Here is a 114,275-nt window from a genome sequence, read left to right on the forward strand (position 1 = left end):
CACCCGGCACCGTAGGGATCGGTATTCAGCGTTTCCGGCTTCGCCTCCAATTCCTGGTTCACCGCAACGATTTTCGCGCTCAGTGGAGCGTAGATATCGGAAACGCTCTTGGTCGATTCGACCTCGGCGATGCTGTCCCCGGCGGCGACATCGGCACCGGTTTCGGGCAACTGCACGAACACGACGTCACCGAGTTGCGACTGGGCGTAATCGGTGATCCCCACCCGGACCCGGGTGGGTTCGATCCGACGCACCCATTCGTGTTCGGCGGTGTAGCGCAGATCCTCCGGAGCCCGGTTCACGTGGTGTCCTTTCTTCGTGTCGTCGTCCACGATGATCGCAACTCTATGCGAGCCCGTCGCCGTCCGCCGCGCCGGTGTCCCGGCCGGGGGCGCCGCCGGCGCGGCCCGGGGACGGGGGCACTGTCCGGGCGACGGCGATCGCGCGGCCCAGGTACAACAGCCCGGTCCACACGTAGACCGCGGTACCCCAGATCAGCAGTGCCCCGCCGAACGCGCGGCCGAAACCGTCGCCCGCCCAGTCCAACTCCCCGGCCAGCAACCAGGGCAGTGCCGACATCAGCGCGAAGGTGGCGGCCTTCCCCAGATAGATGACCTCGGGGGGGTCGAGGCCGCGGCGGCGGTATATCGGCAGCGTGAGCGTGAGTACCAGATCGCGGCCGATCAGCAGGGCCGCCACCCACCAGGGAAGGAGATCACGGGCAACGAACGCCGCGAGCGTGGTCACCAGGTAGAGCCGGTCGACGAAGGGGTCGAGCAGGGCACCCAGCCGGGACGACTGGTCCAGTAAGCGGGCGAGTTTGCCGTCCAGGAAGTCGGTCAGGCCGCTCAGTATCAACAGGGTGAAGGCCCAGTTGTCGGCCCGCTGCACCAGCAGCAGCCACAGAAAGAGCGGGACACCCAGCAACCGCAATACGCTGAGGACATTGGGCACGGTGAGCAACCGATCGGACAACACCGCCGCGACCGCACCACCGGGTCCCCGGCCCACGGCCGCGGTCTCGGAGCCGCCGGATCCCGAATCGCTCATCACATGCAGTGCTTACCGCACGACCTCCCCCGGCGCCAGTAGGCCCCGCGTGCGATCCCGATGAAACGATGGGTATGAAATCATCTCATCGTCAGTTCGGGTGAGAGGAAGATCATGTCGGGGAGGCGGCGACGACGTCGTCGTCATGCCCCCGGCGGTACCCGCGGCCGCCCCGCGGCACTGCGTCTGCCGATCTCCCCGGCGGACACGAGCCGACCGCACGGCAACAACCACCGCGATTTCCCGGTCACGTGCCATCCCGTGCCGGTCGGGCCGATCGGTACCGTTACCCCGTGCCGAACAGTCGTATCCCCCTGCGCTCGTACACCCCCGCCGAGGAAATACTTGCCCGTGGACGAGCCGTCCGCGACCGGGTACCACGGACCGCACGCGACCGCGAGATCCGCACCGAAGGGCGACCGTCGGTACTCGAATTCGTCGAAGCCACCAACGACGGGCGGCTCGATCACCTGATCCCGCTGCGGGTCGGCCGAATGGCGGCCTCCCCGTTCGCCTTCTACCGGGGTGCCGCCGGGCTGATGGCCCTCGACCTGGCGGGTGGTCCGGACACCGGCTTCCACGCCCAGCTCTGCGGCGACGCGCATGCGGCCAACTTCGGCCTCTACGGCACCTCACGCGGCGAAATCGTCATGGACATCAACGATTTCGACGAAACTGTGCCGGGCCCCTGGGAATGGGATCTGGAACGGCTGGCGGCCAGCCTGGTGCTGGCCGGCCGGGCCGGCGGCGCCGGCGAAGACGAATGCCGCACGGCTGCGGCCGATGCCGCCCGCAGCTACCGGCGCACCGCCGCCAAGCTGGCGGAGCGGCCGTTCCTGACCTCGTGGTCGGCGCTGGCCGACGAATCGATCCTCGATCGTGTCGAGGCCGACGATCTGCTCGACAACTTCCAGAAGGCCGCCAAGAAGGCCCGGAAGAACACAAGCGAGAAGGTCGTGCGGAAGTGGACCCATATGGACGATCACGAAACCGGGATCGAAAGCCACCGTTTCGTCAGTGATCCGCCGATCCTCACCACGGTGCCGCAGGACGTGGAGGACGCGGCCATCGACGCGCTGGAACGTTACGGCGCCAGCCTGCGCGAATCCCGGCAGGGCCTGCTGGCGCGGTTCGCCGTCACCGATATCGCGTTCCGGATCGTCGGCACCGGGAGCGTCGGCCTGCACAGCTATGTCGCACTGCTGCACGGTAATTCGGGCGAAGTACTGGTGTTGCAGCTCAAACAGGCCGCGCCCTCGACGCTGGCGCCGGTCCTCGGGATCGCACCGCCGGCGCACGAAGGCGAACGAATTGTGCAGGGCGCCAGGCTGGTTCAGACCGAAACGGATATCCTGCTGGGCTGGACCACCATGGTGGTGCCGCAGCCCGGCGGCGGCACCCGGGAACTGCCGTTCATCGTGCGCCAGTTCCGCAACCTCAAGGGCGGGATAGCGCCCGAGGAACTCGAACCACACGATCTCGACGATTACGGCCGCCTCGCCGGCGCCTTGCTGGCCCGCGCGCACGGCCGTTCCCTCGACCCCCGGCTGATCAGCGGCTACCTGGGTGACGACGCGGACTTCGACAGCGCCGTCGCCGATTTCGCGGTCCGCTACGCCGACCGCACCGAGGCCGATCACGCCGAACTCGTCGCGGCGGTTCGGGCCGGGAAACTTCCGGCGGAGGAACCGGACCGGTAGTTTTTAGAAGTGCGCCGTCCGGAGTCGGCGCGGCCACAGCCTCGGTTCGGACGCGAAGGGCGGTCACCATGCTCGTGCAGGTACAGGACAGCACCGACAGTTTTGCCGAGCGGTCCCTGATCGACTGGCTCAGCGGCTGGGGCGGTGTGGACAGCCCGCACGGCGTCGCGACGGTCAACTGCGACCTGCTGTACCAGGGCGCGACCTACCACTTCGACGCCGTCGTCTGGACGCCCACGAGTTGTGTGGTGATCGACGTGGCCGGCCTGCGCAGTGATCACGGCGGCACCCTGCACGTTCCGCTCACCGGCCGATCGACGCTCAACGGGGTCCAGGCCGAATTGGAGGCCGCCGACGACCGTTCACTGCTGGAACGCTCCCGCGAACACACCTTCGCCCTGCAGAGCTGGCTGGCCGCGCGCGGGCTGGGGCAACGGGTTGTCCACGGTGTCGCTCTGATCATCCCGTTCCAGCGGGTCCCGGTGCAGATCGAACAGAAGGTGCAGGACCCGAGTTTCGATGTGATCGTCGGCGACGATCCCGAAAGCCTCCGGCATTACTTCGGCGTCCTCGCCGAACGGGAGTCGCATCGCTGGACCGCCAACGATGTGGCCACCGCGTTCCGCAGTCTGGGGATCCTGGCGTACCTGCCCGGGCCGCAATCACTGATCGACGAGGGGTTCCTGGGCCCGATCGATGTCACACTGTGGCACGGCGGGCCGGCCCAGGCGGAAGCCGAACAGTACGCCGAGGATCTCGCCGAGCTCGAACGCGTAGCCAGTGGGCGACGGTTCCGCACCCCCTGGTACAGCCCGTGGCGCCTGTACCCGCGGGAGGTGGGCGATATCGATTTCGGCCGGGCGTTCATGCGTGCGATGTTCGCGCTCGGAACGTTCGTCGCCGTCGCCTGGGTGCTGTGGTTCGTGATCACCGCCTTCCTCACCTACGGCCCCGGCTGAGCTTCCCCAGGGCAATACCGGCCCCGCACGGCCTCTCGGATCCGGACCGGGTTCACGCCGCAGAACTGGACCCACACCATCGCCCCGGCCCGCCGTCGAGTGGATCGGCGTATCTCCGCATCCGCTCCGGCGGTATGCGCTGCGAAGGGGGCTTCCCTGCCCCTACCCACCGGGCATACCTCCGCATCCGCGTCGGCCGGGCGCGGATGGGCTTCGCTCCGCTCCGCCCATTAGGGTCGGTTCGTGAGCACCGCACCCGGCACGCCGGATCCGTTCGATGCGAACCGGCCTTCCGGATATATCCCCCACACCACCGAGGACCGCCCCGATCGGCGTGCGCACCCGCATCCCGATGCGGAGAACCGGACGCCGGAATCCCGCTCGGGCGAGCCGGCGGATATTGCCGACCCTCTCGCCACCGGCGTGATTGCTGCCACCGGAGCCGCGGTAGCAGTCGCCCTGCCCCTGTCGTTCCCGGCGGGCGGCGGGCCGACCGCCTTCGATCTGGAGGTCGGGGCCCGCATCGACCCGCGACTGGATCCGCGGCCCTGGGTGGCGGAGGTGCTCGCGCTGGCGAGCAGCACCGGCATCGTGCTCGCAGTGTTGTGCGGCGGCGCGGCATGGTTCGCCTGGCAGCGCAGGTGGTGGGAAACCGCCACGGTCGTGCTGGTGCCGGAGCTCGCGGTGGCGGTCAATACCTGGGCGCTGAAACCCTGGTGGGGGCGTCCGCTGCACGACTACCTGGCGTATCCGAGCGGCCATACCGTCCATCTGGTCTCGGTGGTCACGGCCCTGGTGCTGCTGCTGCGGTCGGTCCGCGCCCGGATGGTGATCGTATTGCTGGCCGTGGCCGGCTGGTGCGCGGGCGCGGTGGGCATGATCGCGCTGGACTACCATCTGGCGACCGATGTCCTGGGCGGTGCCGCCGCGGGAGTCGCCTTGGCCGTCGCTCTGTACTGGGTCTCGGTGTACGCCCGTCGCGCGTTCGGGCGCGGGCACTACTGACCCGTTCCGAGACCGGCCGCGGCCCGGGACTCCACCACCGGCGCGAGCGTTCCGAACGAGAAAGACCGCCCGCGTGACAGCCGACCTGGACGGGGCGGCCCTTTCACCACCTGACCCGGTCCCGGGCTCACCGGCCTCCCGCCCGAAACGCTCGTACGCACCCGGTACGCAGGACGGCCGGCACCTCGGTGCCGGCCGTCCTCCGGCCGGAGTGCGGCGCGCGGCCCAACGTGCCACGGACGAACACGCCCCGGTTCAGGTGGTCACTGCCGTTCGTACACGCTCGCGTCGTCGAGCATGGCGGCGCCCAGCATGGACTCCGGAACGCCCAGGGCTTCGACGAGGGTGAGCGCATCCGGGCGGAGCCGGTCGACCAATTCGTTCACGCCGCGGCGCACCGCTTTGGCCCGCTCCACCGACATGAACCGGTGCATGATGAACCAGGCCGAGTTGTCCTCCAGCAGTGAATACACGTACAGATCGCAGACCGTCTCGGCGAGCGCGCGCGCCGCGTCGTCCTCGATATCGGCGATGCCTTCGATGAATGCCTCCAGCACCAGCCGGTCGATATGGGCGGCACCGGCCGCCAGGATATGGTCCTGCGCGTTGTTGAACGCCTCGAACGGCCCGGTCTCCTCGGCGCGGGCCCGCAGCCGGTGCGCGGCGGTACGGGTCAGATAGTCCTCGCGGTCGGCAAACAGCTGGAGTTGGGTGGCTCGTTTGCCCAGATCGCCTTCGTCGACGGTCTCGCCACTGCGGTCGCGGAGGTTCTGGATCAGCTGCCGCACGCCGGACCGTTTACGCACCACATCCCCGGCCATGGTCGCGGCGAACCGGACCCAGCCGAGCGCGTCGAGATCGCGGACCTCGTCGGCGTAGGCGGTGAGGATCTCCTTGGCGACCAGCTGCGTGAGCACCACATTGTCGCCCTCGAAGGTGGTGAACACATCGGTATCGGCTTTGAGCGCGACCAGGCGGTTCTCCGTCAGATAGCCGGCACCGCCGCACGCCTCGCGGCATTCCTGGATGGCTGCCGTCGCGAACCGGGTCTGCGCCACCTTGAAACCGGCGGCCCGCTTCTCCAGGGCCCGCTGCGAATGCGGATCGAGGTCCTGGCCGGTCTGCACCAGATGCATGCGGCGGACCAGATCGTTCTGCGCGAACGCCAACGCATAGGAGCGGGCCACCAGCGGCAGCAGCCGGCGCTGATGCATCCGGTAGTCCAGGAGCAGCGTTTCCCCGCCGTCATCCGGATTGCCGAACTGCCGGCGTTTCAGGGCGTACCGCACCGCGATACTCAATGCCACCCGCGCGCCGGCGGCCGCTGCGCCACCGACGCTCACCCGGCCGCGGACCAGCGTGCCCAGCGTGGTGAAGAACCGCCGGCTGGGGTTGTCGATATCGGAGCTGTAGGTGCCGTCGGGTGCGACATCGCCGTAACGGTTGAGCAGGTTCTCCCGCGGCACCCGCACCTGATCGAAAACGATGCGGCCGTTGTCCACGCCCGGTAGGCCACCTTTGCGGCCGTCATCGGACGTGGTGACGCCGGGGAGGTCGTCGCCCTGCTCGTCCCGGATCGGGACCAGCAGGCAGTGCACACCGTGTTCACCCGACGGCGTGCGCAACTGGGCGAAAACCGCGGCCATCCGGGCGTGTTCGGCGGCACCGCCGATGTAGTCCTTACGCGCCGACGGGGTGGGCGTGTGGACCACGAACTCCTCGGTGGCCGGATCGTAGGTGGCCGTGGTTTCCAGGTTCGCCACATCGCTGCCGTGCCCGGATTCGGTCATCGCGAAACAGCCGAGCAGATCCAGGGAGATCAGGCGCCGGATGTGCTCGCTGTGCCGTTCGGTGCCCAGGTTCTCCACCGCACCACCGAACAGACCCCACTGCACGCCGGATTTCACCCAGAGCGACAGATCCGCGTAGGCCAGCATCTCCAATCCCACGACGGCCGCACCGGGTTCGCCGGTGCCACCGTGCTCCCGGCGGAAACCACGGTCGGCCAGACCGAGTTTCGCGATCTCCCGCATCTGGTCGAGGACACGGGCGCGGGCGGCGGGAAGGTCCAGGTCGGGATCGCCCGCGAACTGCCCGCCGGCGAGCTGGGTACGCGCCTCCTCCCGGACATCGCGCCACGGCCCGTCCAGTGCCTGCCGTAGATGGTGTGCTGTCGCAGTGCTCCCGGTGCTCATACCTCCGACCCTAATCGGCGGGATCGGGCGAAGCCGGTCGACAGACCGCGCGGGCCGCGGTGTCGGCAGCGGTACGGCCGAGGGATATCTCGGGCGACTCCCGTCCCGCAGACCACGTCGAGCCGTAGCGAAGCGGAGCTGTGTTCGGCAGCGAGACCCCTGCGCGCGGCCCTGCGACGAACGACACGTAACGCGCGCACCGTGGGGACCGACGCCCCAGGCGGAAGGCATCCGACCTGCGCAAACGGATTCCTTTGTCCAGTCGAAACATCGAATAAACCTGCGCGTAACGAACGTCACATTCATTCGACCCGGTTTTCGGTGGAAATGAGGCGCCTCCGACCACTACCTTCGCGGCTATGGCTGCGCAAGGATTCCTGGAAGGAGCGACCTCCACACCACAGATCTCTCCGGACCCGTCGGGTTATTCCGCTTCTCGGAGTACCCCCTTGCGCCTGCCCGTGATCACCGGTGCCATCAAGAAATTGGTCGCCGACCGTCCCGCCACCGCCGATACGATCGTCTCCGCCCCTGCCCCGCTGCAGCCGATCGATCTCACCGATGACGCCGCGGTCGCCGAGGTGCTGGATCTGGCTGTGCGGATGGGCGAGGTGGTGCTGGCGTCGGGGACCGCCGTCACCGATACCCAGACCACGGTGCGCTTCATTGCCGCCACCTACGGTCTGTCGGCCTGTGATGTCGAGGTCACCTACAACTCCATCCGCATCTACGTCCATCGCGGCACCCGGCTGCCACCGGCCAGCTCCATGCGGGTGGTGCAGTACCGCTCGCTGGACTTCACCCGGCTCGCCGCCGTGGACCGGCTGACCCGCCGGATCCGTCGCGAGGTCGTACCGCCCCAGGAGGCGCGCGCCGCGCTGGACGCCATCACGTCGGCGCCGCACCCGTACAAGCGCTGGACGGCAACCTTCGGCTGGTCGCTGATGGCCGCCGCGATTTCCCTGCTGCTCGGCGGCGGCGTGCTCGTCGTCGCGCTCAGCTTCGTCACCACCGCGGTGATCGACCGGACCAACCGGGCACTCAACCGGTACGGTCTGCCGTTCTTCTTCCAGCATCTGGTGGGTGGTGCGATCGCCGCGACCCCGGCGGTGGCCCTGGCGGCCGTCGCCGACCCGCTGGGTATTTCGGTGAGTCCCACGCTGATCATCGCGGCCGGGATCACGGTGCTGCTCAGTGGGCTGAGCCTGGTGGGCTCGGTCCAGGACGCGATCACCGGGGCGCCGATCACGGCGGCCGCGCGCATGCTCGAGCTGCTGATGATGACCGGCGGGATCATCGCCGGCATCGCACTCACCCTGCGGGTCGGCGAAATGTTCGACGCGACGGTACCGCTCGATCTCGGTCCCGGGCACGCGCTGACGAACCTTCCCGTGCAGGTACTGGCCGGCGCGGTGGCGGCACTCGCGTTCTCGCTGGCCTGCTACGCGGAGAAGCGGGCGCTGGCCGCGGCGGCGGTCAGTGGCGCCATGGGCACCATCTGCTACCTGCTGGTGATGGCGACCGGTTTCGGCCCGGTGATCGCCGCGGGCGCGGCCGCCATCGTGATCGGCCTGGTCGGTGGCCTGTTCGCCCGCCGCACGCTGACGCCGCCGCTGGTCGTGGCGCTCGCCGGTATCACGCCCCTGCTGCCCGGCCTGAGCATCTACCGCGGGTTGTACGGCATGCTCAACGACGAGATCACCCGCGGTGCGGACCAGTTGCTGGCGGCGTTCGGTATCGGCTGCGCGCTGGCCGGCGGGGTAACGCTCGGTGAATGGTTCGACCGGACCGTGCGCCGCCCGACGGTCCTGCGCAAGTTCGGGGCGCTGCGGCGCCCGGTAGTCCTGCGCAAGCGCCGGCCGACCGTGAACCTCGGCAAACGACTGCCGTCGGTGAACCTGGGCAAGCGGCGGGCCGCACCGCTGGGCCGCCGCCACAATCCGGTACTGGGCGCGGCGCCCGCCGCCATCATGGCCTCACCGGAGATGCCGATCGGATTCCCGGTGGCCGGGCAGTTGCCCCAGGTACCCACGTCCCCCGGGCGGGGCCGGGCACGCGTTCCGCACGTCGATCGCGAGGTGTGGACCCGCGACCTGGATCCGGCGCCGCTGAGTTCGGCCGTCTCGGTGCGGCCGGACGAGCTGTCCGATGCGATATCCGCGGTGGCCTCACCCGAGACGCGGGAAATGCCGGTCCTGCCCGCGGATCTGCTGGCGCTGCCCACCGCACCGCTGGGCCTGACCGAGGATCTGCTGCCGACCACCGCGATGCCGCTGGCCCCGCCCCCGGAGCCGGTGGGGGTCGGGGCACCGGCCGAGCCGGTCGGCGTCGGCGCGGGTGAATCCGGACTGTTCCCGACCGGGCCGCAGCCTGTCCCGCTGGGCTCCGACGCCGACTGACGGAGGTCACCACAGGCGGTACCGGCCCGGTATGGTCGGGTAGTCGGCCGGGGGGGGGGGGGGGGGGGGGGGGGGGGCGGCCCCCCCCCCCCCCCCGACCGAGTGATCGGGCGGTGTATCCATACCGCGTTCGCAGGAAGGTTCGTTCGATGCCGGAGACCACCGAGACCACCGATCCGGCCATCCCGTTCTCCACCCGGATCCGGGAGGCCACCGCCCGGGAGCACGAGGAGGCGGAGAATTCGACCTTCATCAGCGAGATGCTCGGCGGTTCACTGGGGATCGACTCCTACCGCCGCTACACCGGCCAGCTCTGGTTCATCTACCGAGCACTGGAGAAACACAGCGCCGCCCTGGCCGAGGATGCGGTGGCAGGCCCGTTCATCAAGCCGGAACTCGCCCGCACGGCCGAACTGGAACGCGACCTGATCCACCTGTCCGGACCGGACTGGCACACGGATCTGGCCCCGCTCCCGGCGACCGCGGACTACGCCGCACGGATCGAAGAATGTGCCCGGACCTGGCCCGGTGGCTATATAGCCCACCACTACACGCGGTACCTGGGCGACCTGTCCGGCGGCCAAGTGATCCGCGGCCACGCCGAGAAGCTGTGGGATCTGCCGCATCGCGGCGACGGTGTGCGGTTCTATGTCTTCGATCGGATCGGCAATCCGGCGGCGTTCAAGCGCGAGTACCGCGCCCTGCTCGACCGGATCGGCGTGGACGAGCTCGAACAACGCCGCATCCTCGACGAAGGTAAACGGGCATTCGTCCTGAACCGCGCCGTGTTCACCGAACTGGCTGCCGAGTTCCCGGCCCGGCGCCCCTCCTAGGCTCCCGGGACCGCCCGCGGAACCGAGCCTGTCCCCTCCGGCCGTCTGATACATTCCCGCCGGTACACACCGTGAGCGAAGGGTGAACCGTGTCCGAAACCTCTCCTGGCGACCGGATATCCGCCGACGACTACCCCGTGATCGTCGTCGGCGCGGGACTGGCCGGTCTCGTCGCCACCTACGAACTGACCAGGGCCGGGCATCGCGTTCTCGTCCTCGACCAGGAGAACCGCAACACGGTGGGCGGGCAGGCGTTCTGGTCGCTCGGCGGCCTGTTCTTCGTCGACAGCCCCGAACAGCGGCGGCTCGGTATCCACGACTCCTACGAACTGGCGCTGCAGGACTGGCTGGGCTCGGCCGGATTCGACCGCGACGACGAGGACCACTGGGCGCGGCAGTGGGCGGAGGCCTACGTCCGGTTCGCGGCCACCGAGAAACGGGACTATCTGTACGACCTCGGGCTGCGAGTCACGCCGCTGGTCGGCTGGGCCGAACGCGGCGGCGCACTGGCCGACGGGCACGGCAACTCGGTGCCGCGGTTCCATATCTCCTGGGGAACCGGGCCCGGCGTGCTGGAGATCTTCCTGAACCCGGTACTCGAAGCGGAGCGCAACGGCCTGGTGCGCTTCGCGTTCCGGCATCGGGTCGACGAATTGATCGTCGAAGACGGCGCGGTCACCGGTGTCCGCGGCAGTGTGCTCGAACCGACGGAGCTGCCACGCGGAGTGGCGTCGCCGCGCACCGTGGTGGACGATTTCGAATTCCACGCGGGCGCCGTTCTGGTGACCTCCGGCGGTATCGGCCACAATCACGACCTCATCCGCCGCAACTGGCCGGTCGATCGCCTCGGCCCGGCGCCGGCGACCATGATCTCCGGTGTGCCCGCCCATGTGGACGGCCGGATGCTCGGTATCGCCGAATCGGCCGGTGCCGCCCTGGTGAACCGCGACCGCATGTGGCATTACACCGAGGGCATCAACAATTGGGACCCGATCTGGCCCGATCACGCGATCCGCATCATTCCCGGCCCGTCCTCACTGTGGTTCGACGCGACCGGTAAACGGCTCCCGGCCCCTTGTTTCCCCGGTTTCGATACCAACACCACCATGAAAGCCATCCTGGCGACGGGCCACGACTATTCGTGGTTCGTGCTCACCCAGGCGATCATCGAGAAGGAATTCGCACTCTCGGGGTCGGAGCAGAATCCGGATATCACCAGCAAGGACCGCCTCGCCACCGTGCGCAGCAGGTTCACCAAGGGCGCACCCGGGCCCGTGGAGGCCTTCAAGGAGCACGGCGTGGATTTCGTCGTGGCCGATACGCTGCGTGAGCTGGTGGACGGGATGAACGCGATCGCCCGCGGACCGCAGCTGGACCATGCCGACCTGGAGCGTCAGATCGTCGCGCGGGACCGGGAGATCACCAACAAGTTCAGCAAGGATGCCCAGGTCACGGCGATTCACAACGCTCGCAACTTCTTCGGCGACAAAACCGCGCGCGTCGCGAAACCGCACCGGATCCTCGATCCGGCCGCCGGCCCGCTCATCGCGGTGCGGCTGAACATCCTCACCCGAAAAACGCTCGGCGGTTTGCAGACCGATCTGGATTCACAGGTGATCCGGCCCGACGGCACGCCCCTGCCCGGGTTGTACGCCGCGGGTGAGGTCGCCGGATTCGGTGGCGGCGGCGTACACGGCTACAACGCACTGGAGGGCACCTTCCTCGGCGGTTGCATCTTCTCCGGCCGGGCCGCGGGCCGGGCACTCGCCCGCTCGCTCGGCACCGCCTGACCAAGCGCTGGAGACCACACGGCCGGACCAGGCGACGACCACACCGCCCGACCAGACGCCCGGCCGGACCGCGTCACGAGACATCGGTTGGGCAGCCCTGCCCCAGGCCCGGACACTGCCCCGACCTGGCGGCGGGCCGTGCAGCTCACTCGCGGGAGAGGAGCCGACCGGCCTCGGTGGCCAGCGCCGCCAGCTGCCGGGCCTGCCGGCCGGTATCGATGGCAGGGCGGCCCACGCCGATCCGGGTCGACAGGGACAGCGCCGCCACCGCCACGCCACGCCGCCGCACCGGGACCGCGACACAGCCGATCCCGGCGACCGCCTCCTCGTTGTCCACCGCGATCCCCTGCCGGCTACGGATCCGGGCCAGTTCGCGGTGCAGTTCCAGCCGGTCCCCGATCGTGCGTGAGGTGAGCCGGGGAAGCCGTTCGCGCAGCGAGGTTTCCACCACACCCGGATCCAGGCTGGCCAGCAGCGCCTTGCCGAGGGCGGTGCTGTGCGCCGGTAGCCGGCCCCCGATCCGGGTCGGGACCGTGGCGCTCTGCCGGCCGCCGGTCTTGTCCAGGTAGACCACGTCCCGGCCGTCGAGGACACCGAGATGCCCGACCGAGGCGGTCCGCTGGCACAACTCGTGCAACAGCGGGCCGATCACTGCGCGCAGTTCGTTGTGCCCGGCGGCCAGCCCGCCCAGTTCCAGTGCCCGCAGACCCAGGCGGTAGCCGCCGGGTGAATGGGCGAGCCAGCGCAGCCGGATCATCTGGTCCAGGATGCGGTGCACCGTGGAACGCGGCAGACCGGTGCGTTCCACCAGGTCGTGCAATGTGAGAACCGGTGTGCTGGGCGCGAACGCGTCCAGGATCAGTGTCATCCGCTCGATCATCGATACCGGCGGAGCGGAGCGGACCGGCTGTTGCCTGCCCTGCCACGACCCGCCCGGTTCCGGGTCGGCCAGCACCTCGACCGTCAAGACTTACCTCCATCGTGCAGCCCGGCCAGCTTATGCGTAGCGAACGGGACGCTATCGACGATGCCCCGTTCCAGCGGTGTGCAAACCATCACAGCCGCGTTCAGCCCGGCATGAAGGGTGCATTGAAAACGCTGCACAGCCAGCGGCCGTCGACGAATTCCATCACCGTGGACACCGACAGTTCCTTGGCCGTCTCGGCCGCGCCGGGTTCGGCGTTGAGGGTGTTGAGCTGCACCTGGACCTCGGCGCGGGTCTCGTCCGCGCTCATCGTCGCCACACAGGTGGCTGTATCGACCCGGGACCGTTCGGGGTCGGCGGAGATGAGTACCCGGGCCATCGGCAGTACCGTCTCGGCCTGGTTCTTCCACTGTCCGGTGGCACCGGCTTGCACCTTCTGCTCCCAGCCTGCCGGATCCGCGTAGTCGTAGGTGCCCACCAGGGAGCTGTATTCGCAGGCGGCCTGTTCGGCGGCGGCTTTCGCGTCCGCCGGCGGGGGTCCCGGGCTGCCGGGGCCGGCCTCGGCGGGCCGCAGGATTCCGGTGAACCAGGCGACCGTCCCGAATACCGCGAGGGCGACCGCCGCCACCGCCGGGACGAGGACGAATCGGCGCCGGTTCCGGGATGGAGCCGGCGCGAGTTGCGCGACCGACGGCACCGGCAGAACCGCCGGCACGGTGACCGCGGTGTCGGTGAGCGCCCGGCGGGCCGCCTGCGCCAGTTCACCGCAACCGGCGAATCGCTCGTCCGGGTTCTTCGCCATGGCCTTGGCGATCACTCCGTCGAAGCCGCGCGGCAACCGCGGATCGGCCGCCGAGGGCAGCGGGACGGCGGCGTTGAGGTGAGCGTTGATCAGCGCACCTGTGGACGCCGCCGGATACGGCAGCTGCCCGGTGAGCATGTAGTACAGCGTGCAGCCCAGCGAGTACACATCGGCACGGCGGTCGATATCGGTGCGCATCCCGAAGTACTCGGGCGCGGCGTAGTGGAAACTCGCGTACAGCTCACCGGTACGGGTGAGGCCGTCGGAACGGTCGAGTGCCTTGGCGATTCCGAAATCGGACAGGAACACCTGCTGTTGGTCGCCCCAGGCCAGCAGGATGTTGGCGGGTTTCACGTCGCGGTGCAGGATACCGGCGGTGTGGGCGTAGTCGAGGGCGCGCGCGGTTTCCTCGGTGATCCGCACCGCGTGGTCCGGCCGGATGGGCCCGCGGGCCAGCACCGCCGCGACATCGGTGCCCTCGACGTACTGCATCGCCATCCACAGGCGGTTCTCTTCTTCGCCGCGGGCATGGACGGCAACGATATTCGGATGGGAGAGCCGCGCAACGGTGTCGGTCTCCCGCAGGAAGCGGGCGCGCAGGTCGCGGTCGTCGCCGACCACCGGATTGAGCAGTTTCAGCGCGACCGGGCGCGGCAGATCGCGGTCGCGGGCCAGATACACCTCCCCCATTCCGCCGGCGCCGAGGAGACGCTCGATGCGGTAGCCGGCGAAGATCCGGCCCGGTTCGAGCCCGCTGTTCACGCCGACCGCAGTCCCGGCCACCCGTAGGACTGGGGACCCGGTGCGGGCCCGGCGCGGCCGGCGGGCGGACTCTCCACCGTGGGACCCTTCTGCCCGCGCACCGTCTCCTGTTGCCCGTGCTCGCGCCGGAAAGCGTCCATATCCATCCACCGGATCTGCTGGACGAGTTCTTCGAGCTGATCGCCGGGCAGGAAACCCGCCTGCGAATACACCAGCATGCCCTCCCGGAACGCCATGATCCACGGGTAGCGGTCGACCTGCCCGGCCGCGGCGAGCGCGGGTTCGGCTTCGGCCTCGACCGTCGCGTGCACGATATCGCGATGAGTCTCCGAGGAGGCCTCGTAGACCGGCGCGAACCGGGTGCACCACCCACACCAGGTCGCCCAGAAATCCACCAGCACAATGTGATTGGTGGCCACCACCGTCTGGAAGTTCTGCTGGGTCAGTGGCATCGTCGGCATGTGTCGTCCTCCCGGCGGCCCGAGCCGACCGCCCCGCGTGCAGATAACCCGTCCCGAAATCTCGCACGGGCGGGCCCGGCCGCCCGGTGAAACAGTAGGGCCCGGGCAGCCGATATCCGGCAGCCTACGCGGTCCGAGCAGGGCGGGGCCGCTCGGTCGGCGGGCGCGCGGGAGCGCCCCGGTCGCCGCCGGACCCCGGTGCGAACGATAACGTGTTCTCATGAGCGAAAACGAGGCCGGGAACGCACTCCCCAACGCCGAGCACCACGAGGGCGGATTCCGGCCGATGTCGGAGCTGATGGATCATGTCCACGCGGTGGACACCAGTCGCGGCGGCCCCCACTACGGCGATTTCGTCGAGCAGGTACGGACGCTCATGGATCGGGCCCGGCTGGCGGTACCGCCCGATGATCTGGTGCAGGAAGCGGCCGGAATCCTGGAGAAGCTCAACGACCGGCTCGCCGCGCATGTCCACAACGAATGGGACGCCCCGGGCTGGACCCGATTCGATCTGCCGTCGCGGGGCAATGTGACCCTGCCGCCCTACCGGGTGGATCGCGCCGAACCCGACGGGGTGGAGGCACGGATCACCTACCGCACCTTCCACCTGGGCGGTAACGCGGCGGCGCACGGCGGGTACATCTCGCTGGGGTTCGACGATCTGATGGGTCTGGCGGGTTCGGTGTATTCCGGCGCGGTCACCCGGACGGCCTCGCTCACCGTCGACTACCGGGCAATCACGCCGTTGAACAAGGAGCTGAAACTCCGCGCCTGGGGCGAACGCCAGGAGGGCCGCAAGGTCTGGATCAAGGCCACCCTGCACGACGGCGACCGGCTCTGCGCCGAAGCCCACGGCCTGTTCATCGTGCTGAAACCCGGCCAGCCCTGACACTCACCGGCCGTGCGGGCCGTGGCCGGACATCCGGCCCGGACCAAGTCGGCGGGACCGCTGCCAGGTCGGCGGAGGACGGCGCGAGCGCACACGCCGGGTGAAATGTGGTGCGGCCACAGCACCGCGCCTGCCGGAACGAGCCACAGACGGCGGGCGAGGGTGATCGCACCGGTGCGGCGGGGATCCGGAGGTCGCCGCCGCACCGGGCGCGTGGTTACCTGCGGCTGCCGCCGGGGTAGTGCTCGGCGAGGTACGGGGCGAACGCCTCGTCGACCTGTTCGGCGGTGAGACCGAAATCCTCCAGCGAATACTTGTGCGCGGGACGCGCCGCGCCCGAGGTGGATTCGCCGTGCAGGTCGGCCATCCGCATGCGGGCGGTATCGGTGAAGTCGATTCCGAAGTGGTCGTAGATCCGCTCGACGGTGGTCAGCGGGTCGGTGACGAAATCCTCGTAGTAGACATCGCAGAATTGTGCGGCGGGATGTTTCGCCCGGTCCGCGAGGAAGGTCCGCGCCCCGCGTGACCACAGCTCGAGCTGGGCCTCCCCCACGACCGGCCCGCGGAATTTATCCGACCAGCCCGCCGTGGCCTGCTCGTTCAGGCTGCACACCGAGGGAACGATGGTGCGCGGCTGCCGGTGCATCTGGATCACCAGCGCGTCCGGGTAGACCGCGAGCAGGGCGTCGAGCGCGAACAGGTGGCTCGGGTTCTTCAGCACCCACCGGCGGCCCGGATCGTTGAGTCCGATCAGCTGCAGGTTCCGGCGATGGCGCGCGTAGGCGGAGGTCCAGTCCTGGTCGCGCAACCATTCGGAGTACCGCGGCAGGTAGCCGAGGCATTCGTAGGAGATCGACATCGCCGACTGCCGCAGCAGCTGCCAGCACTCCTCCACCTGATCGGCGGAAATATGGTGCACACCCATGAATTCCGGGTGTTCGACGTGGTGTTTCTCGTAGCCGGCCTGCAACTGCTGGAATACCGGATTCTCTTCCCACGTCTCGCGCGGTGGGCGCGGCTGCGGCATCTCGGTCAGCCACATCTCCAGACCCTGATGGCCCGGATCCGCGGTGAGCAGGCGGTGCACGGCGGTGGTGCCCGACCGCGGCAGCCCGGTCACGAAGATCGGGCGATCGATCGTGACGCCGGCATGCTGCGGATACTGTTTCCACCCGGCTTCGCTCAGCGCCCGGGCGATCAGCGCACCGCGCAGGAACGCGCGATTGACCTTGTTCCCGAACGGGGTGAGCTCGGCGTCCTGGGCGTAGGAGTCGAGCAGTACCGACAGCCCGGCGCGGTAGTCGTCGGCGCCGAAATCGTCCAGGCCGATCACCTTGGTGGCGGAGGCATGCAGATCGTCGATCGTTCCGACGTCGTCCCTGCCGATCATTTCTGGTTTCTCCTCAGTGGTGGAATTCGCCGCAGTTCACATCGAGACAGGTCCCGGTGACGGCCCGGGACATCTCGGAGGCGAAGAAGACGACGGCGTCGGCGATCTCGTCGGGTTCGGGCAGGCGCCGCAGGTCGATATCGGCCGCGGTCTCGGTGTAGACCTCCTGGGCCGTGATCCCGCGCTCCTTGGCCAGGTAGTCGAAATACCATTTCAGGGTGTCGGCCCAGATCCAGCCCGGTGCCACCGAGTTCACCCGGATTCCGCGCGGCCCCAGTTCGGTGGCCAGACTCTCCGCCAACGCGAGCAACGTGGTCTTCGCCATCTTGTAGGGGCCGTAGGGCTGCCGGGAGTGCCGCAGCACGGCCGAGTTGATCATCACCACCGACCCGTTGCGCTCGGCGAGCGCGGGCGCGAACAGCCGGGTCAGGCGCAGCGCGGCGAAAACATTGGTTTCGAAGCTCGTGCGCAGATCGTCGATCGCGACCTCGGCCAGATCGACCATGGGCGGCATGGCGAACGCGTTGTTCACCAGCGCGTCCACCCGGCCGAACTCCTCCTGCGTGGCCCGCACGAGTTCCTGCGCCGCCGCGTCGTCGGTGATATCGGTCGGCACCACGAGGGCCCGGCGTCCCAGTTCCTCGATTTCGGTTGCTACCTTGCGCAACCGCTTCTCGGTGCGTGAGGCCAGCACCACATCCGCGCCGGCTTTCGCGCTCTGCACCGCGATCGCCTGGCCCAATCCGGGGCCGATTCCCGAGACGACGACAACTTTGTCCTGCAACAGCATCAGCCGAGCATCCTTTCCGCCACCGCGGCCTGGCGGGCGGCGATCCGCGCCTTCCAGTCCTGCGGGGTGATCCGCGACTCCTGGTAGTAGGGCAGGCGGTCGGGTAGTTCGTCGAACGACACCAGTTCCACCGTCGGGCCGTCCTCGGGTTTCATCTCGCGTGACAGCCGCTGCCAACGGAACTGGAGATAAGCCCGATCGTGACCGGTGCGCTCGATCCAGTTGACCAGGCCCGGATCACGTTCGCTGATCACCAGGCGGATCATGCCGTCCGGGTCCACGTTCGCCTGGTCGGCGTTGAGGCTGGTCTGGTGGTTGATGTAGTCCAGCGACAGGTACCACATACTGCCGAGCTGGAAGCCCTGATAGGGCGCGTCCGATTTCGGCACGGTCAGGATCATGACCTGATCGCCGGTGAGTTCGTAGTGGCCGACCGAGGAGAACTGGGTGGACAGGCCACCGGGAGTACGCCGCGGTTCGGTCATGGTGTTGACCGGCAGGTTCAGATAGAACCATTCGGGGAACGCCAGGAAGGTCTTCAACCGGGAGACCAGCATCTTGCCCGCGACCTCGTACCGTTTCGCCATCAGGTCGTTGCTGATCGCGGGCGGCGCGTCACCGGCGGTATCGACCCGGCTGATCCGGACGGTGCCGGCCTTCTCGTTCGCCCAGTCGCCGAAGACCTCGCGTACCGCCAGCATGGTCGCGTCGGGGGCGAGCTGGATATGGTTGCGCCCGCCAGGCCCGGGCCCCAGGGTCAGCTCGTACGTCCCGTCGGCGGCGATATCGATGGAGCGGTCGTCGAAGGCGGTTTCGCCGCCGGGCACCTCGCTGGGCGAATAGTTGCCGTTGAGGACCTGGAAGCTCAGGTCACGGGTGCTGCCCCGGGTGCCGTGGACCACGTATTCCGCATCGGGGCGCAGGTTGGCGTGCCAGTAGAGCGTGTCCGGATTGTCCAGGCCCATCTTCGTGTAGGGCCCGGTGGACGCCACGAAGAACGGGAAGTCCCGCTCGAAGGCCCACGACATCTGGATGGCGGCGCGGATACTGCCCGCCAGGTAGTCGTAGCCCTCGGCCAGATCCTGTTCGGTGCGGATATGGGGGGCGCCCTTGATGATTTCCTCGGCGGCGGCGATCGAGTCCGCGAACGGCTGGGTCAGCACGATACTCCCGGTGTTCCATATATGTACCGCCCTGGTACATTCTGATATCGAGAAGATTAGAACTTGTTCTAGGAGTGGTCAATGGCAGCAGGACCGGCGGAGGTGCGCGACGTGGCCCGGCGCTCGGCGCCCACACTGCGGGTAATCCAGGTGATCGACTACCTCACCGCCCGCGGCGGACGTCGCGCCGGGCTCTCGGAAATAGCCCGTGACCTGGGCCTGGCCAAACCCACCTGCCTGGGCATCGTCACCGAACTCACCGCCGCCGGCTACCTCATCCGCGATCCGCGCACCCGCGAGTACGGTCCCGGCCCGGCGCTCATCGCGGCCGGCCGGGCCGCCCAGGACAGTTTCGCGATCGCCGGTCTGGCCCACCCCGAACTGGAACGGCTCAGCTCGGTATACGCCACCACGTGCACCGCATCCGCGGTGGTAGGCGAACGGATCAGCGTCCTCGACAGTGCCGGACCGGCCATTGTGCGGGTCGGGGCGACCTATCGTTTCGCGCCACCGGTCGGCCTGATGTACGTCCTCTGGGATACCGATGCCGCCTTCGACGCCTGGCTGACCAGCCCGCCGACCGTTCCACTGCAGCAGGACGAGACCCGGCTGCGCCGGATCGTGGCCGAATGCCGGGAGCGCGGCTACCTGGTGGAGAGCATGACCGGGGCGGGCCGCCGGCTGTACTCGATGCTGGCGGGGGTGGGCGGCCACGAATTACCCGATGACCTGCGCACCGCCGTGGCGGAGTTGGTCACCACGCTGGGTGAGCGGGTGTATCTGGGTGTGGACCTGCGGCCCCGCAAGGAGCATCCGGTGAGCCTGCTCGCGGCGCCCACCTACGACCCGGACGGCCGTCAGCAACTGGTGCTCACGATGTACGTCGGCAAACCGATCACCGGCGCCGAGATCGCCCGGCGCGGCACCGCACTGGCCGCGGCGGCCGATGCGGTCACCGCGGCAGCCGGCGGACTCCTGCCGCCGCACCGTTGACCTTTCATAGAAACGTGTTCTAGTTTTTAAGCGTGAGCCAGCATACGAAGTCGGCCGCGAGCACCTACGAGCTCTCGCATCAGGCCGCACTCGAGGCCGAATCCGTCCATATCCTCCGGGAGGTGGCCGCCACCTTCGAACGTCCCGTTCTGCTCTTCTCCGGGGGCAAGGACTCGGTGGTGATGCTGCATCTCGCCGTCAAGGCGTTCTGGCCGGCCCCGCCCCCGTTCCCGGTCCTGCACATCGATACCGGCCACAACTTCGACGAAGTCATCGCCTACCGCGACGAGACGGTGGCCCGGCACGGGGTGCGCCTGCTGGTCGGCCGGGTGCAGGACGATATCGATGCCGGGCGGGTCACCGAGGACACCGGGCCCCGCGCGAGCCGCAACCGGCTGCAGACCGCGACCCTGCTGCGCACCCTGCGCGAAGGCCGTTTCGACGCGGTCTTCGGCGGCGCGCGCCGCGACGAGGAGAAGGCCCGCGCCAAGGAACGCGTCTTCAGCTTCCGCGACGAGCACGGGCAATGGGATCCGCGCCGGCAGCGCCCCGAACTGTGGAACCTCTACAACGGCAAACACCGGCCGGGGGAACATATCCGGGTCTTCCCGCTGTCCAACTGGACCGAACTCGATATCTGGACCTATATCGCGAGCGAGGGCATCGAACTGCCGTCGCTGTACTACGCGCACCGGCGCCCGGTGGTCCAGCGCGACGGAATGCTGCTGGCGCACACCAGGTTTCTGACTCTGCTCGACGGTGAGGAACCCCACGACGCGCTGGTCCGCTTCCGCACCGTGGGCGATGCCACCTGCACCGGCTGTGTGGAATCCACCGCCGCCACACCCGCCGATGTCGTCACCGAGGTGGCGGCCGCGCGGGTCACCGAGCGCGGCGCGACCCGCGCCGACGACCGGATCTCCGAGGCCGGGATGGAAGACCGCAAACGAGAGGGTTACTTCTGATGAGCAGCCTGCTGCGCCTGGCCACCGCGGGCAGCGTCGACGACGGTAAATCCACGCTGATCGGACGCCTGCTCTTCGATTCCAAAACCCTGTTCACCGATCAACTCGACGCGGTGGAACGCACCAGCCGCGACCGCGGCGAGGACTACCCGAACCTCGCGCTGCTCACCGACGGGCTGCGCGCGGAACGCGAACAGGGCATCACCATCGATGTCGCGCATCGCTATTTCGCCACGCCCCGGCGCAAATTCATCATCGCCGACACCCCCGGGCACGTGCAGTACACCCGCAATATGGTCACCGGCGCGTCCACCGCCGATCTGGCGCTGATCCTGGTCGACGCCCGGCACGGCGTGGTCGAGCAGACCCGGCGGCACGCGTTTCTGGCCTCGCTGCTGGGGGTCCCGCACCTGGTGCTGTGCGTGAACAAGATGGATCTGGTGGGCTATTCGGCGCAACGGTTCGCCGAGATCCGCGACGAATTCGCGGGTTTCGCCTCGCGGCTGCAGATCGCGGACCTGACCTTCATCCCGATGTCGGCGCTGCACGGCGACAATATCGTGCACCGCAGCGCCACCATGGACTGGTACGAGGGCACACCGCTGCTGCACCACCTCGAGGAGGTGCATATCGCCTCCGACCGCAACCTCATCGATGCCCGGCTGCCGGTGCAGTACGTAATCCGCAGCCACACGCCGGATTTCCGCGGTTATGCCGGATCCGTCGCCAGCGGTGTCTGGTCCCCGGGCGACGAGATCACGGTGCTGCCCTCGGGTCTCACCACCACGGTCACCGGGATCTGGGGGCCGGGCGGTGTCCCGCTCGAGCAGGCCTTCCCGCCGCAGGCGGTCACCGTGGCGCTGGCCGATCAGCTCGATATCGGCCGCGGCGATATGCTCTGCCGGCCGGCGAACCGCCCGCAGAACAGCCGCGATCTGGACACCATGGTCTGCTGGTTCAGCGACGAGGCGCGGATGCGACCCGGCGCCTCCTACACCGTCCGCCACACCACCCGCAGTGTCGCGGCGCAGATCCGCACGCTGGACTATCGCCTCGATGTCAATACCCTGCACCGCGACGAGACCGCAACTTCGCTGTCGCTCAACGAGATCGGCCGGGTACAGCTCCGCACCCGGCAGGCACTGCAGTTCGACCCCTACCGCCGCAACCGCACCACCGGCAGCTTCCTCCTGGTCGACGACACCACCGGCGATACGGTGGGCGCCGGGATGATCACCGGCCCCAGTCTCCCCTCGTCCCGGGTGGTCTGGCATTCCAGCGCCGTGGGTCGTTCGGAGCGCGCCACCCGTGGCCGCACCGTGTGGCTCACCGGACTGTCCGGTTCCGGGAAATCGTCGGTGGCGGTAGAACTCGAGCGGCGCTTGGTGGCCGCGGGCCGGCCGGCCTTCCTGCTCGACGGTGACAACCTGCGGCACGGCCTCAACGCCGACCTGGGATTCAGCGCGGCGGACCGGACGGAGAACATCCGGCGGGTGGGTGAGGTGGCCCGGCTCTTCGCCGAATCCGGCACCATCGCCATCGTCTCGCTCATCAGCCCCTACCGGGCCGATCGCGAACGCGCGCGCGCCGTCCACGACACGGCCGGGATCCCTTTCCTGGAGGTCTTCGTGGACACCCCGCTGGAGGTGTGCGAAGCCCGCGATCCCAAGGGCCTGTACGCCAAGGCCCGGGCGGGCGAGGTCCGCGGCTTCACCGGTATCGACGATCCGTACGAGGCCCCGACCGCACCGGCGCTGGTACTGCGTCCGGAAGACGGTGATCCGGCCACGATGGCCGCCGCGATCCTGGCACTGCTGGCGCGGGACGACAGCGCCTGATTTCGGCACCCCCTGCCGGCACCGCGCGGTACGTCGACGAACTCGACCACCGCGCGGTCGTGCGTGGTGGACAGGGAAGCGACGGCCCCGCCGGGTTACTCGGCCGGTGCGACCATCGGCATTGTCGCGCCCGAAACCTCAGCGATTTCGCGTAGTCGCTGAGTGGAGGTGCCGAGGCGGCTCAACTGGATGAGACCCTGGGCCATCACCACGACGCCGGCACTCTGCGCCGAGAGGGCAGCCGGATCGATATCGCCGCGAGGCGCGAGCCCGTCGGCGACTCCTTGCTCCATCGCCGCGGTGGTGCGGCTACCGATGGTGACGACCTCCGGTATCCGCAAGGCCAGCTGGGCGACGCTGTTGAGCATCAGACAGCCGCGACGATTCGGCTGTGCGGCACAGTCGTCGATGATCGCGCGCAGCAGGGCGCGGACCGCGTCACGGGCGGATCCGGGAGCAGCGACCACGGTATCGCGGACGAAACGGGCGCGCTGATCGCAATACCGCTCCAAGGCCGCGAGGAACAGACCTCGCTTACTGCCGTAGGCGGCGTAGATACTGCCGTTGCCGACGCCGGTCGCCGCCGAGACATCCCCGACCGAGGTGTCGTCGAAACCGTGTGACCAGAACAGGTCCGTGGCGGCGTCGAGAAGGCGTGCCTCGTCGAACTGCCGGGGCCGCGCCATTCGTTCATCGTACCAATCATCCTGCGATATCGCCCACACCGCTTGTTCTGGAGTCGAGGCTCCAGAATACTTTCCGCATGGTCTCCGATGGTGCCGAATCGCCCCGCCGACGTATCGGCATCCTCCTCTTCGACGGTGTGAAAACGCTCGATTTCGTCGGCCCGGCCGAGGTGTTCATCGAGGCCAACCAGGCCGCGCCCGGATACGACGTGGTCCTGATCTCGCCGGACGGCACCAGTGTGCAGACCTCGATCGGCGCCCGGATCGAGGTGAGCGCCGCGGCCACCGACGCGGGCCGATTCGATACCGTCATCATTCCCGGCAGCGAACTACCGCCGTCGACATTCGTCACCCCCGAATTACTCGCGGCCGCCCGGCACCTGTCCTGGAACACCCGGCGGCTCGCCTCGATCTGCAGCGGAGCCTTCGTTCCCGCCGAACTCGGTTTCCTGGACGGCCGGCGCGCAACCACCCATTGGAAGTTCGCCGCCGACCTCGCCCGCCGGTACCCCGCGGTCGTGGTGGAACCGGACGCGATCTTCGTCCGGGACGGCAATCTGTACAGCTCGGCCGGAGTCGCGGCGGGGATCGATCTCGCCTTGGCGCTCGTCGAGGAGGACCACGGCGCCGATATCGCCCGGCGGGTCGCCCAGTTACTGGTGGTCTATATGCAACGCGCGGGCGGCCAATCCCAGTTCTCGGCCTCGCTGAGCGGACCGGCGCCGCGCAGCCCACTCGTCCGTAAGGCCGTGGACCTGATCTGCGCGGATCCCGCGTTTCCCCATACGGTCCAGACCCTGGCCGACCACGCCCGGGTCAGCGTCCGGCACCTCACCCGGCTCTTCCGCTCCGAACTCGAACACTCTCCCGCCGAATACGTCGCCTTCATCCGATTCGGGGTCGCCCGCGATATGTTGCACGCCGGCCACAGCGTCACCGAGGCTGCCGCGGCCGCGGGGTACGGCAGCAGCGAGGCCCTGCGGCGGGCGTTCGTCGCCCGGATCGGTGTCTCGCCGCGCAAGTACCAGCAGCGGTTCCGTTCCACCCACTCGATAACGACCCCGGACGCCGAGCTCACCGCCGCGGCGTCCTGATCAGGGGGATTCACGGCCGGTAGCGAGGGGCGCGCGGGAGGTCTCCGGGACGAAGCTGGAGCAGGCGCACGGATAGCGCCGCCCCCACCACAGAGAAGAGCCTCCATGACCTCCGCGACCACGATCGTTCTCGTCCACGGCGCCTTCGCCGACGCCTCGAGCTGGCACCCGGTCATCGAGCGTCTGCTCGCCCGCGGATACCCGGTGGTCGCGCCCCCGGTCGCCGGACGCAGCCTGTCCGCCGACGCCGCCTACATCCGATCCTTCGTCGAACGGATCGACGGGCCGGTACTGCTGGCCGGGCATTCCTACGGCGGCGCGGTCATCACGGTGGCCGGGGCGGCCGACAATGTCGCCGGACTGGTCTACGTCTCCGGTTATGCCCTGGAAGAAGGTGAGAGCCTCGGACAACTGCAGGGCGGTTTCCCGGATTCCGACCTGGCCGCACACCTCGTCTACACCCCCTACCCCACCGATACCGGCGAGCCGGGCACCGATGTCACCGTCGACCCTGCCGCCTTTCCCGGGATCTTCGCGGCCGGTCTGGATCCCCGGACCGCCCGGGTGCTGGCGGTATCGCAGCGACCGCTCTCGGCGGCTGCCTTCGGTGAGCCCGCCACCGTCGCGGCCTGGAAGACCACGCCGGGCTGGGGAATCGTCTCCACCGCCGACCACACCATCAATCCCGAGGTCGAGCGGTTCGGCTACCGCCGGGCCGGGCTGCGCCGGATCGTGGAGGTCGACGCGCCCCATCTGGTCATGCACACCCATCCCGACGAGGTCGTCGGCGTCCTCACCGGCGCTCTCGACGAGCTGGCCTGAACACCCGAAACCTCACACAACCCACACGAAAGGAATCCGACAATGGCCGGAAACCCGCTGAACATCTCCCTCGAGCAGGCCGCGCAGGACTTCGTCGACGCGACCTCCGAGCCGCCGTTCCTCTACCAGCTGCCGCCGGAGGAGGGCCGAAAGGCGGTGGATTCCGTCCAGGACTCGCCGATCGACAAGCCCGAGATCGACGAGGAGTGGATCACCGTCGAGGGCGGGCCGACCGGCTCGGTGCGGGCGCGGATCGTCAAACCGCTCGGCACCACCGGACCGCTTCCGGTGATCGTCTACACCCACGGCGCCGGCTGGGTCTTCGGCGACGCGCACACCCACGATCGCCTGGTCCGCGACCTCGCTGTCGGGACCGAGGCCGCGGTGGTCTTCCCGGAATACGATCGGTCGCCCGATGTGCGCTACCCCGTCGCCAACGAGCAGTCCTACCGGGTCGCGCAGTGGGTGACCACACACGGCGCGGAGAAAGGGCTCGATCCGGCACGGATCGCGGTCGCCGGTGATTCGGTCGGCGGCAATATGGCCATCGCGCTGACTCTGATGGCCAAGGAACGCGGCGATATCACCTTCGCTCAGCAGGTCCTGTTCTATCCCGTCACCGACGCGGCCTTCGATACCGATTCCTACCGGCAGTTCGCCGAAGGCTACTTCCTGACCCGCGAGGGAATGCAGTGGTTCTGGGATCAGTACACCACCGACGAGGCCGACCGGGCCCGGATCACCGTGTCCCCGCTGCGCGCCACCCGTGAGCAGCTCACCGGGCTCCCCCCGGCGCTGGTCATCACCGCCGAAGCCGATGTCCTGCGCGCCGAGGGCGAGGCCTTCGCGGGCAAGCTCCGGGATGCGGGCGTCCCGGTGGTGCAGACACGCTACGGCGGCATCATCCACGATTTCGTCATGGTCAATTCGATGCACGACACCCAGGCCGCGAAAGCTGCGGTCGCCCAGGCTGTTTCGGTGCTGCGCGCGGCACTGCACACGTCCTGACCGGCCCCGCGGCCCGATCACTCCGGCGGCGCTGCCGGAGTGATCGGCCGGGATGCCCATACCCACTCCGCCGGCGGCCGCGAACAGTACGCTCGGGCAGGCGCGGCCGCAGTGGTGGCCCGGATGCCGTTATTTGATACTCTGACGGCAACTTGTACCGAAAGGGTGGTTATGCGGTCTACTCTGCTGTCCCGGCGCGACCTCGAGTTCCTGCTCTACGAATGGCTCGACGTCGAAGACCTGACCCGGCGACCGCGCTTCTCCGACCATTCGCGACAGACGTTCGACGCCGTCCTCGAACTGAGCGAACAGCTGGCCACCAAATACTTCGCCACCCACAACAAACTCAACGACGCCCGGGAACCCACCTTCGACGGTGACACAGTCACCATCATCCCTGAAGTCCGGGCAGCGCTGACCGCCTTCGCCGACGCGGGCATGGTCGGGGCCACCATGGACGCGGACCTGGGCGGCGCGCAGCTGCCGGCCGCGGTGGCGCAGGCCGCCTTCGCCTGGTTCCACGCCGCCAACCCCGGCACCAGCGCCTATCCCCTGCTCACCATCGGCAACGCGAACCTGCTCATCGCGCACGGTGGCGAGGATCTGGTGCGACGTTTCGTACCGCCGATGCTGGAGGGCCGGTACTTCGGCACCATGTGCCTGTCCGAGCCGCAGGCCGGTTCCTCACTCGCCGATATCGTCACCCGCGCCGAACCTCGAGAGGACGGCACCTACCGGGTGACCGGCACCAAGATGTGGATCTCGGGCGGCGATCACGAACTCGGCGAGAACATCGTGCACCTGGTCCTCGCCAAGATTCCCGGCGGCCCGGCGGGCACCAAGGGGATCTCCCTGTTCGTGGTCCCCCGCTACCTGGTCGGCGACGACGGTACGCGCGGCGAACGCAACGATGTGGCGCTGGCCGGGATCAACCACAAGATGGGCTTCCGTGGCACGGTCAACACGGTGCTCAATTTCGGGGAGGGCCGCTGGACACCGCAGGGGTCCGCGGGCGCGATCGGCTATCTGGTCGGCGAACCGCACCAGGGCCTGAAATACATGTTCCACATGATGAACGAGGCCCGCAGCGGGGTGGGACTGGTCGCCGCCGCGCTCGGCTACACCGGCTACCTCGAATCCCTCGAATACGCCCGCAGCCGCCCACAGGGCCGCACCAAGGGCGCCGCCGACCCGGCCTCCCCGCAGCGCCCGATCATCGAACACGCCGACATCAAACGGATGCTGCTGGCGCAGAAGAGTTACGCCGAGGGCGGACTGGCCCTGGTGCTGTACTGCGCCCGCCTGATCGACGAACAGCACACGGCCGAGTCGGACGAGGAACGCCGCGCCCGCACCCTGCTCCTGGACATCCTCACCCCGATCGCGAAGAGCTGGCCCTCGCAGTGGTGCCTGACCGCCAACGATCTCGCCATCCAGGTCCTCGGCGGCTACGGCTACACCCGCGAATACAACGTCGAACAGCACTACCGCGACAACCGCCTCAACCCGATCCACGAGGGCACCCACGGCATCCAGGGCCTGGACCTGCTGGGCCGCAAGGTCACCCAGCAGTCCGGCGCGAGCCTGCGCGAACTCGACAGCCGCGTCCGCGCCACCCTGGCCACGGCCCAGGAACTCGGCGGCGAACCCGCCGATCTGGCCGACCGGCTCGAGAAATCCTGGACCCGCCTGGTCGCGGTCACCGGTAGTCTGTTCGCGGCCGGTGATATCGAGGTCGCTCTGACCAACAGCTCGGTCTACCTGGAAGCTTTCGGCCACCACGTCGTGGCATGGATCTGGCTGGACCAAGCGATCGCCGCCCACGGCCGCACCGGAGATTTCTACGACGGCAAACGCCACACGGCCCGCTACTTCTTCCGCCACGAACTCCCCCGCACCGGACCACAATTGGACCTCCTGGCCGACCTGGACACCACCACCCTGGATATGTCCGAGGACTGGTTCTGACCCGCCAGCTAGCGCGATCCCCCGATGGGGCGGTCCGGCACCACCATCAGCCTCGTTCGACCGCCGTCCTCCGGCCCCGCGTTCTCGGGCTCGGTGGGTCAGCAGCCGGTGATTCGGCCCTCTGACGGCCGGATACATCGCGCTCCACGGACATAGCCGACAACTGGTTCTGGTCGAGCACGGCGTCGTCATGATCCGCCGATACCGCGCGACGAACGTCTTCACTGCCGGAACCGTCTTCTTTTATGGTCTCGGACCGGATGCTCTGCGGCCAGAGCACTGCCCAGATCAGCACTCCCAGCGGCAAACCGACCGCCACCGCCAGACCGAGCGCGATCATCGCGCGGCCCCGGCCGCATGCCACCGAGCAAAAGACAACCGGGGCAGCACCGTTTCCACGTCGGCGACATCCATCACCCGATTCAGCTCCAGCGGGCCGAGATGGTCAGGAGCAGGCAGAATCACCACGTCCGCCCCGGCGTTGCGCGCCTGATCGGCTACCGGCAGCACCGAACGCTCGTCCGCCACACCACGCTGTAACCGAGCCGATCGGCCAGCCGCCGCACCTGCGCCTGATCCCATTCCGGCGCAGTACTCACCTCATAGTCGATCCAGCAGAACGCAATCGAGTCGGTCATGATGTCGGCCTGTCGGTGCGGACATCGAGTGCCGTGCGGCCTCGTGGCGTCGCCACCAAGCCGAGGGAAAGCGGCGACACCTGCCACGCGGCGCGACGAAGGCCGACACCGTCGATCAGTAGGCCGGCACTGTGGAGGATGCGGACCGCGCGGCGCACGGTGTGTTTACTCAGACAAGTTGCACGGGCGATCTGCTCGACGGTGAGCTGTGAGCCAGGGAGAAGCGCACGTAGTACGTGCGTCTCGCGGACGGTGAGAGACTGGGCGAGCTCAGATCTGGACATGATGGTCACCTCGGGTTGAGGTCGGTGGTCTGTTCCAGCTCACCGCGTACCGCTTCCGCGCATAAGGCCTGCACCGCGGACTGGTGTGTGCAGCCGGGGTGTGCAGAAAGACCTGATCGTCGTCATCGGAGCAATTGCCGTGCCACACTCCGCATATGGGACGTCACCCAAAGCAGCCGAACCATCAGTTGGCGGAACTGCTCGACGAGACTCATGCGAGCCGAAAAGGGTTGGCGCGCCGAGTTGTCGAGCGAGGCCGGTCGATCGGCGTCCACCTACGCTACGACCACACATCAGTTGGCCGATGGCTGGCCGGCGAGCGGCCGACACCGCCCGGGCCGAACTTGATCGCAGATGTACTCACCGAGCTATGTGGCCGCCGCATCACGCCGTCCGATTGCGGTATGCCCGTCGGTGAATCAACGGACCTCGGATTGGAGTTCTCGTGAGCCTCGCGGAGGCAACAGCCTCGGTTACTGCGTTGTGGAGGGGCGATGTGGAGCGTCGCCGGTTCCTGGAGGGCGCGGCATACGCCGTCGCGGTCTACCCGGTTGCGAGCATGCGCTGGCTGACCTTGCCGGGACGCGAGCACCCGATCTCCTCGACTGGACTCCGCCGTGTCGGAATGGCTGATATCGACGCTCTGCGGACCATGAACGCTGCTTTCCGTGACCTGGACAATCAGGTTGGAGGAGGCAAGGTCCGCTCCACGGTCGTGCATTACCTACACACGTCGGTCGCCCCGCTGCTACGGAGCAGCTACACCGAGGAAGTCGGCCGTCGCCTCTTCGCGGTGACCGCCGAACTGACGAAACTGGCCGGCTGGGCCGCTTACGATCTCGAGGAACACGGACTCGCACAGCGGTACTTGATCCAGTCGCTCCGAATGGCGCGTGCCGCTGGGGATTCGGCGCTGGGCTCCGAGATCCTTGCAGCGATGAGTCATCAGGCAACCTACGTCGGTCGGCCCGGTGATGCTGTAGATCTCGCGCGGGCGGCACAGATCGCGGCCCGCTCGGCGGGGTTGCCCGCGCTCGAAGCCGGATGCCACATGGTAGAAGCCCACGGGCACGCCGCTCGTGCCGATGCTCGTTCCTGCGCGAGTTCGCTGAACGCGGCTGAGGGCGCATTCGACCGAGGGGGTTCGAACCGTCCCACGTGGCTGACGTACCTCGACTCGGCGTACATGGCGGCAAAAACCGGTCAATGCTTCCGCGATCTCGGAGACAACGAGCGTGCCGCAACGCTGGCGCGGCAATCGCTCGATATGAGCGATGGGTATCAGCGTGGGAAGGTGTTCAACCTGTGCCTGCTCGCGTCGAGCCTCGCCCCCGAGGATCCACACGAAGCCGTCCGGGTCGGTATGCACGCGCTCGAATTGTCGAGCGCCGTGGAGTCCCGCCGAACGAATGCATATCTGCGCGATGTGCGAGCCCGGCTGGCCCCGTACAGCGCGATCCCGACCGTAGCGGAGTTCCGTGAGCGGGTCGCGGCGGCTAGGACAGTGTGAGAGCCCGGTACACACCGACGATGGTCGCTGCGCCGACGATCTCGCCCTGGTCGATCATCTGGACTGCTTCGTCGAGCGGAACCCATCGGATCGTCTCTGCCTCGTTGATATCGGGTCGCGTGTCTGTGAGGTCGGCGCCGCGGGCAAGGTAGATGTCCTGCGGGTGGTCGAGGGTACCGATTGCGGGCTGATAGGTGACGAGGTGCCGCATCGTGCGCGGGCGCCAGCCGGTCTCCTCCTCGACCTCACGGGCTGCCGCGGCGGCGACATCTTCGGCGTGGTCGACGTATCCGCCGGGCAGCTCCCACACCCACTGATCGATGATCCATCGGTGCCGGTACATCAGCAGTACCTCGCGGTCGTCGCTGAGTACCAGCGTCATCGCGCACCGTGGCATCCGAGCGACATACTGCGTGAATTCAACCCCGTCGGGAAGACGAATGTCGGCCGTCGACAAACGGATGTGCCGGTTCTGGTCCACCAGGCGCTCACCGAGTACCGTCCATTGGGTTTCGCTCACACCGACGACGGTAGTGGAACCGGGTGCGAACCGGGAGGTCAGGAATTCGGCAGCGACCAGCCGCGTCGATGAGGTCGAGCGCGGCCCGCCCCCGCGGGTGATCGGGACCCGCTGCGAGAATGGGCGACGCCGAGCACCGGACGTGTCGATCAGCAGTCGACAACTTGGCCCATGCACGCGCTAGATTCGGCGAGGTGACTTGGATCGTGCCCGATATCGACCGGATCGACACCGTGCCCAGCGGCCCGGAGCGACCGATGTTGCAGTCCTGGCTGGACTTCCACCGGCAGACGCTGCTCGCCAAATGTTCCGGTCTCGATTCCGCGCAGCTCAAACGGCGTGCGGTGGCACCCTCGACGCTCTCGTTGCACGGATTGGTGCGGCATATGGCGGAGGTGGAGCGTGGCTGGTTGCGGATCACGGCGGCCGGGCAGCGGCTCGAGTATCTCTACTGTTCGGAGGCCAACCCGAGCGGCGATTTCGATGATATCGATGCGGCCGATCCCGCCGCCGATTTCGGCGTCTACCACCGTGAGATACAGCTGGCCGACGCAGGGGTGGCCGAGCTCCCGCTCGACCATCGCTGCCGGACCCCGGCCGATGCCGAGTTCAGTCTCCGCTGGGTGTACCTGCATCTCATCGAGGAATACGCCCGGCACAACGGTCATGCCGACCTGCTCCGCGAACAGATCGACGGCCGGACCGGAGACTGAATCCCGACCGAGACGGTGCAGGAGCGGAGATTGGCTGGCTACAGCGGGCGGCCCTGGTAGCCGAGCCTGCGTGAAATAGCGAGGGCGCCTTCGACCAGTGCGGATGCCATCTCACCCCGGCGCGGTTCCGCGAAGTTCGCGAGGAAGCCGCCGAAACTGAGGCCCGCGACTGCGCGTCCTGACCGGTCGAAGACGCACGCACCCAGTGCCGCGACACCGGGGGTGACGTCTTCGAGGCTGACTGCATAGCCCCGGCGGCGTGTTTCCGCGAGCACCTCCCGGAGCTCCCCCTCGGTCATTTCGTTGCCCACCGGGGTCCGCAGGTGTCCTGCGGCGAGCACCCGAGGTAGCAGTGCCTCCTCCAGTTCCGCCAAAAGCGCCAATGGTGCGCCTCCGATGTACAGGGGGAGAGACCGACCGACCGACAACGACATGACACGTACCGGACGGCTGCTTTCGATCAGGTCGAGGCAGACTGCGCGCGCGCCGTCGGGTACTACGAGGTAGACGTTCTCGTCGTAGCGCGCGGCGAGGTCCGACATGACATGGCTGGCCTCGGTGCGTAGATCGAAGCTCCCCAGGACACTCGACGCGAGTTCGAACACGCGAAGGGTCATTTTGTAGTCGCCCGAGGTCGTTCTTTCGATCCATCCGGCAAGTTCGAGGGTGTCCAGTATTCGATAGGTCGTCGTGCGTGTGTATCCGCAACGTTTGACCAGTTCCGGCAACGACACTTCGGGCGTTTCCCGATCGAACGATTCCAGTATCCGGATTGCCTTGACCACGGAGGCAATGTGGTTCTTGGGATCGAACTCGAGTTCTGCTCTTTCGGGCATGCAGCTTCCTCGCTGTGACTGTTGACACGTGATCGGCGGTATGGGAATCTCCTTACGGATTCCGGACAGACTATCCGGAATCCGGACACTACGCAAGATCTATTCGGTCCGACCGCCTATTGGCCGGTCACTGCTCAACGAGGAGCCCCATGACGGCCCCAACTGGTCGCTACGCCGACATCGAGGTACTGGATCCGGAGCCCCGGCAGACCTCGACTTTGATAGCTGAAAGGCATCGGTCGCTTTCCGGATTTGCCGTATTCGACTACATGATCGATGGCGCAATCGTTCGGTCGAACGTGAACTCCGGGCTCGCCGAGCTCGATTCGGTTCTTGCACCGGCCGAGTACACCGGCACGACATCCACGTGGGACCCCATCGAGGAGAGCGCGGCGCTCGAATTCGAGGCACGTTGCTGCAAGCCCCTCGAGGGAGTGTCCGCATGAGTGCGCAAGCTGCTGCGGTCCGCGACCCATTGGTCACCATCAGCTCACCCGACGATGTGGAACGCATCATCGACGAAGGTGGTGTCAAAGGAAAGTCGCACTGGATCATCCTCGGACTGGCGCTCGCCGGCTTGGGCTTCGAAGCCTTCTACACCGGCGCCCTCAGCGGCGGAATGAGTGCGCTCACCGAGCAGTTGGGGCTGAGTGGAAATAATGTCGGAACACTCAGCGCTATCGGCTACAGCGCCAGCGTTCTCGCGGCATTGACATGCGCCAAGCTCGGTGACCGCATCGGCCGGGTGCGTTTCCTGGTCATCGCGAAAGCGCTGGCGGTCATCGGTGCACTGGTGATGATGTCCGCACAGTCCTACGGAATGTTGCTGAGCGGCCGGTTGATCGGCGGAATCGCCTACGGGATCGATCTCGGTATCGCGCTCGCCTACCTGGCCGAGCTGCTGCCCAAGAACAAGCGGAACTGGCTGAGTTTCTCACAGGCGCAGTGGTACACCTCCACAAGCCTCGCACTCCTGGTGACACTCGGCGCTTACGAGCTCGGCGCCGGCCTGGATGTCTGGCGATGGAGTCTCGGTGTCGCCGGCGCCATCGCGTTCGTACTGCTGCTCGCCCGAATCTGGTACATGCCGGAAAGCCCGAAATGGCTGGCGGCACGTGGCGATCTGGACGGAGCCGCTCGCTCCCTCACCCGGATACTCGGCCGCGAAGTGCGCGTCGACACGGCGCGCGTGGCAGCCGCTGTCCCGGCCCCCGCAATCAAAGTGAAGTGGGCGGCGCTGTGGGCGAAAGAATACCGGCAGCGCACCATTCTGGCGAACATCGTGGGCTTTACCGAGGCACTTCAATATTTCGCGATCGGCTTCTACCTACCGGTCATCTCGATGGACCTGTTCGGTTCCGGCTTCGCGATGGCCATCACGGGCTCGATCGTCTTCAACCTGTTCGGCATCGTAGGCGGCGTACTCGCGGTCTACTTCGCGCGTCGCTTCGGCGTCCGTATCAGTTCCGCCTGGGGATTCGCCGGCGTCGCGACCGCGATACTCATTCTGGCGACATGGTCGGACATGCCGCTCCTCGCCGGATTCCTGGTCCCGTCGTTCTTCATCTTCTGCCATGCGGCTGCCCCGGGAACGGCAGGTCTGACGATGGGGCCGCTCGCCTATCGCAGCGAACTACGCGCCCGTGGATCGCAGCTTGTCACCATCTCGCGCAGTGCCGCGGGTGTGGTCGGACTGTTCTGTTTCCCGGTGCTGCGGGAGGCGTTCGGGACGCCCGCGACATTGCTCATCCTGATGGCGGCGCCGCTGGCCGGGCTGCTGGCCTGCCTGATCATCAAATGGGAACCGCTCAGCGCCGAATCCGATCAGGAACTGCACGAGATCGGTGTGCGCCAGGCACACGATCGGTCTCTGCTGATCGAGAGCCAGGAAAGCGAGATGCCGAAATGACGCGGGTAGCCCTGATCACCGGCGGTGCGCAAGGTCTCGGACTCGCCACCGCGTACAGATTCGGCGAGGACGGGTTCCATGTAGTCGTCGCCGATATCGGCGAAGACCGGGCGCATGCGGCCGTAGACCAACTGGCCGCACGTGGCTTCACCGCCACGGCAGCCCGCATCGATGTCACCGACGACACCTCCGTGAATGCCTGCTTCGAACTGATCGACAAAAAGACAGGTGGCCTCGACGTTCTCGTCAACAATGCCGGCATCATCTCACGGTCCAATGCCGAAGACATCGACTCCGCCCAATGGGAACGTGAGCTGTCGGTTCACCTCGGTGGCACGATGCGCTGCAGTCGTGCGGCGTACCCACGCCTGCTGAACTCGGCGACCCCGTGCATCGTCAATCTGGCCTCGGTGGGCTCGACGTTCGGACTGCCGCATCGGCTGGCCTACACCACCGCCAAGGCCGGCATCGTGGGCATGACGCGAACCCTGGCCGCCGAATGGGGAAAACAGGGGATACGCGTCAACGCCGTCGCACCCGGATATATGGACACCGGAATGATGCAATCGGGCATCACCGGAGGAACACTCGACCGCGATCGACTGCTGATGCGCACACCGCTGATGCGATTCGGCCATCCCGAAGAAGTGGCGTCGGTGATCTCGTTCCTGGCGTCGGCGGACGCATCGTTCGTCACCGGTGTCCTGCTGAAGGTCGACGGCGGCATAACGATCGACGGAACATTTCACGCCGACAACACCTACAAGTCACGAGACCGGAGTGAGGTCAACTAGATGACGGTCGTCAATATTGCTGCTGACCGCGGCATATCCCTTCCCGATCTGCGCGACAAGAGCTTCGCGCTCCGGCAGCGGATGATGAATATGGCCGCGGATAAGGGCGAAGGCTATATTGCTCAGGGCCTCGGAATCGCAGACGTGCTCGCCGTGATCTACTTCCGGCAAATGAGGTTCGACCCGCAGAACCCGAATTGGATGGATCGGGATCGTTTCCTGATGTCGACAGGTCACTACTCTGTCGCCCTGTACGCCGTACTCGCCGAAATGGGAATACTGAGGGAAGAGGACATCGCCTCCTACGGACTCAACGGCAGCGACCTGCCGATGAGCACCTTCGACGAGACACCCGGCGTAGAAATCACCGGTGGATCACTCGGGCACGGTCTCGGTCAGGGCGTCGGCATGGCGTTGGGCCTCAGGCTGGACGGCCGGGATGCCGCGGTGATCGTCGAGCTGTCCGACGGCGAGCTCCAAGAGGGCTCCACCTGGGAATCTGCGATGTCGGCGGCAAGCTTCCGATGTTCGAACCTCACCGCAGTAGTGGACTGCAACGGAATCCAGGCCGACGGACCGTTGGTCCTCGACATGGAGCCCGTCGCGGACAAGTGGGCGTCATTCGGATGGGCAGTCGTCGAGGTGAACGGCAATGACATCGGTCAACTCTGCGCCGCGTTCGACGAACTCGATCTCGTCACCGACCGGCCGAAGGTCATCATCGCCCGAACCACCCCCGGCCATGGCGTTCCGACCCTGGTAGCTCGGGAACGCGCGCACTTCGTGCGAGTCGGCGAAGGCGAATGGGATCTACTCATCGAAGAACTGGAGAACAATCGTGGCTGATCTACTCGGTCGTGCGGGCGGAATGGGTGAAATCGCCGACGTCCAGGGACCATACGAGAGTGCGCCGTTCGGTAACGAGCTCGTCGAACTGGCGAAAACGGACGACTCGATTGTCGGCCTGAGCGCGGACATGTCGAAGTATTCGGACATCGTGCCCTTTATGAAGGCGTACCCTGAGCGTTATTTCAATGCCGGCGTGGCCGAACAGAGTGCCGTGATGATGGCGGCAGGCCTGGCGAAAGTCGGCAAAACCGCGTTCTGCGCAACCTATGCGGCATTCCTGTCACGCCGAGCGCTCGACTTCATTGCCATCGCCTGCGCCCACAGCAAAGCAAACGTGAAGATCATGGCCGGTTCACCCGGCCTGGTCAATCCTTATGGAGCCACCCACCAATCCCTCGAAGATCTCGTGGTCATGCGGTCCGTACCCGACCTGACCGTGATCGATCCGTGCGACGCCGTCGAACTACGGCACGCTGTACGCGCCGCCGCGGCGACACCAGGGACGTTCTACATTCGCAATCTTCGCGGGAAGGTCCCGGTTGTCTTCGAGGAGGACGGCTTCGAATTCGCCGTCGGCAAAGCGCGATTGGTACGAGAAGGAACCGACGTCGCGGTCATCAGCACCGGGTTCATGACCGAGCGTGCCATGAAAGCTGCCGATGCGGCCCGGGCGCAGGGTGTCTCCGCCGCAGTGCTGCACGTCCCGACGATCAAACCACTCGATGTCGAGGCCATCGCCGGTATCGCAGCGTCGGTCGAACGAGTCATCGTCGTCGAGAACGGCCTCCGCTCCGGCGGCCTCGGGACGGCAGTGACCGAAACTGTTCACGACAGCGGAATCGCGGTTCCCGTCACCAGGATCGGGCTGCACGACCGCTTCCACCCGTGCGGGTCCCAAGGGTACAACGAGCATCGATTCGGGCTGGACCAGGAAGCCGTCACCAACGCAGTGCTGACCGGCGTCTGGAATTACGCATGACCGGCTACCGGCTATTCGGTGCTCCCAGGCAATACATACAAGGGCCAGGGTTGGTCGATCGGCTCGCAGAACTCACAGCTGGACACGGGAACTATCCGCTCCTCGTCGTCGACGAATTCGTTCTCACCGAACTGGGTGCCCGCCTCACTGCATCGTTCGACGAGCGCGGCACCGATTATGGGGTTCTACCCTGTGCAGGAGAAGTCACCAGGACGAACATCGCGGCACACGTCACCCGCGTCGCTGATCGCGCATATGACGTCGTCGTAGGTATCGGTGGCGGGAAAACGCTCGATTTGGCGAAAGGTATCGCCATCGAGTTCGATGCCGCAATGATCACATGCCCCACCATTGCTTCCAATGATGGGCCGACGGCACGGGTCGCAGCGATATACAACGACGACCATGTGCTGTGTGAGCTCGGAAAACTCGAATTCAATCCCAGCTGCGTCGTCGTCGATTCCGAGCTGATCTCCCGAGCACCGGTGCAGTTCCTGATCTCGGGTATCGGAGACGCGATCGCCAAAAAGTTCGAGGCCGAAGGTTGCCGGCTCGGAACCGGTGCCACGATGCAAGGGACACGCCCGCTCGAAATAGGCGGGATCGTCGCTGCGGGCTGTTATGAGGTCCTGGCCCGTCACGCCACCGAGGCCGTCGAATCGGTCCAAAAGTCGACATTGACACCAGCGGTGGAGTCCGTGATCGAAGCCGTGGTGCTGATGTCCGGAATCGGGTACGAGAACGGAGGGCTTTCGATCGCGCATTGCATGACCAGAGGCCTCATGTCCGGCCGTGGCACCCGATCCGTGCTGCACGGATACCATGTGGCCTACGGATTACTCGTGCAACTTGTCCTCGAACGTCATCGCGACGATGTATTCGACGAGGTGGCCGGCCTGCTCCGGGCAATCGGTCTGCCGACCATGTTGGCGGACATGGGAATGACCGACGCGTCTGCGACCGAAATTCGTGAGCTTGCTGCCGCGGCCATGACAGCACCGCACGTACTCAACACACCCGCACACGTCACCGAAGAAACGCTGGTCGACGCCATCACCCGCGTCGAATACCTGGCTCGTCATTGATTCCGGAGGCCGAGAACCCAGATGGACAAAACTGTCGCAACCTCAGCGGACGCAATCGCCGGAATCGAATCGGGGGCATCACTCGCCGTGGGCGGATTCGGTCTGTGCGGTATTCCCAGCGTTCTGATCGACGCGCTCCTCGCCAAGGGGACCGGCAACCTCGAAGTGGTCTCGAATAACTGCGGCGTCGACGATTGGGGGCTCGGTCTACTCCTGCGGGATCGGCGAATCAGACGTATGACCAGTTCATACGTCGGCGAGAACAAGGAATTCGAACGGCAGTATCTGACCGGCGAGCTCGAAGTCGAACTGGTTCCGCAGGGCACCCTTGCCGAAAAGCTCCGGGCGGGAGGCGCCGGCATCCCCGCGTTCTTCACGGCGACCGGTGTCGGCACCCAGGTCGCCGACGGTGGCCTGCCATGGCTGCACGATGCAGAAGGTGCGGTGGTGCGGGCATCACCGGCGAAGGAAGTTCGTGAGCTGAGTCTTGCCGGAGCGAAGCGCACCTTCGTACTGGAGGAAGCGATCGTCTGCGACTTCGCGCTGGTGCGGGCGTGGAAAGGGGACCGGCACGGCAACCTTGTCTTTCACCGCTCCGCGAGAAACTTCAATCCCATTGCCGCGATGGCCGGCAAGATCGCCATCGCGGAAGTCGAGCAGCTCGTCGAACCCGGCGAACTGGACCCTGACGAGATCCACCTCCCCGGGATCTATGTACACCGGGTCCTCGAACTGACACCCGAGCAGGCCGCAGACAAGAGAATCGAGAAACTCACCACACGATCCGCCGGCGACCCCGCATCACTGCCGGCGGACCCGGCCGACATCCGCGAGCGCATCGCGGCCCGCGCAGCGCAAGAACTGCGGGACGGCGACTACGTGAACCTGGGAATCGGGTTACCGACACTCGTGCCCAATTATGTAGCGGACGGTGTCGAATTGGTGTTGCAGTCCGAGAACGGTGTGCTCGGCACCGGGGCCTATCCGCTCGCCGGAGAGGAGGACGCCGACCTCGTCAACGCCGGGAAGGCGACTGTGACACTTCGTCGAGGCTCCTCGATCTTCGATTCTTCGACCAGCTTCGACATGATCCGCGGCGGCAAAATCGACATAGCGCTCCTGGGTGCGATGCAAGTGTCTGCTTCGGGGGATATCGCCAACTGGATGATTCCCGGGAAGATGGTCAAAGGGCCGGGCGGCGCGATGGACCTCGTGCACGGGGCACGGCGGGTTGTGGTTCTGATGGAACACACGGCACGAGACGGCGCGTTCAAGATTGTCGATCGTTGTTCGCTGCCGATAACAGGACTCGGCGTGGTCCGCCGGATCATCACCGAACTCTGCGTATTCGACGTGACGGCGACCGGTCTCGTGCTGGCCGAACTATTCCCCGGGGTCGGGATCGATGAGGTACGCGCGAAGACAGAACCGAACTTCACTGTCGACTTGGTAAACGTCGGCCATCGCGATGAGGTGCCGCAGCAGCGGCGTGCTAGGTGATCTTCGAACAGTGCTGTCGCCGTCGTATCGGCATACGTGGTCGCTCGCTGTCGGTCAGCCGTCTGCGATGGCCTGCCGGTATGACACGAACGGCGACTTCGATCATGTCGATGCGGCCGAACCCGCAGCCGAATTCGCGGTGTACCACCGCGAGATGCAGCCGGCCGACGCAGCGGTGGCCGGGCTGCCACTCGACCACCGCTGCCGGAACCCGGCCGGTACCGAGTTCAGTCTCCGCTGGGTATACCTGCATCTCATCGAGGAATACGCCCGGCACAACGGGCATGCCGACCTGCTCCGCGAGCAGATCGACGGCCGGACCGGAGACTGAATACGTGAGGGAAGTGACACGGGAACCACGAGCAAGCGCTACCGCCCACACCCGTGCCGAACGTGGCGAACCCGCTCCGCACACGCGACCATCCGATCCGCACGGCCGTCATACAGAGCAGACCATCCCCTGATCGGCGATTGCGAGCCCAGTCCGACTCGTTACCTCGATCGCACATCCGGCCGCCCGAGGGCGCACCGCGATGGTGCTACCGAGTCGGCGTTCAAGATACGGAGCCCGCAAGCCCAGTCCTTTATGGCTGGGTTAGCGTATAAAGCTCAGATTCGCGGATTACGTGGGTTTCTTGTCGGTCATCGCTGTTACAGTGCGCGCGTGCAGGTTCGGTACAACTTCCGCGTCTATCCGACGCCCGGCCAACGGATCGCGTTGGCGCGAGCGTTCGGGTGCGCGCGGGTGGTGTACAACGACAACCTACGAGCCCGCGAAGAAGCACATACCGCCGGGGTGAGACTGTCCGATACCGAGATTCAGCGACGGGTGATCACCGAAGCTAAAAATAGCCCGGAGCGTGCGTGGCTGGCTGAGGTGTCATCGGTGGTGTTGGTGCAAGCATGCCAAGACGCGCGGGCCGCGTACCGGAATTGGTTCGATTCGCTGTCAGGGAAACGCAAGGGTTCCCGGCTGGGCAAGCCGCGTTTCCGATCTCGCAAATACCATCGGCAGGCGATCCGGCTCACCCGCAACGGGTTCACGCTGCGCGGCAACGGCCGGTTGTATGTGGCGAAGGTCGGGGAACTGAAAGTCGCCTGGTCACGCCAGCTCCCGTCGGCTCCCTCGTCGGTCACGGTGATCAAGGACTCTTCTGGACGGTATTTCGCGTCGTTTGTCGTGCAGGTCGATAGTCAACCGCTGACCGAGGCTGACACCGAGGTGGGTATCGACCTGGGGCTGTCGACATTTGCGGTCCTGTCGGACGGGAAAACGATCGCGTCCCCGCGTTTCCTGCGGCAAGCTGAACGACGGCTGCGGAAGGCGCAGAAAGCCTTGTCTCGTACGGACAAAGGCAGCAAGAACCGAGCGAAGGCGCGGGTCAGGGTCGCCAAGGCCCATGCTGGCGTGAGCGATACGCGCCGGGACTGGGCACACAAGCATTCCACGAAGATTATCCGCGAAAACCAAGCGGTGTTCGTCGAGGATCTGCACATCAAGGGGCTCGCGCGCACGAGGTTAGCGAAGTCGGTGCACGACGCCGGGTGGGGCATGTTCACCCGGATGCTGGAAGAGAAGGCACAGCGGTACGGCCGGTATTTCGGGAAGGTCGATCGGTTCTTCCCTTCCTCACAGCTGTGTTCAGCCTGCGGGGTGCTCGACGGGCCGAAACCGTTGTCGGTGCGGTCGTGGACCTGCGTCTGCCGCGTCACTCACGACCGGGACCTGAACGCTGCCCGCAACATCCTCGCCGCCGGACGGGCGGAGAGGCTAAACGCCTGCGGAGGGAAGGTAAGTCCTGCCGCGTAGCGGGGGCACATCCCGGTGAAACAGGAACCCACCGGAGAACCGCAAGGTTCAGGAGAAAATCCCGGTCGTTCGCGGCCGGGAGGACGTCAAGCTGTCGCAGATGTCGACGAATAGGGCCGACAACCCCACGGCGGGGCGGCCGATCGTTCAGGCCCCGCCGTGGCGGCCGAGGAGAAGCTGCTGCGACATATGGCAGACTGTACACGACTCCTCAGACAAGTAGCGAGGTTCAGATGGTTACTCAGGTGCGACGCCACCCCTTGGCCGAGCAAGCCGCCGATCTCCTGCTCGACCGGATCCGGGCGGGCGAATGGCCGCTCGGGCATCGGCTACCCGGCGAAACGACACTGGCCGCCCAACTGGGCGTGGGCCGGTCGACGCTGCGCGAGGCCGTACGCGTCCTCGCGGGGAAAGGTGTGCTCGCCAGCCGGCAGGGCGCGGGCGTCTTCGTGACGGCACTGGATATCCCCGAGGACTGGGATATCGTTCTGCGCCGCGCCACCATCGCCTCGGTGCTCGAGGCGCGGATCGCGATCGAGGCCGAAGCGGCCGCACTGGCCGCCGAGCGGCGCACCCCGGCCGATCTGCGCGCCATCCGGCGGACCCTCGCGGTGCGAGCCACCGAGAGCCGGACGGTGCCCGAACTCGTCGATGCCGATACGGCGTTCCATCGGTCCGTGATCGTGGCCGCCCACAACGACATCCTGACCCAGCTGTTCGACACCTTCCTCCCCCGTTCCCGGACCGCCATGATCGATATGCTGCACATCCGCCCGATGGCCGCACCGGGCGAGGACCACGCCGCGCACGTTCTGCTCGCCGACGCGATCGCCGCCCGCGATCCGGAACGCGCGGCCGCGCACAGCCGGGCCCACCTCCGCGCGATCAAGGGGGCCTTCGCGTGAGCGTCAGGCCCGGAGGAGGTATCGCAGCGTAACCACGCAGGGCCCGCGCTCACGTGCCGACACAACAGCGTGAACGATTCGGGTCCGAAGAAAGCAGCACACCGCAACCAAGCAGGATCGTGGCCCACGCCCGAAGGAAACACCGTGAATACCCCTGTTCTCGAGCTGACCGACGTCACCTTCCGACGCGACGGCAATCAGATCCTCGACGGGATATCGCTGACCGTGCGCGCCGGCGAGCATTGGACACTGCTCGGCCCGAACGGGGCGGGGAAGAGCACATTGCTCGGTTTCTGTGGTGCGCTCACCCACCCCACCGGCGGAACCGTCAGGGTCCTCGGGGAACAGCTCGGGCGAGTGGAACTGCAGAAACTCCGGCGCTCGATCGGTCATGTGAATCCGCGGCATCCGCTGCGGTCGCCGCTGACGGTGCGTGAGGTCGTGCTCACCGGACTCACCGGCTCGGTGGACCTCCCGATGCGCTGGTCGCCACGACCGGAGGAGATCGCCGCCGCCACCGCCGCGCTCGACGCGGTCGGTATGGCGGACAAGGCGGAGCGTCGGTGGCCCACCCTGTCCCAGGGTGAGCGGGGCCGCACCCTGATCGCTCGCGCGCTGATCACCGCGCCGCGCCTGCTACTGCTCGACGAGCCGACAACCGGCCTGGACGTGGCCGCTCGCGAACAGCTGCTGCAGACGATCGACGCCCTCGATCGCGCCCGTCCCGATCTCGCTTCCGTTCTGGTGACCCACCATCTCGAGGAACTTCCGACCACCACGTCTCATGCGCTGCTCATTGCCGTCGGCCGAACCGTCGCCTCCGGTCCGGCCGACGAAATCATCACCACGGCAAGTATTTCCGCGACGTTCGAGCATCCGGTTCGAGTCGGCCGGGAAGGCGGGCGCTGGTCCGCGCGGTCCCCGGTGACCGTGCCGGCGCGATGAGCTCTACACTCGAGGCCCGGACGTCGGCCGATATAGCGCTTTAGATACACGAGTAATTGTGTGTATCGTAATGGGGTGACCACAGCCAGCCGCACCTCCCGACCGCCCGGCCGCCCGGCCTCGGCCACCCGCGAAGAAGTCGTCGCCCTGGCCCGGCAGGCGTTCCTGGCCGGCGAACGGGTCGATGTCCAGTCCATCGCCGCCCAGCTCAAACTGAGCCGCGCCTCGATCTACCGCTGGTTCGGTTCCCGCGACGGCGTGCTCGGCGCCGTCCTCGCCGGAGAATTCGAATCGCTCATCGAACGCGCGGACGCTCGCCGCCGCGACGCCGGCGCCCGGCGCATCCTGACGGTACTCGACCGGGTGAACCGCTGGATGGCCGGTAACGAGCCGTTCCGCCGCTATTTCGAGAACGAACCCCTGGCCGGCCTGCGGATTCTCACGTCCAGCGACGGCCCGGTCCAGCCCCGCATCCTGGTCGCGGTGGAGCGTCTCATCACCCGCGCCGAGGAACAGGACGGCTACGTACCGCAGCTGGAACGTTCCCTGCTCGCGTATTCCCTGGTGCGGCTGGGGGAAGCATTCCTGTACCACGACAATGTGACCGGCCTCCGAGGCGATGTCGACCGGCTGCACCAGGTCCAGGCAGCCCTGCTGGGAATCGATCTACCGCAGGAGTAGACACGAGACCATGGACGCGGACGGGGATGCGACGATGCCACGGACAGCAGCCGCGGGTTTGGTACTCGCCGCCGGCGCCGGACGCCGCTTCGGCCGGCCCAAAGCGGAGGTGCTGTTCGAGGGCGAACGATTCGTCGATCGCGCGGTACGCCTGCTGCGTGACGGCGGATGCGCGCGGGTGCTGGTGGTCTCGGGGGCGGTGACGTTGCGGGTGGACGGGGCGACCGTCGTGCACAACCACGAATGGGCGGGCGGAATGGGCTCCTCCCTGGTGACCGGTTTGCGCGCGGTGCGCGAGGAGGCCGCGGTGGTGGTCCCGGTCGATATGCCGTGGCTCGGCGCCGGAGCCGTGCGCCGGCTCCTCGAGTGCGGCGGGCGTGTGGCGATGGCGTCCTACGGCGACCGGCCCGGGCATCCGGTCCTGATCGGATCCGAGCACTTCGCGGCGGTGGCGGCGACCGCGGTCGGCGATATCGGCGCACGGAAGTTCCTGGCCGCCAATCCCGAACTGGTTCAGTATGTTCCGTGTGACGACACCGGCTCCCCGGACGACGTGGACACCCCGCAGGACCTGATCCGGTGATCACCGGAACGCGCCGGCTCCGCGAAGGATGCCCGCTCCGGCGCATGGATCGGTCGCGTGGTGTCCGACAGCGAGCGCGCCGATCCGCCGTGACGCAGGGCGATGATCTCCGCACCGATCGCGACCGCTGTCTCCTCCGGGGTGCGACCGCCCAGTTCGAGCCCGATCGGGGAATGGAGCCGGGCCAGCTCCGCCGCGGTGACACCGGCCTCGCGCAGCCGGGCGCGGCGTTCGGCATCGGCGCGGCGCGACCCCATCGCGCCCACATAGGCGACCGGTAGCCGCAACGCCTCCACCAGGACCGGAATATCGAACTTGGGATCATGGGTGAGGACGCACAGCACCGTCCGCGAATCCACCTCCGTGTCGCGGAGATAGCGGTGCGGCCAGTCGGCGACGACTTCGTCGGCTTCCGGTTGCCGCGCCCGGTCGGCGAAGGCCGGCCGGGCCTCGCAGACCGTCACGCGGTAGCCCAGCAGCCGCCCGACCCGGGAAAGGGCGGCGGCGAAGACGTTGGCGCCGAACACGATCATCCGCGGCGGGGCGGCGAAGGATGCGACGAACACCTCCCGGACCGAGTCGTCGCATCCGACGGCGCATACGCCGGTCGCACCCTGCGACAGCATGGCGCGCGCCTGCGCGATCACCGACTCCGGCCGGTCACCACCGGCACACAGCGCCGAGCCGGCAGTCACGGATATCATCGCCCCGGTCGTGAGGTCGCGGGCCAGCGCGGCCGGTTCGGCGGAGTACAGGGCGGCCTCGATGATCGGGAAATCGGCCGCGGTCACCCGCTGGACGAATACTTCGAGTTCGCCACCGCAGGTGAGACCGACGGCGAACGCGTCGGAATCGCTGAATCCGAAGCTCTGCCGGGCGGGCACACCCGAGGCCAGCACCGCGGTGCACAGGTCGTACACAGCTCCCTCCACGCAGCCGCCGGACAGGCTGCCGCGGACCGCACCCGAGGTGTCCACCGCCATACTCGCACCGAGCGGTAACGGTGCGCTGCCGCGGATATCCACCACGGTCGCCAGTGCGTACTCGATACCCTCGGCGTGCCAGCCGGCCAGGTGCGCGGCCAGATCGCGCATACTCCACCTCCTCGTCGCAGCGGCATTCGGAAACCACGGACAACATGCGAGAATATCACTTCCGCAAATCGACATTGGAATTCTTGAAGACGACATATGCTGTATTGACACCGCTGACGCGCCGATGCTAAACAAGTGCTCAGCATCGGCGTGCCGGACCCCGGAACCCCCGTGCCGCCGACCAGGAACGCCGGTGCGGCGAACCCGGGGGCCGCACACAGTTCCGGGCGCCCCGGCACCCGCGACACCCCGCGAACGGAGGAACGGCCGGATGGGTCGAATCAGGCTGTCTCGCAGCGTCACACCCCTTACCCCGACGCAACGGAGCCGACGATGAGCACAACCGAGAAAACGACAGCGGTCGGCGCACGCGTCCCCCGGGTCGAGGATCTGCGCCTGCTCACCGGGGCGGGCACCTTCGTCGACGATGTCACCCGGCCCGGCATGGTGCACGCCTGTTTCGTGCGCAGTCCGCTGGCGCGCGCCCGGATCACCGGAATCGATTGCTCCGAGGCCACCGCGCTCGACGGTGTCGTGGCCGTCTACACGGCCGCCGAATTGAACCCGCTCCTCACCGAGATCTCCTACGCCCTAGACACTCCCGGTTTCCCGGAAGTTCCGCGGCCGCCACTGGCGGAGGGCGAGGTGCGATTCGTCGGCGACCCGGTGGTTCTCGTGATCGCGGCCGATCGGTACATCGCCGAGGACGCCGCCGAACTGGTCGTGGTCGACTACGATCCGCTCGACCCCGTGGTCGATTACGAAACCGCCGGCACCGCAACCGAACTCGTCCACGCCGAACACCCAGGGAACTCCGCCGGCGGCCTCGCCGGGCGCGCGCCCGCCGACCTCGCCCCGGTCTTCGAGGCCGCCCCCCATGTGGTGCGCCAGACGATCCACCAGCAGGCCTACGCCCCGGTCCCCCTCGAAACCCGCGGGGTGATCGCGGAATGGACCGCACCCACCGGCGAGATGACGATCTGGACCTCCACCCAGTCACCGCACGAAGTACGCGGATTCTGCGCCCGCCTGCTGGGGATCGACGAACACCGGGTCCGGGTCATCGTCCGCGATACCGGCGGTGGATTCGGGCAGAAGGTGGCGCCGCAGCGCGAGGAAACCTGCGTGATGCTCGCCGCCCGCACCCTGCGCAATGCCGTGAAATGGATCGAGGACCGGCAGGAGAATCTGATGGCCGCCGGCGCGGCCCGCCACGAGCACGGCGAAGTCGCCATGGCCTTCGACGACGACGGCCGCATCCTGGCCGCCACCCTCGAACATGTGCAGAACGTGGGCGCGTACCCGATCCCGTCGCCGCTGACCTCGTCGATCGCGGTCGGTATGCTGTTCCCCGGGCCGTACCGGGTACCGGAGGCCGGGTTCAGCACCGCCTCGTTCTACTCGAACACAGTGGGCCGGGTTGCCTATCGCGGTCCCTGGCAATTCGAATCGGTATCACGCGAGCTGCTGCTGGACACCGCGGCCCGCCGGCTCGGCCTGGATCCGGTGGAGCTGCGGCGGCGGAATATGCTCAGCCACAAGGAGATGCCGGTTGCCAACCCGAACGGCATGCCCTACTCCGACGCCTCCCCGCTGGAGACCTTCGAACAGGCACTGCAGATCCTGGACTACGACGCCTTCCGCGCCGAACAGGCCCGGGCCCGCGCCGAGGGCCGCTATCTGGGTGTCGGAACCTGCACATACGTGGAGCCGACCGCCGGCAGCACCCCGTTCCTGAGTACCGAGGGTGCCACCATCCGGATCTCGGCGACCGGCAAAGTGAACGTCTATCTGTCGGGCGGATCCGCCGGTAACAGCCTGGAGACCACCGCCATCCAGCTCACCGCCGACGCGCTCGGCGTGGATATCGCCGATGTGCAGACCATCCAGGGGGATACCGCGGTGGCACCGCAGGGCGGCGGCACCAACGGCAGCCGGTCCGGGTCCATGGCCGCCGGGGCCATCGCGCAGACCGCGGGAATCCTGCGGGAGCGGATCATCGCCATCGCGGCCGACCAGCTCGGCGCGGCCGTCGAGGACATCGAGTTCACACACGGCCGCGCGGGGGTCCCGGGGACGGATAAATCCCTCTCCCTCGCCGAGATCGCCCATATCGCGTACTACCAGACCGAACTCCTGCCGGCGGGTGTCACACCGGGGCTGGAGGCGACCGGCCGGCACCGTGCCGATCAGATGATGATCTGGGCCAATGCGACCCATGTGTGCACCTGCGAGGTCGATATCGAGACCGGTCACGTGAAATTACTGCGGTTCGTCGTCAGCGAGGACGTCGGACCGATGATCAACCCGAATGTCGTGGAGGGCCAGATCTACGGCGGCACCGTCCAGGGCATCGGTGGCGCGCTCTTCGAACATCTGGCCTACGACGACGACGGCAACCCCGTCGCCACCACGTTCCTGGACTACCTGCTGCCCACGGCGACCGAGGTTCCGGTGATCGAACTCGGCCATGTCGAAACCCCGAGTTCCGGCCCGGGTGGATTCAAGGGCGTGGGCGAGGGCGGCGCGATCGGCTCGACGCCCGCGGTACTCAATGCCGTCGCCGACGCGCTCGCGCCGTTCGATATCCAGATCGACCGGCTCCCCCTGTCCCCGGCCCGGATCGTGGCCATGATCGATGCGGCCCGCGCGAGCGGCGAACCGGAGGTGACAGCATGAAACCCGCGGCCTTCGACTATCACGCCCCCGCCACCGCGGACGAGGCGGTAGCGCTGCTGGCGGATCTGGGCGACGAAGCCAAGATCATCGCCGGAGGTCAGAGCCTCGTCCCGATGCTGGCCCTGCGACTCGCCGTATTCGATCATCTGGTCGATCTGCGCCGCCTCGACGAACTGCGCGGTATCGAATCCCGCGGCGATTCGGTATGGGTCGGCGCCGGAACCACACACGCCGCCGTGGGCCGCTCCCCCGAGATCCGCCGCGAGGTACCGCTGCTGCACCGGGCAACCCCGCTCATCGGGCACTTCCAGATCCGCAACCGCGGCACCATCGGCGGCGCGATCGCCCATGCCGACGCGGCCGGGGAATACCCGGTGGTCGCCTTGGCCCTGGACGCCCGGATGCACACCCTGTCCCCCCGAGGAAGGCGGGATATCGCGGCGGCGGACTACTTCACCGGGATGTGGAGCACCGCCATGGAACCCGATGAACTGCTGACCGGGATCACCTTCCCGGTATGGCGCGGACGCACCGGGTTCGCGATCGAGGAATTCGCCCGCCGGGCCGGCGATTTCGCCATGGCCGGGGCCGCGATCGCGGTGCGGCTGGATGCGGACTCCCGGGTCGAGCAGGTCGCGCTCGGGCTGTTCGGTCTCGCACCGACCCCGTTGCGCGCCGCCACAGCCGAATCCGAGGTGATCGGCCGGCCGATCGCCGAGATCGATCCGGCGGCAGTCGGTCGCTCCGCGACCGCGGCACTGAACTCTGTTCCCGCCGATATCCACGGTTCCGCCGAGTACCGGCGCCGGATCGGGGCGGTTATGGTCGCGCGGGCCTGGACCCGCGCGGTAGAGGAGGCGAGCAATGACTGATATCGAGATCTCGGTGGTAATCAACGGGGTCAGGCGGCGAGACCGGATTCCACCGCGGCGCACCCTGGCCGACTACCTGCGCGAGACCTGTGGTCTCACCGGCACTCACCTCGGTTGTGAGCACGGTGTCTGTGGCGCCTGTTCGGTGCTGCTCGACGGTGCGGCGGTGCGCGCCTGCCTCGTCTTCGCGGTACAGGCCGACGGCGCCGAGGTGACAACCGTCGAAGGTCTCGCGAGCCCGGACGGCCGGCTCTCGCCGGTGCAGCAGGCATTCCGGGACCACCACGGCCTGCAATGCGGTTTCTGCACCCCGGGTTTCGTCGTCTCCGCCACCGCGTTCCTCGCGGAGAACCCCGACCCCGGTGACGACGAGATCCGCGAGGCGTTGTCCGGCAACGTCTGCCGGTGCACCGGCTACCAGGGCATCATCCGGGCCGTCCGCGACGCCGCCACCACGATCAACGCCGAAGCACCCGCGACCCCGCAGGCCTGAAACCGGCACACCGAAGCCAAGGACCGCGTATGAAACTCGAGAACACCTTCCAGATTCCCGTCCCCGCCGACGACGCCTGGCCCGTACTGCTCGACCTCGAGCGGCTGGCGCCGTGCGTCCCGGGCGCCACGCTCACCTCGCGTGACGGCGACGATTTCCACGGAAAGATCAAGGTGAAACTGGGGCCGGTGGGGCTCACCTACAACGGCGTCATCAAGATCCTGTCCCAGGACGCGGACGCCAAGATCGCGGTCCTCGAGGGCGGCGGGCGGGAAACCCGCGGTAACGGCACCGCCAAGGCGGTGATCACCTGCCGGCTGGTCGAATCCGGCGGTATCACCGATGTTTTCGTCGATACCGACCTGGCGATCACCGGCAAACCCGCCCAATTCGGCCGCGGCGCGCTCGCCGATGTGGCCGGCTCCCTCATCGGCACCTTCGCCGACAATCTCGCCGCAGAGATCACCTCCTCGGCACCCGGGGCCGCGGAACCCGAAACCACCGCAACCCCCGAGCCCACCGCTGAGAGCCCCCGCCCGGCCGCACCGACGCCGATCACGCCCCGCCCCGGCGCCGAACCCATCGATCTGATGGCGGCCGCCGGAATCTCCGCCGACCGCCGGCTCGTGTTCGCGCTGGGCGCGGCAGTTCTCGTGATCCTGTTCCTGCTCACCCGGAACCGCCGCAGCGACGCCGGATAAAACGGGCGTTTCCGCAGGAAGGTTCTCGTAGTAGGGGCAGCGGCAGTTTCACCATGTCCCACAACGCATCTGGAACCGTCCTCCTACTGTGGAGGGATGACGGCACCTTCTATGGATCCCATCGTCAACGCGACCGCTATCCTGCACAACCAGGTGGACCTGCGCGGATATCCGTATCGCTATCTGACAGTCCGATCCCTCGACTACCGCGACACAGTGCAAGGAGTCAGGGAGGTCATGGCCGCGGCCGAGGTACTCGGCCCACACGGCTGGGACCCGGTCACCGTCACCGAACTCAACCGTGGCGTCCGCAACGATGTCGTTATCGCCGTTCTGACGCGGCGCGTTCCATGACGGTACCCGACCACCCGAAAGTGTGTACGTTTGTCCATGGACAAACGTACACACTTTGGAGGGACCGGTCATGGCACTGGTAATGCTCGGTATGGCGATAGTCGCCGAGATCGTGGGAACCAGCCTGCTCAAAGCCACCGAAGGCTTCACCAAGCTCTGGCCGACGGTTGCGTCGCTGAGCGCTTACGCCATCGCGTTCGTCCTCCTCGCCCAGGCCATCGCGCGCGGGATGGAGGTCGGGTTCGCCTATGCGTTGTGGTCGGGCCTGGGCACCACATTGATCGTCATCGTCGGCGCGCTGTTCCTCGGTGAATCGCTCAGCGCCGCCAAGATCGCGGGGGTCGCCCTGGTGGTCGCCGGGGTGGTCACGCTCAACCTGGCGGGCGCGCATTGACACCCCGGGATCCGCACCGCCGTCAGCGCATCCTCGACGCCACCCGCGCCCTGATCCCCCGCTACGGGATCGCCGGACTCACCCACCGTCTGGTGGCTGCCGAGGCCGGTGTCCCGGTCGGATCGACCACCTATTACTTCGCTGATCTGTCCGATCTCACCGAGGCGGCGCTGGCGGAGACGGCCGCGGCCACCCGGGCGGCGCTGGCGGAGTGGGCCGGGGAACTGGCCGCCGGCGACGATCTGCCCGCAACCCTCGCCGCGCTCACCGCCGACTGCCTGGCCCGGCCGGAGCAGATGCTCACCGTCAACGAGCTCTACCTGGCCGCCACGCGGCATCCCGAACTGCGCCCGTTGGCCCGGGTCTGGTTCGAGGGCCTGGTCGACATCCTCACCCCCTATACCGGCACCGCTGCCGCCCGGGCACTCGCGGTGCACCTCGACGGAACACTGCTGCATGCGTTGTCGAGCGATACCACCCTGGACACCGCCGCCCTGACGGCTCCGATCGCCGCCCTGGCGGGCCTCGCCTCGCACGACAGCCGATGACCGGCCGCCGAGCCCGCCGTCCCGGAAGCGCTCACAGTGGCGTCCAGCGGACCAACGCTCACCGGCCGCTCCACGCTTGTGGTCGGCGCGGTGCAGGTCCTGAGGCGGACTCGGCGACTACGCCCGGAATAGCGGTGGTCCGGCACCGCTATGGTGCGGTACCGGACCACCGGACACCGGTCAGGCTTCCAGCATGGCCTGCATCTGCTGGATTTCCGCTTGCTGGGTGTCGATGATCTGCTGAGCCATCGCCCGGGCCTGCGGGTCGGTGCCCTCGGCCAGCTCGGTGCGCGCCATCTGCACCGCGCCCTCATGGTGGGCGATCATCATCGTCAGCCACAGCCGGTCGAACTCCGCGCCCTGGGCCGCTTCGAGTTCGGCCATCTGCTCCGCGCTCATCATGCCGGGCATACTGCCGTGATCCATACCGGAATGGCCGGTGCCCTCCGGCACCGCGGCGCCCCACGCCTCCAGCCAGCCGGTCATGGCGGCGATCTCGGGATCCTGCGCCTGCTGGACCCGGGCGGCCAGATCCAGCACCCCGGGATCGGTCGAGTGCGACGGCACCAGCGCCGCCATCTCGACGGCCTGGCGGTGGTGCGGGATCATCTCCTGCGCGAAACGGATATCCGCCTCGTTGTGTTCGCCGTTCACCGGCGTCGTGGCCGGGCCGGCGGCCACCGAGGTGGTTCCGCCGCCGGTCGCCGGATGATCGCCGTGCTCGCCGGCATCGTCACCGCAGGCGGTGAGAAGGATTGCCGAGCTGAGGAGCGCGAAGGTGGTGCCGGCCAGAGATTTGCTGTTCATGATGTTTTCTCCTGGGAGTTGGCTCGTTGCGACTGGACGGAGCAGCGCCGCGGCCCGGAACAACCGGGCCCGGCGGGCGTCCGTCACAGCCGCAGCACACCCAGGGCGGCCAGGCGACGAGAGTGGGCCGGCGGGGGTCGCGCGCAGACGACAGGTGGTGGACGCGGGGTCTCCGCGGCCGAGACCGACCACGCCGGGCCGCGGACGAGGGCGAACAACACCAGCGCGATTCCGGCCAATGCGGTCAAGATCACCAGGCACAGATGCAGCAGTTCGTGACCGGCTCCGTGACCGCCCGGAACGTCGTCCGATGGCTCCGCCGCGGGCGACGACGAGCGGCAACAGCCGGAGCGTTCGCCCACCGGGCCCGCGGTCGTGTCCGGCGACGGAACTACCTGGTGGTGGGCGGCACGATCGCCGGGACCGGCCGCGGGAAGGTGATGCATGCCCAGCACCGCCACCGCCAGAAAAGCAGGCAGCAGCCACCGCATGAGCGTTCGCACCGGGCCGGACTGCACCGGGCCGAATGTAGCAGCCCGATGTCGCCGTCCGGGCGGGTGCATGCACACCGAATGCCGCGGCGGGCGCGTTACGAGGCACCCCGCCCACGACTCCGACCGGGTACAGACTCGCATGCGTGGGTCGGGCGCATTATCGAACCCGGGCTATCGGGCTCCCTCGAAAACGTGCCCGGTGACGACAGCCCTCACGCCGTCGGCACGGGTCACGATCCCGGTGAGCGCACGGCCCACCGGCGCCCGCTCAGCCGCCCATGACGGCGTTCATGATCGTCCCCGCACTGGTGGCGACCGCGCCGCCCATCATCGCGCCGGCGATCTGCTTCGGCGCCGTCAGCGTCCCGCCGTTCCACTTCTCCCAGGCGAACTTGCCGCCCCCGAACACGATCGACGTGACGCCGGACAGCAGGACGAACCACGTCAGGTACTGGGTCATCTGGGTGATCTTGTCGGACAGAGGCGGTGGTTCCGGAGTGGGATTGCCGAGCTGGGCGAGCACGGTGTAGCTCTCGTGCAACGCCGGTACGCCGTCCTGCAGTGCGGTGAGGATCATGCTCATCTGGTCGTGCCCCTCTCGGATGCCGATGTATCCGGTGGCGGACGAATGCCGTTTCCGTAAAGCTGGACCCGACCGGATATTGAAGCGCACTCGTGGCCGTCATGTCGGGAGACGCGCCGAATTTGTCTGGTCGGCGCCGAAAATCGCGGCGTGTCATCGATGTGACACGCGGTCGTGTCGCCACACTGCAGCCGATCGGCAGCCGGGGCGGCGGCGAGCTTCGTCGGGGCGACCCCGTAACCGGCCGGTGACAACACACCGACAGCTGGATCACAGTCACGCCCGGCGGCGCAACCCGGTAGCCCGGTTCCCGGTCCCGCCCGAGGCGACCCGATCCGGCGGTGGTGCCTTCCCCGCTGTTCGGTCCGGCTCGTCGTGCACCGGACCAACTCCCGGGTGTCCCGGATCAGGAGGCCGGCGCCACCGGTATCCCCACCAGGGTCATCAGGTCGGCGAAGGTCCGGGCGGCGATCACCTCCTGCTCGGGCACCTGGAGGCCGTACTTCTTCTCGACCAGCACGATGATCGACAGCACGGTGAGCGAATCCAGCTCCAGATCGTTGAGTGTCGCGTCGGGCGGGATGGTGTCGATCTCCAGATCGCCGTGCGTGCGCAGGAACTCCGCGATGTAGTCGCGGATCGGCATATCGGTCACTGCGGCCGCCTTTCCCCGGTGCCGTGACCGGTCTCGCAGGGTCGTGGGCGATCATCGCCCCGATGACCGATCCTTGCAGGGTTCCTGGACGAGGGAAACACCGAGTGTTCCCCACCCGAAAGGTTTTCGGCCGGTGGGTGTCCGAGAGCCGAACCTCGGTACCCGGCACCTGGGCCGGGTACCCGGCGGGCGGGTTACCAGGTCAGGACGGGTTTGACCACTCTTCCCGCGCGCTGCGCGGCCAGCGCGGCCTCGATCTCGGTGTGCGGGAAACGGGTCACCAGCCGGTCCACCGGCAGCAGTCCGCGACCGTGCAGGTCGAGCAGGTGCGGAATGAATGTGCCCGGTTCCGCGTCACCTTCGAGGCAGCCCCGGATCGTTTTGCCCTGCAACACCATATCGCGCACATCGATGGGCGGGACCCCGGCACCGAGACCGACCGCGACCACGGTCGCACCCGTGGTGAGCGCCGCGAACGCGTCGGCCAGGACAGCGAGGATACCGGTCGTATCGAGCGCGTGGGTGGCGCCGCCGCCGGTGAGCTCCCGGATGGTGGCGACGATATCGGCGTGTGCCGGGTCCAGGACATGATCGGCACCCAGTTCCCCGGCCAGATCACGACGCGCCGTGGCGGTTTCCACCACGATGGTCCGGACATCGGGGATCGTCCGAGCCGCCAGCAGCGCCGCCGAGCCGACGGCTCCCCCGCCGTAGATCGCCAGCCACGCACCGGCTTCCGGACGTAGCGCGTTGAGGACCGCGCCCGCGCCGGTCTGGAATCCACAACCGAAGGAGGCCGCGACCGCAGGGTCGGTGCCGGGGTCGACGACGATGGCGTTGTCCGCGGTGGCCAGCGCGTATCCGGCGAAGCTGGATTGCCCGAAGAAACCGTCCCGCACGGCTGTACCGTCCACGGTGACCCGCGGCGACTTGTCGGCGCGGCGCCCGAAATGGTTGAGCGCGGTCGAGCGCCGGCAGTAGGCGGGGCGGCCCGCTGTGCAATTCGGACAGGTTCCGCAGTGCCGGAAGGTCAGCACCACATGGTCGCCGGGCGCGACCGAGGTCACCGCCGCGCCGACCTCCGCCACGATCCCGGCGCCTTCGTGACCGAGCAGGACCGGCCGGTCGGCCTTGCCCGCGGCCCGGTTCACCAGATCGGTGTGGCAGATGCCCGCGGCGCGGATGCGCACCAGGATCTCGTCGGCGCGCGGCGCGTCGAGATCGACGGTTTCCACCGTGAACGGTGCGGCCGGATCACGGGACAACAGGGCCGTGGTCCGCACCGCTACACCCGCTCGAGCAGGAAGTAGAAGTACTGGCCACCCGCCAGGACCAGTTCCGGGCGACCGTTCATGATGCCCATCAGGGTGGTGTCGTCGAGCCATTTGAAGTGATCGAACACCGCGCGGCCGTCGTAGACCATGGTCGCGGTCACCTCGCCGCGGAACTCGATATTCCACAGCGTGGCCTCGCCCTGCCCGAGTTCGACATCGGAGAACAAGGTGCCGTCCTCGGCCCGGCAGATCAACGGTTTGGCGTCGCCGAGCGCGTGGAAGGTTTTGCCGTACCAGCGGCTCTTGGGCAGCGCCCGGCACAGCGGATGGCCGGTCTGGAAGGCGTCACCCCGCCATTCGCCGAGGATCTCCTCGGCGCGCGCCGGCCGCAGCCGCGCCCACAGATCGTCCAGGTCCTCGGCCGATACGCCCTCGGCCTGCTCCCGCAATTGCTGCCACCGTGGTTTGTCCGCGCTCATACTCTGTCCCATCCACCGGTTCGGCGAACCATCTGGTTCGGCAATCCAGACCATAGTTCCGAACCATCCGGTTCGGCAAGATAGGATCCGCGTATGCGTGCGGCAGGCCAGGCGACCCGGGAGCGAATCCTCGCGGCGGCCAAGGCGGAGTTCGCCGAATACGGCACCGCGGGCGCCCGGATCAATCGGATCGCCGCGGCCGCTCAGGCGAGCAAGGACCGGCTCTACGCCTATTTCCCCGGCAAATCCGAGCTCTATGCCGCGGTCACCGAACAGTGGACCGCGCAGACCACCGCCGAAACCGCTCTGCGCGCCGACGACCTGCCCGGCTATGTCGGCCGCCTGTTCGACCATTACCTGGCGCACCCGGAGAACGCCCGCCTCCAGGCCTGGGCCGAACTGGAACCGGCCGGCGAACGGATCGAGCAGGTGTTGCGCCGCACCGTCGATCCCAAACTGGCCGAGATCCGGCGCGGCCAGCGGGACGGCACGATCACCACCGATATCGCGGCCCCGACGCTGTTGCGCATGCTCACCGAACTGGCCCGCAGCACCGCGGTCCATGCCGGTCAAGGCCCCGCCCGGCGGATCGCCGAACAACGGGCCGCGGTGGTCCTGGCCGCCCGGCGGCTGGTCGAGCACATTCCCGCGGCCGGATAACCCACCCGCCGTCAGGCCCGGCGGCCACCGGCGGGGGCATCACCGTAGACGACAAGCCAGATCGAGCGGCCCAGCGCGGTCGCCAGATCGGCATCGGAGATCCCGGTGTGCATCGCGAACGCCGTGCTGATGGACCGCTCCACCATCGCGGCCAGCACCAGCGCGGTGGCGGCGGGATCCAGTCCGGGCGCCACCCGGCCGGCCGCGCGGTCCGCTTCGAGGCGGACCCGCATCAACTCGACGAACGCGGCGACTCGCCCGCGCCAATACGTGCCGACATCACGGTCGTAGGCGGACAGTTCGCTCAGGGCCAGCAGCAGGTAGCGATGCCGGCGGAAGCCCTCGATCATCGCGCTCATGGCCCGGCGCACCCCCGCCTCGCGATCGGTGTGCTCGGCGGCCCACCAGCGCTCGGCGGCGGCGAACAGATCACTGGTCGCCAATTCGGCCATCCGGATCAGCAACTGACTCTTGTCCGGGAAATACCGATAGAAGGTGGACCGCGCCACCTGGGCGGTCGCGGCGATCTTCTGGACCGCGATCTCGGTGAACGGCGTGCCGTCGGCGAGCAGATCCTCGACCGCGCGCAGCACCCGCTGTTCGAATTCGGCCCGGCGGTCGTCGTCCGGTTTGCGGGCGGGGCGGGGCGCGCGGGTCAGCGAGGGCATGCGCCGACCGCCGTATCGCTCGACCGCTGTCCTGAGTGCCGGGTCGCTGGGTCCATGCGCCCCATTGTGCCCGCGCCCCGCCGCCGGTGCGGTCGCCGACCGTCTCACTCGAGCCGGTGCGCCTCGCCGGGTCTCGTCATCGAGCTCGATGATGCCCGCGCGGAAGACTGTGCGGGACAGTGCCGCTCAGATGGTTGACAATCGAACCCGGACACCGCACCATCAATCGGACACACTGTCCGAGACTCGATGACCGAGGCGGTTCGAATGGCTGACTCCCCCGCCACGGTCGAACGGGCCGACGTCGTGGTCGTCGGTGCTCGCTGCGCCGGTTCCGCCACGGCAGCCACGCTGGCGCGAGCCGGACGCCACGTCATCGCCCTGGACAGCGCCCGGTTTCCCTCGGACACGCTGTCCACCCATCTGCTCTGGCCGGCCGGTGTCGCCGAACTGTCTCGGTTGGGTGCCCTCGACGCGGTCACCGGCCTCGGCGCCCCCGAACTCACCCACGCCTTCGCCGCCGGTGCCGGAAACGCCATCGAGACACCGTTTCCCGAGGTCGACGGTATCGACTACACCCTGTGTGTCCGCCGCACCGGCCTCGATCACGCGCTGGTGCGCACCGCCGCCGGGGCGGGCGCCGAAATACGCGAGCGCTGCCGGGTGACCGAGCTGGTCTGGGACGGTGCGCGCTGCGCAGGCGTCCGCTATACCGGACCCGACGACCGGACAGTGGAGATCCGCGCCGCGCTGGTGGTCGGCGCCGACGGCCGCCGCAGTACCGTGGCGCGGCTGGCCGGTGCGGACACCCCGTACGAATCCGAACCCAGCGGCCGGGACTGCTATTTCGCGTACTGGCGGGACCGTTCCACCGACTGGCGCTCGACCGCCGCCCAGTGGCGCGAAGGGGCCGATCTCGGCACCGCCTTCCCCTGCGACGACGGCCTCCTGCTGTGCCTGGTGCAGCCGCCGGCCGAAACCGGCACACTCCGGCCCGGCGATACCGAACGCCGCTACGCCGCCGCGCTCGACCGCATCCCGCCGCTGCGCGAACGCCTCCGCGGCTGCGAACAGGTGGGCCGGGTGCGCTCGGCCACCGATATCACCTCGTATTTCCGGCGCTCCAGCGGTCCGGGCTGGGCCCTCCCCGGCGACGCCGGCCATTTCAAGGATCCCGTGACGGCCCAGGGCATCCGCGACGCTCTGCATTACGGCCGCCTCCTGGCCGAGGACGTCGCCCCGGTCCTCCACGACCCCCCGCGACTGGACCGCGCCCTCGCCGCCTGGGAACAACGTCGCGTGCGAGAATGCCGGGAGATCTACCACTGGACCAACCGGCTCGCCCGCGGTACGGCGATGAGCCCGCTCGAGATCGAGCTGTACCGCGCCGCGACCGCGGATCCGGATCTCGCGGCGATCACCACCGGAATCTTCTCCCGCACCAGACGACCCGCCGAGCTCTACACGCCCGCGCGGATGGCGCGACTCACCGCCGGCGCCCTGTGGCACCACCGCCGCGACCCGGCACCGGTGCTCCGCGACCTGGTCCACGAGATCGCGTCCTCGGCCCGCGAACGGCACACCTCCTGCACGACCCTGCGCGCCGCCGCGCCCCCGGCCCCACCGTCCGCCACCGCTTGACCAGGAGAGCCCCATGTCGGATCAGCTGCCGAAGAAGTCAGCCTCGATCGACCGCCGTACCGCCCTGCGCGGCGCCCTCGCCGGCGCCGCGATCGTGGCGGCGGGATCCGCCGCGGCGACCGCGGCACCACCTCGGCGCCGAACTCCGGGCCTACGCACCGGCGGGAAGAACGTCGCGATCTTCGGCGGCGGCATGGCGGGCTTGTCGGCCGCCCATGAACTCATCGAACGCGGTTTCCGGGTGACCGTGTACGAGCCGTCCTATCTGGGCGGTAAGGCGCGCAGTATGGGCGTACCCGGGACCGGAGCCGGTGGCCGCGCCGATCTGCCCGGCGAGCACGGGTTCCGCTTCTTCCCCGGCTGCTACCAGAACATTCCCGACACCATGCGCCGTATCCCGTTCCCCGGCAACCCGAACGGCGTCCTGGACAATCTGATCCGCGTCGAGGGCACCGTGGCCGGCTTCCGCGACAAACCACCCATTTTCGCGCCGGTGGAGGTGGGCGCGCTCGACCAGCTCACCCCGGAACGCCTGCAGAACAGCATCGTCGGGGCATTCGGCTTCATTCCGGAACTGCCACCGCACGAGCTGGCGTTCTTCGGCAAGCAGATGCTCATGTGGTTCACCTCGAGTACCGAACGACGCTTCGGCCAGTGGGAGTATCTGACCTGGGAACAGATCATGCGCGCCGAGGGTAAATCCCCGGCCTACCGGGCGTACCTGGTCAACGCGCTCACCCGCATCACCGTGGCCGCCAAACCGCATCTGAGTTCGGCACGCACCATCGGCACCATCGGCGAGGCCCTGGTGCTCGCCGGGACCGGGCTCATCCCGGAATTCTCCGGCGGCGTGGACCGGATCCTGAACCGGCCCACGAACGCGGCGTGGATCGACCCCTGGGTGGCTTACCTGCAAGCCCGCGGGGTCCGGTTCGTCATGGGACAGCGGGCGAACCGGCTCTCCTACACCGGCGGCACGATCGATTCGGTGACGGTGACCGACGGGCAGGGCACCGCGACCTCGGTGATCGCCGACTACTACGTCTGCGCCATGCCGGTGGAGAAAACCGTTCCGCTGCTCGACGATCAGATCCTCGGCGCCGACCCGCAGCTGGCCGGTATGCGGGAACTGATCACCGACTGGATGGTCGGCATCCAGTACTACCTGCGCCGCCCCACCGATATCCCGGAGGGGCATATCGCCGCCCTGGGCTCGCCGTGGGCGCTCACGGCACTGCGTCAGGCCCCGATGTGGGTGGGTGATTTCCCGGGGCAGTACGGCGACGGTTCGGTCCAGGAATGTTTTTCGGTCGATATCTCCGATTGGGATACGCCCGGCATCCTGCACCGGCGCCCGGCCAAACAGTGCAGCGCGGCGGAGATCGCCGCCGAAGTATGGGCGCAACTGAAAATGTGGCTGAACACGGGCACCGGCTGGCTGCGCGACGAGGATGTCCACTCCTGGCATCTGGACCCGGGTATCAGCTGGTCCGGCGGCACCACACACAACGAGACCCCGCTCCTGGTCAATACCGTCGGCTCCTACGACAACCGGCCGACCGCGCACTGCGCCATTCCCAACCTGTTCTTCGGCGGCGACCACGTCCGCAGCCATATCGACCTGGCCACCATGGAAAGCGCCAACGAATCGGGACGGAGCGCGGCCAACGCCATCATCGACACCGCCGGCGATCCCGCCCCGCACGCCCCGGTGTTCCCGCTGGTCGCGTTGCCGGCGTTCGAGGGCGCCAAGAAACTCGACGCGGACCGGTTCCGGGCCGGGCTACCCCATATTCTCGACGTTTGACAGCGTTCGGGGTCACGAGTCGACGCCGACCGCACTCCAGCTCCGCGTGTCCGTACCGAATCTGCGGTCGTGGGCCGTACTCTGCGCCCGACCGGGCTTTATCCAGCTTTCTGGAGCGGAGGCAGGCATGGCGGGCAAGTTCGTGCTGTTCACCGACTCGGATGGAATGATCCGGTGGCGGCTCAAGGCCGGTGACGGCGAGATCATCGCCGCGAGCCGGGTCTACGAGAGCAAGGATTCGGCCGAGCAGGGCATCGCCTCGGTCCAGGCGCATGCGACCGGCGCCGAGATCGTCGACGAAACCGCCGGCTTCTGACCCCCGCCCGGCCGCCGGCTCCGATGCTGGCCGTCGCGGGCCGCCCACCCGACGATCCGGAGTGGGCGGTGGAAATGAAATGGGACGGCGTCCGCGCGATCATCGTCTGCTCCGGTGGGGTGTGCCGGCTCTACAGCCGCAACCAGCGCGAGATCACCGACTCCTACCCCGAACTCGCCACCGCCCTCACCACGCACGCCGAGAACCGGGAACTGGTACTCGACGGCGAGATCATCGCCCAGACCCCTGACGGCGCTCCCTCGTTCGCGCGGTTGCAGCGCCGGATGCACGTTGCCCGCCCGAGCCGGGCGCTGATCGCGGACGTACCGGTACAACTGTTCCTGTTCGATGTCCTCACCGACACCGGCGCGGACGTTACCGGCCTGCCGTATCCGGACCGCCGTGACCGGCTGCAGGAGCTCGACTTCACGACGAGCCCGGTGCAGACCCCGCCGTATTGGCTCGGTGTCGGCGCCGAGCAACTGATAGACGCCGCCCGGGACAATCACCTCGAAGGCATCGTCTCCAAACGCCTCGACTCTCCGTATCTTCCCGGCCGTCGGTCCCGGGACTGGATCAAGACCCCGCTACGCAAAACGACCGAGGCGATCGTGGCGGGCTGGACCTCGGGCACCGGCGCGATGCATCCGACTTTCGGATCACTCGTCCTGGCCGGCCACGACGACACCGGGCAATTGGTGCATCTCGGCAACGTCGGTACCGGCTTCACCCAGGCCGGCCGGCGCGCACTGCGGGCCCGCCTCGGCGAAATCGCCCGCGAAGACCCCCTGTTCACACTGGCAGCGGCCCGGGGCCGCCCCACCGTGGTGCACTGGGTGGATCCGGTACTCGTCGCCGATATCGAATACCGCGAATACACCGGTGACGGCCTCCGCCACCCCAGCTGGCGGGGACTGCGCAACGACAAGACCGCCGACGAGGTCGGAATACCCGGCTAGCGCACATCGATTCGGGCGAAAGCATTGCTTGCCCTAACCCCTTCCTCGAGAATGGGTTCCGGGCCGAGATCCGGCTTTCTGGGGACCGCCGGTGCTGAGCACCGGCAGATCAAGTGGGGAACACCATGAGAATCAAGCACATCGCGGCCACCGCGTTGCTCTCCATCGGCGCGCTCGGAATCGCCACGGGCACCGCGCAGGCCGATACGCAGACCGCGGAAGTGGCGGTCCGGGGCACTGAACAGGGTGTCGGGTATATCGTGGCGCCGAACGAGGCGGGCACCTCGATCGTCACCACACTCGATGCCGGTAGCTTCCGGCTCACCGCGGACGGTGCGGCGGTCACACTGGCCGATCCGGCCGGTCGCACGCTCACCACGCTGCCGCTCGGGGTGGCGACCGCGGGCGCCACCGCCCCGCTGGCGGCCGCGATTTCGGCGGATGGCCGCACGCTGACCGTCACCCCCGACGCCGCGACTCCGGCCGGTCAGCATATCGCCCAGCTGGTGGCCGATCCGGGTGCCGAAGCGCGCAAGATGCACAACGCCGGGATCGGTGCGCTGATCGGTGGCGGAATCGGTGCGGTGCTGGGCTTCTTCCTCGGTGGTGTCGGTGCCCTCGTCACCATTCCGATCGGTGCGGGGATCGGTGCGCTGATCGGCTATTCCACTCCGTGACAGCAGGACTCGGCCGTGTCGCTGCCGTCCCGGCGGCGCACGGCCGGGTGCGCGGATTGCCGCGCGACATTCGATTCGGTTGCGCCGGAAGCGTTGTGAGCGCGCGGGACACCCTTCACCGCGGCGCCGCGCGGCCGTTTTCTGTCGTACCCCCGCAGTAAAATCGTGCAGGTAGGACACAGTCGGAGAGCGAGGTTCGGCCACCGAACGGGCCGGACGAACAGCTCTCCGGCGCATCGGAACCGGGGGTTCTGTGATGAGTGAATTCGGACAACAACTGCTGCCGCCACGCCAGCACGGGGCGTCGTGGCGGGAATCGGAGTATCGGACCATCGTGTCGGAACTCCGGGCCGGTAAGGGGCTGACTGAAATCGCCGCCGAACTGGGCCGGACCGCATCCGCTGTCCGGGCCGCCTTACGCCATTTCGTTCCGCCGGAGGAGAAGGTGCGCGCCGGTGACCGGGCCGGCTGGATCCGCGACAGGCTGGCCACCGAACCCGGCTGGGACTGGTGGGCGGTCGTTGTGGATCAGCATCGGCACGGTCCGTCCGCGCTGTGGCTCACCGAGCACGAACATCTCGCGCGGCAGGCGTGGCGCGAACGGACGCCGATGCCCGTGCTGGCCCAGCGGCTGGGCACGGCGGAGATCGAGGTCGCCGGCTTCCTGCGGGCGCTCGGCCTGGCCGAGAACATCGCCGAGGTCGCCGATCGGCTGGGTGCGACGCCCGGCCAGGCCCTGGCCAAACGGGTGAACGCGGCGCGGGATCAGGACCTGTCCGCGGGCTGGGTGCTGGTCGTCGACGGTGCGGCCGGCACCGTCCGGCATCGCAGCGCACCGGTGCGGCGGCATGTGTCGGTGCACGAGAGCCGGGATGCCGCAGAGGCCGGTCGCGATCGGGTGTTGCGCCGGCACCGCCGGGCCGCGGGCGCCGGGTGCGCACCGGTGTGGTGGACGATCGCGCAGCGCGGCGTCGGCGATGCCGCCGGCCGCACCTACTGCGGCGTGTACCGCCCGCAACTCGCCCAGAGCGGCGTACGCGCCGACACCCTCGAAATCGGCGACCGGATCCGGATCGCCGGTCCGGACGGCACACCACTGGAGGCGATCGTCGAATCGATCGCCCAGCGCGGTGAGATCGTGCTCGCCGATCTCGGGCCGGTCGGCGAAACCCGGGTGCACCAGGTGATCGAATTCGATGCCGGGGAACGGGTGGAGGTCCTCGGCAGCGACGGGTTGCCGCACAACCTCGGCAACGAGGAATAGGCGCACCCGCCTCGGCAGCGAGGCGGGTCGCACCGATGCCGGGCCGCTACCGGCCGGAACCGGACCGGCCCGGCATGAGGGCACACGCACCCACCATCGTGACGGTCATGACGAGTACCGCCACGAACACCAGATGCACCCCGTCGGCCAGCGCCGCCGGATCCGGTACACCGGAATCGCCGACCCGTGAATTGACCAGCGCCCCGAACACCGCGACACCCACCGCGCTGCCGATGGACCGGGCGAACATGTTCGCCGAGGTCACCACGCCGCGCTCGCTCCAGGTCGCGGCGGTCTGCGCGGCGATCAGGGTCGGGCTCGCGACCAGGCCCATACCCAGGCCGATCAGGAAACACGTGGCCGCGATCTGCCCGATCGAGGATCCCGGTCCGATGAACAGCATCGCGAACGCGCCCAGGGAGCCGAGAGTGCTCCCCAGGACCGCGGTGAACCGGAACCCGATCCGCAGGTACACCCGGCCGGATTGCGACGCCGAGATCGGCCATCCCAGGGTGAGTGCACCCACGGTCAGACCGCTGACCAGCGCGCTCGCGCCCAGCACGCCCTGGGTGAAGGTCGGGACATAGGAGGTCAGTCCGAGGATCAGCGCGCCGACCAGCAGCGATACCACCGAGCTGGCCACCACCACGCGCCGGGTGAACAGGCGGAGCGGCAGGATCGGGTTCGCCGCGCGGCGCTCCACGACAACGAACAACAGCAGTGCCGCGGCGCCACCGGCGAAGGTCCCGATCCCGGCGGGCGAGTCCCAGGCCCAGGCCCGGCCGCCTTCGAGAAGTCCGAGGATCAGCGCGCCGGCACCGGCGGTCAACAGGATCGCGCCGGGATAGTCGAGCCGGGATCGCTGCCGCGGGACGGACTCGGTGAAATGCCGGGACAACATCCAGGCGGCCCACGCCGACAGCGGCAGATTGACGAGGAAGATCCATCGCCAGCCGACGAAGTCGGCGAACACACCACCCAGCAGCGGCCCGGCCACCGAGGACAGGGCCCAGACCCCGGCGAGATAGCCCTGCGCCTTGGCTCGCTCGGTGAGTGTGTACACATCGCCGGCGATGGTCATGGTCATCGGCTGAACAGCACCCGCGCCGATGCCCTGCACCGCCCGGAACACGATGAGCCACAACATGCTGCCCGCGAGACCACACAGCAGGGAGCCGAGGGCGAAGACCGCGATACCGAACAGGATCACCGGTTTACGGCCCACCATATCGGCGATTTTGCCGTACACGGGCACCGTGACCGCCTGGGCCAGCAGATAGATGGAGAACAGCCACGGGAACTGGGCGAAATCGCCGAGGCTCTCGGTGATGGACAGCACCGCGGTCGCGATGATCGTCGAGTCCAGCGCGATCAGCCCGGTCGCCAGCATCAGCGAGCCGAGTATCGCACCGCGGTCGGAACGGAGCCCGACGGCGGCCTTCGCGGTATCCGCCGCCACCGGCGCACCCCTTTCCTCGGACCAGACAGGCCAACGTGCCCGCCGAGGCACGCTATTCCCGGTACACCCGATCCGGCGGCCCGTTTTCCACATGGTGGGAAGGTGGCGCGCCGCGATTCGGAAATGCCGTCACTTGTGCCCCGCCCGAACTCGGCGCGGCGGCGGCTGTGAGGACATACAGAGGGACTGTGGCACAGGGAAATCCGCGGCTAGCATCCGCGGAATGACACTATCGGCCCGTTCCCCTGCCCACCCGGCCCGGTCGCGGATGCTGTGGTGTGGTCTCGTTGTCGCCGCGTCGCTCGGAGCCGGTGCCTGCGGCTCGGGCGAGGCCACCGATCCGGCCGCCGTGTGGGACCCCTGCACCCTGCCCGCCCGACTGCTCGGCGATGCCGGGTTCCCGGCCGGTTCGGCACGGCGCGATGTCGCGACCGAAACCGGCTGGGCGGGATGCGGGTGGAGTAGCGGCGAGGCGGCCGTGCGGGTCCTGTTCACCACCGAGGGATCCCCGGGCGAGGTAGGCGGCCCGGAGGACATCCGCACTGAGGTGACCCTAGGGAACCGGACCGGGCAACGCCTGCACACCGGGCCTGCCGATACCGCGACCACCTGCACCGTTGTGCTCCCCACCGAGGACGGCGGGCTGATCCGGGTCCGGGTGGACAGCGTCCCGGCCGAGGGCGGCGCCTGCGCCCGGGCCGAGCGGGCGGCCACGGTCCTCGAGCCCGCACTACCCACTTGACCTGCACATCCGACCATAACTCACGCCACTGTGACCGGTCACAATACGATCGGGGCGCCCTTCACGGTCGTCCAGTCGAGTTCGCAAACCAGCCCCCTGACGGTGACACGATCGTTACTGTGAAGCCGCAGTCTCGCCACCCGGGGGTAGAAGGAGTCAGCATGACCGTCGACGCGACCAGAACCAAGCTGACGCTATCCGGGCAACCGATGTCGGCACCGCTGCAGGATGTGCGCAAATTGTCCCGGCGGATGGTCGGTCATTTCGTCGAGAACGTGGTCCCGTGCGGCACCCTGCCCGGCGACGCCATCTACGGCGATGTCACCACCATCACCCGCACCTGCCTCGAACTCGCGGTCAGCATGCTCGACGGCCAGGACATCCCGGAGAAGACCCGAAGACTCGAGAACGCCGCCGCCGGCTGGGCGCGTGAGGGCGTGCCGATCGACACCATTCACCACGCGGTCCACGAAGGTTTCCGGCTCGGCTTGGACCTGGTGGTGTCGAATGCGACGGTCACCGACTATTCGGCGCTGGTCGACGGCGCCAAACTCGTGGTCGAGATGCTCGACAAGATGACGGTCTGTATCTCCATGGCCTATGTCCGGGAACTGCGTTCGGTGGTGAGCGAACACCATACGGCGGTGCATACGCTCACCTCGGCCCTGCTGGGCGGGCACAGCACCTCGACCATGGCCCGGGAATGCGGTATCGAGATCGCGCCCGCCTATATCGTTCTGGCCGTGGCCATTCCGGCGCACCCGGACGAATCCGTGCCCGCGCTCGACGGCAAAGTGGTGGCCAGGCGCAAATTGCGGCGCGTGCAGGCGGAGCTGGCGACCCGCTGCAGCGATGCGGCGCTGTCGCTGCTGAGCGTGGACGGCGGCACCGTGCTGCTGCCGGTCGATGTCCTCGACCCGGAGAAACTCGACGAACTCCTGCCCCGGCTGTCGCGGGCGGCCCAGGTTCCGGTCAGTGCCGCCATGGTGGAATCGCCTACCGCGGAAGTACCTTCGGCGGCCGACCAGGCGCACGAACTGCTGGATATGGTGCAGCGGCTGGACTGTGTGCCCGGGCTGTACCGGTTCGACGATATGGCGCTGGAATACCAGCTGACCCGCCCCGGACCGGGCCGCGAATACCTCGGTTCGTTGCTGGACCCCCTCGACGATCATCCGGAACTGCTGGAAACGCTGCAGCGCCACATCTCCAACAATCTCAACCGCCAGCGCACCGCCCGGCTCATGCATATCCACACCAACACCATCGATTACCGGCTCAAGCGGGTGGCCCAGCTCACCGGCTTCGACCCGACCCAGCCGTCGGGACTGTGGTATCTGCGGTCCGCGCTGGTCGCGCGCAGTTACCGGACGCGGTGATCACCGGCCCGGCTCCTGCGCGCTGCGCACCTGCGCCACGTACGCGCGGGAGACCGCGGCGGTCAAAGTGTCGAGCACATCCACCACGAACGAGCCGTCCACGCCGTCCGCCCCCGGATCCTCACTCCGTAGAAGACGTGAATTACCCAGTCCCAAACCACTTTTCACACCTTCGTGCAACGCGTGCTGGATAACCTCGAGTGGAACGTCCTCGCGGGCCCAGCGCGCGGCCGCCACCTCGAGCCGGGCCAGCACCTGCTGCCCCGACGGATCGGAATCGTCCAGCAGTGCCAGCGCCAGGCCGAGCCCTACCCGGAGGGCCGTCCCGAAATCCGCCGCCGGCCGCTGGGTGCTCGGCGTTTCGACGGTGCGTATCGACCAGATCCGGAGCAATTCGGCCAGATCCGGCACCTCGAACAGGTCGGCGGAGTCCTCCGGGGGTTCTGGGTCGTACTGCCCACTCGTGCACATCCGTGCTCCCTCCGCCAGTGACCGATTTCCGATATGGACAAACGTATAGTTTCCCGGTCCACCGTGGGCGACTCAACGCACGGACTTCGGTCCAGCTCGGAACCGTCCCAGCCAAAAATAGTGAGACGTCCCATCAACACATACTTGGGTTTCGTGTCTCGGCCCACCCATCCGTTCCGGGCGGGGTATCGGACGGTACGGCGCGCGCTGCCGAGCGGTCCCCGGTTAGGGTGCGGCGGTGGATACCGGTGATCTGATAGACCGCAGCAGCTCCATCGCGGAGCGGCTCACGACGACCCAGGCGGCGCCGCCGTCCTGGTTGGTACTGGCGACCGCGGTCGCGGCGCTCGTCCTCGTCGGATACGGACCGCTGTGGCGGGTGACCCGCAATGTGGTCACCATCGCGCACGAGGGCGGACACGCCCTGGTGGCACTGCTGAGCGGACGACAGCTCACGGCGATCACCCTGCACTCGGATACGTCCGGTCTCACCGTGTCCCGCGGGAAGCCCTACGGATTCGGGATGATCCTGACCGCTCTCGCCGGATATCCCGCGCCGCCGCTGGTGGGTCTCGGTTTCGCGGCCCTGCTCGGCGCCGGGCGGATCACGCTGATGCTGTGGATCACGATCGCCGCGCTGGCCGTGATGCTGGTGATGATCCGTAACGTGTACGGCGTTGTTTCGGTAATAACCACCGGCGCATTGGTTTTCGTGGTTTCCTGGTTCGGTTCGGACGCCCTGCAGGCCGGCTTCGCCTACCTGGCGACCTGGCTGCTGCTGCTCGCCGGGAGCCGCCCGGTCCTGGAGCTGCAGCGCACCCGTTCCCGGATGCGCGACGGCACCACCGATGCCGACCAGCTGGCGCGGTTGACCAAGCTTCCGGGGCTGCTCTGGGTGGCGGTATTCCTCGCCGTTGCTCTCGGCGCGCTGGTGGCCGGCGCGGGCCTGCTGCTCTCCGCCACTGCCGGAATCTGCCTCCCGGTACCCGGCGGCGGAACCTGCTCGGCGGGCTGAACCCGCGTCGGCCCGTGGCTATCCGGCGCTTTCCGCCTCGGCCAGTTCCTTCTTCCAGACGCGGAAGCCCTCCTCCGTGCGTCCCCGGCGCCAATACCCGGAGATCGAGGCGAATTCCGCCGTGACACCGCGTTCGCGGCGGATATAGGACCGCAGATTGTGCATCACCGCCTGCGCTTCGCCGTGGATGAACACCTGCGCCTGGCCGGGCAGCCAGGGCGCCGCCCGGACCGCACCGATGAGCGGGGCATTGTCCCCGGCACGGTCGTCACCGACCTCGTGCGCGGCACCACCGCGATGCACCCAGGTGACGTCCACCAGCGCCTTCGAGGTGAGCGCGATCTCGTCCGAGCTGTCGGCGACCTCGATGAACACCTTCGCGGGCGCGCCTTCGGGCAGGGCCTCCACCGCGGCGGAGATCGCGGGCAGCGCCGCCTCGTCACCGGCCAGCAGATGCCAGTCGGCATCCGGGCGCGGCGCGTACGCACCGCTCGGCCCGAAGAACGTGATCTGCTCACCCGGCCGGACCGTGGCGGCCCAGGGGCCGGCAATCCCCTCGTCACCGTGCACCACGAAATCGATGGCGATCTCCCGGGCCGCGGTATCCACCGACCGCACCGTGTAGGTGCGCATGACCTCACCGTCGGGACGATCGAACAGCAGCTTCACATAGGCGTCGGTGTGTTCGTTCGGATCGAAATCGCCGAATCCGGGGTCGCCGAGATATACCCGGACAATATGCGAGCTGAGCCACTCGGTCCGGGCGACCGTCATGGTCGTGCGCTTCCTGGCCATTCGGCCTCCTCACTTAATTAGGTTTACCTAAGCAAACGTACCAGCCCTGTCGGACCTGCTGTGTAGCATCCGTCTCGGCCTCGCCGAAATATGGGGCAAGTACGTGTTATTGGGTTAATCTCACACAATCATCCGGACAAAGGCACCACCATGACCGCGGCTACCGTCATCCGTCCGCTGGCCCCCAGCGAGCAGATCTTCGCCTTCAGCGAGGTATTCGTCGGATACTGCGCGCGAGTGACCGGCACACTCGACACCACCGCGCTGGCCGCAGCGTTCGAGGCCCTGGTCACCGCCCATCCGATGCTCGGCGCCCAGCTCGTACCGACCGAACCGTACGGGCATACGCTGGTCACCGGCGGTTCTCCCGAGACGGTACTCACCGTGGCCGATGGCGATCCGGAACTGCTGCTCACCGGTGCCGAACCGGACCAGCGGCGCGCCCTCGGCAGTGTGCATGTGGTCCGTGCCGGATCCACCGCGAGCGTCACCCTGCTCGTCCATCACAGTATCGCCGACGCGACCCACGCACTGCACCTCGTCGAGCGGTTGTGGCACTGCTATGCGACCGCGACCACGGGCCGGGCACCCGCCCTGCCCCCGGCCCGGCAGCCGCTGCCGGTCGAAGATCTGCTGACCGCCCGGGGCATCACCCGCCGGCCCGTCCCCGGCCGAGCCGGGCCACCGCGCAGCGAGCCCCCGCTCCCCCCGGCCGACGCGCTCGACCCCAACGACAACGCGTACCCGCCGCTGATCACCACCCGGTGCCGGTTGAGCCGGGAGCACACCGGGGCGCTCGTGGCGCGCGGGCACCGCGCGGGCGTGACCGTGCACAGCCTGGTGGCGGCGGCACTGCTGCTCACCGAATCCGAGGCACGGCAGCTCCCGGTGACCGATCTGCACTGTTCGTATTCGGTGGACCTGCGCCGCCGCGTCCGCCCGCCCATCGGCCCGACCGAAGGCACGAATGTGCTGGGTTTCGCGGGCTACCGGCCCGGCCCGGACACCGGTACCACGCCCGCGGAGCTGGCCCACGGGGTCTTCCACACCTTGCGGGCCGGGCTCACCACCGGCTACGTCCAGCAGACACCGCTGCAACTGCCCGACACCCTGGCCGCGCCCCCGGCCAACCCGTTCGAGACGGTGATGACCACGAACTGGGGCCGATTACCCGGCTTGTCCGGACCCAGGGTCCGGATCGACGATTTCCGTACCACCATGATCGCCAAACCGGACCCGACCGGACGCCGCCCTCCGCAGCCCGGAGGCGGAACCAGCATCATCACCACCTACGACAACCGGCTCAGCATCGAAGTCCACCATCCGCCCGAGTTCACCCCGGTTCAGATTCCGCGGATCGAACGCCTCCGAGCATTGCTCACCGGGCCCTGAGACGAACCGCGGCGCCGGATCACAGTCCCTGGAGCGAAGCCAGCTCGAGCACCGTGATATCCGACGGTGCCGCGACCCGCACGGGCGGACCCCACGCCCCCGCGCCGCGGGTGACGTAGAGGGCCGTCGCCCCGTACAGTTCCAAGCCCGCGACCGTCGGATTCGCCAGGCGCGCCAGCAGATTACCGGGCCACAGCTGTCCGCCATGAGTATGGCCGGACAGTTGCAGATCGACCCCGTACTGCACCGACTCGTCCACCACCACCGGCTGGTGTGCCAGCAACACACAGGTCCGTGCGGTATCGCGACCGGTCATCGCCGCCGCGAAATCGGGTCCGCGGCCGATCTCGCGCCCCGCGGGATCGTCGACCCCGGCAAGATCGAAGTCCGGCAGGCTCACCCGATCGTTGAGCAGCACCTGCATACCCAGTTCGCCGACCCGGGCGAGCCACGCGTCGGCATCGGAGTAGTACTCGTGGTTGCCCGGGACGAAGAAGGTGCCCAGCCGGGCACTCAAACCGGCCAGCGGCTCGGTTTCCGCACGCAGATCCGCGACGCTGCCGTCGGTGAGATCGCCCACGACGGCGATCAGATCGGGGCGGGTCTCGTTCACCGTGCGGACCACCCGCTCGCAGAATCCACGGCCGAGGGCGGGTCCCAGATGCAGATCGCTGACCAGCGCGATCCGGAGCCCATGGGCCTGAGCCGGCAGTTTGGCCAGCGGCACCGTGACGCGGCGCACCGCCGGCCCGTCGAGTACGCCGTAGGTACCGGTGGCCACGACCGCGCCCGCCGCGACAACCGTCGCCCCGGCCGCGAGGCGGGAGATGAGCAGTCGCCGCGACAGCGGTTCGCTGCCCGGATCCGCCGGGATGGACGCCGCCCCGGCGGCCGGGAGGCCGGACGAGATCGCCGGGGGCACCCCGGAGCCGTCGCTACCCGCGCCGTCACCGACCGCCGCCCCGACCGGTGCCGGGGCGATTCCCGGCGCACCCGAGGAGTCCGCGGGAGCCGGAGCCGGGGCGGCTGTCCCGGCATCACGGCGCACGAGTGCACGCAACAGCAGCGGCCGGACGATCTCCCCGGCCAGCACTCCGATCAGCAGATAGACGAACAGCGCCGCCCACAGGAAGCCGGGCCAGGTCAGCCAGCGCCACACATCCCAGGACGCGCCGCCGAGCACCGCGCCGAACGCACCGGCCATCAGCACCGCGCCGAGCGCGAACACCCCGGCGCCGATCGGCCGCAGGCTCGAACCCTCTGGCGTGGTGTCGCGAACCAGCCGTCGCCACAGGTACCAGTGCAGCCCGGCGAGCACCACCGCCACGGCCAGCCCTGCGAGCACGGAAACTACTACCACGGAGGATGCCTCTCCCTGACCGATTACCTCTGCGGATGCTGAATCTACCCGGGCCCGCCGGGCGGCCCGTGGGCCCCGCACCTGTTAGGCAAAAGTGCGGCGGTGCCGGGGCCCGCCCCACCGATCCGGCAACCATGGATAACACCATGTCACCGCAAACATCGGATGTATCAGCATCACACGGGCATTCACTCGCGGACGAGCGCGTGCCGAGGCGCGGGCCCGGCCGGGGTCACGCCGAGCCGCTGATCCCCAGCCCGCCCATACCCGACGGTGGGAGACCCCCGTTGTGCCCGCCCGCCAGCAGCCATTTCAAGATCTTCCCGGTCTCCCCGCGCGGCAGAGCCGGCAGGAAGGTCACATCCCGGGGCACCGAGAACCGGCTGAGGCGGTGCCGGATATAGGTGCGCACCATCTCGGGATCCAGCCCGGACCCTTCGTGTTTCACCACGAACGCGGCCAGCCGCTGGCCGAATTCCGGGTCCGGTACACCCACCACGGCGACCTCGCTCACCTGCGGCAGATGGGCGAGGGCTTCCTCCACCGGCCGCGGGAAAACGTTCTCGCCACCGGAGATGATCATCTCGTCGTCCCGGCCGGCGATGAAAAGCCTTCCGTTGACATCGAAATACCCGACATCCCCGGTATCGAGCATGCCTTGCGCCTCGTCCGGGGGCGCGGCGTTCACGTAGCCGTCGAACAACATGTGATTGCTGACGAAGATATGCCCGGTGGCGCCGATCGGGACCGGTTTGTGGTCCGGTCCCAGCACCGCCACCCGGGTGCCGAGCGGCGGCCGCCCGGCGGTGGTGGGAGCGAAACGCAGATCCTGCGGCGTGGCAATGGTCGCCCAGGACACCTCGGTCGATCCGTAGACGTTGTAGAGGATATCGCCGTAGGTGTCCAGGAACCGCAGGACGGTGGCCCCGGCCAGCGGCGCCCCGCAACTGATGACGTGCCGCAGACTCGAGGTGTCGTACCGGGCCCGGACCGCGGGTTCCAGGTCGAGGATGCGGTTGACCATGGTCGGCACCACGATCATGGTGGCCACCCCGTGTTCGGCGACCAGCCGCAGGCAGTCCTCGGCATCGAATCGCTCCGGCAGGATCACCGTGGAACGCAGCGCCGTACTCAGTTGCAGACCCGCCAGGCCCCAGGTGTGGAAGAGCGGGGCGGGGATGAGCATCGCCGATTCCATCTCCAGCGGAATCCGCGACAGCAGGGCGGCGATGGCGCCGAATCCCTTGGGGTGCGGGCGACGCGCACCTTTAGGCACCCCGCTGGTGCCCGAGGTGAGAACGATCAGCCGCCCGGGGTGGGCGGGGATCCGGAAATCCTTCTCCCCCATCTCGATCAGATCGTCCACGGTGTAGCGGTCCGGGGTCGGCGGTCGCAGATCGGTGTTGAAGCGGGGCAGATCGTCGTGCAGATACTGCACCAGCTCTTCCAGGTCACCGTCCACGAACAGCGCCGAAAGCCGGTGCCGCTGCACGATCTGCTCGATGGTGCGCGCCGCCAGACCGGCATTGAGCAGGGCCACGTCGACACCGAGTTTTCCGGCCGCCACCATGGTTTCGACCATTCCGGCGTGATTGCGCGACAGTAGGCCGATGGCGTCGCCGGCACCGAAGCCCGCCACTGCCATCGCACCGGCCAGCGCCGTGGTGCGCCGATCCATCTCGGCGAACGTGCGGTAGCCCTGGTCGTCGATCACCGAGATCCGATCGGGCGAATACGCGGCGCCCGCGGCGTAACCACCGGCCAAGTTGAAACCCCATTTGTTCAGCGACAGCAACTGTTTGACCGCCACCTGCGCCCGGGTGCGGACCACGCCGCTGGCCGTGACCTGCCGCATCACCCCGAGGCTGTGCCGCACGGGCGACGCCTCCCCGTTGGACACCACCGAGGTGCGGGCGCCGCGCACGATATCGGCCATCCGGCGCAGACCTTTGGCCGCCCAATCCTGGATGGCGGAATTCGACAGATCGGCCACGTGCCGGTGCACCCGGGCCGGTGTGAAGAAGGTGATCGCGACCCGGCTGCGGTCGCCCTCCCCGGTCAAGCGCAGGGCGGCGAAGCTGCCGATTTCCGGGGCGTGCAACTCCACGCTCTCGTACCAGCGGCCAGCGACCACCCGGACCCGCAGGATTCGGATACCGGCGGCCGGCGTGCCGATCCGGAACTCGAAGACCGGCTGTTCACCCGGTACATCGAGCCTGGAGCAGGCGCCGATCCCGGTGAACACGCGCGGATAGGTCTGCGGGTCCAGCAGCAGATCCCAGACCGCGGCGCGTGCCGCGGGCAGATCCGCGACCACATCGATGACGTCGGTAACCAACTCGCACAACTTCTCGTCGGCCCGCAACGGACAACTGGGTCGGCGGGGAAACCCATCTGTAACATCGCTCACAATAGCTGCGCGCCACGGTTATTACCAGCGAGTAGCACCCGTTCCCGAAGTGCTCTGTGACAGGTCACGAAGCCAATTGCCGGATATTCACCCTTCGCCCGGAAAACCCGCCGACCTCGCTGTTGGAGGTTGCCCAAAGCTGTCGGCAGCCACGGTGTGAGAGGTCCCAGCCACCGCTCACTTCGCCCGCACACCCGCTGTGCGCGAATTACATTCGGCGCCGTACCACTCACTGGAGACACCCGAGGAACACCATGTACGAAACCCGGCGCCGGGTGGTCCGCAACCACACCGACGAGATCCTGAACTACTTCGGCAAATGCAAGTCCTGCGGCTATCCGGCGCGCGCCGAGTCCTACCGGCGCATCTACGACAACGGCGAAATCGAAAGGCTGGTCATCGCCAGCTGCGCACTCCCGTGCGGCTGGTCCGACCAGGTTTCACCGACGACGATGACCGGCCCCGCCGCCCGGATCGCCTGATTCCGGGCCGTACCGGGGTGGAGGGCCACCCGGTACGGCCGCCGCCACGCCGTGCGGCACGATAGGCGTATGGAACTGCGTATCTTCACCGAACCGCAGCAGGGCGCGGATTACACGACACTCCTGCGGGTGGCCCGGACCGCCGAGGAACTCGGCTTCGACGGTTTCTTCCGTTCCGACCACTACCTGCACATGGGATCGGTAGACGGCCTGCCCGGCCCGACCGATGCGTGGATCACCCTGGCCGGCCTGGCCCGCGAGACCAGCCGGCTCCGGCTCGGCACGCTGGTCACCGCGGCGACCTTCCGGCTACCGGGGCCGCTGGCGATCCAGGTCGCGCAGGTCGATCAGATGTCGGGCGGCCGTGTGGAGCTCGGCCTCGGCACCGGATGGTTCGCCGAGGAGCATTCGGCCTACGGTATTCCCTTCCCGGACAACAAGTTCGATCGATTCGAAGAACAACTCGCCGTGATCACGGGGCTCTGGGAAACAGCACTCGGTGAGACCTTCGATTTCACCGGCAAGTACTACGAACTCGTCCGTTCCCCGGCACTGCCGAAACCGGTGCAGCAGCCCGTTCCGGTCATCGTCGGCGGCCAGGGGCCCACGCGCACACCCCGGATCGCGGCACAGTACGCGAGCGAGTTCAATATTCCGTTCCTCTCGGCCGACGAGAGCGCCGCCCAGTTCGACCGGGTGCGCGCGGCGGTCGCCGCGAACGGGCGGGCCGCGGACAGCATGGTGTATTCCAACGCGCTCGTCGCCTGCGTGGGCACCAGCGAGGAAGAAATCGCCCGCCGGGCCGCCGCCATCGGCCGCGAGGTGGACGAACTGCGCACCAACGGGCTGGCCGGGTCCCCGGCAGAGGTCGCGGACAAGATCGGCCGGTATCGCGAGATCGGCACCGAGCGTATCTACCTGCAGATACTGGACCTCAGCGACCTCGAGCACCTGGCGCTCATCGCCAACGAGGTCGCCACCCAGCTCTGAACCCCGCGGTGGGCGGAACCGGCCGGTTCCGCCCACCCGTCGGTCCGGTCAGTAGGCGCCCGCGACCCCGTCGAGCAGATGTTCCAGAGTTTCGAAGGCCGGGACGTCGACCACATCGACGAGATCGGCCGTGACCGGCACATCGTGCTCGGTGACCACCTCGTCGAACCGGGCGGCATCGCCGGTCCGGAAACCGTGTTCAGCGGCCAGCGCCTGCAGATCGGGATCGTTGTGCAGTAGCGCCCCCACCTGCTCACCCTCGGGGGTCAGCGGTACCACGGTGTGGCGGGACAGCACCGTCGGCGACGGGTAGAGCAGAACCATCTCCGGCCGCAACCGGCCCGCCACGGCCGCGGAGACGTACTGGGCCTCGTAGATCCAGGTCATCGGCGTCGCGCCCATACCGGCTGTGAGGTATTCCTCGAACGGCCCCGCGCTGGAACCTTCCGTGTAGCCCTGCGCCAGGAACAGTCGCTGCAGGGTGGGCAGGACATGCTGTTCCGCCGTCGCGCCCCGCACCACGGCGTGATCGTTCACCACATAGCTGGCCACCGCCAGATACATGGCCGCCGAATTCGAGGTCCGGGCGTCGGTCGTGCTGACCAGAATGTTCTTCGCGACCGGATAGCTCGTATTCCCGGCCAGTTCGTCCCATTGCACACCGCGCTGGACCATATCGATGTAGGCGGAGAAATCGAGCGTCGGCGCCGGACCGTCGTATTTCACCGCACCGGCCGCGTCGAGCAACTCCACGATCGGAGTGAACGTGGCGATCGCCATCGGCGAGTAGAAGGGCGTGAACTGGGTCCGGACACCGACCTCGCGTTTCAATTTCTCGGCCGCCGGCAGGCTGGACGGGAAGGCGAAGGCCTGCCCGTCCAGATCGATCGACGTGGAGATCTCCCGGGACCCGGCCGTTTTCACCCGCACGTCGAACCCGTGGGCGGCGAAGATCTCCGCGACCCGTCGATCGTCGAAGAACGCCGCCTTCTCCGACCCGACCACTCCGGAAACAGTGGTGAGCGGGGCGCCCGACACGGGCGCCGCCGCCTGCACCGGCTCGGCGTCGGGCCGGGTAACCGCCCACGCGGCCGCGCCCGCAGCCACCATGCCGGCCCCGGCCAGCACGAACAGGCTGCGACGGTCGGTGGCGAGCGAGCGCACCCGGCCGGGCAGGCCGGGTGCGGTGGCGCCGGTGGCGATCTTCTCGGTCGGCGCCTGCGCACCGCCGGCCGACACGATCACTTCGGCCGTCTCGAAACCCTCCTCCGGCTCCAGCTCGCGGCGCACCGCGCGCTCCACCAGAATCGGAACGAAATCTCGTACGGTGCTGCCGGCGAACCGGCTGTGCGCCGACTGCACCGCGACCCCCACCTCGGCCGGCGAGCGGTCCTGCGCGTAGGCGTCCGCCAGCCGATTCTCCAGCTCGCGTATCGCCTTCTGCTCCCGCGCGGCTTTATCGTCGGGGGCCTCACCTTTCGGTGCGGTTTCGAGTGCCACGTACATCTCCTCGGCGCCGGATATCGGAATCGAAACGACCCGCCGGGCCGATCCACAGCCGACAACCCTACCGCCACACCGTATTCGGATACTCCCACCGATGAGCGCCGCAGCCGATTCTCCGACCAGAATTCACCGCGCATTTCCCGGCCGCTGGGCAGCGGTTTCCTCGAGGACCGCCATCGCGGCATTGTGCCCGCCGATACCGCTCACCCCGCCCCCGCGGACCGCACCGGCACCGCAACGGAAGATATTGCTGTGCGCGGTGTCCACACCCCATCGCCGAGCCGGTGACTCGGCCGGTTCGGTGCGGTACGGAAAGGACAGATCCCCGTGGAAGATATGTCCGCCGGGCAGCCGCAGCGTGCGCTGGAGGTCGACCGGGGTCGCCACGTCCAGGCAGAACTCGCCGCCGGAATCCCGGGCCAGGCACTCGTGGAGGGGTTCGGCCAGGACCGCGTCGAGTTGGGCGAGGGTGGCGTCCACCGCGGCCCGTTTCGCCGCTTCCGGATCGGCCGTGAAAAGCCCGGCCGGTGTGTGCAGGCCGAAAAGGGTGAGTGTATGCCGTGCGGTCGAGGTTGCGGGGCCGACGATAGTGGGGTCGGTGAGGGTGTGACAGTAGATCTCCGACGGTGGCGCCGACGGGATACTGCCGGCGGCCGCCTCCCGGTAGGCCCGTTCGAGCTGTTCGTAGGATTCGGCGATATGAAAGGTGCCGGCGAAGGCGTCCCGCGGATCCGTCCCGGTATCGCGCAGGCGCGGTAACCGGGTCAACGCCATATTGATCTTCAGTTGTGCGCCTTCGGGTTCCGTATCCGCGGGCTCGCCCAGCAACCGTGCCGATTCGGCGGGTGCCGCGTTCACCAGGACATACCGGGCCTCGACGGTGGCCCACCCGGCGGCGCCGGTGAACCGGATCTGCGCTGTCTTCCCGTCCGTGACCACACCGGTCACCTCCGCATCGGTCACCAATTCCGTTCCGGCGGAACGGCCGGCGGCGAGCAGGGCGTCGGTCAACGCGCCCATCCCGCCCACCGGCACATTCCAGTCGCCGGTGCCGCCGCCGATCACGTGGTAGAGGAAACAGCGGTTCTGGGCCAGGGACGGATCGTGCGCGTGGGTGAACGTGCCGATCAGCGCATCGGTGAACACGACGCCGCGGACCAGGTCATCGGCGAAGTACTCTTCGACCGTCTCGCCCAGCGGCCGCTCGAACAGCGCCGCCCAGTGCCGCGCACCGACCCGCTGCCGCAGTTCGTCCCGCGTGGGCAGCGGGTCGGTGAGGGTCGGGAACACCGCCCGCGCGACCTCCCCGGTCATCGTGTAGAACCGCTGCCAGGCCTCGAACTCCCGATCCGAGCCGGTGACCCGGGCGAAGCTCTCCCGCGTGGCCGCCGGTGACCCGTTGTCGACCAGCAGCCCGGTCGAACCGGTGGGCGTATAGGACGAGATCCGCCGCTGCCGGGTACGGAATCGCAGGCCGAGATCGCGCACGATCCGGTCGGGCAACAGGCTCACCAGGTACGAGTACCGGGACAAGCGGATATCGACCCCGGCGAACACCCGCGCCGACACGGCCGCACCGCCCGGGACGGCCGCCTGCTCGAGCACCAGCACCGACTGCCCCGCACGCGCCAGATACGCGGCCGCCACCAGCCCGTTGTGCCCGCCACCCACGATCACCACGTCGTACCGAGACCGCATCACCATACGTTGTCGATACCACACACCCACCGCAATGACGGTGACCCCATGGACGCGGTGGGGCCGAGGCCCCACCGCCCACGATCGGAGCGAACGCCCCCGCCCACGCACAGCTGACAGCCGGAGCCGAGGTCCGCACCAAGCACACCGCAGAAGCAGACGCGCAAGTTACGCACAGAGCGCACGGCCGGAGCGAACACGCAGGTCCGCACACAACACACGACCGAAGCAGATGCGGAGGTACGCACAGAGCGCACGGCCGGAGCGAACGCGGAGGTACGCACAGAGCGCACGGCCGGAGCGAACGCGGAGGTACGCCTACCCGAGCAGTCCGCCCAGCAGACCGCCGCTCTGGCCCGCTTCCTGACCGCCGCCGGTTCCGCCGAGGAATCCGCCGGGTGGGAGTTCGGACGGCTGCACGATGACGAAACCCCGGCCGGAGAACGACAGGGTGATACCTTCCCCGGTGCTGCGGCCCATGAGCCGGCCCAGACCGAAGGAATCGTTGCGTTTCACCCCGGTCTGCAGGCTCGACGACCAGGCGATCGCCGCCTGTGGGTCGGCGTAGGTCGGTTGATCGACATTCAGCACGACCGGTGTTCCGTGGCTGGTGATGGCGATCCGGCCGCGGCCGCTGAAAACGCAGTTGAACAATCCCGCGTTACTGGCGAACCCGGCCGCGCCCTGCACCATCCGGATGTCGTAACCCAGGGTCGGATCGAAGGCGAGCACATTCGAGCCGTTGATGGTGAGCCCGTCGGTGCCGTCCAGGTCGATGATGTGCACATCGGCGGCACCGCTGGCGACGAAGAGATCACCGCGGCCGGAGACCTTCATCAGCGGCACCCCTTCACCGGTGAGCCGCTGCTGGATGGCCCGGCCGATACCACCGGAGCCGAGCGCCTGGAAATGCAGATCGCCCTGGTAGGCGACCATGGATCCGGAACGGACCAGCGTTTCGCCGTTCACCCCGACCTTGATCATCTTGCCGCCCTGTTTCTGGATGCCCATACCAGAGACTTCGGCATGACGCGGGTCGAACAGCTCGCTGTGCATGGGCTGAGCTCCTTGCTGAGAAAAGTGTGCTGGATTGTGCTGGGGAGCGGCAGCCGGCATCGGCGCCGCCGGATACGCCGCGGCGGGCGGATAGTGCTGCTGGGGTGGGTAGCCGGGTGCCGGCTGGTACCCGGACGGATAGGGCGCGGGTTGCGCGGGTGGATACGGCGCAGGACCGGGCGGGGGCGGCGGCGGGAACCCCGCGGCGTGGGGCATATTCGGTGCCGGACTCGGCGGCGCCGGATACTGCTGGGCCACCACCGGATTGGCGACCATGGTCGCATCCGTGCGGGAGGCGGGGGGCGGGACCGGTGCGGGTTGGACGGGTTCGTCGTCCACATTCACCCCGAAATCGGTGGCGATTCCGGCGAGGCCGTTGTCGTACCCCTGGCCGACCGCGCGGACTTTCCACGCGCCCGCGCGGCGGTAGATCTCCACACACACCACGGCGGTTTCGGTACTCAACCCGGAGACCGGGAAGGTGAGCGTGCCCTGCTGCCCGGTGATCGTCGCCGTCAACGACCCCACCGCACCGAAGGTCGGCGGCCCGCTGCCGTCCAGACTGGCGGTGACCACGACCTTGTCGATAGCGGCCGGTAGCACCGGTGTCTGCACATCGACGACGTCACCGGCACCCTGTCCGTGCCGATAGGTGACGCCGGGGCCGACAGGCTGGTTGAAGAAGACGAAGTCACCGTCCGAACGAACTTTGCCGTTGCCGGCGAGCAGCAACGCCGAGACATCCACCGGCGCCGAGCATGTCACCGTGACGGTCAGACGATCGCCCGGCGCGGGCCGGTTCTCCCCCGGAGCGAGTGCGGTCACCTCTTATCACCTCGACTCGACGCGTACCGGCACCATCCGGTCCGCCGAGTTCCCCGGCACCGGGCCGGGCACTCGTTCGATTTCTGATACACATCGACGAGTCTGACCGATACCGCCCGCGCCGCGCCACCGCGACCGGGACGTTACCGTCCACGGACCCCGCCACCTGCGATGATCCCGGGTACACGCGCGCACCGAGGCACTGTTTCGATCGTGCGTGAGCGCGGGCCCTGCGTGGTTACGCTGCGCTACCGCCTCCGGGCCTGACGCGCTCACGCTGTGAGATCCGGGAACTGGCGAACCTGAGAACTTTCACAGCAGCAGCACAGCCTACGGACAGGGCGCGGCGGCACTCTGGTATCAGACAGCGGAACTCGGCCTCCGGGAGGAACCCATGGTGGATATCGAGATCACCGGCACCACCGTCACCCTGCACGTCCGTGGTACACACCGGGTGCTGTCGCTGTGCGAGCGGATCACCTTCGATCTGGCGAATATCGTGGCGGTCGACACAGCCGAAATCGATCGGCGCCCGCCCTGGGTCCGCACCCCGGGTGTTTTCTTCCCCGGTGCGATCGCGGCCGGGACATTCCGCGGTAAGGGCCGGAAAGAGTTCTGGGACACCCTGTTCGGTGGCAAAGCGGTCCGCATCGAACTCCGCGGCACCGATTACACCCGGCTCGTCGTCGATGTCGAGGATCCCGCAGCCGTACTCGGTACCCTGCGCTCGGCCGCGGCCGCCTGACCCGCGGCCGCTGTCCTGCTGATCGGCCCCTATCGCCGCGGAGGCCGATCGGCGGATCACCGCGCGCCACGCGCCTCCCCGTCTCCGCGCCGCTACCGAGGTAGGGTTCCGGTCGGCCGCGACCACCCGTTCGCCGGGTACTTCTCGAACACCCGCACAGCCGACTCGCCGGGACCGGTGCCGGCCTCGCGTCCCGCCCCTGCTGTTGCCGACAACGCGGAGGAAATATGACCGAGTTCACCGGAAAAGTCGCCCTGGTCACCGGTGCGGGTTCCGGTATCGGAAAGGCAACCGCACTCCGGCTGGGTGCCGCGGGTGCGCAGGTCGTCCTCGGCGATATCGATCTCGGGGCCGCACAGCAGGCCGCCCGGGAGATCACCGAGGCCGGCGGTACGGCCGCCGCCATCGCGCAGGACACCTCGAAGCTCGCCGACCACGAAGCCGCGGTGAACTTCGCGGTGGAGAACTACGGCGCCCTGCACCTCGCGGTGAACAATGCCGGTATCGGCGTGAGTCCCGGACCGATCGGTGAGCTCGATCCCGAGAAGTGGCGGCTGCTCATGTCGATCAATTGCGACGGCGTGGTGTACGGGATGAAGTACCAGATTCCCGCGATGCTGGCCGCCGGGCCGCACCAGTGCGCCATCGTGAACATGTCGTCGGTACACGGCACTGTCGCCACCGACGCGCCCGGCTCGGCGTACACCTCGTCGAAGCACGCCGTCCTCGGGATGACCAAGGCCGCGGCTGTCGAATACGGACCCACCGGCCTGCGCGTCAATGCCGTCCAGCCGGGGGTTATCGCGACCCCGCTCACCGAGATGCCCGCCGAGGCCAGGCAGTTCCTGGAGGGCAAGCACCCGCTCAAACGGTTCGGGACGGCCGAGGAGGTCGCCGCCGTGGTGACCTTCCTGCTCTCCCCGGACGCCTCGTTCGTCACCGGCGCCGGCTACCTCGTCGACGGCGGCTATACGGCCCTGTGACCGCCGCGCTATTCGTCGGCGGTATCCGGCTCCGGTTTGGGCTGGCGGGTGATCAACCGAACGACCGGCTCCACCACACGCGCCGCGATCGGACCCAGAATCGCCATCAGCAGGACGTAGGTTGTGGCCAGCGCGGCGAACTCATCCGGGACCGCGCCCGCCGCCACGGCCAGACCGGCGATGACGATGGAGAATTCGCCCCGGGCGACCAGGGCCGCACCGGCCCGGGCCCGGCCCAATTGCGAGGCGCGGGCATGTGCGGCGGCGAACCAGCCGGTCGCGATCTTGGTCACCGTGGTGATCACCGCGAGCAGAATCGCCCAGCCCAGCACCGGCGGGATACTGCGCGGATCGGTGGTCAATCCGAACAGGACGAAGAACATGGCCGCGAACAGATCACGCAGCGGTTCCAGGATCTTCGTGGCATTGTGCGCGGTGGTATCGGAGATGGCGATACCCAGCAGGAACGCCCCGACCGCGGCCGATACCTGGAGCGCGGACGCGACACCGGCCACCAGTAACGCCGATCCGAGCAACTTCAGCAGGAATATCTCGCGGTCCTCGCTCGCGACGATCGCCGAGACATACTTGCCGTACCGGAACGCGACCACGAGGACGACGGTGACTGCCACCAGAGCGATCGCCAGGGACTGCAGGCCGGCCACGAATCCGAGGCCCGCCAGGACCGCGGTCAGGACCGGTAGGTAGGCGGCCATCGCCAGATCCTCGAACACCAGGATCGACAGGATCGCCGGGGTCTCCCGGTTACCGAGCCGGCCCAGATCGTTCAGGACCTTCGCGATGATCCCGGACGAGGAGATATAGGTGACGCCCGCCATGGCCAGCGCTCCGGTGGGTCCGAGCCCGAGCATCAGGGCCACGATCACACCCGGTGTCGCGTTCAGCACCAGGTCCAGCAGGCCCGCCATCCAGGATCGGCGCATACCGGTGAAGAGTTCGGCCGCGCTGTATTCGAGACCGAGCAGCAGCAACAGCAGCACCACACCGATCTCGCTGGCCAGGTGGATGAACTCGTCGACCTCGTGTAGTTCGAGGAAACCTCCTTCCCCGAACACAAGTCCGCCCAGCAGGTACAGGGGTATCGGGGACATACCGATCCGGGCCGCGATGCGTCCGAGCACTCCTAGCCCGAAGAACACCGCCCCCAGCTGGATCATTGCCAGCGTGGTCGCATTCATCGCCGTGGAATCAGCCGTCTTTCAGAATGTCCGCCGCGTCGTCGAGACCATCGGAAGTCCCCACCACGATCAGCACATCGCCACCGGTGAACACGAAATCCGGCCCGGGTGCCGGCATAGCCTGCCCCGCCCGCATCACCGCGACGATGGATGCCTTGGTGCGGGTCCGCATCCGCGTCTCGCCCAGGGTCCGCCCGTCGTAGGGAGTGTTCTCGCCGACCGGTAGCTGCCGGGTGTTCACACCGTCCATATCGCGGTGCTCGTTACGCAGCTGTCCCACCAGCTGCGGGGCACCCAGCAGGTTCGCCAGCGTCCCGGCCTCGGCCTCGGTCATCGGGATCTGCGTGGTGGCATCGGGGTCGCCGATCTTGGTGAAGATCAGGTCGATCGTCCCGTCCTTGTGGTCGACGACCCCGATCCGCCGGCGCACAGCGGTGAGTGGAAAATCCTTGCGCACGCCTATTCCTGGCAAGGGTGTCACTTCGACGTTCACGATGTCACCTTAACTCGACTGTCAGTGCAGGCCGACGGGCCCGCACACCCTAGCGGCTACCCACCGCACGCGGGTCCCGAAACGCCCGGACCACGACCTGATAGCAGTAGAGAACGGGGCTCAGGAGCGCGGGGTACCGCCGGGCCGCTCGGCCTGTTCGGCGGCGATCACCACATGCCGCATGAGCAGCGCCGTGGTTACCGGGCCGACACCGCCCGGCACCGGGCTCAGCCCCGCCGCGACGCCCTGGACCGACGCCGGATCGACATCGCCGACGATCGTACCGTCGGCCGATTCGTTCGTACCGACATCGATCACCACTGCTCCGGAGCGCAGATTCGCGCCGGTCACCAGGCCGATCCGCCCGGCGGCGGCGACCACGATATCGGCGGCCGCGGTGACCGCGGGCAGGTCGGTGGTGCGGGAATGGCAGATGGTGACCGTGGCATTCTCCGCCAGCAACAGCTGTGCGAGGGGTTTGCCGACCACATTGGACCGTCCGACTACGGCCACATGCCGGCCGGTGAGTTCGATGTCGTGATGCTTCAGTAGCTCCACCACTGCTTCCGCCGTGGCCGGGGCGAATCCGGCCGAACCGGCCGTCAGCAGACCGAGCGACAGCGGGCTCACACCGTCCACGTCCTTGGTGGCGGCGATGGCCGGCGATACCTCGTCCAGGGTTACTCCCGCGGGCAGCGGGGTCTGCAGCATGATCGCGTCGGTGTCCGGGTCCGCGCTGCGCACCGAGAGTTCGGTCCGCAGCGTCTCGGCCGAGGCCGCGGATCCCAGGTCTACCGTGTCGCAGTCGATTCCGCGGTTCGCGGCCGATTTCTTCAGCGAATTGACATACCAGGCGCTGGCCGGATCGTCGTTGGCGACAACCAGCGCCAGGCGCGGGGCCCGGCCCACCCGCTCGGTGAGCGCCTTCGCGCGCGCGGTCGTCTCCGCGTTGAGAGCGGCAGCGAGGTCTTTCCCGGTCAGCGATGCGGTATCCACGGGCATTCACCCTAACGGGTGCCGCCGGGGCCGAGCCCATCGACAGACCACGCAGGACCGGAACGACGGCTGAGGCACGCAAAAATCCGCGGATGGTCCGGGACTCGCGAAAGCATGGCCGGCCGGGGACATGTCACGAATCGGCCGGCCGCAAATCCCGTGTCCGGACCGTGATGGCCTCTAGGGTGAGTTGCCGTATACCGCAAACCGCCAGCTTCCACCCGATCACCTACGAGAACCAACTCCACCCGTGGAAAGGTGTCGCCGTAGTGCATATTCGCAGAGGTCTGCAGTATCTGGTGGCGATCAGCATCGCTGCCAGTGTGTCGCTCGCCGGCTCGCCGGCTCAGGCCACCACCCCCGAAACCGATGCTCTCTACAACTCCGCCCAGCGTCACTTCACCGAGGGCGATTCGGCCGCCGGACGCGCCGATCTCCGCGAACTCATCGCCCGCGACCCGGCCGATGCGCAGGCGCTCTCGCTCCAGGCGATCTGGTCGAATTACGACAACGATATTCCGATCCGGGACGACGCCATGGGACGCCTGCGGGTGGTCGACCCGGCCATGGCCGCGGGGACCGACGGGGTCTTCCAGGCGATCAACCGGGGGGTCGCCACCCTGCCCAATCCCCTTCCCGCCCTGGTCGGACCGCAGACCGGCATCGTGGTCTTCGGGTACGGCCTGCTGCCCGACGGCACCCCGCGCCCCGAACTGGTCGACCGGCTGCAGGCCGCCTGGCTGCAGGCCATCGCCTCCCCGCTCTCACCGATCGTGGTCAGCGGGAACAATCCCGCCAACGGCATCACCGAAGCCCAGGCCATGCGCAACTGGCTGGTGGGCCGCGGAATCCCGGCGAGCCGGATCTACGTGGAGAACCGGGCCGGGTCGACGGTGGACAACGCCCTGTTCAGCGCGGAGATCCTGCGCACTGTCGGCGCCACGTCTGTGGTGGCGGTGACATCGCCCAACCACATCCGGCGGGCGGTGACGGATCTGTACATCGCCGGTATCCCGGTGGTGGGTGCCACGACCTCACTGGACCAGCTCGTCTCCCAGTTGCCGCCACCCAGCAGGCCGGCGCAGTACAACATCTACCTGGACGCCACGCGGACGTTCCGGCTCCCGGTGAGCCGCTGATCCGGGCGGCCCTGCCGGAGTTTTCAGTCGGCTGCGACGGCCGCCCGGATCCGGGCGGCCGCTTCCTCCGGCACGATATCGGCGACGAAAGCCCCCATCGCCGCTTCGGATCCGGCCAGGTATTTGATCTTGTCGGCACCGCGCCGGATAGAGGTGAGCTGCAGATGCAGGCGCATCGCGTCCCGCCCCGTGTGCACGGGCGCCTGATGCCAGGCCGCGATATACGGCGTCGGGTCGTCGTACAGGCTATCGATTCCACGGAGTAACCGCAGATAGAGCGTGACGAGCTCGTCGCGTTCCGCCTCGCTGGTCGCGGCGAGATCGGGAATGTGCCGGTGCGGGAGCAGATGCACCTCGATCGGCCAGCGCGCCGCGAAGGGGACGAACGCGGTCCACATCTCGCCGGCCAGTACCACCCGCCCACCCGCGCGTTCGGAATCGAGGATGCGCTGGAACAGATCCGGGCCGAGCCGGCGCGCGGATTCGAGGACACGAGTGGTCCGGGGTGTCACATAAGGGTAGGCGTAGATCTGGCCGTGTGGGTGCGGCAGCGTGACACCGATCGCCTTTCCGCGATTCTCGAAAACGAAGACCTGCTCGATCCCCGGCAGCGCGGACAGTACGGCGGTGCGGTCGGCCCAGGCCTCGATCACGGTGCGGGCGCGGCTCGGCGTGAGGTCGCCGAACGCGCCTTCGTGCTCCGGGCTGAAGCAGACCACTTCACAGCGCCCGACCGCCACCCGCTCCCGGTCGAACCCGAGGCCTGTGATATCGCCGAGGCCGGCCGGCGCGGGTGGGTCGCCCGTGATGTCGCCGGGTAGCGCGGGACCGAAGGACGGCGAGCGGTTCTCGAAAACCGCCACGTCGTACATATCGGGAATCTCGGAGGGATTGTCCGGTGTCTGCGGGGCCAGCGGATCGAGGTTCGCCGGTGGTAACACCACCCGGCTCTGCCGGGCGGCGGCGATGGAGATCCACTCCCCCGTCAGGACGTCCTGGCGCATCACCGCGGTCGGCGGCCGGGGTTCCAGCGGGCGGGTATCGATCCGGCGTTCGGGGCCGAGGCGGGTGTCGGCGTCGTCGTAGTAGATGAGCTCCCGGCCGTCGGCCAGGGTCGCGCTGCGCTTCACGATGCGGGACGGCACGCCTTCACGATAACCAGCCGGCCGCGTTCGGCTGCCCATCTGCGGGACCGGCGGGTCCGGTGACCGGATACCGGAACGAGCGGTCACCGGCTCGTGCCGGCCGGCGCCCTGAAGCGGGCCGGCCGGAGCCGGGCACCACATCCCCCGGAGGGCGGCTGCGTGTCACGGAAACAACTCCGGAGTGCGGCAGGATGGGATTGTGGACCAATCGGCGGTATCGGTGGATGTCGTGGCGTTGCGGTTCTGGGCCGACGACGCCGCGGCCACGTTCGGGATCGCGGCCCGCGGTCACGAACCGTTCACGGGGCAGGTCGCGCTACCGGGTGTCCTGCTGGGCCGGGGCGAACGCCTGGCCGATGCCGCGGTCCGGGCGGTACACACCAAACTGGGCGTTCCGGCCGCCGCCATCGGACCGGTCGGGCAGCTGGTGACCTTCGACGAACCGAATCGGGATCCGCGCGGGCCGACCCTGTCCATCGTCATGTGGGCGGTGGCCGGGCCACATCACGGGCCCGCGCAGTGGGTTTCCTTCGACGACCCGCCACCACTGGCCTTCGACCACAACAGCATCGCGGCGGCCGCCCGCGGGCTGCTCTCGGGCTTGCTGTGGAAGGACCGCACCCTCACGCGCGCTCTACTGGGTGCGCAGTTCCCGGCGACCCGCGCGGTCGACCTCACCGCGTCCCTGCTGGGCGCCCGGCCCGACGCGGCGAATCTCAATCGCACTCTCGCCGGCATTCCCGGGCTGGAGAAAACGGATGAGCGGCGTCGCACCAAGGCCACGGGCCGGCCGGCCGCGGTGTGGGCATTCACCGGCGACCGGTAGTCGGGGCCACCGTACCCGCCGTCGCCCGGGCGGCCCGGGCGCCGAGTGGATATGCGACTACCACGACCGGTCACGGGTCCTGTCGAGTTCCCGGACGAGCCGGTGACGAGGCCGCCGGATCGGCTCGGCAGGCATTGCCGGCCGGGCGCCGCGCCGGACGATAAAACCGGTGCGCCGGACCGGTGCAGGCGACAGACTGTGCCCATGCCCGCTTTCGAACTCGAGGCCGTCACCAGGCAGCTCCGGGCCGCCGGATGTGTCTTCGCCGAGGACGAGGCACGGTTACTGGGAAGCGCCGCGGGTTCCCCGGGCGAACTCGCCGGCCTCGTCGCGCGGCGAGTCGCCGGGACCCCGCTCGAGTACGTCCTCGGGTGGGCCGAGTTCATGGGCCTGCGGGTGGGTGTGCGGCCCGGGGTGTTCGTCCCGCGACAGCGTTCGGCGCTCCTGGTCGAGGAGGCGGCCGCCGCTGCCCGCAACGGTCCACCGCATACCGTGGTGGACCTGTGCTGCGGCTCCGGGGCGCTGGGTCTGGCCCTGCTCGCCGAACTGGCCGGCGGCCACGACCCGCTACCGGATCTGTTCGCCGCCGATATCGACCCGGTGGCGGTCGGCTGCGCCCGCGCGAATCTCGCCGGTACCGGCGGCTCGGTCTACCAGGGGGATCTGTTCGATGCGCTACCGCCGGGGATCCGCGGGCGGATCGGCGTCCTGATGGCGAACACGCCGTACGTGCCGTCGGAGTACATCGCGCGGATGCCACCGGAAGCCCGCGACCACGAGCCGGCCACCGCGCTCGACGGCGGACCCGACGGCCTGGATCTCGCGCGCCGGACCGCCGCGACCGCGCCCGCCTGGCTGGCACCGGGCGGCAGTCTGCTGATCGAGATCGGCGTCGATCAAATACCTTCCGCCACTGCCGTGCTCACCGATAACGGCTTCCGTGCGCGGATCGCCCGCTCCGCCGAGCTCGACGCCACGGTTGCCATCGGCACGCTCGGGACCGCTACTTCCGGCCGGTGAACCGGTCCATCGAGTGGTACACGCCGACGGTGTCGAGGAACAGATCACGGAGTTTGAGCGGCAGCACCCCGGACAGCACCTTGTTGAGGCGTGAGGTCCACGGCAGTATCACCACGGGGGTGCCCTTCTTCATCTCCGTCCAGGAGGTGTCCACGACCTTGTGCTGGTCGAGGATCGGGGTGAACCAGAAACCCTTGGCGCCCTCGAACATTCCGGTGTTGATGTAGGTCGGGCAGACGGTGGTCATCTTGACGTGGTCGTGACCGGCCTGGCCCAGTTCGATCCGCACCGAATCCGACCAGCCCAGAGCCGCCCATTTCGATGCGGCGTAGACACTCATCCGCGGGTTGTGCACCAGACCGGCCGAGGACGCGATGGTGAGCACCCGGGCCTCGGCGGTACCGGCGACCATCGACGGCAGGAACTCCAGGGTCACGTACATCGGCGCCAGGGCATTGATCGCCATCGTTTTGTCGATATCGTCGCGGTCCTTCGTTTCCCAGAAATAGGTGTTACCGCGCACGATTCCGGCATTGTTCACCAGCACATCGATAGCGCCCACATCCACCCGCACCGATTCGGCGGCCGCGGCGACGGCCGCCCGGTCGGACACATCGACCGTATAGGTGTGCACCGTTCCCCCGGCCGCACCGAGTTCGGCCGCGGTGTCCCGCAGGCCCGTCTCGTTGATATCCCAGAGCACCACCGCGGCCGCACCCTCGCGCACCGCCCGTTCGGCGAACAGTTTGCCCAGGCCCATGGCGGCACCGGTGATCAGCACCTTTTTACCGGCCACCGTGTCGAGTTTCATCGATTCGGATCCTTCATCGTCGGAGATCAACAAGGGCAGTGCCTATTTCTGGCGCAGCGTCTTCATGACCCGGAAATACAGTGTCATGGTTTTCGCCCACATGGCCTCCGACATCCCCGGCAGCGGCGCGATCGGCAGCATCCGCTGCACCGCGATGGTCTGGGTGTCGACATACTTCAGCAGGCCCTCGGGGCCGTGCCGGCGTCCCGTTCCGGAAATTCCCACACCGCCGGACGGCGCATCCGCGCTCCCCCAGGCCGCGATGAAGCCCTCGTTGACATTCACCGACCCCGCATTGATCCGGGCGGCGAACTCGCGGCCCCGCGACGTGCTGCGCGACCACACACTGGCGTTGAGACCGTACGGGGTGTCGTTGGCCTGGGTGACGGCCTCGTCGTCGCTGCCGACCTTGTAGACCGAGACGACCGGACCGAACGTCTCCTCCCGGTACACCGTCATCTCGGCGGTGACATCCGTGAGCACGGTGGGCTCGTAGAAATAGGGCCCGAGTTCGGGCCGGTGCGCACCGCCGGCCAGCACGGTGGCACCCTTCGACAAGGCATCGTCGACATGCGCGCGCACGGTGTCGAGCTGACGCCGGAAGGTCAGCGACCCCATATCGGTGGAGTAGTCGAGCGGTGAGCCCAGCTTCAAAGCCTTGACAGCCGGGACGAATTCGCCGACGAACCGGTCATAGACCTGCTCGTGGACGTAGATGCGCTCCATCGACTCGCACAACTGCCCGGCCGACGCGAAACTGGCCCGCACGGCGGTCTTGGCGGCGGCGACCGGATCGGCGTCCGAGAGCACCAGCAGCGGATTCTTCCCGCCGAGTTCGAGCGAGCAGCCGATCAGCCGCTCCCCCGCCTGACGTCCGATGGTGCGGCCGGTGGCACTCGAGCCGGTGTAGTCGACATAGTCGGCGCGGTCGATCACCTCGCCACCGATCACCGACCCGCGACCGAGCACGATCTGCCACAGATCCGCCGGAAGACCGGCCCGGACGGCGGCATCCACCGCCCACAGCGCGGTGAGCGCGGTCTGATTGTCCGGTCGCCCCACCACGGCGTTTCCGGCCACCAGGGCGGGCAGCGCATCCGACACCGCCAGCGCCAGCGGATAGTTCCACGGCGAGATCACCGCGACGACACCTTTGGGACGCTGCCGGACCTGGACATCGGTGAGCACCGGGAGCACACCGCGCGGGTTGCGGTGCGCCAGCAGTTTGGGCGCGGTGGCGGCGTAGTACCGGGAATTGACCGCGACGTCGCCGACCTCGTCGAACGCGTGCGCGCGGGACTTCCCGGTTTCGGTCTGCACGATATCGAGAATGGTGTCCTGTTCGGCCAGCACCAGATCGTGGAAACGGCGCAGCACCGCGGCCCGCTGACGCACCGGAACCCGGGCCCACTGCCGCTGCGCCGCGCGGGCGCGATCGAACGCGGCCTCGATATCGGCGACCGAGGACTGCGGCAGTTCGGCGATCAGCTCGCCGGTGGCCGGTGCGACGATCGGGACGGCGGCGGCCCCGCCGGCGGCGGCCCGGCCGAGCAGCCGTTCGACCAGGTCCGGAGTCAGTGCGCCGGTGGCGGCGGGACGCTGGGCGGCGGTGGTCATCGTCGGCATTCTCCTGGGCGAGTACCCGCCGCGACGGTGCATCGCGGCGGAGATGATTAATTGAACAGTGGTGTTAATGTAATGCTCGTGCCGTGTGGAGTGTCAAGGGGTCCGTTGTGTGCAACAGCCCCGAACCAGTGGAGGCTGTGGAATCTCACAGCACCGCTGGAAGGGCAGCTCAGCGCACCTCCGGAACCGGGTCTCACGGCCCTGCCGGAACAGCATCACGCGGCGCCGCCGGAAGCCCGGTCGTGAGCACTCGACCAGCGGATCGGGCGGACGGCCCCGCGACACGGCCGGCGGGATCGGCGAACCAGCCGCAGCCCGCGGGGTACGCCGCCGGCGGGGCCCGGCGGGGTCGCCCGCCGCAGACCCGCGAACAGGCCGAACAGGTCCGTGCCCGGATCGTCGACGCGACCGCCGAGGTCTTCACCCGCTCCGGGTCACGCGGCCTGAGCGTGGCACAGATCATCGACCGGGCCGGGCTGTCCCGGCCCACTTTCTACCGCTATTTCGCCAATGCGACCGAACCGCTCAACGTGCTGCTGGACGTGTCGAACGCGGAACTGGTCGGCGGGATCGCCGCGGCACTCGAGGCGACCGGCGAAGGCGTGGATCTGGGCATCCGGCTGATCGACGCCTACCTGGACTGGGCGCACGGGCACGGGGCGATGCTGCGGCCGCTGTTCGCCGAGCTGCACGACCCGGCCTCCCCGGTGTCGGCCTACCGGAACCAGGCCATCGACGGGATCCGCTCGATCGTGCGAAACAAGTTCGCCGAACTCGGCCGTTCGGTTCCCGAACCGCTGGACCTCGACGCCGCGCTGCACGTCTGCGAATACGTCGTGTACCGGATTTCGGCCGACGCCGAACCGGGCACGGAACCGGACCCCGGCACAGTGGCCGCGGCCCGGCTCACGATGATCCGGGTGGTGCTGGCCACCCTGGGCAACATCGCCGATGTGCAGTACGCCATGGCGCTGCCCGGATTGTTCCACGCCGCACCGGAAGTCGCCGAGTAGTCGCGGCGTCCGCGCACGGCCGGCGCGGCATCCGGCGCACGGACCGGCGCGCCGGTCTGCCCACGGGGCGGGCGGGCCGGCCGGGCAACCCGCTCACGGGCCCGCAGTCCGCTGACGGCCGTACCGCGTCAGCCGGGTCGGTCGGCGTGGTCGAGACTAAGCCCGCTGGCACGGAGGACGTGGCGGTCGATGGCGGTCCGGATGGCCTCCTCGCTGCCCAGAATGCGCACGTGGCGGCGCGCCCGGGTGATCGCGGTGTACAGGAGTTCGCGGGTCAGCAGGCTCGAGCCCGGCTCCGGGAGGACGATGGTCACCGCGTCGTACTGGCTGCCCTGACTGCGATGGATGGTCATCGCGAACACCGTCACCACCGCGGGGAATTGGGTGGGATGGACGAGCAGCGGCTCCTCGCCACGTTGCAGCGCCACCCGCAGCGACCCGTCCGGCCGGCGCAGCACCACGCCGGTATCGCCGTTGTAGATCCGGGCTTCGTGGTCGTTGGCCGTCACCAGCAGCGGCTGACCGGGGTACCACGTACCGGCCCGGCTCTCCGGACCCGCGCCCGCCGCGGCGGCCCATTCGGCGGCCGTCCGGTCCCAGTGCTCCACCCCGTACGGACCGCGGCGATGGGCGCAGAGCAGCCGATGCGATTCGAAAGCGGCCAGTGCCCCGGCGGCGTCGCCCGCGCTCGCGGCGGCGGTGACCCGCTGGGCTGTGGATACGACATCGGCCCGGACGGCGGCGATTTCGTCCGGGCCGAGCAGCTCCAGCATATCGCCACCCGACCGGAGCAGATCCAGCGCGGTCTCGGTATCGCCCGCCCGGACCGCCACGGCCAGATCGGCGATCCGGCCGCCGAACCGGCGTCCCCGGGTGAGCCGGACGATACCGCCGCGCAAGCGGTTTCGCTCCGGGTCGGTGAGGGCTTCGGACTCCGCGGTCTCCGCCGGCGCGGCAGCGTCGAGCTGTCCGCCGAATCCCGCGCCGGACGCCAGTACTTCCTCGAACGCGGGATTCGCGGCACCCGGAAACGGTGCGGCGACCAGATCCGCGAGCACGGCACCCGCGTCCACCGAGGCGAGCTGGTCCGGGTCACCGGCCAGGACGAGCCGGGTATCCGGGCGCAGGGCGGTGAGCAACCGGCTCATCATGGTCAGCGAGACCATCGATGTTTCGTCCACGACGACCACGTCGTAGGGCAGGCGGTTGTGTTCGTGATAGCGGAATCGGGTGGTACGCCCACGTTGCCAGCCCAGCAGGCGGTGCAGCGTCGACGCGGAGAGTTCCGGGAGACCGAGCGGCCCCGCCTGGTCGCGGACGGCCTCCTGCAGCCGGGCGGCCGCCTTACCGGTGGGCGCGGCCAGGGCTGTCCGCAGTGGTGCGGCGCCGGGCCCGGCCCCCGCCGCACCGTGGGCGGACAGCAGGGCGAGGATCCGCGCGATGGTGTGGGTTTTCCCGGTACCGGGCCCACCGGCCACCACGGTGGTCCAGTGGGTGGCGGCCAGTGCCGCGGCGAGTCGCTGGCGGTCGGGTGTATTGCCCCTCGGGCCGAAGAGCCGATCCAGTTCGCGGCACACCACGGCCGGATCGGCGGGCGGATGATCGGCCCCACGCGCGGTGAGCACCCGGCGGATGGTCTGCTCCTGCCGGTAGTAACGGTCCAGGTAGAGCAGCGGGCCGGTGCCCGGGCGCGCCGGATCGGTGACCCGCAGCGGGCGCAACGGGCCGGCCGGTCCGCCGCACACCAGCGGACTGTCCCGGAGCGCATCGATCACCGTCAGCTCATCGGGCCAGGGCAATTCCGCGAGGTCGACCTGTTCCTGGTGCTCGTCGTCGGCATCCACACCGATCTCCCGCATCCTGGTCAGATCCAGGCATACCGATCCCGACCGCACGGCGCGCACCGCCAGCGCCGCGGCGAAGAGCACCAGATCGCGGGTCTCCCCGCCGAGCCGGCCCAGCCGTTCGGCCACATGGACATCCGCGGCCGACAGCACCCCGGCCTCATTGAATTCCCGCAGGATCCCGCTGCCGCGCAGCGCCACCCGGATGGGTATCACGATGCCCCACCTCCGGCCAGCAGCTCCGACAATCCGGTGATCAGTGCGGACGGCGGGGTCCAGTCGAACACTCCGGCACCGTCGGGGGTTTCGGGTCCGATCATGCCGCGAACGAAGAGGTAGCGGATTCCGCCGAGATGAGTGGCGGGATCGTAGCCGGGCAACCGCCAGCGCAGATACCGGTGCAGCGCCACCGAGTACAGCAGGGCCTGCAACGGGTAGTGTGAACGGATCATTTCGGCGGCCATCCGGTCCGGGGTGTAGTGGGCGACGGTGAGATCGCCGTGGCCCAGCCGGTTGGTCTTGTAATCCACCACCACGAAGGTCCCGCCGGGAGTGCGCAGGACCGCGTCGATACTGCCGGTGAGGTAGCCGCGCAACGGGGTGTCGTCGAGGGTGGCGAGTTCGTCGGCGTAGGCGTGGAACACATCGCCGGGGTCGAGGTGGGTACGCACCAGCGCGGCGATCCGGTGCACGGTGGCCGATCCGTCGGCGGGTTGATCGCCACCGGCCAGCGGAAGTTCGAATTCGAGTTCGCACAATCGGTCCCGGTCGGCGATATCGGCGAGGGTGCCGAATCCGATCGGCGTGCGCAGCACCGCGAGCAGCGCGTCCGACAGCACATCCGGGTCGGCGTCGGAGAGCATCTCGCGCACGGTTTCGCCGCAGCGATCGCGGACTTCGACGGCCAGATCGGCGGCATCGGTACGCACCCGTTCCAGCACCGCGTGCACCAGGGTCCCGAACTCCGCCCCGTAGGGCAGCTCGTTCATCAGCGAGGCGGGTCCGGGGTCGTCGGCGGGCTCGGCCGCCGACGCGGGCGCGGGCGGTTCGTCCTCCGGGCCGATCGGATCCTCCGGCTCGGTATCGGGCGCGGCAAGATGCGCTGTGGCGGTGAGCGCCGAATAGGAGGTGCGCCGCCAGTGGTCGTCCAGGTTCCGGTCGAAGCCGGCCACCGCGAGTTCGCCGCTCGCCGCCGCGGTTCCGGGCCGGTACACCGGAACCTCCGCGCCGGGATCGGCGGCCGTAACCGAGATGGCCCCCTCCGCCGCGGTGGCCCACGCCCGGATCCGGTCCACGACGGCGGCATCCTCGTCGACCGGGGCGCGCGATTTCGGTTGTGGCGTATCGGAAGCCCGGCCGAACAACAACCGGTGCAAGGGCGCGACCGCGGTCCCGAACGACGGCGCCCACCAGGCGACCACCTGACAGCACGCCCGGGTCAGCGCCACATAGCACAAACGCAGTTCCTCCCCGGCGGATTCGCTGTCGGCGAGGTCCTTGCGGGCGGCGTATCCGGGGGCGTCGGGTCCGCCGATATCGAGGACCCGGGCACCGTTCTCGTGCATCAGCAAGGTGGCGGGTTTGGGATCGGCCGAACTGTCCCACGCGAACGGCAGATACACCACCGGGAACTCGAGTCCTTTGCTGGCGTGCACCGTCGCGAGCTGCACCGCGGCGATATCGCGATCCAGCCGCCGGCTCCGCCCGGCCACCGAGCCCGAGGCCGGATCCCGGACCCGGTCGGCGAACCACCGGGTCAGGGCGGTCAGTCCGAATCCCTCGGTGGCCGAGACCTCGTCCAGGAGCTGGGCCAGGTGGCGGATATCGGTGAGCCGCCGTTCCCCGTGGCCGACGGCCAGCAGTCGCGGTACCAGCCGGGTGGTGCCGGCGATCTTCTCGAATACGGCGGCGAACCCCGCGCGGGCGAACAGGCGTGCCGCCTCGCGCAGTTCGGCGCTGACCCGCCCGACCAGATCCGCACCCCCGGTATCCATCTCGGCGCCGGTATAGCCGAATATCGGGGTGAGCGCGGCCAACCGCACCCGATCCGCGCGGTGGGGCTGTTCGAGCGCGGACAGCACCCACAGCCAGTCGGTGGCGCTCGGTGTCGCGAAAATACTGCTGCCACTGGTCAATACCACGGGGACACGTGCGCGTTCGAGGGCCTCCCGGACCACTTCCAGTTGAGTATGGGTGCGTACGAGCACAGCGATATCCCCGGGGCCGAGGGGACGCTCCGGGTCACTACTGTCCCCCGTCCCGCCGATACCGTCCCCGAGGGGGTCCGGCCCCGTCCGGCGACCCGTCTTCTCGGTGAGGACGGTGCCGGATTCCAGCAGGGCGACGAGATCGGCCGCCAGATCCGCGGCGACCCGGGCGCGCTGCCGATGGATATTCGGGAAACCCGATACTCCCCGCGGCCCGGCCCCGGTCCGGGGCAGGCAGCGCAACCGCAGCGCGGTGACCAGTTCGGCCGGACCGCGCAACCGGGTCCACGGCTGGGTCGCGGTGACCGCCGGCACGACGATCTTGTCATGACCGAGCGCCGCACCGCCGAGGAGATGGTCCAGCGCCCGCAGCAGCCCGGCATCGCTGCGTCGATTGGTGGTGAGTTCGCGCCGGGCGGTCGCATGGCCGACGGCGTCCAGGTAGCTGAGCACTTCAGCGCCGCGAAACGCGTAGATCGCCTGTTTGGGGTCACCCACCAGCACCAGCGTGGTGTGGCCGTGGAACGCGCGGTACAGGATCTCCCACTGCAGCGGATCGGTGTCCTGGAATTCGTCGACCAGCACCACCGGATACCGGTCCCGGATGCGGCGGCACGCGGCGGGCCCGCGCGCCGGGTCGGCCAGGATGTCGCGGAGCAGGACCAGCAGATCGTCGAAATCACGCAGCCCCGAAAGCCGTTTCCGGCGTTCGGTTTCCACACGCACCGCGGCGGCGAAGGCGACCCGCTGCGCCGAGACGTCGTCGGTGTCGGGAGCGAGCAGTGCCTGCCGGTCGCGGACCGCGGCGGCAGCGAATCGGTGTGCCTGTTTCACCGTGAACGGTGCCGGGGTGCGCGCGTACCGGCCGAGATACAGATCGTCGATCACCGCGCGGGTGATGTCGTCGGCCTCCTCCACCAGCCGGACGCCCGGGTCGAGGTCACCGGCGAGTCCCAGTTCGGCGAGCATGCGCTGGCAGAAACTGTGCGTGGTGGCGATCACCCCGGCGTCGAAATCCGAGAGCGCGGTGAGCAGTCGGGCGCGCCGGGCGCCCACCTCCTCGGGGTCGGCGGTGGCCAGATGACGCACCAATTCGTCGGCCGCGGTGCGCGCGGCCGCCGGGTCGGCGAGGGCGGCGGCGACAGCGACGAACCGATCGCGAGTGCGTTCCCGCAACTCCTGGGTCGCGGCGCGGCTGAATGTCACCAGGAGCAGCCGGGATATCGCGATTCCGGCCTCGGCCACATAGCGGACCGCCAACCCGACGATCGCATAGGTTTTGCCCGTACCCGCGCTGGCTTCCAGCACGGTGGTACCGACGGGGAGGTCGTCGCACAGCGCGAAAGTGGTACCACCAGCGGGCGGGGACACAGCCGTCACCGTTGCCTCCTCGTGGCTGCTCGCGGCGATCACGGCGCGCCCTGCTGTTCGGCACGCAGCAGCGGGCCCCACAGGCGGCGGGCGATGGAACCGAAACGCGTGGGCTCGACCGGTTCCCCGTCCGGTGCCGCGGCCGCGGTGAGACGGCTCAGCTCCGGGGTCCGGCCCCAGACATAGCGGACGTTCCGGTCGGTGTGCTCGGCGAAGTCCCGGGTTCGGTCACCGCCGCCGAATTCCCGGTCGGCGGCGACCATGGCCTCCTCCACCGGCAGCCGCCGGTACCGCGCCGCGGCGTAGGCGGCGGTCGTGGCGGTCGGGATCGGCAGAGGCTCGGACAGTCCCGCATCGCGCAGCGCGACCAGTGTCCGCAGGATCCCGTTCGCCTCGTCCGCGGACGGCGGGGTCAATTCGCTGCGCCAGGCCGGGGTGGGGAAGCGGCCGCGCCCGGTCACCGCGGCACGCCACGGCCGGTCCTCGGTCACCGCCAGGGCCAGCACCGAAACCCACGCCGCGAGCCGGTGCTTCGGTGCGATACGGGAGTACGTGGTGCGCACCAGCAGATCACCGCGTACCTCGGCAACGGTTCCGGTCAGCCGGCGGCCGCCGCCGAGGTCCACGGCGATATCGATATCACGCGGCGCCTGGGTGTAGTCCGGTCCGGCCGCCCGGACCAGGGTTTCGACGGTGCGCTCCACATCGTTCAGCACGGCGCGACCGAGTTCGGCCGGGGGAAGTGTGCCGCGCCGCCATTCCGCCGCCCGCAGGTCCGCGGGGTCGGCACCGGCGAGCCGGGCGGCCAGCATGCGCTCCCCCAGAGCCCAGGTGTCGAGGCCGCCGAATTCGATCGGTAACCGATCGGCGATTTCCTCCTCCTGGTCGGGAATCCGCAAACCCAGCCGCTGCCAGAGGAAACCGCGCACCGGATGCTCCAGGAAGGCGATGAGCTCGGCCAGACTCGTCTCGGTGGTCTCGGCGGCGGGCAGGGCCCGCGTGAACGATCCGGCCTCGGCGACGGGTGGCCGCAGCGTCGCCCGAGCGCCCGCGAACGCGGCCGTATCGAAACTGAACGGCGCCGGCGCCGCGAAATTACGCCGATCGTGTGCCTGCAGCGGATGACGGGTCACCACCGCGGACATCCCCGGAGTCCCGACATGGGCGCGCAGCGTGTCCAGCAGTTCGGCGACCGGCACGGCCGGCGGACGGTACGCACCGGTGACCGGATCGGCACCGGTGTGCAGCACCACCAGGGTGTCGCGGGCAGCCATGATCGCGTCCAGGAACAGCTGCCGATCCTCGGAACGCGGATCGCGTTCGCCCAGTAGCGGATCGCGGGCGGGTATGTCGTCCCCGTCGATGCCCGCACCGCGCGGAAAGACCTCGTCGTCCACGCCCAGTAACACCACCACGCGATGCGGAACCGAGCGCATCGGCGTCATGGTGCACACGGTGAGCTCGCCGGTGCGGAAGTTGGCGCGGGTCGGGGCCGCCGCGAGCCGGCTCTGTAGCAGTTCCGCAATATCGGCGAGCCGCAGTGCCGTCTCGCCGGCGTAGGCCGTCGCGGCCGCCAGTTCCCGGCGCGCCTCGGTCCGTATCCACGCCTGCGACTCCGGGACATCGGTCAGCAGATCGAGGGCACGCCCCAGGATCTCGGACCACCGGTCGGCGGGCGCGGGCCCTTGCAGATCGCGCACGATCACCGCCAGCCGGTCGATGTATTCCGCGAACCGGCCGGCCAGATCGATATCGTTGCTGTCCACATCATCGAGCGGCAGCACCCTGTCCAGCCAGTCCTGTGAACTCTCGTCCGCGGTGACACCGAGCAGGATCCGGTCGAGGGCGGCGTTGAGGGTGTTCTGCTCGAAATCACCGAGCCCGAACGCTTGCCGCTGCCGCCGGCCGATTCCCCAGCGGGCGCCGGCCTCGACCGCCCATTCCCGCATCCGCTCGATATCGTCGTCATCGAATCGGCAGGCGCGGCGTACCGGTTCGGTGGCCGCCAGATCCAGGACCTCGGTGACGGTGACCCGCCCCCGCGCCAATTCCAGCAGCTGCACGATCAGCCCCAGCAGCGGATTGGTCACGGCACGACCGCGGTCGGCGAGCCGCACCCGCAACCGGTGGCCGGGATGCGCCGCGGTATCCGGCGCGTCCGGGCCTCCGGGCCCCGGCTGCCCGAACGCCGCCCGGACCAGCGGCGCGAATACCTCGACCTCGGGGCACATGATCACGACATCACGCGGCTCGAGGGCGGGGTCGGCGGCGAAGAGGCCGAGCAGGCATTCGCGCAGTACCTCCACCTGTCGTACCGGCCCGTGACAGGCATGGATCTGCACACTGCCGTCACCGGTGTGCTGTCCGGCCGGCGGGGGCCAGTCGTCGTCGCGAATATGGGATTGCAGCGCCTGCAGCAGGCTCGCCGGCCTACAGTCCGGCCGGGCCGCACGGGCTGCTCCGGTATCCACGGAATCCGTGTTCTCCGTGGGTCGCCCGGATACCGGCGCAGGTGTCGTGCGGCCTACCGGTTCCGTCTCCTCCCCCTCCGAGATGGGCGCGTACCGGGTATCGGAAGCCGCCCGCGGCAACCGCAGTTGGAGTTCTCGGATATCGCGGCTCGACCCAGCCAGGAACGGGTGCCGGACCCGGGAGGCCGAATCATCGGCAGCCCGGGAAACCTCCGGCGCCGGCCCGGCGTGCTCGCGGCCGGCGCCGGACCCCGCCACCGGATCGGGGCGGCGCCGGGCCGGCGAGTCCCACATCGCGGGGCTCGGGTGAGTCAGCCACAGGTGCAGGTCGCGGTGCTCGGCCAGGGCGGTGAGCACCGCCAGGTGCCCGGCGGGCAGCCGGGTCGCGCCGAAGAGCGACAACCGGTCGGGCAGCGCGACCACCTCCGGCTCGGCGCGCAATCGGGCGCACGCGGCGCGCAGGCGTTCCGCCGGACCGGGCTCGCCGACCGCCGCGCGCAGCCGGCGCCAGAGGGCGGGCTGCCACACCAGGTCGTCCGGGAGCGGCCGGCCCGTGCCGTCGGTATCCGCGCCACCGGCCCATTCGATGATCAGGCTCGGACGTTGAACGGAATACGCATCGAACAGCAGGGCCAGCCGGGCCGCCGTGGCATAGCGCCTGCCCAACCGGTGCTCGGCGCCGGCGGTCACCGGTTCGGTTCCGGGTTCCGCCGGGGGCCGGTCCCCGGGTGACAGCCCGGCCGGGTCGAGACCGAGATGCTGTGCCAGTACCGCGCACCACGGTTCGTGTACCGATTCGTCGATGACCCGCAGCAGGGCCCACACCACGCGGTCGTGCGTCCACGGATCCGTCTGCGCGCCAACACCCGTGGCCTGGTGCAGCACATCCTCGACCAGAGCGGCCGGGGCCGGGAACCGGATATTCGCCGCGATCCCGTCCCGCGATCCGGGTGCCGCCCCCAGGACGCCCGAAAGTTCTTGTGCCAGCCAGCGCTCCACGCCCTTGGCGGGCACCGCCACCACTTCCGTGGCGAACGGATCGGCCGGCGGGTCGGCGAGCACCGCCGCCAGCGCGGCGGCCAGCGCGTCCGCGCGTTCGGCACGGTGGATGTGCAGCGCCATCTCCGCCCTTCCGCTCGGTTCGATCACCATCCTCCGCCGCACCCGCACACCTCAGGGCGGCCGCCTCGTCCACCCGTTTATACGCCCCGACACCGACAGCACCGGGCAACCCCCCGCAACGCAGAGGACAACCCCGGGACAGGTGATCATCAGCCGAATGTCCCTAGCGCCGAACGCTTCTACCGGATAACCGAGGGTTCTGCACAGTGATATAGCGCACATGAGCCACCGACACGCGGCCGGATGGCCGGGATCCCGCGGAGACGCTGTGTCACAGTGCAACCCCGGGAGGAACGGGTTACCGCACGAAAGGCTGGTTCGCGTCGATGAAAGCGCTGGTTGTGCCCCTGATACCGAGGGACGGGTTCACGGTCCGCCGATCCGGCGATCGATGGGAACTGGTCAACTCCCGGCATTACGGACGCACCGTCGTCCTGCACTGGTGGCCACGTGAGGAACACACCGAAGCGTTCGCACACTGCTATCGGCTCAACGGCCGTCCGGTGGCGGAGCTGAAGGCCACGGCGCGGGGGCACTAGAACCTGCGTCCCGCTGCGCCCGCTCCGGCGAGGCGCTGTTCGACGATGGGCTGTGCCCACCAGCGCCCATTCGGTGACTCGAAGGAAAACGTGCGCGCGGAGCGCCGATATGACAGTGTGTTTCCTCGTGCGTTACCCCCTGCTCACCGCTGCGGCGCCTCGCGTGGCCGCACCCGCAACCGTCCTGGCCGCCGCCGCGATCCTGTTCGCCGGTGCCCCCGCCGGCCTGCCGTCGGCCGAGGCCGTCCCACTTGCGCACACCCAGGGTTGCGCGCACGGCTTCGACTGCGATCTGGCCACCCGGATCGATACCGTCAACTCGTATCTGGACTCGCGGCCGGGAGTCACCGGGTATGTGATCCGGGATCGGCAGACCGGTGCCGTCTACGCGAGTCCGCACGCCGAAGACATGGTGTGGACGGCGTCCACGATCAAGCTCGCGATCGCACAGGATCTGCTCAACCGGGCCCGCGTCGGTGCCATCGCGCTGCCGCCGGAGGACCGCCAGCTCATCGAGCAGATGCTGCTGACCTCCAACGACCAGGCCACCGACCTGCTGTGGAACAAGTACGCCGGGTTCGACCGGATGGCGTTCAACAATGCGTTCCGCGCCAACGGAATGACCAGCCTGGCACCGCAGCCCTCCCCCAATCCCGGTCCGCACTGGGCATTCCAGAAAACCACCGCGGCCGACCTCGACCGGCTCATGTCGAGTGTGCTGGACCGGATGCATCCCGATGATCGCGGCTACCTGCTGGATCTGATGCGCCGCGTCGATTCCAACCAGCACTGGGGTGTCTGGGGCGCCGGAGCGGCCATGCGGCCCGGCCTGAAGAACGGCTGGTCCGACGAGCAGGGCGGCTGGGTGGTGAACTCGGTCGGCTTTGCCGGTCCGGGCGAGCGCTACACCCTGGCGATCATGACGGCGATGAACGGTGAGGGTGGCTACCAGGAAGGTTCGGCCACCGACACCACCGTCGCCGAATACCTGCTGTCCGGACGCTGAATCGGACGGCACGAGCAGTTCCCTGACCACCGGCGCCGGTCTCCCTGACGAACGGGAGACCGGCGTTGTGCACGACCGGATGTCTCAGGTGAGACGCCGCAACCGCATCGGTGCGTCATCGCGCGGGAACGGAATCGTGGTGAAACCCCACGGCATCCGATAGTTCTCCGGGAAACTCCACTCGTAGTCCCGGACCAGCGCCGAGATGATCGTTTTCACCTCGAAGGTGCCGAAGTGCATACCGATGCACTTGTGCGAACCGGCGCCGAAGGGCATCCAGGCGAGCCGATGCGATTTGTCCTCGCGGCGTTCGTCGGAGAACCGCAGCGGATCGAAGACCTCGGGATCGGTCCAGAGTTCCTCGAGCAGGTGATTGACCTGGTAACCCAGGTCCACCGGAGTTCCGGCGGGTATGTAGTGCCCGAGGATCTCGGTATCGCGGACCGCGCGGCGCACCATCCCGGGAACCGGCGGCATCAGCCGCAGGCTCTCCTTCACCACCAGGTCGAGGTTGCGCAGCGCATCCAGGTCGGCGATGGCCGGCGCGTCGTTCGACAGATCCAGCGCCCGGACCTCGTCGCGCACCTTCTGCTGCCACTCCGGGTGTTTGCCCAGGTAATAGGCGACCGCGGTGGCGGTGGTCGTGGTGGTGTCGTGCGCCGCCATGATCAGGAAGATCATATGGTTGACCACATCGGCGTCACTGAAGACCGAGCCGTCCTCGGCGCGGGCGTGGCACAGGCCGGAGAAGAAGTCGGGGGCGTCGCTGCGGCGCTTCGCCGGCACCATGGCGCGGAAGTAGTCCTCGAGGACCTTGCGACCGCGCAACCCGGCGCGCCATTTCCCACCCGGCACGTTGTGCCGGACCAGCGCGAGCCCGGCGTGGGTGCACGCCACGAACGCGTCGGTGAGTTGTTTGCGTTCCTCCCCCACCTCGGCCGCCATGAAGGTCTCGCCGGCGATATCCAGCGCCATTTCCTTGATCGCGGGGAACAGTGGCACGGTCCGGGCCGCGCCGGGCTCGTCCGGTACCCAGCGGCCGATCGTCGAACGGACGACCGGTGTCAGCTCCGCCAGATGCGCCTCCAGGCGTTCCCGGGTGAACGCCTGCTGCATGATGCGCCGGTGGAACATGTGCTCGTCGAATTCGAGCAGGAGCAGACCGCGCCGGAAGAACGGCCCGATGAAGTAATCCCAGCCCTGCCCGAAATCCCGGCGGCGCCGGCCGACCACCTCGTCGAGGGCCTCCGGCCCGGCCGCGAAAACCCGGTCCATACCCATCGAGCTGTTGATGGTGACCGGGCCGAAACGCCGGTACCTGTCCAGCATTTCGGCCGGACCCCAGCTCATGTAGTGGAAGGTGCGGCCCAGGTAGGGCAGACCCGCGTCCCCGTGCACCGCGACGGCATCGCTCCCACTCGGCGGAGTGGCCAGCGTTCTGGGTCGCTCGGGGACCTTCAGCAGCAAACGGTCGAGAACATTGCGCTTCGGTATTTCGATGAGCGCCGAGTTCTCGGTATCGGTGCGCGCACGCGCTCGTTGCGTGGCGACACGGTCGACGGTGACCATGGTGGAACCTCCTGAGAGATAGCACCCATCGTATTGTCTTTGTTGCACCGGCCCGGTCGTTTCAACCGAATCGGTACCCGGCGGCGTCCCCCGAGACCACCCCGCGATCGCTATCGTGGTGAGTTACCACACCACCGCGTGAACAACGGGCATCGAACTGTGTCCTCGACGGGTACTCCTACTACCGTGTGCGATGTCGGACAATGATCACCGGGCAGCCCCGGACCACCGCTGGCGAGGAGCGATATGAGCACGCAACCTGTTGAGAACGGCCGGCACCGCGTCGTGGTGATCGGCTCCGGATTCGGCGGTCTGTTCGGCACCAAACACCTCAAACGGGCCGACGTCGACGTCACCCTCATCTCCAAGAGCACCACCCACCTCTTCCAGCCACTCCTCTACCAGGTGGCCACCGGGATCCTCTCGGTCGGCGAAATCGCACCCGCGACCCGGCTGGTGCTCCGCAAGCAGAAGAACGCACACGTGGTGCTGGGCGAGGTCACCGATATCGACCTGACCCAGCGCACGGTCACCTCGGTACTCCTCGGTGAATCCACCGTGACCCGGTACGACAGCCTGATCGTGGCGACCGGCGCGCAGCAGTCCTATTTCGGCAACGACCACTTCGCCACCTTCGCCCCGGGCATGAAAACCATCGACGACGCCCTCGAACTGCGCGGCCGGATTCTCGGGTCCTTCGAGCAGGCCGAAGTCGCGCGCACCCAGGAGGAGCGCGACCGGCTGCTCACCTTCGTGGTGGTGGGCGCCGGACCCACCGGTGTCGAACTGGCCGGGCAGATCGCCGAACTGTCCGACCGCACCCTCGAGGGCACCTTCACCAATATCGACCCCCGCGATGCCCGGGTGATCCTGGTGGAGGGCGCGGGCGCGGTCCTCGGGCCGATGGGCCCGAAGCTGGGCGGCAAAGCACAGCGCCGGCTCGAATCCATGGGTGTGGAGATCCAGTTGAACGCGCTGGTCACCGATGTCGACGCGCACGGCGTGACGGTGAAGGACCAGGACGGTACCACCCGGCGGATCGAATCGGCGTGCAAGGTCTGGTCGGCGGGTGTGCAGGCCAGCCCCCTGGGCAAGATGCTGGCCGATGCCTCCGCCGGGACGGAGGTGGATCGCGCCGGGCGAGTCGTGGTGGAGCCGGACCTCACCATCAAGGGCCATCCGAATGTTTTCGTCGTCGGCGACCTGATGTCGGTACCCGGCGTTCCCGGCCAGGCGCAGGGTGCGATCCAGGGCGCCACCTATGCCGCGAAGCAGATCAAAGCGGAGGTCGGGGGCAGCCAGACCGCGGCGGACCGGACTCCCTTCAAATACTTCAACAAGGGCAGTATGGCGACGGTTTCGCGGTTCAGCGCGGTCTGCCAGGTGGGCAAACTCGAGTTCGGCGGATTCCTCGCCTGGCTGGCCTGGCTGGCGCTGCACCTGTACTACCTCGTCGGCTATCGGAGCCGCATCATCACGATCATCCAGTGGTTCGTGACCTTCCTCGGGCGCAGCCGCGGCCAGATGGCGGCGACCGAACAGTGGATCTTCGCCCGGCTCGCGCTGGAGGCGGTATACGGCGACAGCGAAGAGGGCGAGGAGATCGTGCGCGGGGCGGCCGGCCGCCGCCCGCCCGGGCCGTCGGCGGGTACGTCGGTGGCCGATCCCACCGGCGACGGGATCACCGCACCGGCTGGCGAGAAACCCGATAGCAATCGCAAAGTGGGCTGATCGAGCCGACATCCCAGACCATGAGTCCCTCCGGAGCTAATATCGAGCAATCGATACATTCCGGAGAAAGGCGACCATGGGTAAGCACAGAGCTCCCGGTGTCACCCGGCGCGCCGCCGGATCGGTTGTCGCAGCGGGTGCGGTCCCGCTCATCGCGACACTGATCGGCGCCGGTACGGCCAACGCCGAAATACTCGCCGCACCACCGATTCCGGCGTCCCCGGCAGGTCTGCTGCCGCAGGGCCTGCTTCCCGGCGCAGACCCTGCGGTTGCGGCGACGGCCGCGGCGCGGGACGCCTCCTCGACTCCCGCCGCGGACCCACTCGCGACGCCCGGCGCCCCGCACCCGGCCGCGTTCCCACAGGCACTGCCGGTAGCCCCGGATCCGTTGGCAGCAGCCACCGCCGCGGTGCAGGGCACCGTCCGATCGGTGACCGCTACGATCGCCGCGGCCACCGCGCCACTGACCGGCCCCGTGCCGGCCCCCGCGATCGCACCGCCGGCCGGCCTCGCCGATCCGATGCCCGCCGCCCCGGGCGCCCGCCCGTTGCCGGAACATCCGTTCCTCACGCCCCAGGGCACCCTGCCCGCGACTCGGCCGGGTGCTCCCGCGGGGCCCGTCGATACGCCGCCGGGCACACTGCGGATCGGGAATATCGTCGTGTCCGTGCCTTTCGACGCCGGCCCGGTCAATCAGGGCGCGGCGCAGGCGGAGGGCCAGGTAGCGACCTACCTCGATTCGATGGGCGTGGAACCCGGCCGGTCGGATCGGCTCGCCGCTCAGGCCGTGGGTAATGCCGTCGTCGGCGCGGCCATCGGCAATGCCGTAGCAGCCCCGGTGGCCATCCCGTTCGGAATGCTGGGCGCGGCCGCGGGCTTCGTGATGGGCATTCCGTTCCTGCCGACCGGGCTCGTCGTCGGACCGGTATTGGGTGCCGCGGTCGGGTACGGGGTGGTCGCCGTCCCCGCCATGGTCGCCGGCGCGGCGCTCGGCGCCGCGTATGGGGTGACCGATGGCTTCACCACCCCGCTCCTCGGGGCGCCGGCTCCACAGTGATGCCGAGAGCTGCCCGATCCGACGCGGTCGGACATCCACAGCCGCCGCCGACCCGGAGAAACCACGAAATGCCGCTGCGACCGGCGCGCCGGCTACCGTTCGGCGACCGGCCCGGACACACTCGCCCAGCCCACTGAACAGGCCGATCCCATCCGCCGGTCGTTCCGGTCCGAATGTCGGGCAAACCGACAATATTTCCGGAGAAAGGCGACCATGGGTAAGCACAGAGCTACCGGTCCGTCACGGCGGGCTGCCGGATCGGTGGTCGCGGCGGGCGCGATCCCGCTCATCGCGACACTGATCGGCGCCGGTACGGCCAACGCCGAAGCACTGCCCGAGCCACCCGCGTCATCCCCGTTCCCCGCGGTACCCGCACATCTGATCCATCCGGCCCCCGCCACGCCCGACCCGATCCGCGACCTCACCGCCGCCGTGCACGACGCGACGACGGTGGCCGTCCGGTCGGCCACCGATACGTTCGGGATGGCCACCGCGCCGTTCAACCGGCCCGCACCCGCGGTTCCGGCGCCCCTCCTCGCCGGGTCGGCGGTCCCGGCCCCCGCCGGGATCGCCGACCCGGTCCCGGCCCCCGCGCCGACGCCGGCAACGCGGCCGGTGCCCCAGTATTCCTATCTGGCACCGCAGGGCGACCTGCACGCACCCGTGCCGGTGGCGCCCGTCGCGCCGATCGAGGCGCCGCCGGGCAAACTGCGCGTCGGGAACATCATCATGGATGCGCCGTTCGATGTCCGCGAGATCAACACCGGCGCCGCTCAGGCCGAGGCGCAGGTGGCGACCTTCCTCGATTCGGTGGGCGTGGAACGCAGCCGGTCGGATCGGATCGCCGCACAGACCGTCGGGTCGGCGGCCATCGGCGCCTCGGTCGGCAATACGCTGATGTCCCCGATCGCGGCCACCTCGGCGATGGTGGGTGCGGTGGCGGGACTCATCTCGGGTGTTCCGTTCCTGCCGATCGGCCTCGTCATCGGCCCCGTATTGGGTGCGGCCATCGGGTATGCGGTGATCGCCGCGCCCGCGATGGCAGTGGGTGCGGCCGTCGGTGGAGCGATCGGCGCCGCCGACGGCTTCGCCGCCGCCCCGTACGGCGCGCCACCACAGTGATCACCGGGTGTCCGGCGGGCGGGCCGCCCGCCGGACACCTCCGGGGCCCAGGACAACCGCCACCACCACGGTGACGAGCAGGACACCGTCCGTCCGAGGTGTCGCACCGGTGGCCAGTGCCTCCCGGGCGGCGTCCAGGAACGCGGTATCGCCGTCGTAACGGTGGATCGGCCCGGGCGCCCGGCGGAACGGAAGATCCGCTGCAAGCAAGCCCAGCCGGGCCAGCTGCGAGAGCGCCTGTTCCGGGCTGGAGCACGAGACGCCCGGCTCACCGGACGCACCCCCACCACGTACAGCAGACGCGGCTCGTGTTTCGATCGCTCGATGAGCGCCGATATCGTGATCTGCGGGCTGGGGCCGGCCGGGCGTGCGCTCGCCCATCGCTGCCTGGTTCGCGGGATGTCGGTCCTCGCGGTCGATCCGCATCCGCACCGGCGCTGGCAGGCCACGTACGCCGCCTGGACCGACGAGCTTCCGCCCTGGCTGGATGAGGCCGCCGTCGCGGCCACGGTCACCGAACCGCGCGCGTACGGCCACCGCCCGCACGCGATACCCCGGTCGTACACGGTCATGGACACCGGCCGGCTCCAGTACAGCCTCGACCTCACCGGCGCCACGGTGATCGCCGGCCGTGCGACTGCCCTCGGCCGGCACACCGTGACGCTGGACTCCGGCCCTACCCTGCACGCCGAGCGGGTGATCGACGCCCGCGGGATACGCCGCCGGCCCGGTGCCGCCGAACAGACCGCCTACGGGCTCGTTGCCGAGCACGCCGACCGGGACGTACCGGCTCTGTTCATGGATTGGCGGCCCGATAACGGCGCCGATCCCGGTGCTGCCCGCTCGTTCCTCTACTCGATTCCGCTCGGCGACGGCCGCGTGCTGTTCGAGGAGACCTGCCTGGTGGGTACTCCCCCGATCGCACTCCGCGAACTCGCCCGGCGCCTACAGCACCGGCTGCGCGCGCGGGGTGTTCCGGTGCGCGGGGACGAGCAGGTCGAACGCGTCCGCTTCCCGGTTACCGGCGGCGCGCCCGGTGCCCGGCGCTTCGGCGCGGCCGGTGGCTCTATGCATCCGGCCACCGGCTACAGCGTGGCCGCGGCGTTGGCGGCCGCCGACGGTATCGCGGCCGGCCGGCCCGGACCCCAGCTCGCCGCACGCACCGTGTACCGCCTGCGACAGGCCGGGCTGCGGGCCCTGCTCGCGCTGCCCCCGGCCGAACTTCCCGGGTTCTTCGATACGTTCTTCGACCTCGATATCGAGCTGCAACGCGCCTACGTATCCGGTCACGCCGATCTCACCGGCACGGTCACCGCCATGACCCGGCTCTTCGCGGCCCTGCCCGGAAATACCCGGGCGCGGCTCGCCGCCGCGACACTGCATTTTCCGGCACTCTCGCACCCGGGGGCCGGTTCGGTCATCATGGAGTGATGCGGTCAATCTGGAAAGGCTCGATCGCGTTCGGGCTGGTGAATGTTCCCGTGAAGGTCTACACCGCCACCGAGGATCACGACATCAAGTTCCACCAGGTCCACGCCAAGGACGGCGGCCGGATCAAATACGACCGCGTCTGCACCGTCTGCGGACAATCCGTCAAGTTCGCCGATATCGATAAACAATACGAATCCGCGGAGGGCGAGAAAGTCGTCCTCACCGATGACGATTTCGCCAAACTGCCGGTGGCCGAAAAGCACGAGATCCCGGTCCTGCAATTCGTTCCGTCCGAGCAGATCGACCCGATCTTCTACGACAAGACGTACTATCTCGAACCCGATTCGACCACTCCCAAGGCCTATGTCCTGCTGGCCGCCACGCTCGACCGGATCGACCGGACCGCCCTCGTCCATTTCACACTGCGGCAGAAGACCCGGCTGGCCGCGATGCGGGTCCGGGACGGAATGCTCGTCCTGCAGACCCTGCTGTGGCCGGACGAGGTCCGCTCGGTCTCGTTCGAATCGCTCGAGGAGGCCAAAGCACCCCGGCCCCAGGAAATAAAAATGGCCGAAACCCTGGTCGAATCGATGTCCGACGATTTCGACCCCGGCCAGTTCACCGACGAGTATCAGGTCGAACTGCAGCGTCTGCTCGACGAGGCGATCGCCCACGGCGACGGGAAGGCACCGGAGCGCGCCGAGGCGCCGGCCGAGGAATCCGACGCCGAGGTCGTCGACCTGGTCGCCGCGCTGCAGCGCAGCCTGGAAGCCAGTGGCAGCCGCGGCGGCGGGAAAACCGCCGACGAGAAGAGCACCCGCAAGACCTCGAAACCTCGCAAGACCACACAGAGCAAAACAGCGCAGTCCAAAACAGCGCAGAAGAGGACGCGCAAAGGTGCGTGACGGGCCGTCACACCGCCTGGATGAACCAGTCCAACCGTCCTTCGGGCCCGGAGCTGCTGCGGTGATAGTGGAACCCGAGATGGTGCGCCAAGGCGATCGACGCGGTGTCGGCCGGGTCGAGACGCAGCACGGCCTCGTCCGCGGCATCGTGCCGGGCCAGATAGCGGCAGGCCAGCACGACCGCCCGGCCGTCCACGCCGCGGCCGCGCCAAGGCGCATAGATTCCGTACCTGATATCGGCCTGCCGTTTCGCCAGGAATTCCGGTTCCAGGGTCAGATCCAGCGTTCCCGCCAGAGCCCGGGCCGGAACGTCCACCACGGCGAATGTTTTGCGCGGTCCGTCGTATACCCACTCGTCGGCGCAACGTTCGAATTCGGCCACCATATTCGGCGTGCCCGGACCGGCCGTCCGGCGCACCGATTCCCGATCCTGGGCGGCCAGGTGCGCGGCGGCGTCCGCGACCTCGATCGGTCGTAGCCCGATCACCCCATCCGATATCAGCACGTGATCATGATCTGCATAATCCGGAGCATTCGACAAGCCCCGGCTACGGCGCGCCGCGAACGAAAATACCAGGTCGCACACTGTATGACGGCGAGCAACAATTCCGCGACAGGCAATTGTGGAGACACGCCCGAGGGATATGACCGGCACGGTTTGCCGGGTGGATACTCGGGCCATGACCGATAACCCGGAGGATCCGCATCGGCTCGTTTCCGCCGCCGTCGTGGTGGGCGTGGACGGTACCCCGGCCGCTCATTCGGCCATCCGCTGGGGGGCCGCGGCGGCCGCCCGGCGCGGACGCCGGCTCGTGCTCGCCTACGGGATGAATTCGACGCCGGCCAAAACGTGGCTGGTCGCCTATCAGCCGATGGTCGACGAGGCCGTCCGAACTCTGCGCACGCACGGCGAACAGGCCCTGCTGACCGGAACACAGGTCGCCCGCGAAGCCGCGCCGGAGCTGGCGCCCGACACCCTGATCTCCGAGCACAGCCCCGCCAAGATGCTGATCGAACTATCCGGTTCCGCGCATATGGTGGTACTCGGGTCGCGCCGGGGCGGCGCGGTCGCGCACCTCGGCTCGACGATCCTGGCGGTGGCGGCACACGGGCACGGCACCATCGTCGCGGTCCGGGAGGACGGCGAGGACATCACGAGCGGCCCGGTGGTTGTCGGGGTCGACGGCAGCCCGGTCAGCGATACCGCCGTGGCCGCCGCCTTCGCCGAGGCCGCCGAACGCGAAACCGAACTGGTCGCGGTGCACACCTGGAGTGATCTGACCTTCACTGAATTCGCCAGCACCGGCTATATCGAGATACCGGCCGAGGATCTGCAGACCGCCGAACAGGCGGTGCTCGCCGAGCGGCTGGCCGGGTGGCAGCAGCGCTACCCCGAGGTCACGGTGCGGCGCGAGGTCTACCCCTCCACTCCCGCGCAGCATCTGCGGGAGTGGTCCGAACGCGCTCAACTGATCGTGGTGGGCAGCCGGGGCCGCGGTGGATTCCGCGGGCTGCTGCTCGGCTCGACCAGTCAATCGCTGATCCAGCGGGCCGCCTGCCCCGTCATGATAACCCGGCCGGGCTGATCCGGACCGTCGGTGCCCGGCCGCACTCCGGCCGGACGCCGGTCAGCGGATCAGTCCGGCCAATACCTCGCGGGTCCGCTGCGCGTCCGCGCCGCCGGCGAAGATCGAGGCCACGAAATCGGTGGCACCGGCGGCGAACACCTCCCGGACCCGGGTGGCGACCTCGTCCGCCGATCCGATGATCGCGAGATCCGCCGGTCCGGCCGCCCCCTCGCGGTCCATCATCGCCCGGTACGACGGCAGGGTGCCGTACATCGCGAAGGTGCGTCCCGCCCGTTCCCGCGCGGCCTC

The 114,275-nt window shown here is 68.5% G+C and carries 106 protein-coding genes and 1 pseudogene (2 of these 107 cut by a window edge); 63 read left to right on the plus strand and 44 right to left on the minus strand.

Annotated elements, in window-relative coordinates; genetic code table 11:
• Both gcvH and ACIA75_RS26395 read right to left on the minus strand, forming a co-directional pair.
• On the minus strand, positions 1-302 hold the 5' portion of the coding sequence (gene gcvH, locus ACIA75_RS26390; RefSeq protein WP_397109108.1) for a glycine cleavage system protein GcvH. 97 nt of this gene lie to the left of the window's left edge; 302 of the gene's 399 nt are visible here — the first part of the coding sequence; its start codon is at positions 300-302; its stop codon lies off the left edge, out of view.
• Between the two features lie 43 nt (positions 303-345).
• On the minus strand, positions 346-1,050 hold the full coding sequence (locus tag ACIA75_RS26395) for a CDP-alcohol phosphatidyltransferase family protein (RefSeq protein ID WP_397108512.1): 705 nt from the start codon (positions 1,048-1,050) through the stop codon (positions 346-348).
• 293 nt (positions 1,051-1,343) lie between these two features.
• Between ACIA75_RS26395 and ACIA75_RS26400 the strand changes: the two genes are divergently transcribed.
• The 3 genes from ACIA75_RS26400 to ACIA75_RS26410 all read left to right on the plus strand — a co-directional run bounded on the left by ACIA75_RS26400 (position 1,344) and on the right by ACIA75_RS26410 (position 4,714).
• Positions 1,344-2,750, plus strand: coding sequence for a DUF2252 domain-containing protein (locus ACIA75_RS26400; RefSeq protein WP_397108514.1), 1,407 nt, complete (start codon positions 1,344-1,346; stop codon positions 2,748-2,750).
• A 68-nt stretch (positions 2,751-2,818) separates the two neighbouring features.
• Positions 2,819-3,709: an NERD domain-containing protein gene (locus ACIA75_RS26405; protein WP_397108516.1), complete on the plus strand. Its 891-nt coding sequence runs from the start codon at positions 2,819-2,821 to the stop codon at positions 3,707-3,709.
• Positions 3,710-3,952: 243 nt separating this feature from the next.
• Positions 3,953-4,714, plus strand: a complete 762-nt coding sequence (locus tag ACIA75_RS26410) for a phosphatase PAP2 family protein (protein WP_397108518.1) — start codon at positions 3,953-3,955, stop codon at positions 4,712-4,714.
• A gap of 263 nt (positions 4,715-4,977) precedes the next feature.
• Here the strand turns inward: ACIA75_RS26410 and ACIA75_RS26415 are convergent, their stop codons facing one another.
• Positions 4,978-6,909, minus strand: a complete 1,932-nt coding sequence (locus ACIA75_RS26415; protein WP_397108520.1) for an acyl-CoA dehydrogenase — start codon at positions 6,907-6,909, stop codon at positions 4,978-4,980.
• A gap of 359 nt (positions 6,910-7,268) precedes the next feature.
• Here ACIA75_RS26415 and ACIA75_RS26420 point away from each other — a divergent pair.
• The 3 genes and pseudogenes from ACIA75_RS26420 to ACIA75_RS26430 all read left to right on the plus strand — a co-directional run.
• Positions 7,269-8,768 (plus strand): annotated as a pseudogene (locus ACIA75_RS26420) (threonine/serine exporter ThrE family protein); the annotation flags it as partial.
• 689 nt (positions 8,769-9,457) lie between these two features.
• Positions 9,458-10,141 (plus strand): heme oxygenase (biliverdin-producing), encoded by a 684-nt coding sequence (locus ACIA75_RS26425; protein WP_397108522.1) that lies wholly within the window; start codon positions 9,458-9,460, stop codon positions 10,139-10,141.
• A gap of 89 nt (positions 10,142-10,230) precedes the next feature.
• A complete protein-coding gene (locus ACIA75_RS26430) occupies positions 10,231-11,931 on the plus strand; it encodes an FAD-binding dehydrogenase (protein WP_397108524.1) in 1,701 nt (566 codons plus the stop codon).
• Positions 11,932-12,076: 145 nt separating this feature from the next.
• Here ACIA75_RS26430 and ACIA75_RS26435 read toward each other — a convergent pair whose 3' ends face one another.
• The 3 genes from ACIA75_RS26435 to ACIA75_RS26445 form a co-directional block, all read right to left on the minus strand.
• Positions 12,077-12,898, minus strand: coding sequence for an IclR family transcriptional regulator (locus ACIA75_RS26435; RefSeq protein ID WP_397108526.1), 822 nt, complete (start codon positions 12,896-12,898; stop codon positions 12,077-12,079).
• 100 nt (positions 12,899-12,998) lie between these two features.
• A complete protein-coding gene (locus ACIA75_RS26440) occupies positions 12,999-14,441 on the minus strand; it encodes a serine/threonine-protein kinase (RefSeq protein WP_397108528.1) in 1,443 nt (480 codons plus the stop codon).
• On the minus strand, positions 14,417-14,881 hold the full coding sequence (locus tag ACIA75_RS26445; RefSeq protein ID WP_397108529.1) for a thioredoxin family protein: 465 nt from the start codon (positions 14,879-14,881) through the stop codon (positions 14,417-14,419). The genes ACIA75_RS26440 and ACIA75_RS26445 overlap by 25 nt, the downstream gene beginning before the upstream one ends.
• A gap of 220 nt (positions 14,882-15,101) precedes the next feature.
• On the opposite strand from ACIA75_RS26445, the gene ACIA75_RS26450 reads away from it, so the two are divergent.
• Positions 15,102-15,770, plus strand: a complete 669-nt coding sequence (locus ACIA75_RS26450; RefSeq protein ID WP_397108531.1) for a PaaI family thioesterase — start codon at positions 15,102-15,104, stop codon at positions 15,768-15,770.
• A 217-nt stretch (positions 15,771-15,987) separates the two neighbouring features.
• Here ACIA75_RS26450 and ACIA75_RS26455 read toward each other — a convergent pair whose 3' ends face one another.
• Genes ACIA75_RS26455 through ACIA75_RS26465 form a run of 3 tightly spaced genes read right to left on the minus strand, consistent with a single transcriptional unit; the run spans position 15,988 to position 19,113 of the window.
• Positions 15,988-17,160, minus strand: coding sequence for a sulfotransferase family protein (locus ACIA75_RS26455; RefSeq protein WP_397108533.1), 1,173 nt, complete (start codon positions 17,158-17,160; stop codon positions 15,988-15,990).
• 13 nt (positions 17,161-17,173) lie between these two features.
• Positions 17,174-17,950, minus strand: a complete 777-nt coding sequence (locus tag ACIA75_RS26460) for an SDR family oxidoreductase (protein WP_397108535.1) — start codon at positions 17,948-17,950, stop codon at positions 17,174-17,176.
• Positions 17,950-19,113, minus strand: a complete 1,164-nt coding sequence (locus ACIA75_RS26465) for a hypothetical protein (protein ID WP_397108537.1) — start codon at positions 19,111-19,113, stop codon at positions 17,950-17,952. Before ACIA75_RS26465 ends, ACIA75_RS26460 begins: the two co-directional genes overlap by 1 nt.
• 81 nt (positions 19,114-19,194) lie before the next feature.
• Between ACIA75_RS26465 and ACIA75_RS26470 the strand changes: the two genes are divergently transcribed.
• The 3 genes from ACIA75_RS26470 to cysC are packed head-to-tail and all read left to right on the plus strand — an operon-like array spanning position 19,195 to position 22,909.
• A complete protein-coding gene (locus tag ACIA75_RS26470; protein WP_397108539.1) occupies positions 19,195-20,106 on the plus strand; it encodes a helix-turn-helix domain-containing protein in 912 nt (303 codons plus the stop codon).
• Positions 20,107-20,138: 32 nt separating this feature from the next.
• Positions 20,139-21,071, plus strand: coding sequence for a sulfate adenylyltransferase subunit CysD (gene cysD, locus ACIA75_RS26475; protein ID WP_397108541.1), 933 nt, complete (start codon positions 20,139-20,141; stop codon positions 21,069-21,071).
• Entirely contained in the window at positions 21,071-22,909 is a 1,839-nt protein-coding gene (cysC, locus tag ACIA75_RS26480; RefSeq protein WP_397108543.1) for an adenylyl-sulfate kinase, read from the plus strand. Before cysD ends, cysC begins: the two co-directional genes overlap by 1 nt.
• A gap of 95 nt (positions 22,910-23,004) precedes the next feature.
• Here the strand turns inward: cysC and ACIA75_RS26485 are convergent, their stop codons facing one another.
• A complete protein-coding gene (locus ACIA75_RS26485) occupies positions 23,005-23,595 on the minus strand; it encodes a TetR/AcrR family transcriptional regulator (protein WP_397108545.1) in 591 nt (196 codons plus the stop codon).
• A 77-nt stretch (positions 23,596-23,672) separates the two neighbouring features.
• On the opposite strand from ACIA75_RS26485, the gene ACIA75_RS26490 reads away from it, so the two are divergent.
• The 4 genes from ACIA75_RS26490 (at position 23,673) to ACIA75_RS26505 (ending at position 28,487) form a co-directional block, all read left to right on the plus strand.
• Positions 23,673-24,689 (plus strand): GlxA family transcriptional regulator, encoded by a 1,017-nt coding sequence (locus ACIA75_RS26490; protein ID WP_397108547.1) that lies wholly within the window; start codon positions 23,673-23,675, stop codon positions 24,687-24,689.
• A 105-nt stretch (positions 24,690-24,794) separates the two neighbouring features.
• The gene (locus ACIA75_RS26495; RefSeq protein WP_397108549.1) at positions 24,795-25,511 is read left to right on the plus strand and encodes an alpha/beta fold hydrolase; all 717 of its coding nucleotides are present in this window, start codon (positions 24,795-24,797) and stop codon (positions 25,509-25,511) included.
• 42 nt (positions 25,512-25,553) lie between these two features.
• Positions 25,554-26,519, plus strand: coding sequence for an alpha/beta hydrolase (locus tag ACIA75_RS26500; RefSeq protein WP_397108551.1), 966 nt, complete (start codon positions 25,554-25,556; stop codon positions 26,517-26,519).
• A gap of 171 nt (positions 26,520-26,690) precedes the next feature.
• The gene (locus ACIA75_RS26505) at positions 26,691-28,487 is read left to right on the plus strand and encodes an acyl-CoA dehydrogenase (protein ID WP_397108553.1); all 1,797 of its coding nucleotides are present in this window, start codon (positions 26,691-26,693) and stop codon (positions 28,485-28,487) included.
• Between the two features lie 336 nt (positions 28,488-28,823).
• Here the strand turns inward: ACIA75_RS26505 and ACIA75_RS26510 are convergent, their stop codons facing one another.
• The 3 genes from ACIA75_RS26510 to ACIA75_RS26520 are packed head-to-tail and all read right to left on the minus strand — an operon-like array spanning position 28,824 to position 29,409.
• Positions 28,824-28,997 (minus strand): hypothetical protein, encoded by a 174-nt coding sequence (locus tag ACIA75_RS26510; RefSeq protein WP_397108555.1) that lies wholly within the window; start codon positions 28,995-28,997, stop codon positions 28,824-28,826.
• On the minus strand, positions 28,985-29,125 hold the full coding sequence (locus ACIA75_RS26515; protein WP_397108557.1) for a hypothetical protein: 141 nt from the start codon (positions 29,123-29,125) through the stop codon (positions 28,985-28,987). The genes ACIA75_RS26510 and ACIA75_RS26515 overlap by 13 nt, the downstream gene beginning before the upstream one ends.
• Positions 29,122-29,409: a MarR family transcriptional regulator gene (locus tag ACIA75_RS26520; protein ID WP_397108559.1), complete on the minus strand. Its 288-nt coding sequence runs from the start codon at positions 29,407-29,409 to the stop codon at positions 29,122-29,124. Before ACIA75_RS26520 ends, ACIA75_RS26515 begins: the two co-directional genes overlap by 4 nt.
• A gap of 496 nt (positions 29,410-29,905) precedes the next feature.
• Between ACIA75_RS26520 and ACIA75_RS26525 the strand changes: the two genes are divergently transcribed.
• Positions 29,906-30,919 carry a hypothetical protein gene (locus ACIA75_RS26525; RefSeq protein ID WP_397108561.1) on the plus strand — a complete coding sequence of 338 codons (1,014 nt, stop codon included), beginning with the start codon at positions 29,906-29,908 and terminating at the stop codon, positions 30,917-30,919.
• Here ACIA75_RS26525 and ACIA75_RS26530 read toward each other — a convergent pair.
• On the minus strand, positions 30,906-31,439 hold the full coding sequence (locus ACIA75_RS26530) for an NUDIX domain-containing protein (RefSeq protein WP_397108563.1): 534 nt from the start codon (positions 31,437-31,439) through the stop codon (positions 30,906-30,908). The genes ACIA75_RS26525 and ACIA75_RS26530 overlap by 14 nt on opposite strands.
• 194 nt (positions 31,440-31,633) lie before the next feature.
• Here ACIA75_RS26530 and ACIA75_RS26535 point away from each other — a divergent pair, with 194 nt between their 5' ends.
• Positions 31,634-32,152, plus strand: a complete 519-nt coding sequence (locus ACIA75_RS26535; RefSeq protein WP_397108565.1) for a DinB family protein — start codon at positions 31,634-31,636, stop codon at positions 32,150-32,152.
• 38 nt (positions 32,153-32,190) lie between these two features.
• Here the strand turns inward: ACIA75_RS26535 and ACIA75_RS26540 are convergent, their stop codons facing one another.
• A complete protein-coding gene (locus tag ACIA75_RS26540) occupies positions 32,191-32,988 on the minus strand; it encodes an IclR family transcriptional regulator (RefSeq protein WP_397108567.1) in 798 nt (265 codons plus the stop codon).
• A 149-nt stretch (positions 32,989-33,137) separates the two neighbouring features.
• On the opposite strand from ACIA75_RS26540, the gene ACIA75_RS26545 reads away from it, so the two are divergent.
• The 13 genes from ACIA75_RS26545 (at position 33,138) to ACIA75_RS26605 (ending at position 45,028) form a co-directional block, all read left to right on the plus strand.
• Entirely contained in the window at positions 33,138-33,434 is a 297-nt protein-coding gene (locus ACIA75_RS26545) for a hypothetical protein (protein ID WP_397108569.1), read from the plus strand.
• Positions 33,431-34,897, plus strand: coding sequence for an MFS transporter (locus ACIA75_RS26550; RefSeq protein WP_397108570.1), 1,467 nt, complete (start codon positions 33,431-33,433; stop codon positions 34,895-34,897). Before ACIA75_RS26545 ends, ACIA75_RS26550 begins: the two co-directional genes overlap by 4 nt.
• Complete coding sequence (locus ACIA75_RS26555) at positions 34,894-35,691, plus strand: SDR family NAD(P)-dependent oxidoreductase (protein ID WP_397108572.1); 798 nt, start codon at positions 34,894-34,896, stop codon at positions 35,689-35,691. The genes ACIA75_RS26550 and ACIA75_RS26555 overlap by 4 nt, the downstream gene beginning before the upstream one ends.
• Positions 35,692-36,537 carry a transketolase gene (locus tag ACIA75_RS26560; RefSeq protein WP_397108574.1) on the plus strand — a complete coding sequence of 282 codons (846 nt, stop codon included), beginning with the start codon at positions 35,692-35,694 and terminating at the stop codon, positions 36,535-36,537. It begins immediately after the preceding gene.
• A complete protein-coding gene (locus ACIA75_RS26565; protein ID WP_397108576.1) occupies positions 36,530-37,519 on the plus strand; it encodes a transketolase family protein in 990 nt (329 codons plus the stop codon). The genes ACIA75_RS26560 and ACIA75_RS26565 overlap by 8 nt, the downstream gene beginning before the upstream one ends.
• Positions 37,516-38,604, plus strand: a complete 1,089-nt coding sequence (locus ACIA75_RS26570) for a glycerol dehydrogenase (protein ID WP_397108578.1) — start codon at positions 37,516-37,518, stop codon at positions 38,602-38,604. The genes ACIA75_RS26565 and ACIA75_RS26570 overlap by 4 nt, the downstream gene beginning before the upstream one ends.
• A 21-nt stretch (positions 38,605-38,625) precedes the next feature.
• On the plus strand, positions 38,626-40,104 hold the full coding sequence (locus ACIA75_RS26575; RefSeq protein WP_397108580.1) for a 3-oxoacid CoA-transferase: 1,479 nt from the start codon (positions 38,626-38,628) through the stop codon (positions 40,102-40,104).
• Between the two features lie 10 nt (positions 40,105-40,114).
• The gene (locus ACIA75_RS26580; protein ID WP_397108582.1) at positions 40,115-40,435 is read left to right on the plus strand and encodes a DUF664 domain-containing protein; all 321 of its coding nucleotides are present in this window, start codon (positions 40,115-40,117) and stop codon (positions 40,433-40,435) included.
• A gap of 333 nt (positions 40,436-40,768) precedes the next feature.
• The gene (locus tag ACIA75_RS26585) at positions 40,769-41,914 is read left to right on the plus strand and encodes an RNA-guided endonuclease InsQ/TnpB family protein (RefSeq protein WP_397108584.1); all 1,146 of its coding nucleotides are present in this window, start codon (positions 40,769-40,771) and stop codon (positions 41,912-41,914) included.
• Positions 41,915-42,147: 233 nt separating this feature from the next.
• Positions 42,148-42,819: a FadR/GntR family transcriptional regulator gene (locus tag ACIA75_RS26590; protein WP_397108586.1), complete on the plus strand. Its 672-nt coding sequence runs from the start codon at positions 42,148-42,150 to the stop codon at positions 42,817-42,819.
• 144 nt (positions 42,820-42,963) lie between these two features.
• Entirely contained in the window at positions 42,964-43,764 is an 801-nt protein-coding gene (locus ACIA75_RS26595) for an ABC transporter ATP-binding protein (protein WP_397108588.1), read from the plus strand.
• A gap of 75 nt (positions 43,765-43,839) precedes the next feature.
• Entirely contained in the window at positions 43,840-44,445 is a 606-nt protein-coding gene (locus ACIA75_RS26600; protein ID WP_397108590.1) for a QsdR family transcriptional regulator, read from the plus strand.
• Between the two features lie 34 nt (positions 44,446-44,479).
• Complete coding sequence (locus ACIA75_RS26605; RefSeq protein WP_397108592.1) at positions 44,480-45,028, plus strand: NTP transferase domain-containing protein; 549 nt, start codon at positions 44,480-44,482, stop codon at positions 45,026-45,028.
• Here ACIA75_RS26605 and ACIA75_RS26610 read toward each other — a convergent pair.
• On the minus strand, positions 44,959-46,122 hold the full coding sequence (locus tag ACIA75_RS26610; RefSeq protein WP_397108594.1) for an XdhC family protein: 1,164 nt from the start codon (positions 46,120-46,122) through the stop codon (positions 44,959-44,961). The two genes, ACIA75_RS26605 and ACIA75_RS26610, sit on opposite strands and share 70 nt — an antisense overlap.
• A 333-nt stretch (positions 46,123-46,455) precedes the next feature.
• Between ACIA75_RS26610 and ACIA75_RS26615 the strand changes: the two genes are divergently transcribed.
• The 7 genes from ACIA75_RS26615 (at position 46,456) to ACIA75_RS26645 (ending at position 52,163) form a co-directional block, all read left to right on the plus strand.
• On the plus strand, positions 46,456-48,801 hold the full coding sequence (locus ACIA75_RS26615) for a xanthine dehydrogenase family protein molybdopterin-binding subunit (RefSeq protein ID WP_397108596.1): 2,346 nt from the start codon (positions 46,456-46,458) through the stop codon (positions 48,799-48,801).
• Positions 48,798-49,673, plus strand: a complete 876-nt coding sequence (locus tag ACIA75_RS26620; RefSeq protein ID WP_397108598.1) for an FAD binding domain-containing protein — start codon at positions 48,798-48,800, stop codon at positions 49,671-49,673. Before ACIA75_RS26615 ends, ACIA75_RS26620 begins: the two co-directional genes overlap by 4 nt.
• Positions 49,666-50,166 (plus strand): (2Fe-2S)-binding protein, encoded by a 501-nt coding sequence (locus tag ACIA75_RS26625; protein ID WP_397108600.1) that lies wholly within the window; start codon positions 49,666-49,668, stop codon positions 50,164-50,166. Before ACIA75_RS26620 ends, ACIA75_RS26625 begins: the two co-directional genes overlap by 8 nt.
• Positions 50,167-50,195: 29 nt before the next feature.
• Positions 50,196-50,867 carry an SRPBCC family protein gene (locus tag ACIA75_RS26630; RefSeq protein WP_397108602.1) on the plus strand — a complete coding sequence of 224 codons (672 nt, stop codon included), beginning with the start codon at positions 50,196-50,198 and terminating at the stop codon, positions 50,865-50,867.
• A gap of 96 nt (positions 50,868-50,963) precedes the next feature.
• On the plus strand, positions 50,964-51,221 hold the full coding sequence (locus ACIA75_RS26635; protein ID WP_397108604.1) for a hypothetical protein: 258 nt from the start codon (positions 50,964-50,966) through the stop codon (positions 51,219-51,221).
• A gap of 70 nt (positions 51,222-51,291) precedes the next feature.
• Positions 51,292-51,615, plus strand: coding sequence for a DMT family transporter (locus ACIA75_RS26640; RefSeq protein WP_397108606.1), 324 nt, complete (start codon positions 51,292-51,294; stop codon positions 51,613-51,615).
• On the plus strand, positions 51,612-52,163 hold the full coding sequence (locus tag ACIA75_RS26645) for a TetR/AcrR family transcriptional regulator (protein ID WP_397108608.1): 552 nt from the start codon (positions 51,612-51,614) through the stop codon (positions 52,161-52,163). Before ACIA75_RS26640 ends, ACIA75_RS26645 begins: the two co-directional genes overlap by 4 nt.
• A gap of 180 nt (positions 52,164-52,343) precedes the next feature.
• Here the strand turns inward: ACIA75_RS26645 and ACIA75_RS26650 are convergent, their stop codons facing one another.
• The 6 genes from ACIA75_RS26650 to ACIA75_RS26675 all read right to left on the minus strand — a co-directional run bounded on the left by ACIA75_RS26650 (position 52,344) and on the right by ACIA75_RS26675 (position 56,455).
• Positions 52,344-52,970, minus strand: a complete 627-nt coding sequence (locus ACIA75_RS26650; protein WP_397108610.1) for a DUF305 domain-containing protein — start codon at positions 52,968-52,970, stop codon at positions 52,344-52,346.
• 83 nt (positions 52,971-53,053) lie between these two features.
• Positions 53,054-53,488 carry a hypothetical protein gene (locus ACIA75_RS26655; protein ID WP_397108612.1) on the minus strand — a complete coding sequence of 145 codons (435 nt, stop codon included), beginning with the start codon at positions 53,486-53,488 and terminating at the stop codon, positions 53,054-53,056.
• 244 nt (positions 53,489-53,732) lie between these two features.
• On the minus strand, positions 53,733-54,047 hold the full coding sequence (locus ACIA75_RS26660) for a hypothetical protein (protein WP_397108614.1): 315 nt from the start codon (positions 54,045-54,047) through the stop codon (positions 53,733-53,735).
• A gap of 406 nt (positions 54,048-54,453) precedes the next feature.
• The gene (locus tag ACIA75_RS26665; protein WP_397109110.1) at positions 54,454-54,693 is read right to left on the minus strand and encodes an acyl carrier protein; all 240 of its coding nucleotides are present in this window, start codon (positions 54,691-54,693) and stop codon (positions 54,454-54,456) included.
• Positions 54,694-54,896: 203 nt separating this feature from the next.
• Positions 54,897-55,985 (minus strand): NAD(P)-dependent alcohol dehydrogenase, encoded by a 1,089-nt coding sequence (locus ACIA75_RS26670; RefSeq protein ID WP_397108616.1) that lies wholly within the window; start codon positions 55,983-55,985, stop codon positions 54,897-54,899.
• Positions 55,986-55,987: 2 nt separating this feature from the next.
• On the minus strand, positions 55,988-56,455 hold the full coding sequence (locus tag ACIA75_RS26675) for a DUF4334 domain-containing protein (RefSeq protein ID WP_397108618.1): 468 nt from the start codon (positions 56,453-56,455) through the stop codon (positions 55,988-55,990).
• 93 nt (positions 56,456-56,548) lie between these two features.
• On the opposite strand from ACIA75_RS26675, the gene ACIA75_RS26680 reads away from it, so the two are divergent.
• Entirely contained in the window at positions 56,549-57,115 is a 567-nt protein-coding gene (locus ACIA75_RS26680) for a TetR family transcriptional regulator (RefSeq protein ID WP_397108620.1), read from the plus strand.
• A gap of 11 nt (positions 57,116-57,126) precedes the next feature.
• Here the strand turns inward: ACIA75_RS26680 and ACIA75_RS26685 are convergent, their stop codons facing one another.
• Positions 57,127-57,783, minus strand: a complete 657-nt coding sequence (locus ACIA75_RS26685) for a TetR/AcrR family transcriptional regulator (protein ID WP_397108622.1) — start codon at positions 57,781-57,783, stop codon at positions 57,127-57,129.
• A 267-nt stretch (positions 57,784-58,050) separates the two neighbouring features.
• On the opposite strand from ACIA75_RS26685, the gene ACIA75_RS26690 reads away from it, so the two are divergent.
• The 6 genes from ACIA75_RS26690 (at position 58,051) to ACIA75_RS26715 (ending at position 64,447) form a co-directional block, all read left to right on the plus strand.
• Positions 58,051-59,424 carry an NAD(P)/FAD-dependent oxidoreductase gene (locus ACIA75_RS26690; RefSeq protein ID WP_397108624.1) on the plus strand — a complete coding sequence of 458 codons (1,374 nt, stop codon included), beginning with the start codon at positions 58,051-58,053 and terminating at the stop codon, positions 59,422-59,424.
• 13 nt (positions 59,425-59,437) lie between these two features.
• Positions 59,438-61,231 (plus strand): FAD-dependent oxidoreductase, encoded by a 1,794-nt coding sequence (locus ACIA75_RS26695; protein ID WP_397108626.1) that lies wholly within the window; start codon positions 59,438-59,440, stop codon positions 61,229-61,231.
• Positions 61,232-61,358: 127 nt separating this feature from the next.
• On the plus strand, positions 61,359-61,547 hold the full coding sequence (locus tag ACIA75_RS26700; RefSeq protein ID WP_397108628.1) for a YegP family protein: 189 nt from the start codon (positions 61,359-61,361) through the stop codon (positions 61,545-61,547).
• Positions 61,548-61,570: 23 nt separating this feature from the next.
• A complete protein-coding gene (gene ligD, locus ACIA75_RS26705; protein ID WP_397108630.1) occupies positions 61,571-62,506 on the plus strand; it encodes a non-homologous end-joining DNA ligase in 936 nt (311 codons plus the stop codon).
• A gap of 125 nt (positions 62,507-62,631) precedes the next feature.
• Positions 62,632-63,183: a hypothetical protein gene (locus ACIA75_RS26710; RefSeq protein WP_397108632.1), complete on the plus strand. Its 552-nt coding sequence runs from the start codon at positions 62,632-62,634 to the stop codon at positions 63,181-63,183.
• Between the two features lie 256 nt (positions 63,184-63,439).
• Complete coding sequence (locus ACIA75_RS26715) at positions 63,440-64,447, plus strand: hypothetical protein (RefSeq protein WP_397108634.1); 1,008 nt, start codon at positions 63,440-63,442, stop codon at positions 64,445-64,447.
• Positions 64,448-64,493: 46 nt separating this feature from the next.
• Here ACIA75_RS26715 and ACIA75_RS26720 read toward each other — a convergent pair whose 3' ends face one another.
• Positions 64,494-65,906: an MDR family MFS transporter gene (locus tag ACIA75_RS26720; protein ID WP_397108636.1), complete on the minus strand. Its 1,413-nt coding sequence runs from the start codon at positions 65,904-65,906 to the stop codon at positions 64,494-64,496.
• 223 nt (positions 65,907-66,129) lie between these two features.
• Here ACIA75_RS26720 and ACIA75_RS26725 point away from each other — a divergent pair, with 223 nt between their 5' ends.
• Together ACIA75_RS26725 and ACIA75_RS26730 are read left to right on the plus strand one after the other, a co-directional pair.
• The gene (locus tag ACIA75_RS26725; RefSeq protein ID WP_397108638.1) at positions 66,130-66,648 is read left to right on the plus strand and encodes a DUF3558 family protein; all 519 of its coding nucleotides are present in this window, start codon (positions 66,130-66,132) and stop codon (positions 66,646-66,648) included.
• Between the two features lie 161 nt (positions 66,649-66,809).
• On the plus strand, positions 66,810-68,027 hold the full coding sequence (locus tag ACIA75_RS26730; protein ID WP_397108640.1) for a PucR family transcriptional regulator: 1,218 nt from the start codon (positions 66,810-66,812) through the stop codon (positions 68,025-68,027).
• On the opposite strand, the gene ACIA75_RS26735 is transcribed toward ACIA75_RS26730, so the two are convergent.
• The gene (locus ACIA75_RS26735) at positions 68,028-68,498 is read right to left on the minus strand and encodes a hypothetical protein (protein WP_397108642.1); all 471 of its coding nucleotides are present in this window, start codon (positions 68,496-68,498) and stop codon (positions 68,028-68,030) included.
• A gap of 238 nt (positions 68,499-68,736) precedes the next feature.
• On the opposite strand from ACIA75_RS26735, the gene ACIA75_RS26740 reads away from it, so the two are divergent.
• Positions 68,737-69,513, plus strand: coding sequence for a M50 family metallopeptidase (locus tag ACIA75_RS26740; protein WP_397108644.1), 777 nt, complete (start codon positions 68,737-68,739; stop codon positions 69,511-69,513).
• 18 nt (positions 69,514-69,531) lie between these two features.
• Here the strand turns inward: ACIA75_RS26740 and ACIA75_RS26745 are convergent, their stop codons facing one another.
• Complete coding sequence (locus ACIA75_RS26745; RefSeq protein WP_397108646.1) at positions 69,532-70,308, minus strand: siderophore-interacting protein; 777 nt, start codon at positions 70,306-70,308, stop codon at positions 69,532-69,534.
• Positions 70,309-70,458: 150 nt separating this feature from the next.
• On the opposite strand from ACIA75_RS26745, the gene ACIA75_RS26750 reads away from it, so the two are divergent.
• The gene (locus ACIA75_RS26750) at positions 70,459-71,700 is read left to right on the plus strand and encodes a hypothetical protein (RefSeq protein ID WP_397108648.1); all 1,242 of its coding nucleotides are present in this window, start codon (positions 70,459-70,461) and stop codon (positions 71,698-71,700) included.
• A gap of 19 nt (positions 71,701-71,719) precedes the next feature.
• Here ACIA75_RS26750 and ACIA75_RS26755 read toward each other — a convergent pair whose 3' ends face one another.
• Positions 71,720-73,060 (minus strand): metallophosphoesterase, encoded by a 1,341-nt coding sequence (locus ACIA75_RS26755; protein WP_397108650.1) that lies wholly within the window; start codon positions 73,058-73,060, stop codon positions 71,720-71,722.
• 232 nt (positions 73,061-73,292) lie between these two features.
• Positions 73,293-75,398 (minus strand): AMP-binding protein, encoded by a 2,106-nt coding sequence (locus ACIA75_RS26760; RefSeq protein ID WP_397108652.1) that lies wholly within the window; start codon positions 75,396-75,398, stop codon positions 73,293-73,295.
• A gap of 326 nt (positions 75,399-75,724) precedes the next feature.
• Between ACIA75_RS26760 and ACIA75_RS26765 the strand changes: the two genes are divergently transcribed.
• On the plus strand, positions 75,725-75,952 hold the full coding sequence (locus ACIA75_RS26765; RefSeq protein ID WP_397108654.1) for a hypothetical protein: 228 nt from the start codon (positions 75,725-75,727) through the stop codon (positions 75,950-75,952).
• 69 nt (positions 75,953-76,021) lie between these two features.
• Positions 76,022-76,942 (plus strand): LLM class F420-dependent oxidoreductase, encoded by a 921-nt coding sequence (locus ACIA75_RS26770; RefSeq protein WP_397108656.1) that lies wholly within the window; start codon positions 76,022-76,024, stop codon positions 76,940-76,942.
• Between the two features lie 48 nt (positions 76,943-76,990).
• Here ACIA75_RS26770 and ACIA75_RS26775 read toward each other — a convergent pair whose 3' ends face one another.
• The 3 genes from ACIA75_RS26775 to ACIA75_RS26785 all read right to left on the minus strand — a co-directional run bounded on the left by ACIA75_RS26775 (position 76,991) and on the right by ACIA75_RS26785 (position 82,027).
• Positions 76,991-78,442: a three-helix bundle dimerization domain-containing protein gene (locus ACIA75_RS26775; protein ID WP_397108658.1), complete on the minus strand. Its 1,452-nt coding sequence runs from the start codon at positions 78,440-78,442 to the stop codon at positions 76,991-76,993.
• Between the two features lie 132 nt (positions 78,443-78,574).
• Positions 78,575-80,152 carry a phytoene desaturase family protein gene (locus tag ACIA75_RS26780; protein WP_397108660.1) on the minus strand — a complete coding sequence of 526 codons (1,578 nt, stop codon included), beginning with the start codon at positions 80,150-80,152 and terminating at the stop codon, positions 78,575-78,577.
• A gap of 312 nt (positions 80,153-80,464) precedes the next feature.
• Positions 80,465-82,027 (minus strand): AIM24 family protein, encoded by a 1,563-nt coding sequence (locus ACIA75_RS26785; RefSeq protein ID WP_397108662.1) that lies wholly within the window; start codon positions 82,025-82,027, stop codon positions 80,465-80,467.
• Positions 82,028-82,421: 394 nt separating this feature from the next.
• Here ACIA75_RS26785 and ACIA75_RS26790 point away from each other — a divergent pair, with 394 nt between their 5' ends.
• Positions 82,422-82,772, plus strand: coding sequence for a hypothetical protein (locus ACIA75_RS26790; RefSeq protein WP_397108664.1), 351 nt, complete (start codon positions 82,422-82,424; stop codon positions 82,770-82,772).
• A gap of 227 nt (positions 82,773-82,999) precedes the next feature.
• Positions 83,000-83,755: an SDR family NAD(P)-dependent oxidoreductase gene (locus ACIA75_RS26795; protein ID WP_397108666.1), complete on the plus strand. Its 756-nt coding sequence runs from the start codon at positions 83,000-83,002 to the stop codon at positions 83,753-83,755.
• Between the two features lie 8 nt (positions 83,756-83,763).
• Here ACIA75_RS26795 and ACIA75_RS26800 read toward each other — a convergent pair whose 3' ends face one another.
• The 3 genes from ACIA75_RS26800 to ACIA75_RS26810 form a co-directional block, all read right to left on the minus strand.
• Positions 83,764-84,954, minus strand: coding sequence for a cation:proton antiporter (locus tag ACIA75_RS26800; protein WP_397108668.1), 1,191 nt, complete (start codon positions 84,952-84,954; stop codon positions 83,764-83,766).
• A 10-nt stretch (positions 84,955-84,964) separates the two neighbouring features.
• Positions 84,965-85,447, minus strand: a complete 483-nt coding sequence (locus ACIA75_RS26805) for a cation:proton antiporter regulatory subunit (RefSeq protein ID WP_397108670.1) — start codon at positions 85,445-85,447, stop codon at positions 84,965-84,967.
• A gap of 120 nt (positions 85,448-85,567) precedes the next feature.
• On the minus strand, positions 85,568-86,443 hold the full coding sequence (locus ACIA75_RS26810) for a bifunctional 5,10-methylenetetrahydrofolate dehydrogenase/5,10-methenyltetrahydrofolate cyclohydrolase (protein WP_397108672.1): 876 nt from the start codon (positions 86,441-86,443) through the stop codon (positions 85,568-85,570).
• A 269-nt stretch (positions 86,444-86,712) separates the two neighbouring features.
• On the opposite strand from ACIA75_RS26810, the gene ACIA75_RS26815 reads away from it, so the two are divergent.
• Complete coding sequence (locus tag ACIA75_RS26815) at positions 86,713-87,582, plus strand: YdcF family protein (RefSeq protein WP_397108674.1); 870 nt, start codon at positions 86,713-86,715, stop codon at positions 87,580-87,582.
• A 23-nt stretch (positions 87,583-87,605) separates the two neighbouring features.
• Here the strand turns inward: ACIA75_RS26815 and galT are convergent, their stop codons facing one another.
• A complete protein-coding gene (galT, locus tag ACIA75_RS26820) occupies positions 87,606-88,766 on the minus strand; it encodes a galactose-1-phosphate uridylyltransferase (RefSeq protein WP_397108676.1) in 1,161 nt (386 codons plus the stop codon).
• 160 nt (positions 88,767-88,926) lie between these two features.
• Here galT and ACIA75_RS26825 point away from each other — a divergent pair, with 160 nt between their 5' ends.
• Both ACIA75_RS26825 and ACIA75_RS26830 read left to right on the plus strand, forming a co-directional pair.
• Positions 88,927-89,553, plus strand: a complete 627-nt coding sequence (locus ACIA75_RS26825; RefSeq protein WP_397108678.1) for an NUDIX hydrolase — start codon at positions 88,927-88,929, stop codon at positions 89,551-89,553.
• 204 nt (positions 89,554-89,757) lie between these two features.
• The gene (locus ACIA75_RS26830) at positions 89,758-90,573 is read left to right on the plus strand and encodes a putative protein N(5)-glutamine methyltransferase (RefSeq protein WP_397108680.1); all 816 of its coding nucleotides are present in this window, start codon (positions 89,758-89,760) and stop codon (positions 90,571-90,573) included.
• Here ACIA75_RS26830 and ACIA75_RS26835 read toward each other — a convergent pair.
• A complete protein-coding gene (locus ACIA75_RS26835; RefSeq protein WP_397108682.1) occupies positions 90,557-91,384 on the minus strand; it encodes an SDR family NAD(P)-dependent oxidoreductase in 828 nt (275 codons plus the stop codon). The two genes, ACIA75_RS26830 and ACIA75_RS26835, sit on opposite strands and share 17 nt — an antisense overlap.
• Before the next feature lie 42 nt (positions 91,385-91,426).
• A complete protein-coding gene (locus ACIA75_RS26840) occupies positions 91,427-93,001 on the minus strand; it encodes a succinic semialdehyde dehydrogenase (protein ID WP_397108684.1) in 1,575 nt (524 codons plus the stop codon).
• 251 nt (positions 93,002-93,252) lie between these two features.
• On the opposite strand from ACIA75_RS26840, the gene ACIA75_RS26845 reads away from it, so the two are divergent.
• Positions 93,253-94,023, plus strand: coding sequence for a TetR/AcrR family transcriptional regulator (locus ACIA75_RS26845; protein WP_397108686.1), 771 nt, complete (start codon positions 93,253-93,255; stop codon positions 94,021-94,023).
• A gap of 128 nt (positions 94,024-94,151) precedes the next feature.
• On the opposite strand, the gene recD is transcribed toward ACIA75_RS26845, so the two are convergent.
• The 3 genes from recD to recC are packed head-to-tail and all read right to left on the minus strand — an operon-like array spanning position 94,152 to position 103,038.
• Entirely contained in the window at positions 94,152-96,083 is a 1,932-nt protein-coding gene (gene recD / locus ACIA75_RS26850; protein WP_397108688.1) for an exodeoxyribonuclease V subunit alpha, read from the minus strand.
• Positions 96,080-99,454: a UvrD-helicase domain-containing protein gene (locus ACIA75_RS26855; protein WP_397108690.1), complete on the minus strand. Its 3,375-nt coding sequence runs from the start codon at positions 99,452-99,454 to the stop codon at positions 96,080-96,082. Before ACIA75_RS26855 ends, recD begins: the two co-directional genes overlap by 4 nt.
• A 29-nt stretch (positions 99,455-99,483) precedes the next feature.
• Complete coding sequence (recC, locus tag ACIA75_RS26860) at positions 99,484-103,038, minus strand: exodeoxyribonuclease V subunit gamma (RefSeq protein ID WP_397108692.1); 3,555 nt, start codon at positions 103,036-103,038, stop codon at positions 99,484-99,486.
• A gap of 326 nt (positions 103,039-103,364) precedes the next feature.
• Between recC and ACIA75_RS26865 the strand changes: the two genes are divergently transcribed.
• Both ACIA75_RS26865 and ACIA75_RS26870 read left to right on the plus strand, forming a co-directional pair.
• A complete protein-coding gene (locus ACIA75_RS26865) occupies positions 103,365-103,577 on the plus strand; it encodes a hypothetical protein (protein WP_397108694.1) in 213 nt (70 codons plus the stop codon).
• 109 nt (positions 103,578-103,686) lie between these two features.
• Positions 103,687-104,583: a serine hydrolase gene (locus ACIA75_RS26870; protein WP_397108696.1), complete on the plus strand. Its 897-nt coding sequence runs from the start codon at positions 103,687-103,689 to the stop codon at positions 104,581-104,583.
• Between the two features lie 84 nt (positions 104,584-104,667).
• Here the strand turns inward: ACIA75_RS26870 and ACIA75_RS26875 are convergent, their stop codons facing one another.
• The gene (locus ACIA75_RS26875) at positions 104,668-106,152 is read right to left on the minus strand and encodes a cytochrome P450 (RefSeq protein WP_397108698.1); all 1,485 of its coding nucleotides are present in this window, start codon (positions 106,150-106,152) and stop codon (positions 104,668-104,670) included.
• 246 nt (positions 106,153-106,398) lie between these two features.
• On the opposite strand from ACIA75_RS26875, the gene ACIA75_RS26880 reads away from it, so the two are divergent.
• From ACIA75_RS26880 to ACIA75_RS26890, 3 genes are all read left to right on the plus strand, one after another.
• Positions 106,399-107,883 carry an NAD(P)/FAD-dependent oxidoreductase gene (locus ACIA75_RS26880; protein WP_397108700.1) on the plus strand — a complete coding sequence of 495 codons (1,485 nt, stop codon included), beginning with the start codon at positions 106,399-106,401 and terminating at the stop codon, positions 107,881-107,883.
• Between the two features lie 76 nt (positions 107,884-107,959).
• On the plus strand, positions 107,960-108,940 hold the full coding sequence (locus ACIA75_RS26885) for a hypothetical protein (protein ID WP_397108702.1): 981 nt from the start codon (positions 107,960-107,962) through the stop codon (positions 108,938-108,940).
• 213 nt (positions 108,941-109,153) lie between these two features.
• A complete protein-coding gene (locus ACIA75_RS26890; protein ID WP_397108704.1) occupies positions 109,154-110,062 on the plus strand; it encodes a hypothetical protein in 909 nt (302 codons plus the stop codon).
• Here ACIA75_RS26890 and ACIA75_RS26895 read toward each other — a convergent pair whose 3' ends face one another.
• Positions 110,063-110,272, minus strand: a complete 210-nt coding sequence (locus ACIA75_RS26895; protein ID WP_397108706.1) for a hypothetical protein — start codon at positions 110,270-110,272, stop codon at positions 110,063-110,065.
• A 114-nt stretch (positions 110,273-110,386) separates the two neighbouring features.
• Between ACIA75_RS26895 and ACIA75_RS26900 the strand changes: the two genes are divergently transcribed.
• Positions 110,387-111,493 carry a lycopene cyclase family protein gene (locus tag ACIA75_RS26900; RefSeq protein ID WP_397108708.1) on the plus strand — a complete coding sequence of 369 codons (1,107 nt, stop codon included), beginning with the start codon at positions 110,387-110,389 and terminating at the stop codon, positions 111,491-111,493.
• Entirely contained in the window at positions 111,493-112,398 is a 906-nt protein-coding gene (locus ACIA75_RS26905; RefSeq protein WP_397108710.1) for a Ku protein, read from the plus strand. The genes ACIA75_RS26900 and ACIA75_RS26905 overlap by 1 nt, the downstream gene beginning before the upstream one ends.
• 7 nt (positions 112,399-112,405) lie before the next feature.
• Here the strand turns inward: ACIA75_RS26905 and ACIA75_RS26910 are convergent, their stop codons facing one another.
• Positions 112,406-112,903, minus strand: a complete 498-nt coding sequence (locus ACIA75_RS26910) for a GNAT family N-acetyltransferase (RefSeq protein ID WP_397108712.1) — start codon at positions 112,901-112,903, stop codon at positions 112,406-112,408.
• A 175-nt stretch (positions 112,904-113,078) separates the two neighbouring features.
• On the opposite strand from ACIA75_RS26910, the gene ACIA75_RS26915 reads away from it, so the two are divergent.
• Positions 113,079-113,984: a universal stress protein gene (locus tag ACIA75_RS26915; RefSeq protein ID WP_397108714.1), complete on the plus strand. Its 906-nt coding sequence runs from the start codon at positions 113,079-113,081 to the stop codon at positions 113,982-113,984.
• A gap of 42 nt (positions 113,985-114,026) precedes the next feature.
• On the opposite strand, the gene ACIA75_RS26920 is transcribed toward ACIA75_RS26915, so the two are convergent.
• Positions 114,027-114,275, minus strand: the 3' end of a protein-coding gene (locus ACIA75_RS26920; RefSeq protein WP_397108716.1) for a TIGR03564 family F420-dependent LLM class oxidoreductase. It continues 663 nt past the right edge of the window; 249 of the gene's 912 nt are visible here — the last part of the coding sequence; its start codon lies beyond the right edge, outside the window — the gene reads right to left on this strand; its stop codon occupies positions 114,027-114,029.

It is taken from the genome of Nocardia sp. NPDC051750, assembly GCF_044453135.1.
Taxonomy (GTDB): Bacteria; Actinomycetota; Actinomycetes; order Mycobacteriales; family Mycobacteriaceae; genus Nocardia.

What these genes read in the sequence shown, in the direction of transcription:
- ACIA75_RS26395 (WP_397108512.1), bottom strand. Translation starts at nt 1,050, where the DNA reads ATGAGCGATTCGGGATCCGGCGGCTCCGAGACCGCGGCCGTGGGCCGG.
- ACIA75_RS26405 (WP_397108516.1), top strand. Translation starts at nt 2,819, where the DNA reads ATGCTCGTGCAGGTACAGGACAGCACCGACAGTTTTGCCGAGCGGTCC.
- ACIA75_RS26415 (WP_397108520.1), bottom strand. Translation starts at nt 6,909, where the DNA reads ATGAGCACCGGGAGCACTGCGACAGCACACCATCTACGGCAGGCACTG.
- ACIA75_RS26425 (WP_397108522.1), top strand. Translation starts at nt 9,458, where the DNA reads ATGCCGGAGACCACCGAGACCACCGATCCGGCCATCCCGTTCTCCACC.
- ACIA75_RS26445 (WP_397108529.1), bottom strand. Translation starts at nt 14,881, where the DNA reads ATGCCGACGATGCCACTGACCCAGCAGAACTTCCAGACGGTGGTGGCC.
- ACIA75_RS26450 (WP_397108531.1), top strand. Translation starts at nt 15,102, where the DNA reads ATGAGCGAAAACGAGGCCGGGAACGCACTCCCCAACGCCGAGCACCAC.
- ACIA75_RS26455 (WP_397108533.1), bottom strand. Translation starts at nt 17,160, where the DNA reads ATGATCGGCAGGGACGACGTCGGAACGATCGACGATCTGCATGCCTCC.
- ACIA75_RS26460 (WP_397108535.1), bottom strand. Translation starts at nt 17,950, where the DNA reads ATGCTGTTGCAGGACAAAGTTGTCGTCGTCTCGGGAATCGGCCCCGGA.
- ACIA75_RS26470 (WP_397108539.1), top strand. Translation starts at nt 19,195, where the DNA reads ATGGCAGCAGGACCGGCGGAGGTGCGCGACGTGGCCCGGCGCTCGGCG.
- cysC (WP_397108543.1), top strand. Translation starts at nt 21,071, where the DNA reads ATGAGCAGCCTGCTGCGCCTGGCCACCGCGGGCAGCGTCGACGACGGT.
- ACIA75_RS26485 (WP_397108545.1), bottom strand. Translation starts at nt 23,595, where the DNA reads ATGGCGCGGCCCCGGCAGTTCGACGAGGCACGCCTTCTCGACGCCGCC.
- ACIA75_RS26490 (WP_397108547.1), top strand. Translation starts at nt 23,673, where the DNA reads ATGGTCTCCGATGGTGCCGAATCGCCCCGCCGACGTATCGGCATCCTC.
- ACIA75_RS26495 (WP_397108549.1), top strand. Translation starts at nt 24,795, where the DNA reads ATGACCTCCGCGACCACGATCGTTCTCGTCCACGGCGCCTTCGCCGAC.
- ACIA75_RS26500 (WP_397108551.1), top strand. Translation starts at nt 25,554, where the DNA reads ATGGCCGGAAACCCGCTGAACATCTCCCTCGAGCAGGCCGCGCAGGAC.
- ACIA75_RS26505 (WP_397108553.1), top strand. Translation starts at nt 26,691, where the DNA reads ATGCGGTCTACTCTGCTGTCCCGGCGCGACCTCGAGTTCCTGCTCTAC.
- ACIA75_RS26515 (WP_397108557.1), bottom strand. Translation starts at nt 29,125, where the DNA reads ATGACCGACTCGATTGCGTTCTGCTGGATCGACTATGAGGTGAGTACT.
- ACIA75_RS26520 (WP_397108559.1), bottom strand. Translation starts at nt 29,409, where the DNA reads ATGTCCAGATCTGAGCTCGCCCAGTCTCTCACCGTCCGCGAGACGCAC.
- ACIA75_RS26540 (WP_397108567.1), bottom strand. Translation starts at nt 32,988, where the DNA reads ATGCCCGAAAGAGCAGAACTCGAGTTCGATCCCAAGAACCACATTGCC.
- ACIA75_RS26545 (WP_397108569.1), top strand. Translation starts at nt 33,138, where the DNA reads ATGACGGCCCCAACTGGTCGCTACGCCGACATCGAGGTACTGGATCCG.
- ACIA75_RS26550 (WP_397108570.1), top strand. Translation starts at nt 33,431, where the DNA reads ATGAGTGCGCAAGCTGCTGCGGTCCGCGACCCATTGGTCACCATCAGC.
- ACIA75_RS26555 (WP_397108572.1), top strand. Translation starts at nt 34,894, where the DNA reads ATGACGCGGGTAGCCCTGATCACCGGCGGTGCGCAAGGTCTCGGACTC.
- ACIA75_RS26560 (WP_397108574.1), top strand. Translation starts at nt 35,692, where the DNA reads ATGACGGTCGTCAATATTGCTGCTGACCGCGGCATATCCCTTCCCGAT.
- ACIA75_RS26570 (WP_397108578.1), top strand. Translation starts at nt 37,516, where the DNA reads ATGACCGGCTACCGGCTATTCGGTGCTCCCAGGCAATACATACAAGGG.
- ACIA75_RS26575 (WP_397108580.1), top strand. Translation starts at nt 38,626, where the DNA reads ATGGACAAAACTGTCGCAACCTCAGCGGACGCAATCGCCGGAATCGAA.
- ACIA75_RS26590 (WP_397108586.1), top strand. Translation starts at nt 42,148, where the DNA reads ATGGTTACTCAGGTGCGACGCCACCCCTTGGCCGAGCAAGCCGCCGAT.
- ACIA75_RS26605 (WP_397108592.1), top strand. Translation starts at nt 44,480, where the DNA reads ATGCCACGGACAGCAGCCGCGGGTTTGGTACTCGCCGCCGGCGCCGGA.
- ACIA75_RS26610 (WP_397108594.1), bottom strand. Translation starts at nt 46,122, where the DNA reads ATGCGCGATCTGGCCGCGCACCTGGCCGGCTGGCACGCCGAGGGTATC.
- ACIA75_RS26615 (WP_397108596.1), top strand. Translation starts at nt 46,456, where the DNA reads ATGAGCACAACCGAGAAAACGACAGCGGTCGGCGCACGCGTCCCCCGG.
- ACIA75_RS26620 (WP_397108598.1), top strand. Translation starts at nt 48,798, where the DNA reads ATGAAACCCGCGGCCTTCGACTATCACGCCCCCGCCACCGCGGACGAG.
- ACIA75_RS26625 (WP_397108600.1), top strand. Translation starts at nt 49,666, where the DNA reads ATGACTGATATCGAGATCTCGGTGGTAATCAACGGGGTCAGGCGGCGA.
- ACIA75_RS26630 (WP_397108602.1), top strand. Translation starts at nt 50,196, where the DNA reads ATGAAACTCGAGAACACCTTCCAGATTCCCGTCCCCGCCGACGACGCC.
- ACIA75_RS26635 (WP_397108604.1), top strand. Translation starts at nt 50,964, where the DNA reads ATGACGGCACCTTCTATGGATCCCATCGTCAACGCGACCGCTATCCTG.
- ACIA75_RS26640 (WP_397108606.1), top strand. Translation starts at nt 51,292, where the DNA reads ATGGCACTGGTAATGCTCGGTATGGCGATAGTCGCCGAGATCGTGGGA.
- ACIA75_RS26650 (WP_397108610.1), bottom strand. Translation starts at nt 52,970, where the DNA reads ATGAACAGCAAATCTCTGGCCGGCACCACCTTCGCGCTCCTCAGCTCG.
- ACIA75_RS26660 (WP_397108614.1), bottom strand. Translation starts at nt 54,047, where the DNA reads ATGAGCATGATCCTCACCGCACTGCAGGACGGCGTACCGGCGTTGCAC.
- ACIA75_RS26665 (WP_397109110.1), bottom strand. Translation starts at nt 54,693, where the DNA reads ATGCCGATCCGCGACTACATCGCGGAGTTCCTGCGCACGCACGGCGAT.
- ACIA75_RS26675 (WP_397108618.1), bottom strand. Translation starts at nt 56,455, where the DNA reads ATGAGCGCGGACAAACCACGGTGGCAGCAATTGCGGGAGCAGGCCGAG.
- ACIA75_RS26680 (WP_397108620.1), top strand. Translation starts at nt 56,549, where the DNA reads ATGCGTGCGGCAGGCCAGGCGACCCGGGAGCGAATCCTCGCGGCGGCC.
- ACIA75_RS26685 (WP_397108622.1), bottom strand. Translation starts at nt 57,783, where the DNA reads ATGCCCTCGCTGACCCGCGCGCCCCGCCCCGCCCGCAAACCGGACGAC.
- ACIA75_RS26690 (WP_397108624.1), top strand. Translation starts at nt 58,051, where the DNA reads ATGGCTGACTCCCCCGCCACGGTCGAACGGGCCGACGTCGTGGTCGTC.
- ACIA75_RS26695 (WP_397108626.1), top strand. Translation starts at nt 59,438, where the DNA reads ATGTCGGATCAGCTGCCGAAGAAGTCAGCCTCGATCGACCGCCGTACC.
- ACIA75_RS26700 (WP_397108628.1), top strand. Translation starts at nt 61,359, where the DNA reads ATGGCGGGCAAGTTCGTGCTGTTCACCGACTCGGATGGAATGATCCGG.
- ligD (WP_397108630.1), top strand. Translation starts at nt 61,571, where the DNA reads ATGCTGGCCGTCGCGGGCCGCCCACCCGACGATCCGGAGTGGGCGGTG.
- ACIA75_RS26710 (WP_397108632.1), top strand. Translation starts at nt 62,632, where the DNA reads ATGAGAATCAAGCACATCGCGGCCACCGCGTTGCTCTCCATCGGCGCG.
- ACIA75_RS26715 (WP_397108634.1), top strand. Translation starts at nt 63,440, where the DNA reads ATGAGTGAATTCGGACAACAACTGCTGCCGCCACGCCAGCACGGGGCG.
- ACIA75_RS26725 (WP_397108638.1), top strand. Translation starts at nt 66,130, where the DNA reads ATGACACTATCGGCCCGTTCCCCTGCCCACCCGGCCCGGTCGCGGATG.
- ACIA75_RS26730 (WP_397108640.1), top strand. Translation starts at nt 66,810, where the DNA reads ATGACCGTCGACGCGACCAGAACCAAGCTGACGCTATCCGGGCAACCG.
- ACIA75_RS26735 (WP_397108642.1), bottom strand. Translation starts at nt 68,498, where the DNA reads ATGTGCACGAGTGGGCAGTACGACCCAGAACCCCCGGAGGACTCCGCC.
- ACIA75_RS26745 (WP_397108646.1), bottom strand. Translation starts at nt 70,308, where the DNA reads ATGGCCAGGAAGCGCACGACCATGACGGTCGCCCGGACCGAGTGGCTC.
- ACIA75_RS26750 (WP_397108648.1), top strand. Translation starts at nt 70,459, where the DNA reads ATGACCGCGGCTACCGTCATCCGTCCGCTGGCCCCCAGCGAGCAGATC.
- ACIA75_RS26765 (WP_397108654.1), top strand. Translation starts at nt 75,725, where the DNA reads ATGTACGAAACCCGGCGCCGGGTGGTCCGCAACCACACCGACGAGATC.
- ACIA75_RS26770 (WP_397108656.1), top strand. Translation starts at nt 76,022, where the DNA reads ATGGAACTGCGTATCTTCACCGAACCGCAGCAGGGCGCGGATTACACG.
- ACIA75_RS26780 (WP_397108660.1), bottom strand. Translation starts at nt 80,152, where the DNA reads ATGGTGATGCGGTCTCGGTACGACGTGGTGATCGTGGGTGGCGGGCAC.
- ACIA75_RS26790 (WP_397108664.1), top strand. Translation starts at nt 82,422, where the DNA reads ATGGTGGATATCGAGATCACCGGCACCACCGTCACCCTGCACGTCCGT.
- ACIA75_RS26795 (WP_397108666.1), top strand. Translation starts at nt 83,000, where the DNA reads ATGACCGAGTTCACCGGAAAAGTCGCCCTGGTCACCGGTGCGGGTTCC.
- ACIA75_RS26800 (WP_397108668.1), bottom strand. Translation starts at nt 84,954, where the DNA reads ATGAATGCGACCACGCTGGCAATGATCCAGCTGGGGGCGGTGTTCTTC.
- galT (WP_397108676.1), bottom strand. Translation starts at nt 88,766, where the DNA reads ATGGGCAGCCGAACGCGGCCGGCTGGTTATCGTGAAGGCGTGCCGTCC.
- ACIA75_RS26830 (WP_397108680.1), top strand. Translation starts at nt 89,758, where the DNA reads ATGCCCGCTTTCGAACTCGAGGCCGTCACCAGGCAGCTCCGGGCCGCC.
- ACIA75_RS26835 (WP_397108682.1), bottom strand. Translation starts at nt 91,384, where the DNA reads ATGAAACTCGACACGGTGGCCGGTAAAAAGGTGCTGATCACCGGTGCC.
- ACIA75_RS26840 (WP_397108684.1), bottom strand. Translation starts at nt 93,001, where the DNA reads ATGACCACCGCCGCCCAGCGTCCCGCCGCCACCGGCGCACTGACTCCG.
- recC (WP_397108692.1), bottom strand. Translation starts at nt 103,038, where the DNA reads ATGGCGCTGCACATCCACCGTGCCGAACGCGCGGACGCGCTGGCCGCC.
- ACIA75_RS26865 (WP_397108694.1), top strand. Translation starts at nt 103,365, where the DNA reads ATGAAAGCGCTGGTTGTGCCCCTGATACCGAGGGACGGGTTCACGGTC.
- ACIA75_RS26870 (WP_397108696.1), top strand. Translation starts at nt 103,687, where the DNA reads ATGACAGTGTGTTTCCTCGTGCGTTACCCCCTGCTCACCGCTGCGGCG.
- ACIA75_RS26875 (WP_397108698.1), bottom strand. Translation starts at nt 106,152, where the DNA reads ATGGTCACCGTCGACCGTGTCGCCACGCAACGAGCGCGTGCGCGCACC.
- ACIA75_RS26880 (WP_397108700.1), top strand. Translation starts at nt 106,399, where the DNA reads ATGAGCACGCAACCTGTTGAGAACGGCCGGCACCGCGTCGTGGTGATC.
- ACIA75_RS26885 (WP_397108702.1), top strand. Translation starts at nt 107,960, where the DNA reads ATGGGTAAGCACAGAGCTCCCGGTGTCACCCGGCGCGCCGCCGGATCG.
- ACIA75_RS26890 (WP_397108704.1), top strand. Translation starts at nt 109,154, where the DNA reads ATGGGTAAGCACAGAGCTACCGGTCCGTCACGGCGGGCTGCCGGATCG.
- ACIA75_RS26900 (WP_397108708.1), top strand. Translation starts at nt 110,387, where the DNA reads ATGAGCGCCGATATCGTGATCTGCGGGCTGGGGCCGGCCGGGCGTGCG.
- ACIA75_RS26905 (WP_397108710.1), top strand. Translation starts at nt 111,493, where the DNA reads ATGCGGTCAATCTGGAAAGGCTCGATCGCGTTCGGGCTGGTGAATGTT.
- ACIA75_RS26915 (WP_397108714.1), top strand. Translation starts at nt 113,079, where the DNA reads ATGACCGATAACCCGGAGGATCCGCATCGGCTCGTTTCCGCCGCCGTC.